The sequence below is a fragment of the Achromobacter sp. FW305-C-28 genome, from assembly GCF_058783235.1.
In genome coordinates this window covers 233,663-346,488 of record NZ_JBYSYL010000004.1, presented here as the reverse complement: position 1 = coordinate 346,488, position 112,826 = coordinate 233,663, and the positions used below count along the sequence as shown (strand labels likewise).

Below are 112,826 nucleotides of genomic sequence, written 5' to 3'. Positions count from 1 at the left end.
CTGATGGATTGGCCTTCACGACGCAGTTGCACGCCCACGCAGCGCGTGCCGGCGAACAGCAACTGTTCGGCATGCGCGCCCGTCATCACGTGCAGATTGGGGCGCTGGCGCACCGGCCGCAAGAACGCCTTGGCCGTATTCCAGCGCCAGCCGCGGCGCTGGTTCACATCGAAATAACCCACGCCGAAATTGTCGCCACGGTTGAAATCCTGCACCCGCGGAATGCCTTCCTGCTGGGCCGCGTCGGCAAACGCATCCAGGATGTCCCAACGCAAGCGCTGTGCCTCGACCCGCCATTCGCCGCCCGCGCCATGGCAATCGTCCGCGCCGCGATAGTGGTCTTCGCTGCGCTTGAATACTGGCAGCACTTCGTCCCAGCGCCACGACGGGTCGCCCGCGATGTCGGCCCACTCGTCGTAGTCCTGCCGCTGGCCGCGCATGTAGATCATGCCGTTGATGGACGAGCACCCGCCCAGCACCCGGCCGCGCGGATAGATCAGCGACCGCCCGCCCAGGCCCGGCTCGGCGCCGGTGCGGTACATCCAGTCGGTGCGGGGGTTGCCGATGCAGTAGAGGTAACCGACCGGAATGTGGATCCAGTGATAGTTGTCGCGGCCGCCGGCTTCCAGCAGCAGCACGCGCGTGGCCGGGTTCCGGCTCAGCCGGTTGGCCAGCACGCAGCCGGCCGACCCCGCCCCCACGATGATGTAGTCGTATGTCTCCATTGGCGCTTCTTCTTTTAGGTGTGTAGTGGCTGCGCCACTGTCGCGCAGCCCACGGGGGCTGTCCAATGAATTGTTGAAAAGCGCTTTATAAGCCTCTTTAATAATGGGTATCGCCCCGCTTGGGCATCGTCGCCGGACCCGCCCCATGGACCTCAAGCACATCCGCACCTTCGCCGCCGTGGCGCGCGTGGGCAACCTGACCCGCGCGGCCGAACACCTGCACCTGACCCAACCCGCGCTGAGCCTGCAGCTCAAGAGCTTCCAGGAAGCGCTGGACCTGCCGCTGTTCACCCGCACCGCCCAGGGCCTGGCGCCCAATGCCGACGGCCGCGCGCTGCTGCCTTCGGCCCAGCGGGTGCTGGACGCGCTGGACGACTTCGAACGCGCCATTGGCGCGCTGCGCACGACGGTGCAGGGCGAACTGCGCCTGGGCACCATCCTGGACCCCGAATTCCTCCGCCTGGGCGCCACGCTGCAATACCTGGTCGAACACTATCCGAAGATCCGCCCCACCCTGCGCCACGGCATGTCCGGTTCCGTCGGGCGGCAGGTGCGCACGGGCGAGCTGGACGTGGGCTTTTTCCTGGGGCCGCAAGAAGATACCCGCGGCCAACCGGCCCTGCACGCGCTGCCACTGGCGGCGTTCTCGTATTACGTCGTGGCGCCCAAGGGCTGGGGCGCGCAGGTGGCGGGGCGCGGTTGGCGTGAAATCGCCGCCTTGCCGTGGATCTGGACGCCGCCCGACTCCGTGCACCATCGCCTGTTGGCCGGAAAATTTGGCGAACTGGACGTCACGCCCAATACGGTGGCCGAAGTCGACCAGGAAGCCTCGATGCTGGACCTGGTGCGCTCGGGCGTCGGCCTGACACTGGCGCGCGATTCCATCGCGCTGCGCGAATCGCAGGCGCATGGCCTGGTGCTGGCGCCGGGCCTGGCGATCCAGGCGGAACTGGCCTTCATCACCCTGGCGTCGCGGCGGGAAGACCCCTTGGTGGCGGCGGCGTTCGCGGCGGTGCAGGCGGCGTTTGCGTAGGCGCTTGCGTAAGAGGTGGCGCAACCGGCTGTGCCCGCAAGCAGTGGCACAACCGGCATGCCCGCAAGCGATGGAGCCTTCGACTCGCCCAGCCTCCCGCGTCCCCTCGGGTATGCTCGCAACAACGCTCGGGCGGCATCGCCCACGCCCACCCGGAGAACTCTCTATGCGCTGGCGCACCCTCGCATCCCGCGTTGCCATGATCCTTGCCATCACACTGGCCCACCCTGCCCCGACCCTGGCGGCCGCGCCTGCCAACCAGGCCGAATGGAGCAAAGCGGTGCAGCGGCGCTTGATCTCCCGCCTGGATTACCCGCGCGAAGCCGAGCACATCAGCGGCAGCCTGGCGCTGTCGCTGAACATCACGGTACTGCGCAACGGCGCCATCTACGACGTCGCCATCGCACGCTCGTCAGGCTACGAAGCGGTCGACAAGGCCACGATCGCCATGGTCCGCCGCGCCGCGCCGCTGCCCGTGTTTTCCGCGGACATGACGCAAGAGAAAACCTCGCTCACCTTGCCGGTGCGCTTCCAGATGGAAGACGCCGATCCCGCGCCCCCGGCCGCCGCGCCCAGGCGCTACGTCGACCCGGCCACCGGCTTTGGGGCAACCGTATCCGCCCCATTTCAGATCGGCGCGGCGCGCGAGTCGGGCCGCTACGCCGCCCTGATCGAGATTTCCGCCCCCGAGGGCTTTCCGCCCGTGGCGCCCGGCGCCAAATTCCTGTGCCGGGCAGGATTCACGGCCACGGCGGCCGGCGCCGCCACGGCCAAGCCCCCCCAGGGCGCGCAGGCCTATGACGCCCTGATCGCCGCCGCGACAAGCCAGCAGCGCAAGCTGCGCGGCACCATCGAACAACTCGACGTCTTCGATCAGCCCGGCCGGCGCGGCATCGACTACATCGTTGCACCGGGGGCCGGTCCGGGCCATGAAGACACCCGCCAGTACATCGCCGACTGGGTCCGCCCCGAAGGCCGCATCCGCCTGGCCTGCGCCACCACGCGCGACGCCATGCCCGATGCATTGGCGACGTTCCGGGCGATTCGGGATACGGTGATTGTGGATCGGCGTTGATGCGGGGATGGTTGATGCATCTGGGCGGATGCATTGGGGTTAATGCATCGACGCTGATGCATCAAGACTGAACGTCGGGCGACAGATTCGACGCGCATCAACGGCCATGCCAATAACGCCGCCCCACGTCCCGCTGCGCCCACACATCCAACGCCCCCGCCCGGGATCGCGCCATCACCGCGCCATCCCGATCACTGCGCCAGAACACCGCCCCCGCACGCGTCCAGCGCAGCTCCACCGCCCGCGCCGGATGCCGGAAACGATTCAGATACCCGGCCTGCGCAATCACATGCGCGGCGTCGGACGCCGCAACCAGTTCCCGACTGGACGACGAAGCCGAACCATGGTGCGGCGCCATGACGATATCCGCCGGGGCCAGGCCCTGCGCGACCAATTCCCTTTCTTGCGCCACGCCGATATCGCCCGTCAGCAACAGCGCGTGCTCGACGCCCTCGACGCGCAGCACGCAGCTATCGGCATTGCGGTCCTCGACCCGCCCGCTCGTGCCGCGCGCCGGGTGCAGGAAGGTGAACGTGACGCCGTCGACTTCCCAGCCCACGTCACGCGCGCAGCCCAGCACCTCGCCGGGCGGCGGCGTCGGTAAACCCGCGCCCGCGCCATCCGGCCACAAGCGCGCATCGCGCCGCAGAAACGCCATCAGGTCAAAAGACGCATAGCTGCGCGCCACCGGCACCGCCGCCAGCACCGACCGCGTACCGCCCACATGGTCCGTGTCCGCGTGCGACAGCACCAGCACATCCAGTTCACCTATGCCGCGCGCCTGCAGAAACGGCGCGATCACCCGTTCGCCCGCGTCACTGCCGCTGAAACTGCGCGGCCCGGCATCGAACAACAACGCCTGGCTGGCCGTTTCCACCAGGATCGCACTGGCCTGCCCGATATCCATCGCGCTGATGCGCCAATACCCCGGCTCGGGCCGATCCGGCCGCCAGCACAGCAGCGGCGCCATGCACAGCCACCCCAAGCGCCGCGCTGGCCAACCTGGCGCCTGCAACGCCCAGACCATGCCCGCCACCGCCCACGCCAGCCAGGGCCAGGGCGCCGCCGCCACCGAAAAACTGGCCCAGCGCGCGTTGCCCACCCACGCCACCACGATCATCATCAGGTCGAATACGTACAGCCCCGCCTGGCCCGCCAACGCCGCGGCCGCCGCCAACCCCGGGGTCACCGACAAGGCCGCGCACAGCAGCGCCAATGGCGTCACGAAAAACGTCACAGCCGGAATCGCCACCGCATTGGCCAACGGTGAACCGAGAGACACCTGATGCACCAGATACGCCAAGAGCGGCGTCAACCCCAGCGTCACCACCAGCTGCAAACGGGTCGCCTGCCCCAGCGCCGTCGCCCAGCGCTTGCGCCAGCCTGCGTCCGCGTCGCGCGGCGCATCCACCACGCGCAGCAGAATCGCCACCGCGCCGAACGACAGCCAGAACCCCACCGACATCGGCGCCCACGGGTCCAGCGCCACGACCGCGGCCGCCGCGCAGGCCAGGATGCGTCCGGCAGACATCCTCAGCCGCGACACCGTCGCGGCCAGCACCACCGACAACATGAAGAACGTTCGCCGCGCGGGCACGCCCCACCCCGCGATCAGGCAATAGCACAAGGCCACCACCGCCGCCGCGGCGCCGCCCACGATGCGCGACGGCATGAATTCAGCCAGGCCGGTCCCGCGCCACCGCGCGCGCCGCCAGCACGCGGCCAACAGCAGCCCTGCAATACCGGCAATCGACGTCACATGCATGCCGCTGATCGACACCAGATGCGTGATGCCGCTGCGATTGAAAAGGCGCCAGTCCTCGCGCGCCACGCCGGCCTGGTCGCCAATCGCCAACGCGATCAGCACCGGCGCATAGCGGTGGTCGCCCAGCGCTTGGCGCAGCCCTTCCCGCACATGATGGCGGGCGCGTTCGATGGCAATGCCCGGCGAGGCCCAAGGTTGGTCGTCCAGCAAGCGGGGTTGCCCCCGCACGGTGCCCGTCGCCCGCAAGCCGCGCGCGAACATCCGCGCTTCGGTGTCGGGTGCGTCCGGGTTGAGCAAGCCGCTGGGCCGACGCAACACCAGCGCCATGCGCCATACCTGGCCGGGCATCAGCAAGGGTTGGCTCGCCTGCCCACCGGGCGGCGACAGCCACGACACCAGGATGCGGGACGGCATGCCGTTGCGAACGGGCGCCACCTGCTCGCCGACAAAACGCTGCCCGCGCGCATCGCCATCGGGCAGTTCCGCCACCCGCAACACCAGCCGTGCGACTTCGTTCTGGTGTTCATCGGCCAAGGCATCGTCCAGCCGCAGTTGCGCTTGCGCGGCGGCGTTGATGGCGCCCAGGCACAGGCCGATAGACGCGGCCGCGCAAAGCCCGATGGCACGCCCCGGCCAACGCCGCCAGGCCACCAGCGCCACGAGGCAAGCCCCCGTCGCCGCCGCATACGCTGCCACGCCAGGCAGCGCAGGCAGCAACTGCACCCCTCCCGCCCCCGCCACGAAAGCCAGGCAAAACAGCCGACCGTTGATGTCCGTCTCCTGAAACGAACCAGCGTAGGTCGGATGTCCGCCACGGCATGCCGCCAGTGCAGCCATTTATCCATGCGAAATGCCCGCAATGCCCCGAGTACGCTCCCGCCGTCAGACGCGGCGCGGCCTTCTGGACGCCTCTTGACAATCCCCCCGCCCCCTCCGAACATACCCCCATCCACCCGGGGAGCTTCGGCAAGAAGCTGAGAATCCGATAGCGGGGCCGGCGTTCAAACGCCAACCCCAGCGGCGCGTAGACCCGTTGAACCTGATCCAGACAATACTGGCGTAGGGATGGTGCGGCCACGCAAGCGCGCCCGAAGCCCGGCGCGACGCATCCCCGCCCTTCCTGCCCAGTCCTTCTCTTACGCAAGGACCCGCCGGCATGACGCAATCCGCCCCTTCCCCATTGGCCCAGGCCTCGCAAGACCTCTACGCCGCCGTGCGACGCGACGCGCCGCTGGTGCAGTGCCTGACCAACTTCGTGTCCATGAACACGGCGGCCAACACGCTCTTGGCCATCGGCGCGTCGCCCGCGATGGTGCACGCGGTGGAAGAAGCCCCGGAATTTGCCCGCATCAGCGGCGCGGTCGTGATCAATATCGGCACCCTGTCGGCCCCCTGGCTGGAAAGCATGCTCAAGACCGCGGCGGCGGCGTCGGATGCCGGCACGCCCTGGGTGCTGGACCCGGTGGCCCACCATGCCACGGCATTCCGCCGCGACGCGGTGCAGCGGCTGCTGGCCCTGCGTCCGGCGGTGATCCGCGGCAACGCGTCGGAGATCATCGCGCTGGCCGGCGGCCAAAGCGCCAGCAAGGGCGTGGACGCGCGCGACCCGGTGCAGCTGGCCGAGCAAGCGGCGCGTGACCTGGCGCGCGCGCAACAGACCGTGGTCGCGGTAACGGGAGAAGTTGATTTCGTGACGGATGGCACGCGAGAAGTCCGCGTCACCGGCGGTTCGCCATGGATGCCGCAGGTCACCGCCACGGGGTGCGCGCTGACCGCAGTAGTCGGCGCGTTCGTGGCGGTATCGAAGAAAGACGCCTACACGGCGGCCGTGGCGGCGCTGTCCTGCTTCGGCATCGCTGGCCGCCGTGCTGGGGCGCTGGCTGACGGCCCGGGCTCGTTCGCCTGGCGTTTCCTGGATGCGCTGGCCGCACTGGAAACGGACAGCCTGACGCGGGAATCGCCGCTGCGCTAAGGCGCCAACGGCAGCCTGCCCACGCCATTGCCCAGCCCGCCGCAGACGGCACGCAGACGGCACCCAGACGACACACACGCCCGCATGACCGGCGGGCGATCATGCAGGCGCCGAGGCCCTTCCTACATCCGATACTGCAAACTCAGCATCGCATTGCGCGGCGCGCCGGGCATGTTCAAGTTCGGGCTGCTGCCGTGCGCCGACACGATATAACCGGCGTCAAACAGGTTGTACATATTCAGCTGCACCGAATACGGTCCCTGGCGCCACCACGCTGCGGCGTCCGCAGTCACGTAGCCCGGCAGGGTGACCGTATTGCCCGGGTTGGCAAAGCGCGCGCCCACCAGGTTCAAGCCGGCGCCCACGCCAAAGCCATCGCCCAGGTCCTTGGTCACCCAGACGTTGCCAGCATGGCGCGGCGTCAGGGTGGCGCGCTTGCCTTCGACATCCTTGCCGGCGTCACGGGCCACCGACTGCGTCACGCGGGCATCCAGGTAGGCGTAGCCCAGCATCGCGCGCCAGCCGTTGGACAAGTCGCCCGACAGCGTCCATTCAGCGCCATCGGTACGCTGCGTGCCCACCGGCACCAGCGTGTTGGTCACGGGGTTGGTGACTTTGATGTCGGTGCGCTCCAGGCGGAACACGGACACGGTGGTCGACAGCTTGCCATCCAGGAAGTCGTACTTGGCGCCGACTTCATAGTTGGTGGTCTTTTCCGGCGCCAGGTCGACGTTGTTGGCGGCCAGCGCAAAGGCTTCGCCCGACGGCTGGTACGAACGGCTCCACGACACGTAGTAGGACTGCACGGAGTCCGGCTGGAACACCAGGCCCAGGCGCGGGCTCAGGTTGGAATCCGTGCGCGACAGGTTCTGGCCCGTGCGTCGGTCTTCGGTCTTCTGCTCGAAGCGGTCGTGGCGCACGCCGCCCAGCACCTTCCAATATTCACCCAGCGACACCATGTCCTGCACGTACAGGCCCAGCGTGTTGAAGCGGCCCAGGCTGTCGGACCCCGGCGCGCCCTTCACCTGGCGCTGCAAGGTGGGCAATTGCGGGTCGAACAGGTTCACCGTGGCGACGTTGGCGGCCGAATAGTTCACCAGGTCCTTGTTCTGCTGGCCCACTTCGATGCCGTACAGAATGTCGTGGCGCACCGAACCCCACTGCACGCGCTGCATCAGCTCGGTCTGGTTGGTCCAGCCGTGTTCGTCGCGCAGCACGTTGCCGTGGGTCAGCGACACCGTCTGCGCCGCCTCGTTGACCGTGCCCGGCAGCGTGTTGTTGCGGTTCAGCGTGTAGTGGTAGTAGCGGGTGGCGTTGCGCAACGACCAGTTGTCGTTGAAGCGGTGCGTCAGCGTGCCGGCATACGACTGCACGCGGGTCTGGGTGTAGTCGGTGTCGCGGGCGTTCTCGGCGCCGTAGTAGGTGGACGGGTCCACGTCCACCGGGCGGCCGTGATAGGCCGGAATGCCGAAGTCGGTCAGGCGACGGTCTTCCAGGAATTCGGTCTGAATCAGGTAGGTGGTGCTTTCGCCCAGCTTGAACTGGGCCGACGGCGCGATGGCCTTGCGGTCGATGAACTGCTTGTCGCGATAGCTGTCGCCCTTTTCCACGGCGCCGGTCAGGCGCCACGACATGCTGCCGCTTTCGTTTGAACGGCCCAGGTCCACGTCCAGCCGGCGGTCGTTCCACGAGCCGTAGCTCAGCCCCACCTGCGAGATGTCTTCGCCCGGCTTCTTGGTGACGCGATTGATCAGGCCGCCCGACGAGCCGCGGCCGTACAGCACCGCCGCCGGGCCCTTGATCACGTCGATGCGCTCGACGTTGGACAGGTCACGGTAGTACAGCGCGTCGTCGCGAAAGCCATCGACGAACTGGTCGGCGATGGCGGTGAAACCGCGAATCGACACCTGGTCGCGCTGGCCGTCGCCGGTGGAAAAGCTGACGCCCGGCACGTTCTTCAGGGCGTCCTGCACCGACATCGCATGCTGGTCGCGCAGCACCTGCGCCGGCACCACGTTCACCGTCTGCGGAATGTCGCGCAGCGGCGCGTCGATCTTGGTGGCGCTGGTAGACGCCGGCGGGTTGTAGCTCTGTTCGGGATCCGCCTGCCCCGTGACGCTGATGGCGGGCAAGGTGGCGGTGGGTGCGGCGCTTTGGCCGTGGGCGGGGGCCGAGGCGGCCAGGGGCGCCAGGGCAAGCAAGGCGGCAGAGAGGGAGCGAGGGGCGTGCATGGCCAGCGAGGTCTTTCTGAAGTCGTTTGAAATCACAGGATTCGCCATTCTCTTGACAATGAGAATCGGTCGCAATCGTTTTATCGTTTCGTTGCCGGCAGGCCACGATAAATAAGACGCCCGTCTAATTCAGATGCTTTTCAGCTGGTGCATGGCACGCGGGCGCGACGCTGTCGGCGGGCTGAATGTCATGCCCGAGTCACACCCCGTCCCCAGAATTTTGCTTCTCCCGACACAAAAGGAACGACGGTGAAGCACCCCATCCGAAGGATCTTTGCAGTGACCGCCAGCGCCACGCTGCTGGCTGGCCTGGCCGCCTGTGGCGGCAGTGACGACGATGACGACGACGCCCCCCCGCCCGCGGTCTCCGTGCCCCAGGGCGCGACGCTGGACGTGGCCATCCTGGGCACCACCGACCTGCACGCCAACGTGCTGGGCTACGACTACTACAAGCTGGCCGAAGACAAGAGCTACGGCGTGGACCGCACTGCGACGCTGATCGCCAACGCCCGCAAGCAGAACCCGAACACGCTGCTGTTCGACAACGGCGACACCATCCAGGGCACCGCCCTGTCCGACTACCAGGCGCTGGTCGCGCCGGTGCAGTGCTCGGGCATGCTGGCCATCTACAAGCAGATGAAGCTGCTGGCCTACGACGCGGCCACGATGGGCAACCACGAATTCAACTACGGCCTGCCCTTCCTGTCGCAAGTCACCAACGTCGACTTCGGCCTGGCGGGCATCACCAAGGGCACCGCCCAGACCAACCCGGGCGGCGCCAAGGAATGCGCCGCGCCGGGCTTCCCGTTCGTGTCGGCCAACGTCGTGTCGGCCGCCACGCAGCAACCCATCTTCAAGCCCTGGACGCTGCTGGCCAAGACCTTCAAAGCCACCGACCCCGCCGGCAAGCGCATCGACGTGTCGCTCAAGGTGGGTGTGATCGGCTTTGCGCCGCCGCCCATCATGCAGTGGGACAAGGCCAACCTGGAAGGCCACGTCACGGTTGCCGGCTGGAAGGAAACCGCCGCGCGCTACGTGCCGGAAATGCGGGCGGCGGGCGCCGACCTGATCGTGGCGCTGGCGCATGGCGGCATCGACATGACCACGCCCTACAGCCCGTCGATGGAAAACGGCGCCGGCTACCTGAGCCAGGTCGCGGGCATCGACGCCCTGATCACGGGCCACCAGCATCTGCTGTTTCCCGACACCAATCCCAAGTCGCAATTCGCGGGGCAGCCGGGCATCGACCTGGAAAAAGGCCTGATCAACGGCGTGCCGGCGGTGCAGGCCGGCCAATGGGGCAACAACCTGGGCCAGATCAAGCTGAAGCTGGCCTATGACAAGGGCTGGAAGGTGCAGAAGGACGCCACCCAGGTGCAGCGCATTTCCACCCGCCTGACCGCGCAAAGCGGCAACACCCCGGCCACCTACGTCGAGTCCGACAGCGCCACGCAACAACTGGTGCAGGCGGAACACGCGGCCACCATCGCCTACGTCAAGACGCCCATCGGCCAGAGCCAGTTCGACATGGCCACTTACTACGCGTTGACGGGCGACGTGTCGGCGCTGCAAGTCGTGAACATGGCGCAGATCGACTACCTGAAGGACTACATCGCTCGCAACAACCCCGCCTATGGCGCCCTGCCGATCCTGTCGGCGGCCGCGCCGTTCAAGGGCGGGCGCAACGGGCCGGGCGACTTCACTTTCGTGCAGCAAGGCAACATCGCCATCAACAACGCCGCCGACCTGTACCTGTATCCCAACACCTTGCAGGTGGTGCGAGTCAGCGGCAACATCGTGCGCCAGTGGCTGGAGAAGACCGCCGAACAGTTCAAGCGAATCGATCCCGCCCAGGTCGCGCCGCAGGATCTGGTCGACACTAGTTTCCCGACCTTCAATTTCGATGTGCTGTACGCCGAAGGCAATGCGCTGCGCTACCAGATCGACGTGACGCAGCCCAAGGGCTCGCGCATCACGGGGCTGACGTATCAAGGGGTACCGCTGGATCCGGCGGCGCAGTTCCTGGTCGTCACCAACAACTACCGCGCCAGCGGTGGCGGCGACTTCCCGGGCCTGGCGGGCGGCAAGGGCGACATCGTGCTGCAAGCGCCGGACGCCAGCCGTGACGTGCTGATCAGCTACATCAAGAAGCACCCCGTGCTGGACCTGGCCACCTATGGCCTGGCCCGCAGCTGGGGCTTCAAGCCGCTGGCCGCGCAGGCCGGCCCCGTGGTGTTCTCGTCGGTGCCCGGCACGCTGGCGTTGGCCAACGCGCACGGCGTCAGCAACGTGTCGGTCTACGACGCCACGCCCGACCCGGTGACGCAGCTCTCGCGCTACGCGGTGGACCTGACCCACTAAGCCGCGGCGTCATGGCGGCGGCGCGTGTGTCGCCGCCGCCATGACGACCATTCAGCGGTAATACACGCAGATGCGCTTGCCGCCGATCTCGTGCACGTCGATCGGCAGTTCATACAAGGCGCCCAGCACCTCGGACCGGATCAGTTCGGCCGGCGGTCCGTAGTGCGCCACCCTGCCGGCCTTCATTGCCACGATGCGGTCCGCGTAGGCCGAGGCGAAATTGATGTCGTGCAGCACCAGCACCACGGTCTTGCCCAGCTCGTCGGCCGCGCGCCGCAGCGTGCCCATCATGGCGACGGCGTGCTTCATGTCCAGGCTGTTCAGCGGTTCGTCCAGCAGCACGTAGCGGGTGTCCTGGCACAGCACCATCGCCACGAAGGCGCGCTGGCGCTGGCCGCCCGACAACTGGTCCAGGTAACGGTCCGCCAGTGGCGCCAGGTTCAGGTAGTCGATGGCGCGGTCGATGTGCGCCTTGTCGTCCAGCGTCAGGCGCCCGCCGGTGTGCGGATAACGGCCGAACGCCACCAGGTCGCTCACGGTCAGCCGCAGCGGCAAGTGGTTGTTCTGCCGCAGGATGGACAGGCGCCGCGCCAGTTCGCGGCTGTCGGTGCGGGTGACGTCCAGGCCATCGACCTGGATCTGCCCGGCCGACATCGGCAACAGGCGGCTGATCATCGACAGCAAGGTCGATTTGCCCGCGCCGTTGGGGCCGATGATGGCGGTCACGCCGCCGGCAGGCAGCGCCAGCGTCACCTGGTCCACCACCACGGTGTCGTCGTATTGCTTGCTGACTTGCTGGATATCGATCATTGGCGTCCCCTGCGCAAGATCAGGGCCAGGAACATCACTCCGCCCACGAATTCAATCACCACGCTGACGGTCGTGCTCAAGCCCAGCACCCGTTCCAGCAACGTCTGGCCGCCCACCAGGAAGATCACGCTCAGCAGCACCGCGGCCGGCACGGTGTAGCGGTGCTTGTCCGACCCCATGGCCTGATAGGCCAGGTTGCTGACCAGCAGGCCGAAGAACGTGACCGGTCCCACCAAAGCCGTGGATACCGACACCAGCACGGCAATCGCGGCCAGCGTCAACAGCAGCGTGCGGCGGTAGTCCACGCCCAGGTTCAGCGCAATCTCTCGGCCCAGCGCCAGCACGTCGTAGCGCCGCCGCATGCGCCAGACCAGCAGCGTCGCTGCCGCCACGGCCGCCAGGGCGAACGGCAACAGGCCCGTGCGCACCGAATTGAAATTGGCGAACATGCGGTCTTGCAGCACCAGGAATTCATTGGGATCGATCAGGCGCACCACGAAGCTGGACAGGCTGCGAAACAGCAGGCCGAACACGATGCCCACCAGCATCATCAGGTGCAGGCTGCGCACCGCGTCGGTGAACAGCCAGCGAAACAGCAGGCAGGCGAATACGGTCATGGCACACACTTCCAGCGCGAAGGCCGCCACGGGATGGTTCACCGCCCCGGCCATTTGGCCGAAGCCAAACACCACTACCGCCTGGATCAGCAGGTACAGCGAATCGAAGCCCATGATGGCGGGCGTCAGGATACGGTTGTGCGTGATGGTCTGGAACAGCACCGACGACACCGCCACCGCGTAGGCCACCAGCAGCATCGCCGCCAGCTTGCCGCCGCGAAACGGAATCACGAACGACCACTGGCCGTTGGCGCCCAGCGTCATGAAGCCGGCCACGCACAGCAAGGCCGCCACGGCCAGCAGGGCCAGGCGCCACGCCTGCGACGAACGCGGGGTCACGAGACGCAAAGCGGTTCGAAGCACCGTATCAGCCACGGCGCCCCCTGCGGCTGCGCAACAGGCACAGGAACAGAATGCTGCCCACCACGCCCACCACCGTGCCCAAGGGAATTTCATAAGGGTGGATCACCAGCCGGCCGATGATGTCGCAGGCCAGCACGAACACGCCGCCCAGCACCGCCACCCACGGAATCGACCGCCGCATGTTGTCGCCCAGCAGCAGGCTCACCGCGTTGGGCACGATCAGGCCCAGGAACGGAATGCCGCCCGCCGTCACCACCACCACGGCGGAAATCGCCGACACGATGAGTAAGCCCATCAGCGTCAGGCGCGCGTGGTTCAGGCCCAGGTTGGCGGCGAACTCGCGGCCCATGCCGGCCACCGTGTAGCGGTCGGCTGCCAGGTAGGCCGCCGCGGCCAGGCCGAAGCCGATCCACAGCAATTCATAGCGGCCGCGCAGCACGCCGGAAAAATCGCCGGTGGTCCAGGCATGCAGCGATTGCAACAGGTCGTAGCGGTAGGCCACGAAGGTCGTCACCGCATGGATCACGCCGCCCAGGATCAGGCCGATCAGCGGCACGATGAACGGCGTGCGCAGCGGCACGCGCCGCAGCAGCGCCAGGAACAGCAGCGTGCCGGCCAGCGCGAACCCGGTGGCCGTCAGCATCTTGCCGATGACCGGTGTGTCCGGCGCCAGCAGGGTCACCACCAGGATGCCCAGCGTGGCCGACTCGACGGTGCCGGCCGTGGTCGGTTCCACATAGCGGTTGCGCACCAGCATCTGCATGATCAGCCCGGCCACCGCCAGCGACATGCCGGCCAGCAGCAAGGCCAGCGTGCGCGGCACGCGGCTGACCAGCAGCAGGCGCCAGGCGCGCTCGGCGTCCGGCCCGCCGGTCAGCGCCGCGAACGAAAACGAACCGGCGCCCAGGCTGATGCTGGCCACGCACAGCCCCAGCAGCAACAGCAGCAACGCCGCCAGCCCCGCCCAGCCCTTGATGGCCCCGCCAGCCTTCACCTGCCCGACCCCGTGTTGCGCGCCATGCGTTTACTTCGCCGCCGACAGCGCGCGGGCGATATCGTCCACGTTCTGCTGCATCGCCGTCAGGCCCGCGCTGCCCAGCAGGTACCAGTTGTAGCCGTTCAGGTAGACCACGCGCTGATGCTTCCAGGCCTTGGTCGGCCGGATCAGGTCGTTGTCCAGCATGCGCTGGGCCGACGTGCCTTCGCGCCCGATGGCCGCGTCGCGGTCGATCACGAACAGCCAGTCCGGATCGGTCTGGGCGATGAACTCGAACGAGATCGCCTGGCCGTGGTTCGACACGCTCAGGTCCTTGGCGGCCGGCGCGATGCCGAAGGCATCGTGAATCACGCCAAAGCGCGAGCCCGGGCCGTACGCGCTCATCTTGCCGCCGGTGGTCAGTACGATCAGGCCCGTGCCGGCGTTGGCGGCCTTGCCGTGCAGCGCCGAGATCGACGCTCGCAGCGCGTCCAGCTTTTCCTTGGCCAACGCCTGTTTGCCGTAGATGGCGGCCAGCGTCTCGGTGTTGCGCACCACGCTGCCCACCAGGTCCTTGGCGTCGGCCGTCAGGTCGACCGTGGGCGCCAGCTTGGCCAGTTCGTCGTACTTGGGCGCCGAGCGCCCGGCCACGAAGATGACCTGCGGCGCGGCCGCGTGGATCACTTCGTAGTTCGGCTCGAACATGCTGCCGACCTTCAGGTAGCGCTTGTCGGCGTATTGGCTCAATTGCGGCGGCAGCTTGGCAGCCGTGGGCACGCCGGTCACGTCCACGCCCAGCGCGTGCAGGGTATCCAGCACCGCCAGGTCCAGTACCACCGTCTTGGCGGGGTTCTGCGGCACGGCGGTTTCACCGCGCGCGTGCTTGACCGGCACGATCTGGGCCGCGCATACCGCGCTGGCTGCGCCCAGCGCCAGGGCGGCGCCAAAGCGCGCCAGCCAACGGCCGGCGTGTCCTGCTTGTGCTTGCTTGATCATCATCATTGCCTCTGAATGTTGCGCGCGCACGGCCTGGCGGCGGTGCGCGCTGATGTTGCCCCTCCCCGAGGGCTTAGAACTTCACGCCCACGCCCAGCCAGTAGCGGCGGCCGTCTTCCACGTAGCCGTAGTCGTCATAGCCGACCTGCTTGTCGAACAGGTTGTAGATACCGGCGTACACCGACACCTTCTTGTTGACCGCGTACGAACCGCCCAGGTCCATGAAGGTGTAGGACGGCGCCACCAGCGACGACGACGACGGGCCGGTGATCGGCTGGCTTTCCTTGCCGCGGTAGTTGACGCGGGCCCAGGCTTCCAGGGCGTCCGACGCCTGCCAGTTCACCGTGGTGGTGAACAGGTGCTTGGGCAGCTGGTTCAGCGGCTGGCCGGCGTACTGACCCGACTTCTGCTCGGACTTCGTGAAGGTGTAGCTGCTGGTCACGGACCAGTCACGCGCCAACGGCAGCTTCATGCTGGCTTCCACGCCGCGCGACACCGCCTTGTCCACGTTCATGTAGGTCGTGGGGTTGGCGCCGAACTGGTTCGGCCCCTCGGTGCACTGCGACAGCGGGCACGCCACGCGGGTGATCTTGTCCTTGAAGTTGTTGTTGAACAGCGTCAGCCCGGCGTTGAAGCCTTCGCCATCGTCATACAGCAGGCCGATTTCCTCGGTCACCGACTTTTCCGGCGTCAGGTCCGGATTGCCGTACATGTTGCCGCCGCGGCTGACCTGGCCCCAGCCGGCGACCGTCTGGCGCAGGTCCGGTGCGCGGAACCCCGTGGACACGCCGCCCTTCAGGGTCCAGCGTTCAGCCATGTGCCACACGCCGTACAGCCGCGGGCTGAAGTGGCTGCCGAAGTTCTCGTCCTGGTCCATGCGCAGGCCGCCGGTCAGCGCGAAGCTGTCGGTCAGGCGCCATTCATCTTCGGCGAACACGGCCCATTGGTAGCGGTCCACCTTGCTGGGGCCGCCGGCCAGCTGGTTGCCGGTCTGGTCGGTCAGGCGCTGCGACAGGTAGCTGCCGCCCAGCGTCAGCATGTGCGAGCCCAGCGGCAGCGACCAGCTGGTCTGCAGGTCCAGGTTCTTGATCTTCATCTGGCGCGAGCGGTTGTCGAACTCTTCCTGCTGCACATAGCTGTCGGACACGGCCCAGCCCCAGCGGCCGGTGTGCGACAGCGCCCACTTGCTGCTGCGGTAATCGGTCTCGGACGACGCCGGGCAACCGGTGCGCGCGCAAGCCTGCCCCGGCGGCAACGGCGCCACGGTCTTGCCCAGGGTGTTCTCGTACTTCTGACGGCTGGACGTGGCTTCCAGCACGATGTCGTGGTCGCGGTTCGGCGTCAGCGCCAGCTTGGCGGTGATGTTGGTGGCGTTGCGCTTGCGGTAGCCATCGACGATCTTGTCTTCGTCGCGCTGGGTTGCCTGGCCGTAAATCTGCAGGCCCAGCAGGTCGTTCTTGATCGGGCCGGCCAGGTAGAAGTTGCCCTGGTAGATGTCGCCCGACTTGCTGCTTTCCTGGATGGTGGTGTCCATGCGGATTTCACCGCCCCACTCGCTGGGCACCTTGCGGGTGATGATGTTGATCACCCCGCCCATGGCGTCCGACCCATACAGCGACGACATCGGGCCGCGCACCACTTCAATGCGTTCGATCGCCGAGATCGGCGGCGTCCAGCCGCCTTCCACGCCGCTCGAATCCGAGTTGGTGCGGGTTTCGCGGGAGTTCTGGCGCTTGCCGTCGATGAGAATCAGCGTGTACTTCGGACCCATGCCGCGCAGGCTGATGTCCTGGCGGTCGCCCCCGCCGGTCACCACCACGCCGGGCACCTCGACCAGCGCATCGGTGACGTCGCGATAGAACTTCTTTTCCAGGTCCTGGCGCGTGATCACGCTGATGGACGCCGGCGCGTCCTGGATCTGCTGTTCGTAACCGCTGGCCGTCACCACCACGGTGTCCATGACCTTGGGCGCGGCCGAATCCGCCGATTGCGCCCAGGCCGATTGGCCCATGCCCAGGCCCGCCGCGCACAAGGCGACGGTCAGGCGGGTATGCGGGCCGAATGCGCGCCGCGCGGCCAGATCGATGCTGCTCATGTTTCAGACTCTCCCGTCCCGGACAGCTGCCGCGCCCCGTGCGCAGCGCCGCCATCCGCTCCGTATTTTTAATGAAAACTATTCTCATATTAGAATTGAGGGGTCTGGAACGCTGCAACACGCTTTCCTCAACTTTTATCTTCTTCGCACTTCTTGACACTTCGGCAGCCACACACCCGCTATGCTGCCGGCGGCAACAGAACCCAAGCGCATGTCCATTCCTACCCAAATGGTGACGCGCCGCATCCTGTTGATCGACGACGACGTCGACCTGGCATTGATGCTGCGCGAGTATCTCGACCCCCACCACGTCGACCTGACATTGGCACACAGCAGCGCCCAGGGCCTGCCCCTGGCCTTGCACGACGGCTATGACCTGATCCTGCTCGACCTGATGCTGCCCGACGGCAATGGCCTGGATCTATTGCGGCGCCTGCGCCAAAGCTCGCGCCGGCCGGTCATCATGTTCACCGCGCACGGCGGCGAAACCGACCGCGTGCTGGGGCTGGAACTGGGCGCCGACGACTACCTGGCCAAGCCCTTCAGCCCGCGCGAGCTCAAGGCGCGCATCTGCGCGGTGCTGCGCCGTTTCGAGGAAACCCCCGAGGCGCCCACGGCCGAACTGAACGTCGGCACGCTCTCGCTGGATGCCGCCAGCGGCCGCGCCCGGCTGGGCACGCAGGAAGTGCTGCTGACCGGCGCCGAACAACGCATCCTGGAGGTGCTGATGCGCGCGCCCGGCCAGGTCGTGCCGCGCGAACAGATCAGCCTGTACGCGCTGGGCCGCACGGCCGACCGTTATGACCGCAGCATCGACACCCACATCAGCAGCCTGCGCAAGAAGCTGCGGCTGGATCACGCCGACGACGCCCCTGCCATCCGCAACCTGCGCGGCCTGGGCTATGTGCTGGCAGGCACGGCCTGAATGGCCTGGCTGCCCGTCCGTTCCCTCTTCTGGCGCGCCTTCCTGACCTTCTGGGGCGCCATGGCCGTCATCATGGTCTGCGGCATGATGCTGACCGCGGCCGTAGCCTGGTACCGCGTCGATTCGCTGGACGGCCTGAACCCCGGCAACCTGACCCGCGACGCCGCCCAGATCGCCCGCGCGGAAGGCGCCGATGGCCTGTGCCGCTGGCTCGAAGCGATGGACAGCCGTTATTCGGCGCTGAAGATCTACGTGGTCGACGCCCAAGACCAGGACATCCTCAAACGACGCCTGCCCACCCGCCTGCACGACTGGCTGACGGCCTTTCGCGGTTCGCATGACGCGAACCTGATCGCCGCGCTGGACACGCCGGCCGACCCGTCCGCCCTGCGCGTCTCGTGGTGGGACCCGCAGTTGCTCGTGCTGCCCGACCGCACCGAACTGCTGATGCTGTTCCTGCCGTATGACTCATCGCACTGGGAGGTGTTGGGGCTGACCCCGGTGACGCTGGCGCTGCTGCTGTTTGCGCTGGCCGTGACCGCGCCCTTCTGCTGGGCGCTGACCCGGCACGTGGCCGCGCCGCTGGGCCAATTGCGCCTGGCCGCCCGCACGCTGTCCGCCGGCCGCCTGGATACCCGCACTCCCGCCAGGCTCTCGCAACGCAAAGACGAACTGGGCCTGCTGGCACGTGATTTCGACGCCATGGCCCACCGTCTGCAAGCGCTGGTGGATACTCGCGAACAACTGCTGCGCCACATCGCCCACGAATTGCGCTCGCCGCTGGCGCGCCTGCGCCTGGGCGTGGAACTGGCGCGCCGCAAGGACGAACGCCAGGACTTGCAGCTGGACCGCATCGAACGCGAATGCGAACGGCTGGATGCGCTGGTGGGCAGCACCCTGCGGCTGGCCCGCATGGGCGCGCTGCCCTCGCCCACCGAAAAGCGGGACCTGGCCGACGTGGTGGATGACGTGGTGCAGGATGCCCGCTTCGAGGCCGGCGACCGCAAGCAGCGCATCACCTGGACGCGCCCGGCGCCGCTCTGGGTCACCGCCGACCGCGACAGCCTGGCCAGCGCCATCGAAAACGTGCTGCGCAATGCGCTGCGCTTCACTCCGGCGGGCGGCAGCATCCAGGTGCGCCTCCTGGCCGATGCCGGCGAAGCCTGCCTGGAAATCGAAGACAGCGGCCCCGGCGTGCCGGAAAAGGAATTGGCCTATCTGTTCGAGCCGTTCTACCAAAGCCAGTCAGGCCCGGCCGCCCCCAAAGGCGGCGCGGGCCTGGGCCTGAGCATCGCGCGCGCCGCGGTGGCCGCGCACAAGGGCCGCATCTCGGCGCGCAACGCCGCGCCCCGCGGGCTCAGCGTGCGCATCGAACTGCCGCGCGCGGCGCCCTGAGGCGCCGCCGTCCGCTCAGTTGTAGCGGAACGTCGCGGTCAGCATGGCCGACCGGCCGGGCGCCACATAGCTGAACAGGCCCACGTGCGACGCCTCGTAGATCGTCTCGTCGGTCAGGTTGTTCAGATTCAGCTGCAGGCCGAAGTTCTTGTTGAACTGGTAGGCCGCCATGGCGTCGTAGCGCCAGTACGACGGCAGCTGGTACACGTTGGCATCGTCAACATAACGCTTGCCGGTGTAGGTCGCGCCCGCCCCCACGGTCAGTTCAGGCAGGAACTTGTAGGTGGTCCACAGGCTCGCACTCTGGCGCGCGATGAACTTCATCTGCTTGCCGCTGAAGTCCGTGCCGCCGCTGGTGTAGTTCGTGACCGTCGGGTCCATGTAGCTGTAGCCCGCCCACACCTGCCACTTGCGAGTGATGGAACCCGCCGCGCTCAGTTCCACGCCGCGTACCCGGTTGCTGCCCGCCAAGGTGATGTCGCCCGTCAGCGGGTCGGCCGACCGTGCATCGGTCTTGCGGGTCTCGAACACCGCGCCGGTCAGTGACAGGCGCTCGTCGAACAGGTCCCATTTGGTGCCCAGTTCGATGCTGCGGCTTTTCTCCGGCGCCAGCGCCGCGGTAGCCGAGGTCAGGCGCCCGCCCGCCGCGCCGTCCGCGCCGCCCGACTGCCCGGCAGTTTCGCCGGACGGGTTGGACGAGGTGCCGTACGACACGTAGATGCTGCCATTGGGCGCCGGCTTGTAGACCAGGCCCAATTGGTAGTTCCACATGTCATCGGTACGATCCGCGCCGCCGCTGGACACGCGGTAGTTGTCGTAGCGCAGGCCGACGTTGGTTTCCCATTGCTCGCTGAACTTGATCGTGTCGAACACGTAGGCCGCGCGCGTGCTGGTCTTGGCCGCGTCGTACTTGGGGCCCCACGCCAGGCTGCCGGTGTAGGCCTGGTGCGGATTCGGGCGGTACAGGTCATCGAGCAGCGTGCGATCAAAGCCGCCGCTGGAAATGCCGTCGCGCTTGATGATCTTTTCGGTGCTGTATTCCAGGCCGGCCGCGTAGCTGTGGCGGATGGCGCCGGTGGCGAACTCGCCGAACAGGTCGGTCTGGTTGATGAACGACCGGTTGGTCTGGTTCAACGTGCGCAAGGCCTTGCTGATCTGCAGGCCGGGCGCTTCGGTCGAGCACGGCGCCCTGCCATAGGCCGGATTGGGGCGGTTGCTGACGCGGGCCGCGCAATTGTCGAACGAAGGACGCGTCATCACGTATTCGTTGCGCGATTCGCTGTAGCGCGTGCCGTTGCGCAGTTTCAACGAGTCGCTGAACTTGTGCTCGACCATCAGCGTGCCCATGTCGGCCTGGTTCTTGCGGTAGTCGCGGCCGGTCAGGCCGTAGTAGTTGTCGCGGTCGACCTTGGGCGGCGTCACGCGGCCCGGGCGCGATTCGTTCTTGAACGGAATGCCCAGGTCGGGCGTGTCGTCGTTCTGCAGGTGGTAGTAGCTGAGCGTCACCTGGGTGGGCGTGCCCAAGCCCCAGGCAAACGACGGCGCCACGCCCCAGCGGTCGGTCTCGACGTGGTCCCGGCCGGGCACGTCGCCACCCTGCTTCATCACGTTCAGGCGGAAGGCCGAGCTTTCGCTGAACGCCCAGTTGGCATCGCCGGTCAGGCGCCAGTTGTCGTCGGTGCCAACGCCCACCGAGCCTTCGACGAAGTCTTCCAGCTTCGGGCTCTTGCTGACCAGGTTGATGCTGCCGCCAGTCGAACCGCGGCCGGAATAGGCCGAGCTGGGGCCCTTCAGGATCTCGACCGATTCCAGGTTGAAGGTCTCGTGCGAGAACCGGCCCAGGTCGCGCATGCCGTCGACCATCATGTCGGTGCTGGCCTCGTAGCCGCGAATGAACGGCCGGTCGCCCGTCGGCGTGCCGCCTTCGCCGGCCCCGAAGGTGATGCCCGGCGCGGTGCGCAGCACGTCCATCAGCGAGGTCGCGGCGCGATCTCGCATCAACTGCTCGGTGATCACCGTGACCGAACGCGGCGTGTCCAGCAGCGGCGCCGTCATCTTGGGTGATGAGGCGACGTTGGCTTCATAGCCGTCGCTGACCGCCTGCCCCTGCACGTGCACGGGCGACAACTGGTGCACGGCACCCGGCGCCGCGCTGCCCTGCGCCAGCGCCAGCCCCGGCGACATCAGGGCAGCGCCACACATGGCGGCATAAATCGTGGACGAGCCGGTACCTCCGGCATTGGCTACAGCCGATTCAGTCTTTTTCATGGGATTCCTGGGAACCTGCCCCGCGACAGGCTCCGCGACAACGTTCTGATTTTCTAGGAACGGCAATGATAGTTATTGCTATTCACCAATTCAACTAAATGTCAGAATTTATTCAGGAATCAGAAAGAATTACGAAATTCCAGGCAAAAGTGATGCATCCGCACGACAACGTCATGCATTGCACCGTATCAAACAGGGACGGAATTTCAGTCAGCGTCGATCAGAATGGCGGCTGACAGGCGCGGCAGCACCCGCAAGGCATTGGCGGTCGTGGCCTGCGCCACCTGCGCCGGGGATATGCCCCGCAGGTCCGCCAGCACCTGGGCAATGCGGGCCAGTTCCCCGGGCCGGTTGCGCCGCTCGGGGGGGTGCAGCCAGGCTGGCGGGATATCCGGCGCATCGGTTTCCAGCACCAGGTGCTGCAGCCCCACGTCGGTAGCGTGGCGGCGAATCTGCAGCGCGCGCTCGTAGGTCATGGCGCCGCCCAGCCCCAGCGCAAAGCCCTGGTCGACAAAGGCCTGGGCCTGCTGGGCGCTGCCATTGAAGGCGTGCGCGATGCCGCCGATGCGGTCATGGCGCCGCAGGTACTTCAGCAGGATGTCTTGCGATTTGCGCACGTGCAGCAGCACGGGCAGCTTGAACTCGGCGGCCAGCGCCAATTGGGCGGCATAGAAGCGTTCCTGCCGCGCCCGCGGTTCGCCGGCCGCGATCTCGGGCACGAAGAAGTCCAGTCCGATCTCGCCGATGGCCACGAAGCGCGGATCGCCCAGTGCCTGCTTGACGGCGCTGCGCAGCGCGTCCAGATCGTCCTCCGACGCCCGCTGCACGTACAGGGGATGAATGCCCAGCGCGTAGGCGCCGCCGGCCACCTGCGCGGCCAGGTCGCGCACCACCGAAAAATTGGCGCGCTCGACCGCGGGAATGACGATGGACTGGACGCCGGCCTCGCAGGCGTGCTCGGCGACCTGCCGGCGGTCGGCATCGAACTCGGCAGCGTCCAGGTGGCAGTGGGTGTCGATCAGCATGGCGGGGCCTCCTGGGGCTGATTATCCCCCGCCATGGGGCGAGCGGATACGGCCTGGGGCCAAGACGTCAGACCAGCCGGCCGTTTTCCATCAACAGCTGGCGATCGGCGCGCGCAGCCAGTTCGGGATCGTGCGTGACGATGGCAAAGGCCGTACCCGATTCCTTGTTGACCCGGGTCAGCAGCTCGAACATGTTGTGCGCGGTGTGGCGGTCCAGGTTGCCGGTGGGCTCGTCGGCCAGCACGCAGACCGGACGCGTCACCAGCGCGCGCGCCAACGCCACGCGCTGGCGCTCACCGCCCGACAACTGGCCGGGGTAGTGGCCTTCGCGCGCCGCCAGGCCCACCAGGCCCAGCACTTCGCGCGCCGCCTCGCGCGCCTTGTCGCGGTTTTCGCGGCGCACGATGAGCGGCATGGCCACGTTGTCCAGCGCCGAGAATTCCGGCAGCAGGTGGTGGAACTGGTACACGAAGCCCAGGCTTCGGTTGCGCACCGCGCTCTTGCGGGCTTCGGACAGGCCGACGGCCAGCTGGCCATCCACCGAGACCGCGCCGCTGGTGGGCACGTCAAGCAAACCCAGGATGTGCAGCAAGGTGCTCTTGCCGGACCCGGATGCGCCCACGATGGCCACCATTTCGCCGCGCGCCACCGTCAGGGTGACGTTGCTCAGGACTTCGATGCGGGCCGGGCCTTCGTCATAGACCTTGACGATGTTGTCGGCATGCAGCGCCGGCGTCAGGGAATCAATCATGGCGCAGCACCTGTGCGGGTTGCAGGCGCGAAGCGCGCCAACTGGGGTACAAGGTCGCCAGCAGCGACAGCACCAGGGACGTCAGGCCGATGACCATGATGTCGCCCATCTGGGGATCGGACGGCAAGGCGCTGATGAAATAGACCTCGCGCGGCAGGAAGTGCACGCCAAGCATGCGCTCGATGAACGGCACGATCACGTCGACGTTGTAGGCGATGATGATGCCTCCCACCACGCCCAGGAAGGTGCCGATCACGCCGATCAGGGCGCCCTGCACCAGGAAGATGCGGGCCACTTCGCCCGGCCCCGCGCCCAGGGTGCGCAGAATGGCGATGTCGGATTGCTTGTCCTTGACGGCCATCACCAGCGACGACAGCAGGTTGAACGCCGCCACCGCGACGATCAGCGCCAGGATCAGGAACATCATGCGCTTTTCGGTCTGCACCGCCGCGAACCAGGTGCGGTTGTTGCGCGACCAGTCGCTGGCCATGACGTACGGCGGCAGCACCTTGCGCAGTTCGGCGGCCACTTCGGGCGCCTTCTGCATGTCGGCGATGCGCAGGCGCACACCGGCGGTGCCGCTGTCGCGAAAGACCTTGGCCGCGTCGTCGTTGTCCACGAAGGCCAGCGACGAATCGTATTCATAGTGGCCCGACGAGAACACGCCCACCACCGTGAACTGGCGCATGCGCGGCGCGAAGCCGGCCGGGCTGATGGAGCCCTGCGGCGCCATCATCAGCAGCGTATCGCCCACCTTGACGCCCATGCCGTCGGCCAGCTCGTTGCCCAGCACCACGCCGAAGCCGCCCGGTTTCAGGTCGGTCAGTTTGCCCGAGACCATCTGGCGCGGCAGGTCCGAGACATTGCCTTCGGTGCCCGGATCGATGCCGCGCACCTGCACCCCGCGCAGCGCCTGTCCCCGCACCAACATGCCCTGCGCCGCCACGAAGGGCGCGCCGGCCTTGACCTCGGGGTTGCGCTTGGCCGCATCGGAGAACTGCTGCCACTGCTCCAGTACGCGCTCGGGCGCGGCGCCGGGAATGTAGAGTTCGATATGCGGCAGCACCGACAGCATGCGGTCGCGGACCTCTTTCTGGAAGCCGTTCATGACCGACAGCACCACGATCAGGGCGGCGACGCCCAGCGCGATGCCCGCCATGGAACTGGCAGCGATGAAAGAGATGAAGCGATCGCGGCGGCCGCGTCGCTGGCGGATTCGGGCCAACCCGGCATAGCGGGCGCCGATCCAGAGTTCGTAGGGTATTTTCAGCACGTGCGCATTATGGCATTAACCGACTGGAAAACCGCCCCGCGGATGTGGGATTGGACGACCAGCCGTGTCAACGTATGGCAATCGGGGCCGGCCTTAGTTCCCCGGGCGGCCAGCGACTACAATCCCGCCCATGCTGATCGTCATTCCGGGCGCCTTGCCCGCCCTTCCCGTTGCCGCCGAACTGGCCAAGCTCCTGCCCCAGCGCGCGCCCACGCTGCACCGCTGGCTGCAAGCCGCCAGCGCCCGGGTCCAGGCCCACGACATCCGCGCCTACGGCTGTACTCCCTTCGAATCCTGGCAGCTGGACCGGGCCGGCTACGCGCCCGAACCCGGCCTGCTGCAAGGCGCCGGCCTGGGCCCGCTGCTGGCTGACGACCCGGCCGGCAATGGCCCCGTCTGGCTGGCCGAGCTGGTGCACCTGGCCCTGGGCACCGATCAGGCCACGTTGCTCGACCCGGCCCAGATGGACCTGCGCGACGAAGAAACCGCCGCGCTGCTGGACACCGCCCGCCCGCTGTTCGACGGCACGGGCTTCACCGTCCAAGCGCTCTCGGCGGCGCGCTGGCGCCTGCAACTGCCCGACGGCCTGCGGCCCCAGACCGCCAGCCCGCTGGCCGTGGCCGGCCAGCGCCTGAACGACTGGTGGCGCCAGGACACCGAAACCCGCCCCTGGCGCCGCCTGCTCAATGAGATCCAGATGGCCTGGCACGAGCATCCCGTCAACGACGCCCGCGCCGCGCGCGGCCTGCCGCCCGTCAATGCCCTGTGGCTGTATGGCGGCGGCACGCCGTGGCCGCAGCGCCCTGCTGCCCCCACCGCGCACGTGCTGACCGCCCTGGACGCGCCGCAACGCGCGGGCGACTGGGCCGCCTGGCTCGATGCCCTGGCTGAACTCGATACGCAGCTGCAAGCGCTGGCCGGGCCCAATGGGCTGCCCGCCACGCCCGCCGAACTGCTGCTGCTGGGCGACGACCGTCGCGCCGCCCTCACCCTGAAACCGCGCGGGGGCCTGCTGGGCTTGCTGCCCGCCCCCAAGAAAAACTGGAGCGCCTGGTGGTCTCACCCCGCTTAACCATCCGCCGGGCCGACCTGTCCGCCTGCCACGTCCTGGAAGCCTCAGGCATCCACCCCCTGCTGGCGCGCCTGTGGGCCGCCCGCGGCGTCACCCATCCCGACCAGACCAAGCTGGCCTGGCCATCACTGTTGCCGCCCGCCGGGCTGACGCATTCGGCGCACGCCGCTGGCGTGCTGGCCGACGCCATCCAGGCCGGCAAGAAACTGCTGATCGTGGCCGACTACGACTGCGACGGCGCCACCGCCTGCGCCGTCGGCCTGCGCGCCCTGTCCGCCATGGGCGCCGACGTCGACTTCCTGGTGCCCAACCGCTTCGAGACCGGCTACGGCCTGTCGCCCGCCGTGGTCGAACTGGCCTGCCGCCACCGCAGCGGCAAGCCCGACATCATCATCACGGTGGACAACGGCATCGCCAGCGTCGACGGCGTGGCCGCGGCCAACGACGCCGGCATCGGCGTGGTCATCACCGACCACCACTTGCCCGGCGACACGCTGCCCGAGGCCCTGGCCATCGTCAACCCGAACCAGCCGGGCTGCGGCTTTCCGTCCAAGAACCTGGCGGGCGTGGGCGTCATCTTCTACATGATGCTGGCGCTGCGCGCCGAGCTGCGCCGCCGCGGGGTCTACGCGGCCGATGGCGGCCCGCGCCTGGACGCGCTGTCCGACCTCGTGGCCCTGGGCACGGTGGCCGACGTGGTCAAACTGGACGCCAACAACCGCCTGCTGGTCACCCAGGGCCTGCAGCGCATGCGCAGCGGCCGCCTGCAACCTGGCCTGCGCGCCCTGTTCGCCGTGGCCGGCCGCGAACCGCGCACCGCCAACGGCTTTGACCTGGGCTTTGCCCTGGGCCCGCGCATCAATGCCGCCGGCCGCCTGGCCGACATGAGCCTGGGCATCGCCTGCCTGACCACCGACGACGAAGCCCAGGCGCTGGAAATGGCGCGCGAACTCGACAACATCAACCGCGAACGCCGCACCATCGAAGCCGAAATGCGCGAACAGGCGCTGGCGGCCATGGAAGAGCCCAACGCCTCGGCCGGCGCCACGGTCTGCGTGTTCGACCCGGGCTGGCACCAGGGCGTGGTGGGCCTGGTGGCCTCGCGCCTGAAGGAAAAATTCTGGCGCCCCACCCTGGCCTTCGCCCCCGCCGGCGACGATGAAATCCGCGGCTCGGGCCGCTCGATTCCCGACGTGCACCTGCGCGATGCGCTGGACCTGGTGTCCAAGCGCCATCCCAACCTGATCCGCAAGTTCGGCGGCCACGCCATGGCGGCCGGCCTGACGCTGGGCAAGAACGACTTCCCTGCCTTCGCCCCCGCCTTCGATGCCGCCGTGCGCGAGCTGACCGGCCGCGACACCTTCGAACCCGTCATCGAAACCGACGGCTCGCTGGAATCGGGCTACGCCAACGCCGAAGTGGCCGGCATGCTGCAGCAGCAGGTCTGGGGCGCAGGGTTTGCCGCGCCGCTGTTCCTGGACGAATTCGTGGTGCGCAACCAGCGCCTGGTCGGCGAAAAGCACCTGAAGCTGTCGCTCGAACGCGGCCACCAGCGCTTTGACGCCATCTGGTTCGGCCACGACCAGTCGCTGCCGGAGCACATCCAGGCGGCGTACCGGCTCGAGCAGAACGTGTGGAACGGGATGGTGTCGGTGCAGTTGGTCATCGAACACGCCGGCTAGAAAAACAAGGGCGCTTCCCTCGGGAAGCGCCCTTGTTTTATCAGGCCCCGCGCGTTACTTGTTCACCAGCCTGGCCGGTTGCGCCAGCGCCACCAGCGCGCCCACCACCAGGCAGCCGGACAGCATGTACAGGCCGGTGTTGGTGGTGCCGGTCATGTCCTTGAGCCAGCCCACCAGGTAGGGGCTGACGAAGCCGGCCAGGTTGCCCACGGAGTTGATCAGCGCGATGCCGGCCGCGGCTGCGGTGCCGCCCAGCAAGGCAGTCGGCAGGCTCCAGAACAGCGGCAGCACCGTGCAGATGCCGATGTTGGCCACCGTCAGCGCCAGGATCGCCAGCACCGTGTTGCCGCTCCAGATGGCCGAGAACAGCAGGCCGAGCGCACCGAACAGCGCGGGAATCGCCACGTGCCAGCGGCGTTCGCGGTTGCGGTCCGAGTTGCGCGCGATCAGGATCATGCCGATCACCGCGAACAGGTTCGGCACCGCGGTCAACAGGCCGATCGCCAGCGTGCTTTGCACGCCAGTGCTCTTGATCAGCGTCGGCATCCAGAACCCCACCCCGTACAGCCCCATCACGAACGAGAAGTAGATCAGCGCCATCGCCCACACCCGCGGACGGGTCAGCGCAGCGCGGATCGGCGGGTCTTCCTTGTTCTGTTCTTCGGCCGCGATATTGCGGATCAGCACGGCCTTTTCGTTGGCGGTCAGCCACTTGGCCTTGTTGATGCGGTCGTCCAGGTAGATCAGCACCAGCACGCCGATGATCACGGACGGAATGCCTTCGAGCAGGAACAGCCATTGCCACCCGGACAGGCCGTGGTCGCCATGGAACGTGCTCATGATCCAGCCCGAGATCGGGCCGCCGATCAGTCCGGACATCGGCACGGCCGTCATGAAGAAGGTCGTGATGCGGCCGCGGCGGGCGGCGGGATACCAGTAGGTCAGGTAAAGAATGATGCCCGGGAAGAACCCGGCTTCGGCCGCGCCCAGCAGAAAGCGCAGGAAATAGAACATGTGCACGCTGGTCACGAACATCATGCAGGCCGAAATGATGCCCCACGTGATCATGATCCGCGCTATCCAGACGCGCGCGCCCACTTTATGAAGAATGATGTTGCTGGGAATCTCGAACAGGAAATAGCCGATGAAGAATATCCCTGCGCCCAGGCCGTAGACCGTCTCGCTGAATTGAAGCTCCTGCAGCATCTGCAGTTTGGCAAAGCCCACATTGACGCGGTCCAGGTAGGCCACGACATAGCAAACCACCAAAAGCGGCACCAGCCGCCACCCCACCTTGCGGTAGATGCGGTCCTCCTCAGCCGCCGGGATCGCCGGCGAGACCCCGGGGGCCATAGTGTGTTCCATCAGCGTCTCCTCCTCTTACGGGATAGGCCGGCTGGTTGCCGGCATCTTGCGCGGTCCCGTTCCCCGGACAGGGGACATATAGGCCGGCCACCAAGCCTAGAATCCCGCAGTTGACAAAAAACTGAACAACCTGCCCCTCTGCGCGCAAACCCCTAGACCGCATTTCCAGCCAATGCGTCCCCTTTCTTGCCACCCTGGCCCGCAGGTAGGCTCCATCCACGGTAAAATGCCAGGTTTCGCACAAAAGTCATCAGACAGGATCATCATGGAAGCCGAACGTCAGAACCAGCTCGCAGCCCGCCTCGCCGACTACGCGGAGCGCGAACAGGCTCTACGGAGGTATCTTTGACTACGATGCCAAAACTGAACGCCTGCAAGTCGTAAACGCCGAGCTCGAAGACCCGGCCGTCTGGAACGACCCCAAGCACGCCCAGGACCTGGGCCGTGAAAAGAAAGCCCTGGAAGACGTGGTGGAAACGCTCACCGGCCTGGGCACGGGCCTGGCCGACTCGAACGAACTGTTCGAACTGGCCACCGCCGACAACGACGACGCCACGCTGGAATCCATCGAATCGGACGCCGACGCTTTCCAGGAAAAACTGGAAGGCCTGGAATTCCGCCGCATGTTCTCCAATCCGGCCGACCCCCTGAACTGCTTCCTGGACATCCAGGCAGGCGCGGGCGGCACGGAAGCGCAGGACTGGGCCTCGATGCTGCTGCGCCAGTACCTCAAGTACGCCGAACGCAAGGGCTTCAAGGCCGAGATCCTTGAAGAATCCGAAGGCGAAGTCGCTGGCATCAAGTCCGCCACGATCAAGATCGAGGGCGAATACGCCTTTGGCTACCTGCGTACCGAAACCGGCGTGCATCGCCTGGTGCGCAAGAGCCCGTTCGACTCGTCGGGCGGCCGCCATACGTCGTTTGCCAGCGTGTTCGTCTACCCGGAAGTCGACGATTCCTTCGAAGTCGAAGTGAACCCCGCCGACCTGCGCGTGGACACCTACCGCGCGTCCGGCGCGGGCGGCCAGCACATCAACAAGACCGACTCGGCCGTGCGCCTGACCCACATGCCCACCGGCATCGTGGTGCAGTGCCAGAACGACCGCTCGCAGCACCGCAACCGCGCCGAAGCCATGCAGATGCTGAAATCCAAGCTATACGAGCTGGAAATGCGCAACCGCATGGCCGAACAGCAGAAGCTGGAAGACTCCAAGACCGATGTGGGCTGGGGCCACCAGATCCGTTCCTACGTGCTGGACCAGAGCCGCATCAAGGACCTGCGCACCAACGTCGAAATCTCGAACACGCAGAAAGTGCTGGACGGCGACCTGGATCCCTTCATCCAGGCCAGCCTGAAGCAAGGCGTCTGAGTTTCCCGCTAGTTCCGCCCACCGCACCCAGAGGGTCCACGAATGTCTGACACCATCGCAATTCTCACCGGCGCTTCGCGCGGCATCGGCGCCGCCATGGCGCGCGGCCTGGTCAAACCGGGCACGCGCCTCGTTACCCTGGCGCGCCGCGAAGACCCCGAGCTGGCCGCCTACGCCCGCTCGCAGGACGTGCAGCTGGAACAGCTGTCCGTGGACCTCTCCGACCTGGCTGCGGCCGATGCCGCCGCCCAGCGCATCTGTGGCGCCCTGCCCCGCGACGCGCGCCGCTACCTGCTGATCAACAACGCCGGCACCGTGCACCCCGTGTCCGGTACCGACGCGCTGATCGACGGCCCGGCCATCGCCGCCGCCTTCAACCTGAACGTCACGGCCGTGATGCTGCTGACCGCGCGCTTCCTGGCCGCCGTCGAAGACCTCGACGCCGACCGCCGCGTGCTCAACATCTCGTCCGGCGCGGGCCGCAATCCCAACGCCGGCTGGGGCGTGTACTGCGCCACCAAGGCCGCGCTCGACATGTACTCGCGCGTGGTCAAGCAGGAACAGGGCGAAGGCGGCGCGCGCATCGTCGCGCTGGCCCCCGGCATTGTCGACACCGACATGCAGGCGGCCATCCGCGCCAGCGATCCCGACGCCTTCCCGGCGCTGGCCAAGTTCCAGGACTTCCACGCCACCGGCAAGCTGTCCTCGCCCGCCAACGTGGCCTCCCGCATCCTCGCCTACCTGGACCGCGACGATTTCGGCACCACCGAAATCGACGACATCCGCAATTACGACTGATCCCCGACCATGACCGACCACACGACCGCTCCGGCAACCGCCCAGGATGAAAACCGCTTGATCGCCGAACGGCGTGCCAAGCTGGCCAAACTGCGCGAAACCGGGGTCGCGTATCCCAACGATTTCGTTCCCGACGCCCGCGCCGCCGCCCTGCACGACAAGTACGACGGCGAGGAACAGGAAGCCCTGGCCGCCGCCGCCGTCACCGTCAAGGTTGCCGGCCGCATGATGCTCAAGCGCGTCATGGGCAAGGCCAGCTTCGCCACCCTGCAAGACAGCACCGGCCGCATCCAGATCTACCTGGACCGCGGCACGCTGGGCGAAGACAACTACGCCGCGTTCAAGCAATGGGATATCGGCGACATCATCGCGATCGAAGGGTCGGTCTTCAAGACCAACAAGGGCGAACTGTCGGTGCACGCCGCCACGGCGCGCCTGCTGTCCAAGTCGCTGCGTCCGCTGCCGGACAAGTTCCACGGCGTGGCCGACCAGGAACTGCGCTACCGCCAGCGCTACGTCGACCTCATCATGACCGACGCCACGCGCCGCACGTTCGAAGCGCGCAGCAAGGCCGTGGGCAGCATCCGCCAGTTCATGCTCAACGCCGGCTTCCTGGAAGTCGAAACGCCGATGCTGCACCCGATTCCGGGCGGCGCGGCGGCCAAGCCGTTCGTCACGCACCACAACGCGCTGGACATGGAAATGTTCCTGCGCATCGCGCCCGAGCTCTACCTCAAGCGCCTCATCGTCGGCGGCTTCGAACGCGTGTTCGAAGTCAACCGCAACTTCCGCAATGAAGGCGTCAGCCCGCGCCACAATCCGGAATTCACGATGATGGAATTCTATGCAGCCTTCGCGGACTACCGCTGGCTCATGGACTTCACCGAAGAACTGATCCGCCAGGCCGCCATCTCGGCTACCGGCAGCGCCGTGCTGACCTATCAGGAACGCGAACTGGACCTTTCCAAGCCGTTCGACCGCCTGACCATCTGCGAAGCCATCCTCAAGTACGCGCCCGGCTACAGCCAGGCCCAACTGGACGACCCCGCCTTCGTGCGCACCGAACTCAAGAAGTTCGGCGTCGACGCCGACGGCCCGGTCCTGGCACGCGCCGGCCTGGGCGCGCTGCAGCTGGCGCTGTTCGAGGAAACCGCCGAAGCCAAGCTCTGGAATCCCACCTACATCATCGACTACCCGGTCGAAGTCTCGCCGCTGGCGCGCGCCTCCGACTCGCGCGAAGGCATCACCGAGCGCTTCGAGCTGTTCATGACGGGCCGCGAGATCGCCAACGGCTTCTCCGAACTGAACGACCCCGAAGACCAGGCCGAACGCTTCCGCTCGCAGGTCGAGGCCAAGGACGCCGGCGACGAAGAAGCGATGTACTACGACGCCGACTACATCCGTGCGCTGGAATACGGCATGCCCCCCACGGGCGGCTGCGGCATCGGCATCGACCGCCTGGTCATGCTGCTGACCGACAGCCCCAGCATCCGCGACGTCATCCTCTTCCCGCACCTGCGCCGTGAAGACTAAATCGCGCGCCGCATCATGATCTTCAAGATCCTGATGCTGGCCGCGGTCGTGGCCGCGTTGTTCTACATGGTGATGCAGCCACGGCGCGGCCGTGGCGGCTATGCCGCCGGCCCGGCGCCCGTGCGGCGATCGCCGCTGTTCATTGCATTGTGCCTGGCCGCCGCGCTGGGCCTGTCGGGCGCGCTGATCACCGCGGTGATCTGGATGGGTAGCGTCGCCGGAGGCGTCACCGGCGGCGGCTATCACGGCGAAGCCGACTTCCTGCTCACCATTGCCGGCGCCCTGCTCGCCATTGCCATCGCCTGCGGCGTCGGCGCCTTCTTCAAGCGCCGCGGCTGACGCGGCGCTTCTCCTTCCCACAAACCGCTACGCGCGGCGCAAGGCTCCGGCCAGGCGCCGCATGGCCGTCTCGATTTCGTGGGCGCTCAGCGACGCGTAGCCCAGCAGCCACCCCTGCTGTTGCACCGGCCCCGCATACAGGCGGCTCAGCCCCGGCAACGCCACGCCGGCCGCGGCCGCCCGGCGGATCGTATCCGCCTCGGACCAGCCCGGTTCCAGCAGGCAGGGAATCTGCAATCCTCCTTCGGGCCGCACCGCCCGCGCCCCCCCCTGCAAGTGGCGCGCCACCGCGTCCAGCATGACCTCGCGCCGCGCCGCATACAGCTTGCGCATGGCGCGCACGTGCGAGTTGTAGTGACCATCGTCCATGAAGCGCGCCAAGGTCAGTTGCAGGATCTGCGGCGTGTGCCCGTCGACGATGCTGCGCGCGCGGCTGAAGGCATCCACCAGTTCCTCGGGCAACGCCATGTACCCCATCCGCAACCCCGGAAACAGCGTCTTGCTGAACGTGCCGAGATAGATCGTACGGCCGTGCCTGTCCAGGCCCTGCACGCAGGCGGTCGGCAAGCCGTCGTAGTGGAATTCGCTGTCGTAGTCGTCTTCGATGATCCACTTGCCGGTTTCGCCGGCCCAGCGGGTCAGTTCCAGCCGGCGCGCCAGCGACAGCGTCGCCCCGGTGGGGTATTGATGCGACGGCGTCACGTAAACGCAAGCGGCGCCGCTGCGGTCGGCGCGTAGCAAGTCCGTGCGGATACCCTGCGCATCCACGTCGATCGGCACAATGCGGGCCTCGGCGAATTCGAATGCCTTGCGCGCCCCGAAGTAGCCTGGGTTCTCCAGCAGGATCGGCTTGCCGGCGTCGGCCAGCAGCTGCGCGCACAGGAACAGCGCCTGGCGCGTGCTGCTCAGCACCACGATCTGGCGCGCCGTCACCTTGGCGCCGCGTTCCAGGTTCAGATAGGTGGCAATCGCCTTGCGTAGCGGCTCGGCCCCTTGCGGATCGCCATGCAGCAGCACATGGCCGCGATGCTCCTTGAGCACCTGGCGTTGCAGCCGTTCCCAAACCTCGGTGGGAAACGTCCGCGTCTCGGGCAGCCCGGTGGCAAACGGCTGGATCGCCTGTTGGTCGGCCACGCCGCCGCTATCGAAGATCGAACGGCCTCGCCGGCTCAGGCCTTCGCCAGGCGCGGCTACCGTGGCGGTAAGCGGCGGGGCCTTGGCGCGCCGGCCGGCCGCCCCGCGCAGGTCCGCGCCGAGGGTGGCGGACACGTAGCTGCCCGAGCCCTTGCGACGGGAAATGAAGCCGTCGCGGTGCAACTGCACGTAGGCATTTTCGACCGTGTCCCGCGCCACGCCCAGCGACTGGGCCAGGGTACGCGTCGCGGGGAGCTTCACGCCCGCATCCAGCGCCCCGTCCAGGATCAACGCCCCCAACGCACGCTGGATGCGCTGGTGCAGGTCCAGCCATTGAAGATCCGCATCGGCCATGCGGATCTTCAGGGTTTCCAGTTCGAATGCCTTGCTCATGCGGTCTGCCTGAAAGCCGCGCAATGAAGTGTCGCGGCAGGCCATTCTAGGGGGCAGAGCCATCGGCTGCAATGCGGACAGCCGAAATAAGTGGTCTGGTGGTATCTAAAAAAGCATAGGGCCTTGGTAGTCCATTACGGCGCTATAAAACGACTTTCCCTCCAACCTGTCCCTCCCCAAGCCGGCCCCTACGCCATGTCTTCTCCAGCCTCCCGCCCCGCCTTGCAATGGCGCGACCTTCTGCATCCCGTCGTCGCTGGCCTCATCTCGGTCATCGTCAACTACGGCGGCACGTTCATCCTGGTATTCCAGGCCGCCAAGGCGGCCGGCCTGGACCCGGCCCACACCGCCTCGTGGGTCTGGTCCATTTCCATCGGTGTGGGCGTCACGGGCATCCTGCTCAGCTGGGCCACTCGCGAGCCCATCATCACCGCCTGGTCCACGCCGGCCGCCGCCTTCCTGGTCACGGCCCTGGCCACCACGCCATACGCCGAAGCCGTGGGCGCCTACCTGATCTCCGCCGCCGCCTTCGTCGTGCTGGGCCTGTCCGGCGGCTTCGAGAAACTCATCCGCCTGATTCCGCCCGGCGTGGCGGCGGGCCTCCTGGCCGGCATCCTGCTGCCGTTCGGTATCGGCGCCTTCGGCGGCATCAGCCTGGACCCCTTGCTGGCAGGCTGGCTCATCCTGGCCTACGTGGTGCTCAAGCGCTTCACGGCCCGCTACGCCGTGGTCGGCATCCTGGTGTCGGGTCTGGCCCTGCTGCTGCTGCAGAACCGCGTCGACCTGTCCGCCCTGACACTGACACTGGCCGCGCCCGTCTACACCTCGCCCGCCTTCTCGCTCAATGCCGCGCTCAGCGTTGCCTTGCCGCTGTTCCTGATCACGCTGACGGGCCAGTACATGCCCGGCATGCTGGTGCTGCGCAACGACGGCTTCAAGACCCGCGCCAACGGCATCGTCACGATCACGGGCCTGGGGTCGCTGCTGATGGCGCCCTTCGGGTCGCACGCCTTCAACCTAGCCGCGATCACGGCCGCCATCTGCACCGGCCGGGAATCCCACGAAGACCCGTCCCGGCGCTGGGTGGCCGGCATCGCGGCAGGCGTGTTCTACATCGTCGTCGGCATCTTCGGGGTCACGCTGGCGGCGGTCTTCATGGCCTTGCCCGCCACCTTCATCACCACGCTGGCCGGCCTGGCCTTGCTGGGCACCATCGGCGCCAGCCTGGCCGGTGCCCTGGCCGACGCCAAGACGCGCGAGGCCTCGTTGATCACCTTCCTGGCCGCCGCGGCCAACATCAAACTGTTCGGCATCGGCGGCGCGTTCTGGGGCCTGTTGATCGGTTTGGGCGCCCACGCGGTGCTCAACGGCCGCCTGCCGACGCGCACCCGCTACACTGACTCATCCATCGCCGCCCCCGCGACCGCCAAGGACATGGTGAAGTAATGCAACCCGACCTGCCCCCCAACGACGACACACAGACCCGCCACGACCAGCACGGCCGCTATCCGCAGGCCCTGACCGTCGAAGACTTCCAGCACAACCTCGCCGCCGTGCACGCGCGCATCCAGGCCGCCTGCGAGCGCGCCGGCCGCGACCCGCGCGACGTGCGTCTATTGCCCGTCAGCAAGACCATGGACGAATCCCGCATCCGGCTGGCCTACGCCGCGGGCTGCCGGCTGCTGGGCGAAAACAAGGTGCAGGAAGCCCTGCGCAAATGGGAAGGCACCACCGACCTGACCGACCTGCGCTGGTCCGTCATCGGCCATCTGCAGACCAACAAGGCCAAGGTGGTCGCCCGCTTCGCCAGTGAATTCCAGGCCCTGGACAGCCTGCGCGTGGCCGAAGCCCTGGACCGCCGCCTGCAGGCCGAAGGCCGTTCGCTGGACGTATTCGTGCAGGTCAACACGTCCGGCGAACCCAGCAAGTACGGCCTGCCCCCCGAAGAGGCCGCCGCCTTTGTCCGCGCCATGCCGGCATTTACCGCGCTGCGCGTGCGCGGGTTGATGACGCTGGCGCTGTTCTCCAGCGAAGCCGTGCGGGTACGCCAGTGCTTCGTACTGCTGCGCGGCCTGCGCGAGCAATTGCGCCAGGACGCGCCCGCGGGCATCGCGCTGGACGAACTGTCCATGGGCATGTCGGGCGACTTCGAAATCGCCATCGAGGAAGGCGCCACCGTGGTGCGCGTGGGCCAGGCCATCTTCGGCGCCCGCGCCTTGCCCGACAGCCACTACTGGCCCACCGGCGAATAGCCGAACCGCCCCTTAGCCCAAGGGCCAACGGCCGGCGTCCGGCGGCAGGCCCGGCAGGCTGGCCACCAGCATTTCGTCGATGAACGCGGCCGGCGCCAGCCGGCCGTCCGGCTTGTACCACTGCACCGTCAGGTTCATGGCGCCCAGCACGCAACGCTTGATCACCCGGGCGTCGCCCCGCAACAGGCCGGCCGCGACCGCCGCCGCCACCACCTGCTGCCACATCGCCTCGTAGCGGTCGCTCAAGCCCTTGACGCTGGCCTGGCTGGGCGCCGACAGGCTGCGCCATTCGTACACCAGCGCGTTCATCGCGTCGCCGCCGGCGCCATGCAGCATGCTCCACATATGCACCCGGAACAGCGCCGCCAGGCGGTCCGCCGGCGCCTGGTAGTGATCCAGCGCCTGGCGGCCACCGTCCAGCACTTCCTGGATGCCATTGTTCATCACCGCCACCAGGATTTCCTCTTTGCTGCGGAAATGATGGAACAGGCTGCCCGACTGCAAACCCACGGCCCGCGCCAGTTCACGCACCGTCGTACGTTCGTAGCCATGCTGGCGAAAAAGGCGTCCGGCCGTCAGGATCACCTCGTCGCGGCGCAGCGATTCCGCCCCGTCCTCGTGGCTGGCCGGTACGTCCCTGGCTGGCCGGATCATAGGCGTTCGATCACCGTCGCGGTCGCCATGCCATGGCCGATGCACATGACCTGCAAGCCGAACTGGCCGCCCGTAGCGCGCAGCCCCGCCAGCATCTTGGCCATCAGGCCCGCCCCCGTCGCACCCAGCGGATGGCCGTGGGCGATGGCGCCGCCCCACGGATTCACGCGCGCCGGGTCGGCATCCAGGCTGCGCTGCCACGCCAGCACCACGCTGGCAAAGGCCTCGTTGATCTCGATCCAGTCCATATCCTGCAAGCGCAGGCCGGCACGGGCCAACGCCTGTTCGGTGGCGGGAATCACGCCGGTCAGTTGCAGCACCGGGTCCGAACCGACCGCCACGCGGGCGCGAAAACGCGCCTGCGGACGCAGACCGTCGGCCAGCGCCGCCTGCCGATCCGCCAGCAGCACGGCCGCCGCGCCATCGGCCAGCTGGCTGGCCTGGGCCGCGGTCACATTGCCCTGGCCCGGCGGGCGCAAGGCCGGCGCCAGCGTGGCCATCCTGGCCGGGTCCGCCCGTTCGCGGATGCCTTCGTCGCGCAGCGGCAGCCCCGCCGGCCCCGCCAGCAGTTCGCTATGTCGGCCCGCCGAGGCCGCCGCCCAGGCGCGGGCATGGCTCTGCACCGACCACGCATCCATCTCGGCGCGCGTCAGCCCCCATTGTTCGGCGATGCGTTCCGCGCTTTCGATCTGATGCACCAGCGGATAGCGCTGCAGCAGCCCGGGGTTCAGCGAATCGAACCCGCGAAACTCACCCTGCCCCAGCGTCACGTCCAGGAACATCGGCACGCGGCTCATGCTTTCCACCCCGCCCGCAACGACATAACGCATGTCGCCCGCGGCAATGGCCTGCGCCCCCATGTGCACCGCCTGCTGGCTGGACCCGCACATGCGGTTCAGCGACAGGCCCGGCACCGTCTCGGGCAAGCCCGCCAGCAGCGCCGCCAGACGGCCGATATTGGCGCCCTGCTCGCCGGCCTGGCTGACGCAGCCGGCCAGCACGTCCTCGACCTGGCCAGGCGGCAGGCCGGCCCGCCCCAGCAAGCCCTGGATGGCATCGGCCAGCAAATCATCGGGCCGCCTGTCGGCCCAGCGACCGCCACGCCGCCCGAAGGGCGTGCGCACGGCCTCCACAATCACCGCCTCGTTCATGCCGCTGTCTCCTCGGCGTACAGCCGCTCGATATCGTCCGCATAGCTGCGGTAGATGCTGGCGCGCCGTACCTTCATGGTCGCGGTCACCTCGCCATCATCGTGGTCCAGTTCCTTGATCAAGAGATGAAAGCGCTTGATCTGCGCCACCGGCGCCAGCCCGGCATTGGCGCGCGCCACCTCGCCCGCCACCAGTTCGCGCACCTCCGCGCATTCGGCCAGCGACCGGAAATGCGTAAAGGCAATGCGCCGCGATTCCGCCCATTTGCCCACCGTGTCGAATTCCAGCTGGATCAAGGCTGCGACAAAGCGACGGCCATCCGCGATGATCACGCATTCCTTCACGTAGGGGCTGCTCTTGACCGCGTTCTCGATTTCAGACGGCGTCAAGTTCTTGCCGCCGGCCGTGATCATGATGTCTTTCAGGCGATCGATGATGCGCAGGCGTCCGTCCTGCACCGCGGCCACGTCACCCGTGTGCAGCCAGTCGTCCCGCACGGTATCGGCGGTGGCCGCATCGTTCTTGTAGTAGCCGGCAAACACCATTTCGCCGCGCACCTGCAATTCACCCGCGTCGCCCAGCCGCCAATCGACCCCCAGGATCGCCTCGCCCACCGTACCCACTTTGACGCGATCCGGATGCTGGCCGAAGATCATGCCCGCCGATTCGGTCAGGCCATACACCTCTACCAGTGGCACGCCGATCGTGCGGAAATACCGCACCACGTCGGGGGCAATGGGAGCCGCCCCCGTCATTGCTACGCTGACCCGACGCAGGCCGATGAAATTCTGCAAGGCCCGCAGGACCAGCACGTACCACAGCGCATAGGTCAGCCTTTCGCCCACGCTGCGTTGCCGCGCCGATTTTTCCAGGAACGGCGTGCAGGCGGCCAGCGCCCGCCGATACAGCCATTGCTGCAACCGGCCCGCTTCCTGCATCTTGATCGAGATCGACGCGTGCAGCTTTTCCCAGATGCGCGGCACGCCCAGGAACACCGTGGGCGCCACCTCGCGCAGATCTTCCTGCACTGTACGGATCGACTCGCCGAAATTGACCTGCGTCCCCAGATAGATCGGCACGAAGGTCGACAGCATCTGCTCGGCCACGTGGCACAGCGGCAGGTACGACAGGTGCACGCTGTGGGCATCCATCGACAGCCGGTCGGCGATGCCAGGCGCCACGCCGCGCATGTTGCGGTAGCTCAGCATCGCGCCCTTGGGCTTGCCCGTGGAGCCGGACGTGTAGATCATCAGCCCCAGGTCGTCCAGCTGCTGCGTGTTCAGCCAGGCATTCAGCGCCTCCAGCCCGTCGGCCTCGCGCCGCTGGCCTTCCGCTTCCAGTTCGGCGAAGGCGATGATGCGCGCACGTTCGGCGGGCGGATAGGAGCGCAACCCCTTGGTTTCCATCACGACGATGCGGCGCAAAAGCGGCAGCCGGTGTGCCACCTGCAACACCTTGTCGGTCTGTTCCTGGTCTTCGCACACGACCAGTTCGACGTCGGCATGTTCCAGCACGTAGCCCATTTCCTCGGCCGGGCTGGTGGCGTACACCCCCACGGCCACGCCGCCCACCACGCCCGCGCCCAACTGCACAAGCAGCCATTCCAGGCGGTTGTCGGACACGATGGCCACCCGGCCACCGCGAGACAGGCCTTCGGCCTGCAGGCCCAGCCCCACGCGGCAGGCCCGCTGCCAGTACTGTGCCCACGACACCGGCTGCCAGATACCGAAGTCCTTCTGCCGCACGGCAATGCCAGTGGGTTGGCGGCGCGCCTGTTCGCGCAGCATCTGCGGCAAGGTCAGCGCCGGCCAGCGACCATCCACCGGCCGCGAAGCATCTGGCGCCGTCATGACAGCCAGCGCTTGCGGCGCTTGTAGTGCTTGATATCGCGAAAGCCGCGAGCCTCGCCCGAGCCGCCCACGCCCAGGTAGAACTCGCGCACGTCCGGGTCGGCCGCCAGCTTGTCGGCCGTGCCGTCGATCACCACCTTGCCTGTTTCCATGATGTAGCCATAGTGGGCCACCGCCAGCGCCACCGACGCGTTCTGCTCGACCAGCAGCATCGACACCCCCTGTTCGCGATTGATCCGGGCAATGATCGAGAAAATCGTTTCCACCAGCATCGGCGACAACCCCAACGACGGTTCGTCCAGCAGCATCAGCTTGGGCTGCGCGATCAGCGCGCGGCCGATCGCCAGCATCTGCTGTTCACCGCCCGACAGATAGCCCGCCAGGCCGCGGCGACGCTCGTGCAGCCGCGGAAAATAGCCATACACCAGGTCGAAATCCACCTTGGCGCCAGGCCGCCCAGTCAACGCGTAGGTCGCGGCCACCAGATTCTCTTCCACCGTCAGGTCCTCGAACACGCGGCGCCCTTCCATCACGTGCGCCAGCCCCGCGCGCACCAGATTCTGCGGCCGCGCGCCCGCCGTATCGCCGCCGTCGAACGCGATGCGGCCGCGCACCAGTTCGCCGTCCTCCAGGTCCAACAGGCGCGACACGGCCTTCAGCGTGGTCGACTTGCCCGCGCCGTTGCTGCCCAGCAGCGCCACGATGGCGCCGGTCGGCACCGACAGCGACAGGCCGCGCAGCACCTGCACCGCCTTGTTGTAGACGACCTCGATGTTGTTGATATCCAGCACCGCCGCGGGCGGCGCTGGCGTCGTTGCAACGATTCCGGGTATCACGGCCGCCTCACTGCAGCACGATCCAGTCCGACGCCGGCACCATCTGCTTCTGCTTGGTGTCCGCGCGGTAGATCCGGCCCACGGGAATGGAATTGCCCTTGATCGAGATCGGCACCCCTATCAGGCCGCCGGTGTCGAAGTCCTTGATGCCTTCCAGCGCGGCCTTCATGTTGGCGCTGGTCAGCGCTTTACCCGCATCCAGCGTGCGCTTGGCGACTTCGGTGAACAGCATCGCGGCCAGGAAGCCCTGCATGTAGCCCGTGCTTTGGTACTGCGGCCGCATTTCGCGGATCTTCTTGAGCATCGGCGCGTCGGCCGCATCGTCATAGTAGTAACGGTAAGGCATCACGCCCATGAAGCCTTCGGCGTCCTCGCCCATCTGCATCACGGTGGAATTGTCCATGGTCCAGAACGTGCCCATGTAGCGCGTCTTCAGGCCCATGCGCTTGCCCTGGCCGACGAATTCCGGAATCGGCGCCAGCACATAGCCATGGAAAATCGTGAAGTCCGGATCCGCGCGGCGCAGCTTGATCACCTCGGTCGATACGTCCACGCTGCCGGGCGGCGTCATGATCTCGGTAGCCACCGTCAGCCCCAGCTTCTGTGCCACGGCGCGCGAACTCGCAATCGGGTCGCGGCCGAACTCGGTGTCCGAATACACGAACGCCACCTTGGCCCCCGGCTTTTCCTTGGCGATATAACGCAGCAGAATGCCGAACATCTCGGTGTAGTCCGGTCCCAGCATGAATTGCGCCGGATACTTGGCCGGATCGTTCAGTTCGGTGGCGAACGAGGCGCCCGTCATCAGGATGCTGCCCGCGCGGTTCAGTTCGGCGTTGATCGTCTTGGAAAACCCGGTCGAATCGCCGTAGTAGAAATTCACCTTGTTCTGGCTGGTGATCTTCTTGAAGGCCGCCACCGACGCATCCACCTTGTAGGCCGTGTCTTCCGGCACATAACGCACCTTGCGGCCCTTGACCCCGCCCTGGTCGTTGATGATCTTCACGTAGTCGGTGATGCCGGCATGGATGCCCTGCCCGGCAAACGCGAACACCCCGCTCAGCGGAATCGAGCCGCCCAGCACCAGGTCTTCTTCGGCGTGGGCCGCGGGCGCGGCCGCCATGGCCAACGCCACGCCCAAGGGCGCCAGCAACTTCGATAAACCGCTGCCTATCCGGATGCGCTTCATGTTGATGTCTCCTGGTTCTCTGGGTGCGCGGCCGCCGTCTACGTGCGGAATGGCCACAGGTGGAAGTAACGGCGCACGCGGCGCCAGATTTCCGCGAGCCCATGCGGCTCGAAGATCAGAAAGCCCACGATCAGCAGGCCGAACACGATCGTGCGTACGGGCGAAATCAGGCTCAGGGCATCGCCCCCCACCGGCAGCCAGCCCACGATCAGCTTGAGCAGTTCGGGCACCATCGTCATGAACACCGCGCCCAGGATGGAACCCAGGATCGAGCCCATGCCGCCCACGATGATGGCGGCCAGAAAGAAGATCGACATGATCAGCGGAAAGCTCTCCGGCGTGACCACGCGAAAGAAATACGCCCACAGTCCGCCCGCCACGCCGGCATAGAACGACGACAGGCCGAACGACAGCAGCTTGTAGCGCAGCAGGTGGATGCCCAGCACCTCGGCCGAAATGTCGCGGTCGCGAATCGCGATGAAAGCCCGGCCGATGCGCGTGCGGAACAGATTGGCCGCGCCCAGCACCATCAGCACGGTGAGCGGCACGATCAGCCAATAGATCTTGAACGACGTGTCCAGATCCATGCCCAGGATGCGGGCGGGCGGCACCTGCAACCCGCCGGTGCCACCGGTGAACTGCCAATTGGCGAAGACGAAATGCGCAATGAACGACGCCGCAATGGTCGATATCGCCAGGTACAGCCCCTTGACCCGCAGCGACGGAATGCCCACCAGCAGCCCGCCCAGCATCGCCACCACGCCCCCGCCCAGCAGATTGACCAGCACCGGTGTGCCCAGGCGCAGTTCCATCACCGCCACCGTGTAGGCGCCCAGTCCCATGAAGGCCGCCTGCCCCAGGCTCACCAGGCCCGTGTAGCCCGTCAGGATGTTCAGGCCCGTCGCGCTGGCCACATTGATGGCCACCAGGCAGGCCAGGTACAGCCAATAGGCGTCCGCCACGAACGGGAACAACACAAGGGATGCCGCCAGCAGCGCCAGCCACAGCCGCTGCGTGCGAGTATCGAACAGCGCCTGGTCGGCCAGGTACGTCTCTTTCGCGGTCGCGATGCGCATCGGCTACAGCCTCTCGATCTCGCGGGTGCCGAACAGCCCATAGGGCCGCAGCATCAGCACCACCACCAGCACCACGAAGGTCGCCAGCAATTTGTATTCGCCGCCCAGATAGGCGCCGGCCCAGGCTTCCAGCAAACCGATGAAGATCCCGCCCACCAGCGCGCCCGCCACGCTGTCCAGGCCGCCCACGATCACCACCACCAGCACCGACAAGCCAAACACGCCCATCGACGACGAAATGCCGCCGATCGCGCCGACGATCACCCCCGACACCGCGGCAATCCCGCCCGCTGCCGCCCACGACAGCGAAAACACCCGCGGCACGTTGATGCCCATCGCGTAGGCCGCGCCCTGGTCCGATGCCGTGGCGCGCAGCGCCACCCCGCCGCGCCAGTAGCGAAACACCGCCAGCACCAGCAGCACGAACGCCACCGCCACCCAGAAGCCGTAGAACACCTTGGGTGCCACGAAGGCCTCGCCCACCATCACCGGTGCACGCGGCATGAATTCAGGCAAACGGCGCTGGTCCGCCGTCCAGATCAGCTCCACCACCCCCACCAGGATCGACGCCAAGCCCACCGTGATCATGAACACCGAAATCGGCGACTCCCCCAGCATTGGCCGGATCGTCAAACGCTCGACCAGTGCACCCAGCGCCGCCGACACGCCTACCGCCCCCGCGATCGCCAGCCACACTGGCCACGCCATGCCGGCCGCAAAGGCATAGAACACATAGGCGCCCAGCATCAGGAATTCACCGATGGCGATGTTGACCACCCGCGTCGCCTTGTAGACGATCACGAACGCCAGCGCCGCCAGCGCATACAGCCCGCCGCTGCCCAGCCCAGCCAGCGAGACTTCCAGGAAGAACAGCCCGTCCATCAGGCCGCCTCCCGCAGCCGGCGCCGCAGGTCGCCCACGTCACCCGCGCCCAGATAGGCCTTGATGACTTCCGGGTCCGCCTGCACCTGCGTCGGAGACCCATCGGCGATCACCTGGCCGAAGTTCAGCACCACCACGTGGTCCGACAAGTCCATCACCATGCCCATGTCGTGCTCCACCATCAGCACCGTCACGCCCCATTCGGCGCGCGCATCCAGGATGAAGCGCGCCATGTCATCGGTTTCCTCGCGGTTCATGCCGGCCACCGGCTCGTCCAGCATCAGCACCTTGGGGTTCATCGCCAGCGCGCGCGCCAGTTCCACGCGCTTTTGCAGGCCGTACGACAGCGCCGCCACCGGCGCATGGCGGATGTGGTCGATCTCCAGGAAATCGATGATGCGTTCTTCGATGTCGGCGCGCAGCGCCATTTCCTCGCGGCGGGCGCGGCCCAGGTACAGCAGCGCGTCCAGCACCGTGCTGCGCAGGTGCGCATGACGCCCCAGCTTGATGTTGTCCAGCACCGTCATGCCGCGAAACAGCGCAATGTTCTGGAAGCTGCGCGCCAGCCCCAGGCGGGCCCGTTCGGGCGCGGCGACGCGCGTGATGTCCCGGCCCAGGAAGCGGATCGTGCCCGCGGCCGGCCGGTAGAACCCGGAAATGGTGTTGAACAGCGACGTCTTGCCCGCGCCATTGGGGCCGATGACCGTAGTGATGGACCCCGGCGCCACGCGAAAGCCCACGCCGCTGAGCGCCTTGACCCCGCCGAACGCCAACGTGACCCCATCCACCTCCAGCAACGGAGGGCTGTCGGATTGATCCACCTTTGTCTCCTCGCTGTGTCGCGAAGCTGTTTTTCTAATGGCGGTGAATCAGCGTAGCCCCGAGGCAGGCGATGCAGCGAACCTGTCTTTACCTACGCTGGTACAGCGCCGGAAAATCGTTCTATGCGTTACGCTTGCCGTGCGGATGGTCAACCAAGCAAGCGCTCGGTTTCGACCATAGCATCGTGGTTTTTGGATCGAAAGTTGGTATTTACCCGATAACGGAGACAGGCCATGACCCCTTCCCTTCCGATCTTTCCAACGCTGCTTCTTGATGCCGGCGATGGCATCGCCACCCTTACCTTGAACCAGCCAAACGCGCTGAACGCCATCAGCGTCGCCATGGCGCAAGACCTGCAACGCGCCGCGCAATGGCTCGACACGCAGGCCGATATCCGGGTGGTGCTGCTGCGCGGCGCGGGCAAGGCCTTCTGTGCAGGCGGCGACATTGCGATGTTCGAAGGCGGCGCCGATGCCGTGCGCGGCAAGCTGCTCGACCTGTTCACGCCCCTCAATGATTTCCTGTCGCGCATCGCGCGCATGGACAAGATCTGGCTCGCCCAGGTGCACGGCGTGGCCGCGGGCGCAGGCCTGTCCCTGGTGCTGGCCTGCGACCTGGCCATCGCCGACGCCGACGCGCGCTTCATGACCGCCTATCTCAAGCTGGGCGCCACGCCCGATGCCGGCATGACGCACGGCCTCATGCGTGTCGTGGGCCCCAAGCGCGCGCTCGACCTGCTGCTGCGCCACGATGCCTTCACCGCCGCCGACGCGCTGGCCTGGGGCATCATCACCCGGAGCGCCCCCGCGGGCCAGCTTGAACCGCAGGCGCAAGCCTACGCCCAGGCCATCGCCAGCCATGCACCGCACGGCATCGCCGGCGCCAAGCGCTTGCTGCGCAGCGCCGCGCAGGCGTCGCTGGAAACACAATTGGCCGAAGAAACCGCCACCTTCCTGGCATCGGCCCGGCGCGATGATTTCGCAGAAGGCGTCACCGCCTTCCGCGACAAACGCGCGCCGCGCTTCCAGGGCCGCTAGGCGCCCCGCCCGCAGGCCGGCATCAGAACTTGTAGCTGACGCTGGCGATCACGCTGCGCCGCGCGCCGTACCAGCAATCGCCGCGCGACAGGCACGTGGCCAGGTAGGTCTTGTCCATCAGGTTGTTGACGTTCAAGGCATAGCGCCACTGGCTGGTTTCATACGAAACCATGCTGTCCACCAGCCACACCGGCGCCAGCTTCGGCCCGTCGCCATCGCGGAACGACGCCATCCAGCGCGCGCCGGCGCCCACCGTGAAGCGCCCGTCCAGATGGTCCAGCGCAAAGCGATAGCGGCCCCACGCCGCAGCCTGATGGCGCGGAATGCCTTCCAGTTTCGGGTCCAGGTCGATGTAGTTGTAGTGCGCGATCACGTCGAACGATGACGTCACCTGCCCGCGCCACTCCAGTTCCACGCCGCGCGTGCGCGTCTTGCCGGTCTGGATGTTGTTCAGCGCCGACGTCGGGTCGGGCACCAGGCGGTTCTTCTCCCGCAGGTCATACACCGACGCGGTGGCCAGGTGGCCGCCGTCTTCCGACTGGTACTTCAGGCCCGCCTCCCATTGCTTGCCCCGCAGCGGCTTGTACAGCTCGGGCACGTCGCCCTCGGGCGTGCTGCGCGTGGTGCTGGCCACCGGCGTGAACGATTCGCTGTAGCTCACATACGGCGACCAGCCGTTGCTGGCCGCGTACATCAGCCCGAAGCGCTTGGTGGTGGCCTGGGCCTTGTCCGCGTCGCCCCCGTCGAGCTGGCTGCGCGCGCGGTCGTGGCGCAACCCGGCTGTCACGATCCAGTGCTGCCCGATCTTCATCTGGTCCTGCAGATAGATGCCGGTCTGGCTCTGCGTGAATTGCGGCTCGCCCGTCAGCACCGGAATGTAGCCATTGCCATAGACAGGCGCATAGGCGTCGATCGAATCCTTGCCGCTGCCGCTTTCGCGGTCACGGCGATAGCGCGCCCAGTCCAGCCCCAGCAACAGCTTGTGCGTCACGGCGCCAGTACGCACCTCCCCGGTCAGATGCTGGTCCAGCGTGTCCATGCGCACCTTGGTGATGGAATCATCGGCATAGCGGCCGATGATGCGCTGGTTGATGGGGTCTTCCGCCCAGCCCCCCGGCACCGTGAACGAATCCGCATAATGCGTGAAGTACGTCACCTTGTTGTTGGCGTGCCGAAAGCCCTGGCTGAACGACCATTTGTCGTTGAACTTGTGCTCGAACAGCCAGCCGATGCTGCGGCGCTCCGAATCGTAGCGATCGTGATCCGGTTCGCCAATGAAGCGATAGGTCGGGATGGTGCCATTTGGATTCGGCGTACGCATGCCGGACCACGGCATGAATTGGGCCGTCGACCCGGACTTGTCCTTCTGGTACAGGGCCTGCAGCGTGAAAGTCGTGGCCGCACTGGGCTGCCACGTCAACGATGGGGCGACCAGCGTGCGGTCGTCCGGCACATGGTGCACCTGGGTATCGGCGTCGCGCCCCAGCGCCACCAGGCGGTACAGCCACTGGCCGTCTTCGGTAATGGGGCCCGTCAGGTCGATCTGCGCCTGCTTGCGCCCATGGTTGCCGAACTGCACCCCCACCTCGCGCTGTGTCTCGGCCAGCGGGCGCTTGCTCACCATGTTGATGATGCCGCCGGTACTGCCCTGGCCATACGTCATCGCAGCCGGTCCGCGCAGCACTTCAATGCGCTCCAGCAGGTACGGATCGGGGCGCGTCGTGCTGGTGTAATAGTCAAATGCCTGGCGCAGGCCGTCCAGGTACACGTCGGCGTCCGTGCCCCGCACGCGCACGCTGTCGGTGCGCGAATCCAGCCCATACGCGTCGGACCGCACCCCGGCCGCATAGCCCAGCGCGTCCTGCAGGCTGGTCGCCCCCTGGTCCACGATCTGGTCGCGCGGCACCACGGTGATCGACTGCGCCGTCTCGATCAGCGGCGTATCGGTCTTGGTGGCCGTGGACGACCGCGTTGCCGCATAACCCATCACCGGACCGGTGGCGGTCTCGTCGCTGCCCTCCACCGTCACGGTCGGCAGCGTCGTGGTGGGCCCCACGGCGGCTTGCTGGGCCAGCAATACGGTGGGCAGCAGCCCCAATGCCGCGGCCACTCCGACGCGGCGGCGCATGACAGGACGAAACATCAACATGGCTCCCTTTTGTATGGATTTTGAAAGCCAAATGTTAATTGTTCTCTTTCATAGAATGGTTATTTTTACGATTCGAATAGCCAAGAAACCACAAACTACAAGGGCGGCACATGCGCCGCCCTTGCCTGCCTTGTCCTATCCGGCGTGCCGTCCCTACCCCGCTTGCTCTGCTATGCCCAGCTTGCAGGCAAGGCTCAGCTTGCCGCGCTACCCCCGCCCTGCGCGCAACTGCACGGCCTGGGCCCAGCGCCGCGCCACGGACGGAGACGTCGCGCAGGTAGCCGACTCGGTCACCACCCGCACTGCTCGCTCCAGCAACTGGATATCCGCTTCGTGCTGGCGGGCCACGTGCGGGTCTTCGAAGAAGATCACCCGCTGGCATTGATGTTCCAGCACCAGCTCGGCAATCTGGGCGTCGCCCCCCAGCGGACCACTCAGGTAGCGATGGACCCAGGGCGTGTCCTTGGGCCAGCCGCGCGACCAGGCCAGGTCGTTCAGGCGGCCGCCCGTCGTGCCCGTCGCCACGCGCCGCGCAAATTGCGACAGCACGTCGAAATGCTCGCTGGCAAACGCCACCATCTCGTCCTTGAGCGCGTCGTGGGCAATCAGCGCCAGCGTCTGGCCCGTGTAATTGAACAGGCGCGAGGCCGACACATCCGGCGCCAGGCCGGCATGGATGCGCTCGACCTCCATCCATTCAATGGCGCCGGCCAACGTCGAAATGAACGGCCGGCCGTGCGTGATGCATTGGCGCTTGAGCGCCAGCGCCTCGGGAAAAATCGACGACGGGTCCACGGGGTCGATCAGGTAGATCGCGCCGTCGAACGGCGCCTGTCCGTCGCGCCCCTCGGTCACGCGCGCCACCAGCTTCATCAAGCCGCCTTCGCGGCCATACGGGTAGCGGATCAGGCCGCTGTAACCTTGCAGCATGCCTTCGCGCACGATGGCGTCGTGCGTGCGGCCCACGGTGTGCAATTGCACGCCCAGTTCGCGGATCGTGGACGAACACGCCCGCAACCAGCTGAACAAGGCGGCATCGGGCGTTTCATGGTGCAGTCGGTTGGCGGCCAGGCCAAAGCGCAAAGGGGCAGCGGGCATCGGTAGACTCGGGCGGTAGGAACAACAAGAAGAGCCTTGATGATACCGCGCGACCGGCGCCCCAAAACAAAAACGCTCCCGAAGGGAGCGTTTGCGGCGCGGTTCAGTCGGCTTCGTCGATCCAGGCCATCTGGATGGCTTCCAGGATCTTCTCGCCGCTGCGTTCGGGATCATCACTGAACCCGGGCAAGGCCAGCACCCATTCGCGCAGTTGGGTGAAACGTAGCGTCTTGGGGTCGACGTCCGGATGGGCGTCCACCAGCGCTTCGGCGATCTGGTAGGTATCGGTCCACTTCATCAATGGCCCTCTTTGGCGTGGTTGATGGTGTACTTGGGGATCTCGACCGTCAGGTCGGCATCGGTCACCAAGGCCTGGCACGACAGGCGCGAGGTCGGCGTCAGGCCCCAGGCCTTGTCCAGCAGATCCTCTTCGTCGTCGGTCGCGTCTTCCAGCGACGCATAGCCCTGCTTGACCACCACGTGACAGGTCGTACATGCGCAAGACAGCTCGCACGCATGCTCGATGTCGATATGGTTGTCCAGCAGAACGCGGCAGATCGACACGCCCTTGGGCGCGTCTTCGATCACTGCGCCCTCGGGGCAGTAATCGGGATGAGGCAGTACGGTCAGTTTCGGCATAGCTTCTTATCAGGCAATTTCGTCAAGTTTGCGGCCAGCCAGGGCGGCGCGGATGCTGCGGTCCATGCGGCGGGCAGCAAAGTCGTCGGTCGCCGCCGACAGGGCCTCGGTCGCGGCCTTCACCGTCTCCACATCCTGGGCGTCCTGCGCCGCGAGCGCCGCTTGCAGGCATTCGTCCACGCGCTTGCGTTCGTCGGCATTCAGCAGATCGCCATCGGCCGCCAATGCGGCCTGCACCGACTCCACCAACTGGCGCGCATCCACCTGCTGCTCGCGCAACATGCGGGCGCGGGCATCGGAATCGGCCTGCGCCACGCTGTCGGCCAGCATCTGCGCAATCTCGTCGTCGCCCAAACCGTACGACGGCTTGACCGACACCGCAGCCTCGACACCCTTGCTCTGCTCACGCGCGGTCACGCTCAACAGTCCGTCCGCATCCACCTGGAAGGTCACGCGGATACGCGCGGCGCCGGCCACCATCGGTGGAATGCCGCGCAGCTCGAAACGCGCCAGCGAGCGGCAATCGGACACCAGGTCGCGTTCGCCTTGCAGCACATGGATGCTCATGGCCGTCTGGCCATCCTTGAACGTCGTGAATTCCTGCGCGCGCGCCACCGGAATGGTGCTGTTGCGGGGTATCACGCGCTCGACCAGGCCACCCATCGTTTCCAGGCCCAGCGACAGCGGAATCACGTCCAGCAGCAGCCAGTCTTCGCCCGGTGCGCGGTTGCCGGCCAACAGGTTGGCCTGCAGGGCTGCGCCCAGCGCCACCACCTGGTCCGGGTCCAGGTCGGTCAGCGGCGCGGTGCCGAACATCTCACCCACCGCCGCCCGCACCACGGGCATGCGCGTCGCGCCGCCCACCATCACCACGCCGCGCACGTCCGCCGGCTTGAGCTCGGCATCGCGCAGCGCACGGCGCGCGCATTCCAGCGTGCGCTGGATCAAGGGTTGCGCCAACGTTTCGAATTCGGTCCGCGTCAACGTGCGGTCAATCGCCTGGCCGCCGGCCAGCGTCAGTTGCAAACACGCTTCCCGCGCATCCGACAGCGCTTCGCGCACCGCACGCGCCGCCATCAGCAGGCCGCGCCGATCGGCGTGCGTCAGGTCGCCCGCGCCAGCCGCCGCCACCACGTGGTCGACGATCAGGGAATCAAAGTCATCGCCGCCCAGCGCGGTATCGCCGCCGGTGGAAATCACCTCGAACACGCCCTGCGTCAACCGCAGGATCGAGATATCGAACGTGCCACCGCCCAGGTCGTACACCGCGTACACGCCTTCGGCGGCGTTATCCAGGCCGTAGGCAATCGCCGCGGCAGTGGGTTCATTCAACAGGCGCAGTACATTCAGGCCGGCCAGCCGGGCGGCATCGCGAGTGGCCTGGCGCTGCGCATCGTCGAAATACGCCGGCACCGTGATCACGGCGCCCACCAGGTCGTCACCCAGCACATCTTCGGCGCGCTGGCGCAGCACGGCCAGAATCTGCGCCGACACCTCGACCGGGCTCAGGTCGCCCTGCACCGTGCGGATGCGCACCATGCCGGGCGCGTCCACGAATTCGTAAGGCGCGCGCGTGGCGCGCGCCTCTTCCAGCGAACGGCCCATGAAGCGCTTGACCGACACCACCGTGTTCAACGGGTCTTCGGCCTGCTGCGCCAGGGGCTCGCGGCCCGTGGTCACGCGGCCGCCGGGGTAGTAGCGCACTGCCGACGGCAGCAGCACGTGCCCCTCTGCGTCAGGCAGCACTTCGGCCACGCTGCTGCGCACCGCGGCTACCAGGGAATTGGTCGTGCCCAAATCGATACCCACCGCCAGCTTGCGCTGGTGCGGCGCGGGCGATTCACCGGGCTCGGAAATCTGCAATAAGGCCATGATTCTATTTTTCTGCTCAGTAGGCGGCAAAGCCTAGGCGTCCGGCGGCCAGGCTCGTCCGGATCGTCAGGCTAGGGATGGGCGTGCGCCAGCTCTTGCGCCAGCTTTTCCACGAACATCCATTCCCGCACCTTCAGGCCCGCGGCCGCGTAGTCGTGCTGTTCGTCCAGCAACCGGGTCAGCGTGGCGCGCATCTGCACGCGGGCGTCCTGCAACTCGGCCTGCAGCGCCGCCAGGGCGTCGGCGTCATCGCGCGCATCGTCCAGCATTTCGCGCCAGGTCATCTGCTGCATCAGGAAAGCCGTGTCCATGGACGTGTTGCTCTCGGTCTGCAAATCGACGCCCGCCTGTTCACACAGGTAGCGCGCTCGCAACAGCGGATCGCGCAACAGCCGATAGGCTTCGTTGGCGCGCGCCGCCCACTGCATCGCCACGCGGCGTTCCGCGGGGCTGGCCGTAGCAAAGCGGTCAGGGTGCACCTGCGCGGCGACGGTGCGCCACGCGGTTTCCAGCGCCTGCGCATCCAGGTCGAAGCGTGCCGGCAAGCCGAACAGGCTGAAGTGGTCGTCTCCAGCCAAGACTTACACCGTGAACGACTCGCCGCAGCCGCAGGTCGCCTTCTCGTTGGGGTTGCGGAACTTGAAGCCTTCGTTCAGGCCTTCGCGGGCGTAATCCAGCTCGGTGCCGTCCAGGTAGGACAGGCTCTTCGGATCGACGAACACCTTCACGCCGAAGCTCTCGAAGACCTGGTCTTCGGGCGCCACGTCGTCCACGTACTCCAGCTTGTAGGCCATGCCGGAGCAGCCCGTCGTCCTAACGCCGAGCCGCAAGCCAATACCCTTTCCGCGCTTTTGCAAGTAGCGGCCGATGTGGGTGGCAGCCTGTTGGGTCAGGGTAACGGACATGTCAGTTCGCCACAGCTTCGGCCACGACCGAATGCTTTTCCTTGTAGTTCTGCACGGCGGCCTTGATCGCGTCTTCGGCCAGGATCGAGCAGTGCACCTTCACGGGCGGCAGGGCCAGTTCTTCGGCGATCTGCGTGTTGCGGATGTTCATGGCTTCGTCCAGCGTCTTGCCCTTGACCCATTCGGTCACGAGCGAGCTGGAAGCGATGGCCGAGCCACAGCCGTAGGTCTTGAAGCGCGCATCTTCGATGACGCCGGCCTCGTTGACCTTGATCTGCAGCTTCATGACGTCGCCACAGGCGGGCGCGCCGACCATGCCGGTGCCTACCGAGTCGTCCGACTTGTCGAACGAGCCGACGTTGCGCGGGTTTTCGTAGTGATCCAGGACTTTGGTGCTGTAAGACATATCAGTTCTCCACGTATTTCGTTGGCGCGGGCGCTTAGTGCGCGGCCCACTGCACGGAATTCAAGTCGACGCCTTCCTTGGCCATTTCCCACAGCGGCGACATATCGCGCAGCTTGCCGACTCGGCTCTTGAGCAATTCGATGGCGTAGTCCACTTCCTTTTCGGTCGTGAAGCGGCCCAGGGTGAAACGGATCGAGCTATGCGCCAGTTCGTCGTTGCGGCCCAGGGCGCGCAGCACGTACGACGGCTCCAGGCTGGCCGAGGTGCAGGCCGACCCGCTGGATACGGCCAGTTCCTTGATCGCCATGATCAGGGACTCGCCTTCGACATAGTTGAAGCTGACGTTCAGGTTGTGCGGCACGCGCTGGTCCATGTCGCCATTCAGGTAGACCTCTTCGATCTGCGACAGGCCGGCCCACAGGCGATCACGCAGCATGCGGATGCGCTCGTTTTCGGTGCCCATTTCTTCGCGCGCCAGGCGGAAGGCTTCGCCCATGCCGACGATCTGGTGCGTCGCCAGCGTGCCTGAGCGGAAACCGCGCTCATGGCCACCGCCATGCATCTGCGCTTCGATGCGCACACGCGGCTTGCGACGCACGTACAGCGCGCCGATGCCCTTGGGGCCGTAGGTCTTGTGGGCCGAGAACGACATCAGGTCGACCTTCAGCTTCTGCAGGTCGATCTCGACCTTGCCGGTCGCCTGCGCGGCGTCCACATGGAAGATGATGCCCTTCTCGCGGCAGATCTCGCCCAGGGTTTCGACATCCTGGATGACGCCGATTTCGTTGTTCACCATCATCACGGACACCAGCACGGTGTCGGGGCGCAGGGCCGCCTTGAAGACGTCCAGGTCGATCAGGCCGTTGTCCTTGACGTCGAGGTAGGTCACTTCAAAGCCCTGGCGCTCCAGTTCACGACAGGTGTCCAGCACGGCCTTGTGCTCGGTCTTGATGGTGATGATGTGCTTGCCGCGTTCCGCGTAGAAATTGGCAGCGCCCTTGATGGCCAGGTTGTCCGATTCCGTGGCGCCGGAGGTCCAGACGATTTCACGGGGGTCGGCGTTCACCAGCTTGGCCACTTCTTCGCGAGCGCGTTCGACCGCGTCCTCGGATTCCCAGCCAAAGGCATGGCTGCGCGAAGCGGGATTGCCAAAGTTCTCGTACAGCCAGGGCACCATCTTGTCGACGACACGGGGGTCGACAGGCGTCGTGGCCGAATAGTCCAGATAGATCGGGCGGGTGGTCATTTCTACAACTCCTGATGCTGCTTATACGGTGGCGTTGGCCGCGACGGTCGTGGTCGGGGCATTGGCGGCGGCATTGGCGCCCCCCACCCGATTCACACGCACCGCGCAGGCCTGCGCTTGATTGTTGGCTTCCTGCAGTTGGCGCACGCGCTGCTGATCAACCAGATCTTGCAGGGACACCGAATCCAGGTAATCCACCATCTTGCGATTCAACGTCGCCCAGAGCTCGTGCGTCATGCACTTGCCGGGCTTGCCGTCGTTGCCGCTCGTACAGTCCCGCTTGCCGCCGCAGCTGGTCGCGTCCAGCGGCTCGTCGACGGCAAAGATGATGTCGGCTACGGTCACGTTGCGCGCCAGGCGAGCAAGCGAGTAGCCGCCGCCGGGGCCGCGCACGCTGTCCACGAGTTCGTGGCGACGCAGTTTCCCGAACAGCTGTTCCAGGTACGAAAGCGAAATGTTCTGACGCTGGCTGATGGCCGCAAGAGTGACCGGGCCGCTATGCTGCCGCATAGCGAGATCGATCATGGCAGTCACGGCGAAACGCCCTTTGGTAGTTAGCCGCATGGTGGGTTCCCTGTGATTCGGCAATGGCCGCCGGCGAATCCGGCGGTCAATACCCGAGTAATTGGCTCAAGTATAGCAAATTCCCGACTAATTTGGTATGGCTCCCGGCTAGAAAAAACCGCGCAGTTGCGCGGTTTTTTTCACTACCAAATTGCCCAGGGCCGCCCGTGGGCAGCCTGGCGCACCAGGGGATCAGGCCGCCTGGTACTGGGTAGCGCGCTTGCGGACCAGCTCGAGCACGCCCTGACAGGCATCTTCGAGGTAGTCGAGCACTTTGCCGAAACCGTCGGCGCCGCCGTAATACGGGTCCGGCACGGTGGCTTCTTCGAACTCGTTGGCAAAGCGCATCAGCAGCATCAGCTTGTGCTGGTAGGCCTTGGGGCACTGCTGCTGCATGGCAGACAGGTTGTCCCAATCCATGGCGAGGATGAGATCGAAGTCGCGGAAATCTTCTGCGGTGACCTGACGCGCCTCGCAGTGCGTGATCTCGTAGCCGCGCTTACGCGCCGCAGCCTGCGCCCGGGCATCAGGCGCCTCGCCGATATGAAACGCGTGCGTGCCCGCGGAGTCGATGCGAACCACATCGCCCAAACCCGCGTCGTTCACCAAATGGCGAAACACGCCCTCTGCGCTCGGCGAGCGACAGATATTGCCCATGCAAACGAAAAGTACCTTGGTCATCATGGGAGTAAGTGTGCGGGAAAACCCGAGATAAGGCAAGCTTTTTTTACGGCGCCGGCCAGGATGCCGCGCTGATACGTCACCTTAAATATTCACTATAAATCATATAGTTACAGCCCACACTTAAAGTCTGAGACGATGCTTCCGGCGGATCAATTGTCCAAATATTGAGCATGTAAATGCTACGGCGCGCGTATCCCCACTGTTCAGCGACCTGTCAGCGCACAGATACATTTAGATACTGCAATAGCGTCATACCGCCCCGTCCAACAGCACCCGCTGCTTCAACGCGTTCAGCGCGTCGCGGGCTGCCGCGGCCTGTTCGAATTCCAGATTGCGGGCGTGGTCCATCATCAGCTTTTCCAGGCGCTTGATCTCGCGCGCCAAAGCCTTTTCGTCCTTCAGGAATTCCGCGGGCACCGCGGCTTCCAGGGCGTCGTGCTGCACCGGCGCCACGATGCCGTCGATCAACTCGCGCACCGCCTTGTGCACGCCGCGCGCGGTGATGCCGTTGTCGGCGTTGAACTGCAGCTGCTTGGTGCGGCGGCGGCTGGTTTCTTCCATGGCGCGCTGCATCGAATCGGTGATGCGGTCGGCATACAGGATGGCGTGGCCGTTCAGGTTGCGGGCCGCCCGGCCGATCGTCTGGATCAGGCTGCGCTCGGACCGCAGGAAACCTTCCTTGTCGGCATCCAGGATGGCCACCAGGGACACTTCCGGAATATCCAGGCCTTCACGCAGCAGGTTGATCCCCACCAGCACGTCGAACGTGCCCAGGCGCAGGTCGCGGATGATTTCGACGCGTTCCACCGTATCGATGTCCGAGTGCAGGTAGCGCACCCGCACCCCGTGCTCGGACAGGAAGTCCGTCAGGTCTTCGGCCATGCGCTTGGTCAGCGTGGTGACGAGCACCCGCTCGCCCTGCCCCACGCGCGCCTTGATCTGGCCCAGCAAGTCGTCCACCTGTGTGCGGGCAGGCAGCACCTCGACGATCGGGTCGACCAGGCCGGTGGGACGAACCACCTGCTCGATGACATTGTCGGTGTGCTCTTTCTCGTAGGCGGCGGGCGTGGCCGAGACGAACACGCATTGGCGCATCCGGGCCTCGAACTCCTCGAGCTTGAGGGGCCGGTTGTCCAGCGCCGACGGCAGGCGAAAGCCATACTGCACCAGCGTCTCTTTACGCGACCGGTCGCCGCGATACATGGCGCTGAGCTGGCCGATGGTGACGTGGCTTTCGTCGATGAACATCAGCGCATCGGACGGCAGGTAGTCGATCAGCGTGGGCGGCGGATCGCCCGGCGCCGCACCCGACAGGTGGCGCGAGTAGTTCTCGATGCCCTTGCAAAAGCCCAGCTCCTGCAGCATTTCCAGGTCGAAGCGGGTGCGCTGCTCCAGGCGCTGGGCCTCGACCAGGTGGCCGTCGTCGACGAAGCGCTTGACCCGTTCGCGCAGTTCTTCCTTGATGGTCTCGATGGCGCGCATGACCGTGTCGCGCGGCGTCACGTAGTGCGAGCCAGGGTAGACGGTAAAGCGCGGCAGCTTCTGGCGGATACGGCCGGTCAGCGGATCGAACAGCTCCAGGCTTTCGATCTCGTCATCGAACAGGGTCAGCCGCAGCGCCAGTTCGGCGCTTTCCGCCGGGAAGATATCGATGGTTTCGCCACGCACCCGGAACACGCCGCGCGTGAATTCCGCGTCGTTGCGGGTGTACTGCATGGCCACCAGGCGCGCCAGGATCTCGCGCCGCGAAATCTGGTCGCCGGCGCGCAGGATCAGCACCATGGCGTGATAGTCGCCCGGGTTGCCGATACCGTAGATACACGACACCGTGCCCACGATGATCGTGTCGCGGCGCTCCAGCAGGCTCTTGGTGGCCGACAGCCGCATCTGCTCGATGTGCTCATTGATGGACGAGTCCTTTTCAATGAACAGGTCGCGCGTGGGCACGTAGGCTTCGGGCTGGTAGTAATCGTAGTACGACACGAAATACTCGATCGCGTTCTTGGGGAAGAACTCGCGCATTTCGGCGTACAGCTGGGCCGCCAGGGTCTTATTCGGGGCCAGAACCAACGCCGGTCGCCCGAGCTGGGCAATGACGTTGGCCATGGTGTAGGTCTTGCCCGAACCGGTCACGCCCAGCAGGGTCTGGAACATCAGGCCATCCTGAATGCCCTGCACCAGGCCCTCGATGGCCGCCGGCTGGTCGCCGGCGGGCGGGTACGGTTGGTACAGATGAAACGGGCTGTCCGGAAAATCCACGAATCCGGCACCCGCCGGGCCCGCACCGGGTACAGCCGTAACGGGGGCAGCGCCGGTCGATGCGATGGTCGACTCGCTGGTCGATTCGCTGGCTGCGCCAGCAGTTGCACCAGCGGCGGCCGCGCCCGCAGCACTCGGGTCTATTGCGCTCTTAGGCATGCTAGACTGTTCCCAGGGTAAACCCCCCATTATCCACAGCACTTCCCACTGCGTCCACTCACCCTCAGCAGAGTCCCATGAGCACCCTTTTCGATTCCGTCGAACTCGCGCCGCGCGACCCCATTCTTGGTCTGAACGAACAATACAACGCGGATACCCGCCCCGGTAAAGTGAACCTGGGCGTTGGCGTGTACTACGACGACCAGGGTCGGATTCCCCTGCTGGGCGCCGTGCGCAAGGCCGAAATCGCCCGCATCGAAGCCGCCGCTGCCCGCGGCTACCTGCCGATCGAAGGCATCGCCGGCTACAACCAGGGCGCACAAGCCCTGCTGATCGGCAAGGATTCCCCGCTGGTCACCGAAGGCCGCGTCCTGACCACCCAGGCCCTGGGCGGCACCGGCGCCCTCAAGATCGGCGCCGACTTCCTGCGCCAGCTGCTGCCGACCTCGAAGGTCCTGATCAGCGATCCCAGCTGGGAAAACCACCGCGCTCTGTTCGAACGCGCCGGTTTCGAAGTCGGCACCTACGCCTACTACGACGCCGCCACCCGCGGCCTGAATTTCGACGGCATGTTGGCAGCCCTGAAGGCTGCGCCGGCCCAGACCGTCGTCGTGCTGCACGCTTGCTGCCACAACCCCACCGGCGTGGACCCCACCTTCGAACAATGGCAGCAGATCGCCGCCGTCGTGAAGGAAAACAACCTGGTCCCGTTCCTGGACATCGCCTACCAGGGCTTCGGCGAAGGCCTCAAGGAAGATGCGGCCGTCGTGCGCCTGTTCGCCGACCTGAACATGACCATGTTCATCAGCTCGTCGTTCTCGAAGTCGTTCTCGCTGTACGGCGAGCGCGTCGGCGCCCTGACTGTCGTGGCCGGCAGCAAAGACCAGGCCACCCGCGTCCTGAGCCAGCTCAAGCGCGTCATCCGCACCAACTACTCCAACCCGCCCACCCACGGCGGCACGATCGTCTCGACCGTCCTCAACACGCCTGAACTGTTCGCCATGTGGGAACAGGAACTCGGCGGCATGCGCGACCGCATCCGCCTGATGCGCAAGCAGCTGGTCGAGAAAATCAAGGAACACGGCGGCAAGCAGGATTTCAGCTTCGTGCTGCAACAACGCGGCATGTTCTCGTACTCGGGCCTGACGTCGGCCCAGGTCGACCGCCTGCGCGAAGAGCATGGCGTCTACGCCGTCTCCAGCGGCCGCATCTGCGTCGCCGCCCTGAACAGCGGCAACATCGACCAGGTCGCCAAGGGCATCGCCGCGGTGCTGTAAACCGCCTCGCATAGCCGGCACATGTCAGACGGGACCTTCGGGTCCCGTTTTTTATTACACGCCTGCCATGGCCGCTTGCCGTCTATATCGACACCCGCTTGCTTTTTTGCGTTATGTCCCCCAGAATGCTGCTGTATATATGTACAGTCCGACCCCAACGGATCATCGCCATGGCCAGCAAACTCACTGATCGTCAACAGCAAATCCTGGACCTCATCCGGCAAACCGTCGCGCGTACCGGGTTTCCGCCCACCCGCGCCGAAATTGCCCTGGCCCTGGGATTCCGCTCGCCCAACGCGGCCGAAGACCATCTCAAGGCCCTGGCCCGCAAAGGCGCCATCGAACTCACTGCGGGCGCCTCGCGCGGCATCCGCCTGAAAGATGCCTCGGCCGCCCCCACGCAAGCCGCCCTGCCCCTGCCGGGCCTGGCGCAACTGCTCCTGCCGCTGGTAGGTCGGGTGGCCGCGGGCAGCCCCATCCTGGCCGCCGAGCACGTAGAACGCGAAATCGGCGTCGACTCCAGCCTGTTCGCCCAAGCGCCCGACTACCTGCTCAAGGTCCGCGGCATGAGCATGCGCGACGCCGGCATCCTCGAAGGCGACCTGCTCGCCGTCAAGAAAGCCTCCGAAGCCCGCAACGGCCAGATCGTGGTGGCCCGCCTGGGCGACGACGTCACCGTCAAGCGCCTGCAACGCCAACATGGCCGTATCGAGCTGCTGCCCGAAAACCCCGACTTCGACACCATCGTGGTCGAAGCCGACCAGGAATTCGCCCTCGAAGGCATCGCGGTCGGCCTGATCCGCACGCACGCCCTGCATTGATGCGGCACTGAACCGCGCGCCAGGCGGGCCTTTCAGGCCTTGCCAAGCCACGCACAGCGCCCACTTCGCCAGCGTAGTTCAGGGCACACTGCAGTTCAGAGGCAAGCTCCAAAAAAGAAACCCCGCCATGGCGGGGTTTCTTGTTGCAGGCGCCGCAAGCAGCGCCCTCCAGGCCGGGATCAGTGCTTGAGCACCGGATCCGTCGAACCCGGCTCGGCCGGCTTGGCCACCAGCGGTTCCTTGACCGCCTCGTCTTCAGCCAGCGGTTCGGGCAGACGCTCCAGAGCCAGTTCCAGCACCTTGTCGATCCAGCGGACCGGCACGATCTCGAGATGGTTCTTGACGTTGTCCGGGATCTCCGCCAAATCCTTGACGTTTTCTTCCGGGATCAAGACCGTCTTGATACCACCACGGTGGGCGGCCAGCAGCTTTTCCTTCAAGCCGCCGATCGGCAGGACTTCGCCACGCAGCGTGATTTCGCCGGTCATGGCGACATCGGCGCGCACCGGAATGCGCGACAGCGCCGACACCATGGCCGTGGTGATCGCGATACCCGCGGACGGACCGTCCTTGGGCGTCGCGCCTTCCGGCACGTGCACGTGCATGTCGTGCTTCTCGAAGACGCTGTCGGCAAAGCCCAGGCGACGTGCCCGCGAGCGCACCACCGTACGAGCCGCCTCGACCGATTCCTTCATCACGTCGCCCAGCGAACCGGTGCGTTGGATCACGCCCTTGCCGGGCATGTCCGCCACTTCGATCGTGAGCAGGTCGCCACCGACTTCCGTCCAGGCCAGGCCGGTCACTTGGCCGATCTGATTTTCCTTTTCGGCCATGCCGAAGGTGTAGCGGCGCACGCCGAGGTAGTCGCTGAGGTTGTCGCCCGTGACATTGACCGGCTTGACCTCGAGGGTCTTGCCTTCGGCCTTGGCGCGATCGGTCTGGGTCAGCAATTGCTTGATGACCTTGCGGCAGATCTTGCCCACTTCGCGTTCGAGCGCACGCACACCGGCTTCGCGGGTGTAATAGCGCACGATATCGCGCAAGGCGCTGTCATCGACGGTCAGCTCGGTATCCTTTACGCCGTTGTTCTTCATCAGCTTGGGCAGCAGATGGTCGCGGGCGATGTGGATCTTTTCTTCCTCGGTGTAACCCGACAGGCGGATCACTTCCATGCGGTCCAGCAGCGCCGGCGGAATGTTCAGCGTGTTGCTGGTCGCCACGAACATGACGTCGGACAGATCGAAGTCGACCTCGATGTAGTGGTCCTGGAACGTGTGGTTCTGCTCAGGGTCCAGCACTTCGAGCAATGCCGACGAGGGATCGCCGCGGAAATCCATGCCCAGCTTGTCGATTTCATCGAGCAGGAACAAGGGATTGCGCACGCCGACCTTCGACATGTTCTGGACGATCTTGCCCGGCATCGAACCGATGTAGGTCCGGCGATGGCCGCGGATCTCGGCTTCGTCGCGCACGCCGCCCAAGGCCATGCGCACGAACTTGCGGTTCGTGGCCTTGGCGATGGACTGGCCGAGCGAGGTCTTGCCGACGCCCGGAGGGCCGACCAGGCACAGGATCGGCGCCTTGACCTTGTCCACGCGCTGTTGCACGGCAAGATATTCAAGGATGCGTTCCTTCACCTTCTCCAGGCCGTAGTGGTCGTTGTCCAGTACGGTTTCGGCGTTGGAGATGGAATTGTTGATCTTGCTCTTCTTTCTCCAGGGGAGATTGATGAGCGTATCGATGTAGTTGCGCACCACGGTGGCTTCGGCCGACATGGGCGACATGAGCTTGAGCTTCTTGAGCTCGGCATCGGCCTTTTTACGTGCCTCTTTGGGCATGTGGGCAGCGATGATCTTCTTTTCGAGCTCTTCGATGTCCGCGCCTTCTTCGCCTTCGCCCAACTCTTTCTGAATGGCCTTGACCTGCTCATTCAGGTAGTAGTCGCGCTGGCTCTTTTCCATCTGCTTCTTCACACGGCCGCGAATCCGCTTCTCGACCTGGAGGATGTCGATTTCGGTTTCCAGCTGCGTGAGCAAGCCTTCGAGGCGCTCGGAGGTGCCGACGATCTCGAGCATTTTTTGCTTCTGCTCGAGTTTCAGCGGAAGATGCGCGGCGATCGTGTCGGCCAGGCGGCCGGCGTCATCGATGCCGGCGAGCGAGGTCAGGATCTCCGGAGGGATCTTCTTGTTCAGTTTGACGTATTGCTCGAACTGGGCAACGATCGCGCGGCGCAAGGCCTCGGTTTCGGAGCCTTGGACGGCGTCCGGCTCGATCGGGGTGACCTGGCACGTAAAGTGCGAATCGGCGTCTTCGATGCTGTTGATGCGGGCACGCTGGGTGCCTTCGACCAGCACCTTGACGGTGCCGTCGGGCAGCTTGAGCATCTGCAGGATACCGGCAACGCAGCCGATCTCGTAGACGTCTTCGGGGGTGGGATCATCCTTGCCGGCGGACTTTTGGGCCACCAGCATGATGCTCTTGCCCGCTTCCATCGCAACCTCGAGCGCGCGGATCGAGCGCGGACGGCCGACGAACAGCGGGATGACCATGTGCGGAAACACCACGACATCGCGCAGTGGCAGCAGGGGAAGGTCGATCGGGTCGGAAGGCAGGGTCTGGCTGGCAGACATAGGAGGTTCCTCGGTATGACTCGGCGTATCGGGGACAGGATGACCGGGTATACCCGGGCATCTTCGTCAGTTACGTCTGTTATGGGAACAATAGCCGAAAATTCAAGATCCCGGCTGCCGGATAAACAAAACGGCAAAAAAAACAGCGGCCGGTATCCCTTGTTTTCTTGGACACGCCCCGAGAGCATGCGTTCAACGCCTGGCCCCGAGGTAAAAAAACCCGTTACGAGAACGGGTTTTTCTGAAATAACCGTCAGGCCGCGGCGTCGCGGACTTCTCCGCGCTCGGGCTTTTCGGCGGCGCTTTCTTCGTCCGCGTAGATCAGCAAGGGCTTGCCCTCGCCTTCGATGGCGCCTTCGTCCAGCACCACGCGCTTGACGTTGCCTTGCGAAGGCAGGTCATACATGGTGTCGAGCAGGGCCTGCTCGATGATGGAACGCAGGCCGCGGGCGCCCGTCTTGCGCTTGAGCGCCTTGCGGGCGATGGCCTTCAAGGCGGCCGGGCGCACGTCCAGCTCGGCGCCTTCCATGGCGAACAGCTTCTGGAACTGCTTGAGCAGGGCGTTCTTGGGCTCGGTCAGGATCTGGACCAGCGCGGCTTCGTCGAGCTCGTCCAACGTGGCGACCACCGGCAGACGGCCGACCAGTTCCGGAATCAGGCCGAACTTGATCAGGTCTTCGGGTTCGACCTCGGAGAACAATTCGCCCACGCCGCGTTCGGACTTGGCGCGCACGGAGGCCGAGAAGCCGATGCCGGACTTTTCGGTACGGTCGCGAATGACCTTTTCCAGTCCGTCGAAGGCGCCGCCGACGATGAACAGGATGTTGGTCGTGTCGACCTGGACGAAGTCCTGGTTGGGGTGCTTGCGCCCGCCCTGCGGGGGCACCGAGGCCACCGTGCCTTCGATCAGCTTGAGCAAGGCCTGCTGCACGCCTTCGCCCGACACGTCGCGGGTGATGGACGGGTTGTCGGACTTGCGGGAAATCTTGTCGATTTCGTCGATGTAGATAATGGCGCGCTGCGCCTTCTCGACTTCATAGTTGCAGTTCTGCAGCAACTTCTGAATGATGTTTTCGACGTCTTCGCCCACGTAACCGGCTTCGGTCAGCGTGGTGGCATCGGCCATGACGAACGGAACGTTCAGCATGCGCGCCAGCGTCTGCGCCAGCAACGTCTTGCCCGACCCGGTGGGGCCGATCAGCATGATGTTGCTCTTGGACAACTCGACTTCGTCGCCCTTGATTTCGCCGTGGCGAATACGCTTGTAGTGGTTGTAGACGGCCACCGCCAGCATGCGCTTGGGCGAGGTCTGCCCAATGACGTACTGGTCGAGGAACGTCTTGATCTCAGCCGGAGTGGGCAGTTCGGAACGAATCGCCGCGCGCGCGGTAGCCTGCGCTTCCTCGCGGATGATGTCGTTGCACAGGTCTATGCATTCATCGCAGATGAATACCGACGGACCCGCGATCAGCTTGCGGACTTCGTGCTGGCTTTTATTGCAAAACGAGCAATGCAGCACTTTTGCGTCTGCCGATCCCTTTTTTTCTGGCATATGTAGTCGTATCTCAGGTAAAGAAGCGCCGGACCGGGTAAACGGCCCGGCGCCTGCGCTTACTCAAACGTGGCGGTAGCGGGTCAGACTCAACCGGGAAGTCAGCCTTCCGAACGGGAGGTCATCACCTTGTCCACCAGTCCATACGATACCGCATCTTCGGCGGACATGAAGTTGTCACGTTCCGTGTCCAGGGCGATGCGCTCGATCGACTGGCCGGTGTTGTCGGCCAGGATGCGATTGAGACGCTCGCGCAGGTCCAGGATCTCGCGAGCCTGGATCTGGATGTCGGAGGCCTGCCCCTGGGCGCCGCCCGAGGGCTGGTGGATCATGATGCGCGAGTTGGGCAAGGTAAAGCGCTTGCCCTTCTTGCCAGCCGCCAGCAGGAAGGCGCCCATGCTGGCCGCCAGGCCGGTGCACAGGGTCGACACGTCCGGCTTGATGAACTGCATGGTGTCGTAGATGGCCATGCCCGCGTACACCGACCCGCCAGGCGAGTTGATGTACAGGGAAATGTCCTTGTCAGGATTCTCCGATTCCAGGAACAGCAACTGCGCCACGACCAGGTTGGCCGTCGCGTCGTTGACCGGGCCCACCAGGAAAATGAGCCGCTCGCGGAGCAGACGCGAATAGATGTCGTAGGCGCGTTCGCCGCGCCCCGACTGCTCGATCACCATGGGAATGTAGCCCAGGCCGGTGGGGGTCACCGAAGACCCGCCATTCATTGCCGCATAGAAATCGGTGAATCTCTGCATAGTGTTACGCCATCCCCATCAACTGATCGAAAGGCACCTTTTCTTCGGTGACCTTGGCCTTGTCCAGAACGTGTGCAACGACGTTGTCTTCGAGCACGATAGCCTCGATTTCAGCACGACGTTGACGGTCAGCCAGGTAATAGCTGACAACCTGGGCGGGTTGTTCGTAGTTTTCCGCGAATTCTTCGATGCGGGCACGAACCTGTTCCGGCTTGGCTTGCAGCTGGGCTTGCTTGACCAGTTCGGACACCAGCAGACCCAGGCGCACGCGGCGCTCGGATTCGGTGGAGAAGGCTTCGGCAGGGATCGGCACGGACTCGGCGTTCGGCACACCGCGTTGCTTCAGTTCTTCGCGGGCAGCGGCGATGCGGCTTTGCACGTCGTTGTCGACCAGGGCCTTCGGCACGTCGAACTTGCCGGCTTCGACCAGGGCGTCCATCACGCTGGACTTGGTACGGCCTTGCGAGCGCACCTTGACTTCGCGTTCGATGTTGCTGCGGATGTCGGCCTTCAGCTTTTCGACGTCGCCTTCGGCCTGGCCGAGGGACTTGGCGAATTCAGCGTTCAGCTCGGGCAGGACGCCTTCAGCCACTTCCTTGACGGTGATGGTGAATTCGGCGGTCTTGCCAGCGACTTCCTTGCCTTGGTAGTCGTCAGGGAACTTCAGCGGGAAGACCTTGGATTCGCCAGCCTTCAGGCCGCGGGCGGCTTCTTCGAATTCCGGCAGCATGCGGCCTTGGCCGAGCACGAACGGGAAGTCTTCGGCCTTGCCGCCTTCGAACGGCACGCCGTCGATGGTGCCGGCGAAGTCGAGGGTGACGCGGTCGCCGTCTTGCGAGGCGCGGCCTTCACGGGCTTCGAACGTGGCGCGCTGCTTGCGCAGAACGTCCAGGGTCTGTTGCACTTCGGCGTCGGTGACGGCGGTGTCAAAGCGGGTCACGGCCAGTGCCGACAGGTCGGGCACGGTGACTTCGGGGTAGACCTCGAACGTGGCGGTGAACGCCAGCGTGTCGTCGGTGACGCCTTCGGTCTTGGGTTCCAGGTTCGGGGCACCGGCGACGCGCAGCTTGGCGCCGTCGACGGCTTGTTCGAACGCACGGCCAACTTGGCTATTGATCACGTCGTAGCGGATGCCGGGGCCATGGCTGCGCTCGAGCATGGCGAGCGGCGCCTTGCCGGGACGGAAGCCGGGCACCTTGGCGGTACGGGCCACGCGCTTCAATTGCGCCTGGACTTCCTTTTCGACGTCGGCCACCGAGACGGCCAGATCAACACGGCGCTCCAGGCCGGAGAGGGTTTCAACCACAGGCTGCATTAAAAGACCTATTTTCCGAGAGATAAGAGATGACGGGCGGATAAACGCGCCATTTTACCGGAAACTTCCGGAACCCTGACGCAAAGGGGTGCGAGCCCCCGGATAAGCCCGGATGCTCGCACCCCGTTTCCACCCCCGAAGGGAGGCAAACGCCCGCTTGGGACGCTTTATTTCGCTTTGGCGATGCGATCTTCGATGTGCTGAGCGCGCTTTGCCGAAGACGGATGGGAGCTCATCATATCGCTCTTGCCGCCATCAAGCTCGGCCAGCTTCTGGAACGCGGTCACCAGACCCTTCGTGTTGAGCTTCTTGGCCTGCAGCTGGTCGAACGAGTAGTCGTCGGCGGCGCTTTCCTGCGATTGCGAGAACTGCGCGTTGATGAACTTCTCGGTCAGGTCGCCCAACTGGGACGAATTCAGGGCGGCGACGGTGGCGCCCCCGGCAGCGCCAGCGGCGTCGCGCGCGGCCGACACGGTGTAAGCGGTCTGCATAGCCTTCTTGCTGTGGCCCAGGGCCACGTGGCCGATTTCGTGGCCGACCACGCCCATCACTTCGTCGTCGGTCATCATGTCCATCAAGCCGCTATAGACGCGGATGCAGCCGTTGGCCATGGCCCAGGCGTTCACGTCCTTGGTGATGTAGACCTTGTAGTTGGCCTTCTGGCCGTTCACGGTGCCGCCCAGTTGCTTGGCAATCTTCTGCAAGCGGGCGTCGTACTTGCTGCCCGGTGCAGCGATCTTTTCCTGGGAATCGCTTTGCGCGCACGCCTTGTCGGACAAAGTCTTGATTTCGGCATCGCTGAGGGTGGCGGCCTGCACCACCTTGCTGCCGGCGCCCACCAGGCCCCCGATGTCGAGGGCATGCGACGCGGAATAAGGGGCAAGCGCAACGGCCAGGGCGGCAACGGTGTAGCGGATCTTCATGGAAAAACTCCTCTTGACTGACTCTTTGCGAGTGAGGCGGCAATTCTATATACGCCAAAAGGTCGCAAACCGTTTCGCCACAGAGTTTCGCAAATGCGAACTTCACTTACACAAAAGGCATGCAAATGACTCGTTAGCGTGGTAAATACCGTCGCCGCGATACCGAATTGTCATCAAAAACAAATTCCCGAGTGGTCCGGCATTGATAGAATTGCCGCCGCACTTTTTCGCACCCAACCTTGGCTCGCAACCACTCATGACCCCGAATACCCCTCCCCGCCTTGGCCTGCTGCCCAGCCTGATATTCAGTTCGCGCTGGCTGCAGCTGCCGCTTTACCTGGGCCTGATCGTCGCCCAGGGCGTCTACGTGATGCTGTTCCTGAAGGAACTGTGGCATCTGCTGACGCACGCCAACAGCTTTGGCGAAATGGAAATCATGCTGCTGGTGCTGGGCCTGATCGACGTCGTGATGATCTCGAACCTTTTGGTGATGGTGATCGTCGGCGGCTACGAAACCTTCGTGTCGCGCCTGCGCCTGCAGGGCCACCCCGACCAGCCGGAATGGCTCAGCCACGTCAACGCCAGCGTCCTGAAGGTCAAGCTGGCCATGGCCATCATCGGCATCTCGTCGATCCACCTCCTGCGCACCTTCATCGAAGCCGGCACCCTGGGCACGCCCAATGCCCGCTTCTCCGAGGCCGGCGTGATGTGGCAGACCATCATCCACGCCCTGTTCATCCTGTCTGCCCTGGGCATCGCCCTGATCGACAAGCTGTCCACGCCGGCGGCGCACCCCAAGCACTGACGCCTCGCCCGCCCCGAAAAAGAAAAAGCCCCTGCACATTGCGTGCGGGGGCTTTTTATTGGAGCGGGCCGTTACCGGACCGCTACAGGACGGAACTCAGGCTGCCACCTTGATGTTCTTGGCGCTGGGGCCCTTGGGGCCGGTACCGACCTCGAACGTGACGCGCTGGTTCTCCTGCAGCGACTTGTAGCCTTCGCTGCGGATTTCAGAGTAATGAGCGAACAGATCCTTGCTGCCGTCGTCGGGCATGATGAAGCCATAACCCTTTTCGGCGTTGAACCACTTGACGATGCCGGTTGCCATGGAATTTCCTCGAACCTAAAAGATGCGATTGCTCGCGGGGCGCCAGATCATCAAGGATGGGAGAGGAAGCAACCGCAGCACCACTGACGGCGACAAGTTAAACGCAGACCGCGTCTCTTGAAAATCTCGCTGAACCCAGTGTATTGGCGAACCCTGAAAAACGTCAAATATGCGAGCTTCCGCAGGCCCGCGCCCCGCTTGGGCCGGCGCAAATCGGGTGGATATTTTCAACTCGCCATGCACCGATACATGCGGATACCGTGGGAGCAGCTGGGGCGAGGCAGCAAGGAAAAGCGGCCTGGGCTGGGCCCTCGACCTCAGCCAGCAAAGCCGCCTGCATCCAGGAATTCCTGCTCGGGCTGGGTGGTGTGGCGACCCAGCGCGGCATTGCGATGCGGGAAGCGGCCGAAACGCTTGATGATGTCGCGATGCAGAACCGCCCAGCGCACGGCGTCGGCGCCCAGCGGTTCCATCAAGGCGACCGCGCGGTTCTGCGCCGCCAGGTTCTCGGCGTGCTCGAAGGGCAGATAGAAGAACTGGCGCAGCGATGGGTCGACCGCCAGGTCATGCCCCGCCGCAATGGCGCGCTCGGCAAACACCAGCGCCAGGGGGTCGGTGGCGAACATGTGGGCGGTGCCACGATAGGCGTTGCGGGGGTACTGGTCCAGCAGGATCATCAGCGCCAGCGCGCCGTCAGGATCCTCCAGCCAGGCATCCAGCTGCCGGGCCGCCGCGGCCAGGTGGGCCACCCCACAGCGCTGCCGGAAACGCTCGTCGAAGGCCGCATCCTTGGTGAACCAGGCCTGGGACCCCGCATCACGCCAAAACGCCACCACGTCTTGCGGTTGCAGGGAAAGCGGTGTCTGGCCGGAATGGGTCATGGGATTCGTCCTGTATCGGGTGCACGCCCGGCACGGAGCCAGGCAAGAAGCTGAAAGCTGCGGCAAGGATACCGCGCCCGGCCGGGCGACATGAAAAAGGCCCCCTTGCGGGAGCCTCAGATGCAAAAAAGCCCCCGAAGGGGCTTTTCCGAAAAGCCAGAACCTTTACAGGACCTGGATCTTCGTGGCTTGCGGGCCCTTGGGGCCATTGGCCGTCACAAAGCTGACGCGCTGGTTCTCTTCCAGAGACTTGAAGCCCGAGCCCTGAATTTCGGAGAAGTGAGCGAACAGGTCCTTACCACCCGCTTCCGGGGTGATGAAGCCATAGCCTTTTTCCGAATTGAACCACTTAACGACGCCGGTTTCCATACTGTATTTCCTAGAGATAATGGGCAAATGCCCGGAGGTCACGAATCAATCAAGGAGGGGACAGTAGAACAATAACGCTGAGCCGGAAAAGGCACGGCACTGAACGAAAATCGCAACGCTTGTGATCGTGTGCCGACACTATCGTTATGTTCCCCTCACAAGTCAACATAATCCTAAAAAATACGTGCCAATAATGCAACAAAGAGAAACTGCGCACAAAATTTACACGTTTTCATAGGCAAAAAGGAGTCCTGCATAGGTGTAAACACCCACGCATCATAAAAAAACAATCGAGGCTTATATAAATGCCGTCAAACGCGCATCGGACTCATACGCCGTTTGGGTCGGGCACTTTTTTGGTTTGCCGTCAGGCTTACTCGTCGATAGGTAAGCCCAACAGATCGAGCGCCGCGCCAAAAGCCTCGGGGCCCGAGCAAAGGAAAACCGCCACGTCGCCGGGATTCATATTTTCCAGGACCTGGTCGATTTGGTCTTGCGCATTATCAACATTGTCGACACTGGCAGCGTGTATGTCTGCGCCGCCTTCGACTTTTTCGGGGGGTACGATGTCGGCGATGCCATTGAGATCGTTTACGCCGGTTACGACATAAGCGCTAATGCTTTCGCCATCAAGCGTTGTGTGGAGCTCAACGCCGCCCGCCACGTCGGCAACGTGCCGACTGAGTATTTCCATGATCAATCTTCCTAGACTTGCGGGCCAAGCCCGCCTGGGCACGCACCGTACAGGTGCACACACGCCCAGGCGCGACTATAACAGCCTTATGCTAAGGCTTCCTGACATTCGGACCGAGCGAACGCCGCGCGGCGCCGGACGTGGCTGCCACGCTGCGGCTGCGCACGCCGGCCGCGGCCAGTGCGGCGACCAGCGGCTTCTGGGCGGCCAGGAACGTGGCCTTCTCGTCGCCGGCCAGCTTGCACAGGAACATCTGGGCCTGCAGCTGGGTGCGGCGGGCCTTGCGGTTGTCAGACTCTTGCGCGAGCCAGTCGGCGATCCAGTCGGCCGCAGCCTGGGCATCGCCCTGCAGCTTGACGTGGCCCAGCAGGTCGAACACGGTCACGCCGTCGATGGCGCCTTCTTCGGTGCGTGTCAGAAAGAGCTTGGCGGCCTGGCCGGTGTAGCCGGGGATCAGCGCGAGGCAATCGCGCTCTGCGGGTTTCTTCATCGGTACTGCCCGTAACGGTTATCGGTAACCCGCCACTGTAACCCGGCCCCGCAGCTGTCGCGTGGACGCCACGGAACTCTGCTATTGTCGGCCTGTCTTTTTCCCAACTTGGCGGACAACATCATGCAACGCGATTTCGATCTGGTCGTCACCATCCTGGGTGCCTTGCGCGACGCGGCAGGCCCCAACCTGAGCACCCACGACATCAAGAACGCCGCTCTGGCGCCCCACGCGCAGGAACAGGGCCTGCAACTGATTGCACATCACCTGGACCTGCTGGCCGACGCCGGCCTGGTCAAACAGGTCAGCGAGACGGCAGCGACCGCCGGCGACACGCGCTGGCGCATCACCTGGAAGGGCTATGACGCCCTGGAACAGGACGAGGAAGACGAAGAAGACGAAGACTTCGACGACGCCGAAGAATAAGCCGTCGCGACTCGCGGGCCGAGGGCACATAGCCCGTCGGCGCGTGCGTTCGGAAGGTGATACGGGGCGCCCCTTGCGGGCGCCCTGCTCTATTGCGTCGCTTTGGCAGCTCAGGCGCGGCGCAGGATGCGGCGGGTGAGCAGCGCCGCCGCGCTCCCGATCACCAGGCTGAACATGAAGGCCGCGATCGACAGCATGGCGGCCTGGTCGCCAAAGCCGGCCGAGCGCGACATCGCAAACACGGCGGCAAAGACCGCGGCGGCCAGCACGGCCACGCCGGCCAACGCCCGACCGATCGAGCGCAAGCGGCCGCAGAGCGAACCGCCAACCAGCGCCATGGCGACCATGGCGGCCATGGACCAGAACAGATATTCGTAGTGCATGCGGATGGGCTCCCCCAGGAGTATCGAGGCGCCCGCATTATAGGCCGCGCACGCACCTCATCCGTCCCCCACAGATCAAGCGGACGCCGCCACCGCGATGGCGCTGATTTCCACCAGCGCGCCGTAGTGCAGTTCACGGGTGGGCACGATGGCGCGGGCGGGCCGATGGTCGCCGAAGCTGCGTTCGTAGACGCTGTTCACCTCGTTCCACAGGCCGACGTCGGGGATGTACACGGTGACGTTGACGACCTGCGCCATCGACGAACCGGCGGCTTGCAGAATGGCCGCCATGCTGCGCAGCGCGGCTTCGGTCTGGGCCGCCACGCCTTGTGCCAGTTGCGGGCGTTCGCCCGGCTGGGCGGCGGGCAGAAAGCCCAGCTGTCCGGAGACGAAGACAAAGCCGTTAGCCCGCACGGCCTGCGAATAGTGGCCAGCCGGCGGGGTGGCGTTGGGGGTGTATATGGTGTCCATCGAGATTCCTTTACAGGCTTACCAACCGCGGAAACGTTCCCAGTGCGCCACGATGTCGCGGCTGCCGCTGTGCAGAACTTCGTAGGCGTCGTGCTGGGCGCAGGTGGCGCAAGCGTGATTCGGCACGATGCGCAGCTTGGCGCCCAGCGGCAGGTCTGGCAAAGCGGCGCCGCTGCCGGCGCGCAGCTTGATGATGCCTTGCTCCTGGTTGGTTTCGGCCAGCAGCAGGTCGGGATAGACCTTGCCGTCGGCATCGCATACCAGGCCGTACAACTGGTCCACCGGCTGCCTGGCGGTGCCGCGGTCGCGTGACATCGCCATCCACCCTGCGTCCACCAGGATCCAGCCCTTGTCGGGCTGATGGCCGATCACCGTCGTGAGGACGGTGGCGGCGATGTCGTCCACCGAGCAGACGCCCAATCCGGCCATGACCAGGTCGAAGAAGACGTAGACGCCCGCGCGCACTTCGGTGACGCCATCCAGGTTGCGGGCGAAATGCGCGGTGGGGGTCGAACCGACGCTGACCACCGGGCACGGCAGGCCGGCGGCGCGGATCGCTTCGGCGCAGGTGACCGCGGCCAGGCGTTCTTGCTCCGCCATGGCGGCAATGGCCTCGAGGCTGCGACAGCCGTAGGACTCGCCGGCATGCGTCATGACGCCGTGCAGGCAGCCCGCGCCGTGCAACACCCTCGCAATGGCCAGCAGTTGGCCGGTGTGCCCCGGCTGCACGCCGGCCCGGTGGCCGTCACAGTCGATTTCGATCAGGGCGGGAATACCAGTCCCCTCTTGCCTGGCACGCTCGGCAACCGCTTGCGCGGCCTGGATGCTGTCGACCACCACCGTGAGGTTGACGCCGCGGCCACGCAGGGCCAGAACGCGGTCCAGCTTGGCGGGCGCCACGCCCACCGCATAGAGCAGGTCGGTGACACCGGCGGCGGCGAATTGTTCGGCCTCTTGCAGCGTGGACACCGCGGCCGGGCCTTGCGGGCTGGCCATGACACGACGGGCCACTTCGATCGATTTGGGCGTCTTCAGGTGCGGACGCAACTGCACGCCGTGGCCAGCCATCAGGCCGTTCAGGCGGTCGATATTGCGCGTCATGCGGGTTTCGTCCAGCAGCAGGCAGGGCGTGTCCAGGGTATCGAGGGTGACGGGGGCAGCGGTCATGGCAGTGTCGGCAGAAAACGGGCGGGAACAGGCGGGGATCGAGGCGGGCGCCGCCCGGGCGCAACCGCATGCCGGCAGTATGGCGCGCCATGGCGCTTGCGTGTTTAATATGGACTTAATCAATCATTAAGGCTTTTCTGAATGATTACCACCGACGACCTGCGCTTTTTCCTGAGCCTGGCGGCCACCAGTTCACTGGCCCAGGCCGCGCGTGCCCTGGACGTGACACCGCCCGCCGTGACGCAACGGCTGCACGCGCTGGAAAAGCGGTTGGGGGTGCGACTGGTGAACCGGTCCGGCCGCGGCACGGCGCTGACCGACGAAGGCCGGCTGCTGGCCCTGCGCGCCGGGCAGATCTGCGGCGAACTGAATGACCTGGCCGACGAGTTGGTCGGCCGCCGCGGCGTAGTGGCCGGCCACCTGCGGGTGGTGGCGCCACTGGGTTTCGGCCAGCGCTACGTGGCGGACCTGGTGGCACAGTTTCGCCAGGATAGCGAAGACGTGACCGCCAGCCTGATCCTGTCCGACGGACCACCGCGCCTGGCCAGCGACAACTGGGACGTCATGATCCACATCGGCGAACTGCGCGATTCGACGCTGGTGGCGTACCCCCTGGCGCCCAATCGCCGCATCCTGTGCGCGTCGCCCGCCTACCTGGCGCGGCGCGGCGCCCCCGCCAAGCCCGAAGATCTGCGGGACCACGATTGCATCGCCCTGCGGGAAAACGAAGAAGACGTGACGCTGTGGCGCTTCAAGCGCGGCCGCGGCCCCGCGGTGGGGGTGCGCATCGCACCGGTGCTGTCGAGCAACGCCGGTGCGGCGGCCGTGGCCTGGGCATTGGCCGGCCACGGCATCGTGGCCCGATCCGAATGGGATGTGGCCGAGCATGTGAAGAACCGCGACCTGGTGCCGCTGCTGGCAGGCTGGAACTTGCCCGAGGCCAATGTGGTGGCGCTGGTGAAGTCGCGCCAGGACCTGTCGGCGCGCACGGCGGGCTTTCTGGCCCACCTGCGCGAGGCTTTTGCCGCGACGCCGTGGCGCGACAAGGATTGAGGCTTGCGGACCCGGCGTTGCTTTGCGGCGGCGTCAGTCCAGCATGGCCTCGGCTTCGATCTCGATCAGCCATTCCGGCAGCGACAAGCCGCTGACGATGACCCACGACGAGGGTGGCGGATCTTTAGGAAAGCGGTCGCGCAGGGCCTGGGCGATCACTTCCTGGTCTTCGCGGACCGTGTCGCAAATATAGATGCGCAGCATGATGACCTGCGCCAGCGTGCCGCCGGCGGCGGCCAGGACGCGTTCGATGTTGTCCAGCGCGGCCTCGGTCTGTTCCTGAAGGCCGGGCCCGACGGTGCGTTCGTCGGCATCGACGCCCACCTGGCCGGACAGCAGCATGCGCCGCTGGCCGGTCACGATGACCGCCTGGCTGAAGCCGTATTGCACCGAGTTGAAGACAGTGTCGGGATTGACGACGGTTCGGGACATATTGGTTCTCCTTGTAGGCGCCGCGCCCCGCGGCCCGGCGCTATCGGCATTTTAGAGCCACGGGGCGTTCATGCTGCCGCCGGTGCGGGCTTGGCGCCGCGCGCAGCATAAAGGGCCACCAGCAACACGACGGCGCCCGCCCCCACCGCCGTCCAGAAACCCGCCCCTACGCCGTGATGGTCCACGATCCAGCCCGCCAGGGCGGCCCCGGCCGCGACTCCCGCGCCCAGGCCCGTCACCAGCCAGGTCAGCCCTTCGGTCAAGCGACGACCCGGCACGCTGCCTTCGACCATCGCCATGGCGATGATCATGGTGGGCGCAAACGACAGGCCGGCCAGCAGGACGCCCAGCGACAGCGTCAACAGGTCGCCCACCAGCAACAGCGGCACCGTGGTGAAGGCCGTGACCGTCGCGGCGATGGCCAACAGGCGTGCCAGCGGCATCTGGAATTTCAGCACGCCGAACGCCAGGCCGGCCACGCACGAGCCCAAGGCATAGGCCGACAGCACCACGCTGGCGCCTGCCGGCAGGCCCTGCTGGCGGGCGAACGCCACGCTCATCACATCGATGGTGCCGACGATGACGCCCATGGCGGCCATCATGGTGGTCAGTTGCCGCATGATGGGCACGCCCAGCACCGACGCTTCGCGGCCTTCTTCGCGCGGCTGCACCTTGGGCGCGGTGACGCGCTGCATGACGAACGCCGTGACGCCGACGCCCAGCAGCAACGCCGCGCCAAGCGGGCCGGCCTCGGGAAATAGCAAGACGCACAGGCCCACCGCCACCGGCGGCCCGATGATGAAGCTGAGTTCATCGAAGACCGATTCCAGCGCGTAGGCAGTGCGCAGTTGTGGCTGGTCGCGATAGATCTCGGTCCAGCGGGCCCGCGCCATGGCAGGCATGCTGGGCAGGCTGCCCGACAGCGCCGCGAACACGAACAGCGTCCAGTCCGGCGCCCCCGTACGGACGCAGATCGCCAGGCCGACCAGCCCCGCCACGCTGGCGCCGGCTGCCAGCGGCAGGATCCTGCCCTGGCCATGGCGGTCGACCAGGCGGGAAATGCGCGGCGCCAGCAATGCCGTCGCCAGCGCGAACGTGGCCGCCACGGCACCGGCGAGGGTATAGGCGCCGCGCACCTGCGAGAGCATCGTGATGATGCCGATGCCGATCATCGGCAAGGCCAGGCGCGCAACCGCGCACGCGGCGACAAAACCTGCGGCGCCCGGCGCCTTGAATAATTCGCGATAGGGATTCGACACCCGAAACCTCTGGGGATGTTGCAGGCCGGCGGCGTTGGCCGCCGGACAGATTGACATACGAAGCGTATGTAAGATCGTATTCACATACCCATCGTATGTCAATTAACATACGCGGCGTATGCAACGGGAGCCCCACCATGTCGCGATCGCGCGCCGAGATGATTGAAGAAACCCGCGGGAAGCTGCTGGCGACGGCCCGGGAATCGTTCCGTCTCGCTGGCTACGCGGCGACGTCGATGGACGACCTGACCGCCGCCGCCGGGCTGACCCGAGGAGCGTTGTATCACCATTTTGGTGACAAGTCGGGTTTGCTGGCAGCGGTCGTCGAGCAGATCGACGGCGAGATGGACGAACGGCTACAAGCCATTTCCCGGCGCGCGCCCGATGCCTGGACGGGCTTGCTCGAACGCTGCCGCGCCTATCTGGAAATGGCGACCGAGCCGGAGATCCGCCGGATCGTGCTGCAAGATGCCCGCGCGGTACTGGGCCACAACGGCAACACCGCGCAAGACCAATGCAGCGTATCGCTGGGCGCACTGCTGCAGACCCTGATGGAGGAAGGCCGCATCGGCCCGGCCGACCCGTTCGCGCTGGCCCGGATGCTCTATGGCGGCCTGGCTGAAAGCGCATTCTGGATTGCCGCCGGGGACGATGGCGAGGACCGGCTGGCGCTGGCGCTGCAGGCGCAGGAATTGCTGCTGCAAGGACTGCGGCGCGAGCCGTGACGCGGGCGTCGCCGACGCGCATAATGCGGCAAACCCGCTGCAAGCCCCGCCCCCACCCGCCGGCGTGCCAACCCTCTGATCGCCTGATTCCGCACCATGAAGCTCTTGCGCTCCTATGCCCTTGCCGTCCTGCTCAGCAGCGCCGCGCTGACGCCAGCCGCCGCCCAACCACCTGCGCCCAACGCCGTGCAAGCCCTGGTTGGCAAATGGCGGCACCAGACGATGCTGCGCACCGTGGACGGGCAAGCGCTGCCGCCGCAACCGGCCGGCGGCGCGGGTGTCGCGGAATTCCGCGCGGACGGCACCTGGTCGATGCAAGGCCCCGGCATGGTGTCCAGCGGCACCTACCGCTGGCTGGACGCCAAGCGCATCGAACAGACGCTGGAGCAGTCCACCAGCAAGTACGAGCTGGGCGTGGCGTCGATCCGCTACGTGAAAATCCAGGGTGATCACCTGAGCCTGACCCGCGTCCAGGACCGCAAGGAAATGGACAAGCTCATGTCCCCGCCGGCGCCTGGGACCACGCGGCCGGAAGAAATGATCGTCACCAATGTCTTTACCCGGGTGCCGGCGGATCAGTAAGGTCTGCTGAAGGGTGCCGGCCGACAAGCCACGTCGCCGTACGCTTGCGCACGCCTCGCCCGAGCGCGGTATGGAACGATGCAACCTTCTTTGCTAGGCTGGGTCACATTGCTGGAGGCCACATTCCATGAACCCGAAGATTCGCGTGTTTTGCGTCCAACCGTCGTCTGCCTCGGCGCGCTTCGCGTTCCTGGCGATCGCGCTGCGCTGGTCACTGGGTGCGACGCCCCGTCCTGAACGGTTGCGGATCGGGCCGCACGACCTGGCGCCGGTCGGCTCGGAAGCCGCCTTCTGGATGTTCGCGCTGCGCCATGCTTTTTCGTCCCAGTCGGTGCTGGTGACGCGGGGCGACCACTGGGATGTGGCCGCCTCGGTCGATGGCGATGAAATCCGCGCCTTCGGCCGCAAGTTCGCACTGCGCCAGTGCCTGTAGCCCCTGGCGCAGCACCACGCCGCTAAGCCGGTGCCGGAGGCTTGCGGTGGTAGGCAGCCAGTTGCTCTGCGGTCCAGCGCTGTTTGGCCTCTTCCTGGCAGCAGGTCCTGAACACCCGCGCGCCCACCTCCAAAAACCCCCTCACGTCCTCGTCGGTCAGTTTGGCCTGCACTTTCATCAGACAATCCGCGTAGGCAGACAAGATGCCGTCCCAGCCCTCGGGTTTGCCGGGCGCGACGGGCTTGCTGATCATGCGAGCCATCATTTCGTTATGGTCCATACTGAGTCCCCAGTGAAGCCGGGCCGCGGCCCCGAGGACCGTGGCGATCAGACAGGCTGACAGCAGCAAGCGCCATGCCCGCTGTGCACCGGGGCACCGGGCGGGCGGTGCCCGCTGATATCACTCGGGAAAGGTGCGCGACAGTGGAAAAACTACCATTGCCGCCGATACGGCTGCACTGGTTCGGGGAAATAGCCGGTCCGGCCGCGCGGACTGGCCGGCGCGAGCCTGCGGCACGCCGCGTCAGCGCGCCTGCCTGGCCGAGTCCGGTCCGCGGCCCCGCAACAAGGCTTCCGGGCGGGTCTGCAGGAAGTCCGACAATTGCCGCAGCGACCGGGCGGCTCTGCCCAATTCCCGCACCGCAGTGTCGGTGTCCACGGACAAGGTGCCATCGGGTTGCAGCATGCTGCCGACGGCCGCCAGCGACTGGCTGGCCTCGCGCAACAGCGCCTGCGCAGCCGGCGCCACCTGCGTATCCAGCCTGCGCGCAAGGCTGGACGCCGCCCGCAAGAGACCGCTCAGTTCGGTGCCGATAGAGTCGAACGGCACCTTGTCCAGACGGGTCATGATGCGATTGATCTGCTGTTGCAGCTGATCCAGGTTATTGGGTACCGTGGGCAGGAAAGGCACTTCCTCCATCGTGAAAGTGACCGGTTTGGCGTCGGGGAACACCGACATCGCCACATACAGTTGGCCGGTCAGCAAGTTGCCGATACGCAGTTGCGCGCGCAGGCCGCGCTCGACCAGTGACGTCAGCAGGCGCCCGGTGGGCCGTGACAGGTCCGGGCCGGTGTATTCCTTGACCTCGCCCAGCACCTGTGCTCCCAGCCGCTGGGGATAGACCGTGGCTGACACCACCGCGTAGAACAGGCCGGTGGTGTTGTCGAAATCCAGGTTGATCGCGTCGACCTGCCCTAACGTCGCGCCAAAGGCGTCGATGGGCGCGCCGACAGCCAGCCCGCGCACCGATTGGTCAAAGCGCAGGCGTATCCGCAAGGGTTCGCCATCGGGCTGCGCCCGGGCGGCTTCTTCATTGGGGAACAGCCCGAACGCGGCGCCGGCCTGCGCGGGCGGGTGCTCGCTGGCATCGAAGGTTTCGAACGCCAGGCCGCCAATCGCCACCGACAGCAACGATTGAGAACGGACCTTCAGCCCGCGCGAATCCACGCTGAAGTCGATGCCGCCGGCATTCCAGAAGCGCGTACCGGCATTGACATAGGCATCGTAGGGCGTGTCGACGAACACCTCGACCGTCACGCCCGCGCCGCCGCGTTCCAGTTGATAGCCAATGACCTCGCCCACCGCGACGCGGCGGTAGTAGACCGGCGACCCGATTTCCAGCGAGCCCAGATCGCGGGCCTGCAAGGCAAAACGCTTGCCGCCCCGGTCCTGCGACACCTGTGGCGGGGTTTCCAGGCCGGTGAATGCGGTCTTGGACGCAGCCTTGGCGCCGTCCTTGCGGGGGCCGGCGGGGTCCACACCGATATAGGCGCCGGACAGCAACGTCCCCAGGCCGGACACGCCGTTGAGTGTCAGGCGCGGCCGCACCACCCAGAAGGCAGTGCCGTCGCGCAGCAGGTCGGCAGCGTCTTGATTCAGGCGGATCGTTGTCACCACGCCCGAGCGGTCGTCGTTGAGCGCCACGCGCTCGACCATGCCGACCACCACTTCCTTGAAGCGGACCTGGGTCTTGCCGGCCTCGAGGCTTTCGGCGGTGCGAAAGGCGATGGTGGCGGTGGGGCCGGCCGCCAGCCAGGCATGTAGAACCAGTAGCAGGCCACCGACGGCGGCCACGACGGGCACGAGCCAGATCCAGGAAATGCGCCGTCTGCGGGCACGGGGGGCCGCGGTGGCGCTGGCAAGTTCCGACTCGGACATGCAGACCCCCTTCTGGCGGTGACTCCAGCAGGGTCGCGCTGCGGCCGATGCCGCGCAAGCAGGGTATTCCCGAGGCCGAAGGCCGGCGTCCTAGAACTCGGGCAGATCGAACACCGTATGCAGCGTCGAACTGGGCACCGGCACCGAAGCCAGGTGCTCGCGTCCGTCGTCGTCGACCAGCACACGAACCGGGCGGGAAGCCACCGACAGGCCGTCGACGCTGATCATGGTTTCGACGTCGGCGCCGGCCTTGATGGCCTCGATGACTTCGGACGCCGCCGCGGTGACAGGGTCGCTGACCCAGCCGGGCACGCCGCGTTCGGCCAGCCCCCAGCGCACATAGGCGACATGGCCGCTGACGGGTTCTTTACGAACGGCGACGATCGCGTAAAAAGACATCCAGGCCTCCCTAAAGTATTTGGCCCGGATCGTATAACAACTTGGCTGACCTGCGATGACAACTTGGGTCAGGGCTCGATGTCGATAGGCGCAAAGGATTTCACCAAGTCATCCAGCTGCTTGAGCTGGGTCAGGAATGGCTCGAGCTTGTCGAGCGGCAAGGCGCTGGGACCGTCGCATTTGGCGTTCTTGGGGTCGGGGTGGGCTTCCAGGAACAGGCCGGCCAAACCCACGCCCATGCCGGCCCGCGCCAGGTCGGCCACCTGTTCGCGACGTCCGCCGGACGCGGCGCCCAGCGCCGAACGCTGCTGCAGCGCATGCGTGACGTCGAAGATCACGGGGCGATTGCCCGACACCTTCTTCATGACGCCAAAGCCCAGCATGTCGACCACCAGGTTGTCGTAGCCGAAGCTGGTGCCACGGTCGCACAGGATCAGTTGTTCGTTGCCGGCTTCGGTGAATTTTTCAACGATGTTCAGCACTTGCGTGGGGCTGAGAAACTGCGGCTTCTTGATGTTGATGACGCGGTCGGTCTTGGCCAGCGCCACCACCAGGTCGGTCTGGCGCGCCAGGAAGGCCGGCAGTTGCAGGATGTCGGCGACTTCGGCGACGGGGGCTGCCTGCCACGGTTCGTGCACGTCGGTGATGACCGGCACGCCGAATTCCTTCTTGACCGCCTCGAAGATCTTCATGCCCTCTTCCAGGCCCGGACCGCGATAGGAATGGATCGAGGAGCGATTCGCCTTGTCGAACGAGGCCTTGAACACGTACGGGATGCCCAGCTTGGTGGTCACGCGCTGGTATTCCTCGCAGGAACGCAGGGCGAGATCCAGGGATTCCAGCACGTTGATCCCGCCGAACAGCACGAAGGGCTGGTCATTGGCGCAGGAGATCGAGGGCGAGATGACGACTTTCGGGGCGGTCATGATGAGGCGGTCCTGTAAAGGTGAAGCAGGTAATAGTGCGTAATGTACAACCTGCCCACCCCCGATCCGGCTGCCTGGCGTGCCTTTTTTGGCACGCTTCAGCGGCTGGAGGTCATGCGGCGCAGCACGCCGTCGCGCAGCACGTAGTGGTGGAACAAGGCGGCCACCGCGTGGAGACAGGCCAGCACGATGATGCTCCAGGCCACGGTGTTGTGCAGGCCGCCGATGAAGCGCCGCTGTTCGTGGTCGATGCTGATCAGCGTGGGGATGTCGAACAGGCCGAAGAAGGCGAAGGGCTCGCCCTGGGCCCACCGGAACAGGAAGCCCAGCACGATCTGCGCCGCCAGCAACAGGTACAGCAAGCCGTGCATGCCTGAACTGGCCAGCCGCAGCCAGCCTGCCCCGGCCGATGGCAGCCGGCGGCCCGCGCCCAGGCGCCACAACGCCCGCAGCACGAACACCGCGGCAAACAGCAAGCCGAACGAGATATGCAGCGATTGCAAGAGGCGCCGCGTGGGCGTGCCGCGCGGCAGGAAGCCCCAGATTTCGGCCAGGGCGAACAGCCCGACCACCAGGATGACCGTCAGCCAGTGAAAGGCGATGGTGGCCCGGTCGTAGTGCAGGTCGGCGGCAGGGGCGGTCGGGATGGCGGCGTCAGTCACAAGATACACTCGTAGGCGTGTGGGCCTGTCTATCCAGGCAACGCCCGCCAGAATATTGATATCAGACTTACGACAACCTGATTCATGGACACCGACACCCTCCAGGGCCGGCTGGAGTTCCTCCGCCAGGCCGAAAGACTGAAAGACGTGCTGCGCAGCGCCCGCAGTTCGGGCGGCCGCCAGGAAAGCACCGCGGAACACACCTGGCGCCTGTGCCTGATGGCAATGATGCTGGAAGAGGGCCTGACGGGCCTGGATTTCGCCCGCATCCTCAAGCTGTGCGTCATCCACGACCTGGGCGAGGCCATCCATGGCGACGTGCCTGCCATCGAGCAGACGCCCGGGTCCGACAAGGGCGCCCAGGAACGCCAGGACCTGCTGGCCTTGGCCAGCCCGCTGGACGCCCCCGCCCGCGCTCAATTGCTGGCCTTGTGGGACGACTACGAGAATGCCGCCTCGCCCGAAGCCCGAGCGGTGAAAGCCATGGACAAGCTTGAGACCCTGCTGCAACATAACCAGGGCGCCAACGAGCCAGACTTCGACTACGCCTTCAACCTGGACTACGGCCGCAAATACACCGACGCCCTGCCGTTGTTCCGCGAATTGCGCCAATTGGTGGACGCTGACACCCAGGCCCGTATCCGCCAGCAGGCCGCCGCCCGCCCGGCCGACAACCCGGCAACACCCGCATCCCGCACCCACGGCGACGCAGCGTGACCGGGCGACGCCACGCCACCCGGCGCCGCGTCAACCACATGAGAAAAGCATGGGATTCCTAGACTCGCTGTTACGGCGCAAGCCAACGCAGGACCAGTTCGCCAAGCTTTTCATCGCCGCCGTGCGGCAACGCGGCTACAGCGGCGACCTGGCCTACAAGGCCGACGAATTCCGCCTGCTGCAGGGTGAAGGTTCGTACTTCAATCTGCACAACGCCTATCACGCCTACTGCAACGCCCCCGGCGGACAGCGACAAGGCGCCCTGCAAGGCTTCGTGTCCACCCTGCTCAGCAGCGGCCAGGCGGTGCCGCAATCGCTGGCCGAGGCCCGCCCGCTGCTACGGCCCGTGATCCGCAATCTGGGCGCGATCGAAGACGTACGCATGCATCATGTGCGCACCGATGGCAACGACGCCGATTTCCACCCCGCGCTGCGCCCTTTCGGCGACGACTGCGTCGTGTTGCTGGCGCTGGACCACCCCGAATCCATCTCGACGCTGACCAACGGCCCCGAAGCGGCGTGGGGCATCTCGTTCGACCAGGCGCTGGCGATTGCCATCGACAACCTGCGCGACTCGGCCGATGACTTCATGGAAGTGGCGCCAGGGGTCTACAGCGGCGGTTGGGAAGACGGCTACGACACCAGCCGCGCGCTGCTGCCCGACATGCTTGAGCGCGTGCCGGTGCGCGGCCGTCCGGTATTCATGATGCCCACCCGCGACCTGCTCCTGGTCAGCGGCGACAACGACGACGCCGGCCTGATGAAGATGGCTGAACTCTGTCAGCAGGTCGTGCCGCATGGCCGGCCGGTATCGCCACACATGTATCACTATACCGACGCGGGCATCGAACGCTATCAGCCCCCGCAAGACGCGACGCGCCGCCAGTTGAATCACCTGGCGCGCCTGTTGGCCAAGGGCGACTACGACGCCCAGAAGGAAACGCTGGACCGCATCCACGAAGAACAGGGCGTCGACATTTTTGTCGCCAACTACAACCTGTTCACGCAGAACGACGACGCCACGGCGTCTTTCTCGGTGGCTTCCTGGACGCGCGGCGTGGATACATCGCTACCCCAGGTCGACCGCCTGGCGCTGGTGCGCCCGGATGCCGACGACGAGATCGGCGAAGTCCGCGTGGTCGACTGGGAACAGGCGCTGACGGTGCTGTCGCCCTTGCTGGAACGGGAAGAGGTGTACCCGGTGCGCTACCGCACGCGAGGGTTCCCCAGCGACGCGCAGGTGATGCAGTTGCAGGCGCTGGACTGAGCGCCGATCCTCTACCCCTCGGTAGCCGGCTCACTCACCAGGCGATACGCCAGCGCGCCAATGATCGCGCCGGCAATCGGCGCGATCCAGAACAACCACAGTTGCTCCAGCGCCCAGCCCCCCACGAACAGCGCCGGGCCGGTGGAACGCGCCGGGTTCACCGACGTATTGGTGACGGGAATGCTGACCAGGTGGATCAGCGTCAAGGCCAGGCCGATGGGAATGGCGGCAAAGCCCGCCGGGGCGCGTTTGGCGGTGGCGCCCAGGATCACGAACAGAAAGCCTGCGGTCATGACGACCTCGGTCACCAGCGCCGCGCCCATCGAGTATTTGCCCGGCGAATACGCGCCGTAGCCGTTGGCGGCGAAGTGGCTGCCCTTCAGGTCGAATCCCAGCTTGCCGTCGGCAATGACCGCCAGTACCGCTGCCGCCGCGATGGCCCCCAGGACCTGCGCCACGATATAGGGCAGGATTTCCCGGGCGGGGAAACGGCCGCCCGCGACCAGGCCGACGGTGACCGCGGGATTGAAGTGGCCGCCCGAAATGTGCCCGACCGCAAAGGCCATCGTCAGCACCGTCAGGCCGAATGCCAGCGCCACGCCGGCGAAGCCGATGCCCAATTGCGGAAAGCCCGCCGCCAGAACGGCCGCGCCGCAACCGCCCAGCACCAGCCAGAACGTGCCGAAGAATTCCGCGCCGCAGCGCTTTGATAGTGAGTACACGATTCGCCCTCCAAGCTGAAAACTCGATGGTCGGCCAAAGCGGCGCCGGCAACTTCCAAGCAATGCAAATTCCTTTCGATTGTTGACATTGCTATGCTTGGCGCTGTTTTCCTACCCTCACCATGACCGATGGACGCCACCCCGCTATTGCTATATGTCGTCACCGTGAGCGCCGTCATGGTCAGCCCCGGCCCATCCATGCTGCTGGCGCTGAACAACGGCGCTTGCCACGGCATGCGCGTCGCAGGCTTTGGTATTGCGGGCGCGATGTTGTCTGATTTGCTGCTGATCGGCGCGGTGGGCTGCGGTTTGGGCGCGCTGCTGCAAGCATCGGAACAGTTGTTCAGCGTCGTCAAATGGGGCGGCGCGGCATACCTGCTGTATCTGGCCTGGGCCATCTGGCGTTCGCCGGCGCGTGCGTTGCAGGTCAATGCGGCGCAAGTGTCCGCCACCGGCAAGAAGGCCTTTCTGCGGGCCCTGTTCGTGGGCCTGTCAAACCCCAAGGGCATCTTGTTCTTCTCGGCTTTCCTGCCGCAATTCATTCAGCCGGCAGCACCGATTGCCCGCCAGTACGTGGCGCTGGCGCTGGTCAGCGCCGCCATCGACTGCGTGATGATGTGCCTGTATGCCTATGGCGGCCGCCACGCCATGCGCGCGTTTTCGGCCCGGGTGATGACCTGGGTCAACCGCGGTTGCGCCGGCATGCTGGCGTTGCTGGCGCTGGGCTTGAGCCTGTATCGGCGCAGCGAATTACGCTGAATTACCGACGTCAAAGGCCGTTTGACATGCTGTCAACCTGACCTCGCATTGTAAAAAACACGTCGCAAGACAAGAATCCAGGAACGAGCGCGACAGCGACGTGGCGATCCCGCCCCGCCGCCTCACGCGCCGATCCGGAGACATGCGCATGACCCAGGGCAACACCGTACGATCCCGCCGCCGCTGGCTGACGGGCAGCGCACTGGCCCTGCTGGCGCTGGCCGGCCCGCTGCACGCCGAGGCCGCGTGGCCCACGAAACCCATCCGCATCATCGTGCCCTACAACGCAGGCGGCGCCACCGACATCGTGGCGCGCATGGTGGCCGAACGCCTGTCGAACCGCCTAGGGCAGCCGGTGCTGGTGGAAAACCGCGGGGGGGCGTCGGGCATCATGGGCACCGATGCCGCAGCCAAGGCCGCGCCCGATGGCTATACGCTGACCGTGTCGCTCAGCTCTTCGCTGATGCAGAACCAGTTTCTGTACCACCACCTGCCTTACCAGACGCTGCGCGACTTCGTCCTGATTTCGCAAATTGCTATCGCGCCCGTGACGCTGGTGGCGCACCCCAGCGTACCGGCCAAGGACGGTCCAGCGTTGCTGGCATACGTTCGCGCCAATCCTGGCAAGGTGGCGTATGGTTCGTGGGGCGTCGGCTCGTACGGCCACCTGGGCCTGGCCTATCTCGATGCCTCGCAGCACGGCGACATGACCCATGTGGCCTACAAGGGCGAATCGGCCATGCTGCAGGACCTGATCGGCGGTCGCATCCAGCTGGCGTTCGCCAGCGCGCTGGGCACCAAGCCGTACATCGACAACGGCCGGCTCAAGCTCATCGGCGTCACCGGCGACAAGCGCATGGACGTGCTGCCCGATGCCCCCACGCTGGCCGAACAAGGCCTGCGCGAAGACGCCTATCGCCTGGTTGGCTGGGTGGCGCTGGCCGCGCCCAAGGACACGCCCGCGCCCATCGTCGCGCGCCTGGCCCGCGAAATGCACGATATGGTGCGCACGCCGCAGGTCCAGGCCCGGCTGATCGACATGGGCTTCATTCCCGCGGGTAGCTCGCCCACGGAATTTCTGGCGAGCTACCAGCAGGAATTGCCGGTCTGGAAGACGCTGGTGGAACAGTCCGGCGCGCGGCTGGACTGACGTCCGCCACAGCCGACCGAAGGCGCTGCGGCGCCATATGGGCCAGCATAGGCGCCAGCATGATCTGTACCAGGTTGGGGTCGCTCTGTTCCAGCGCCTTGACACTGCGCGGCCAGGTGGACCGGTCGGTCACGAACACCTTCTGCATCGTCACCATGCCGGCGCGGTTCGCGCGCTGGATAGTGGCGACGCGGGTGGACACCAGGCTGGCCACGCCGATATCCGCCAGGTAGTCGACGCCGCCCTTGTCCTGCGACAGGCCTTCGAAGCTGTCAAGTTGGCGGCGTCCCAGGCCTGCCGATACCACGTAGCCCGGTCCTCGACGGCGACTTCGCCGCGCAACGAAAAATACAGGCACGCGCCGTCCCCATACGCATGCGACTGGTGCGCCGACCCGGGTGTCAAGCAGAAGAAACACCAATCGGCGACAGGCGGTATGCTTGGCCTGCGCGCTGATTCGAGCGCGCGTTCCCCCTGTTCACCCCCCCTGGAATGCCCTTCGCGCCACCATGATCCGACACGCTTTCGCGCTGACTTTGATGTTGTCTCCCGCCCTGGCCCTGGCTGCCCCGCCAGACTACATGGACCAGTACGACCGCTGCCTGAAAGACGCCGGTGCCGTCAACAACGGCACCGTCGAAGCGTGCTCCAGCGCGGTCTCGTCCGCGGCCAAGCGCGAGATCAACGCCCAGTACGCCAAGATCCATGCGCGCCTGGCCACCGAGTTTCCGGACGACGCCGTCAAGCTCGAAGAAGCGCAGAAGGCCTGGCTGGTCTACCGCAACGGCCACTGCTCGCTGGCCGGCGCGCATGTCGGGTCGCCGATGTATGGCTACTGCCCGATGGTGCTGAACGCCACGCGCGCCAGCGAGCTGCGCGAACTGGCGGGCGATTAGTGCCGTCACGCGCGGCGCCCAGGCCGACGGCGGCGCGTCACCGGACGCTTGCCGGAACCCCGCGACATTGGTAACTTTGCTGCGTCCCCTCTTTCTTACAGGACTGCGCCCCATGACCATCGTCGTCTACGCCGCCAACGCCCGCGCGCTTTGGGAAACCATCCAGGCGGACATCGCGCCCATCGGCGCCAAGACCAGTACGGGCGGCAATACCTGGCGCAAGGACGATAGCGCCCGCGCCACCAAGATCTACCGCGCCACCCCTACCGGCCAGCACGACGAACGCGCCTACTTCGTCGGCACGGTACGCACCGGCCAGTTGATGCTGCTGGACCTGCTGCCCGGCACCGAGCCCTTGAACTGGTCATTGTTCGGCGCGCTGCACGGCCATATGTCCGGCATGCTGCTGGCCACCTACCCCGACGCCATCCTGTCGCTGAACCTGTTCCCCAACAAGCCGGCGCCTGAATAAGGACACCCCGTTTTGCTGTTGCTTTCCGTTTGTGTGCTGACGGCGCTGTCATTGGCCGCGTTGTTGTGGCGCATCTCGCGCCGTCCTGCCGGCAAGACGCCCGGCGATATCTTGCGAGGCGCGGCGGGCGGCGCCGGCCTGTTTGTCGCCCTGGGTCCGCCTGTGGGGGTTGGCGCTTTTGCGCTGCTGGTCACCGTCGCGGCCCTCGACCTGGACGCGCTGAAAAATCTGCCGATGATGATTTTCCTGGCGCCCTATTCCTACCTCTTCGGCGGGGTGCCGGCCTTGCTGTCCGGCATGGTGGCCGGCGCCTTTCGGCCGGCCCACGTGTCGCGGCGTTCGTACTGCTGGCCAGGTCTGCTGGGCGGGTTGTATGCCGTGATTTTCCAATTGGGATTCGGTTCACGCGACTACTCTTGGTCGGACCTGACGTCGCTGTTGCTCATGGGGGGATTGCCAGGGCTGGTCGGCGGCGTGGTGTGCGCCCGGGTGCTGTATGGCAAAGCGCCTGGCGCGGCCGCTCAACCCGCCCCACCCGCCTGACATGGACACCACGTCGTTCCTGTCCCGGCATTACAATTCCCGCCGATTGCATCGCACTCCGATCCTTCTCAGGAAGCCCCCAATGAAGATCTCACTGCCCCATCTGCTGGCCGCCCTGGCCGCAAGCCTGTGCGCCGCGACGGCCTTGGCCGCTTCAACTGGCGATAACGCCGCCACCATCGCCCAAGCCCAACTCACGCGAATGACGCCCGCCTCGAAGATCGAGTGCCGCGCCGACGGCTACGGCGGTGCGACCTGCACCGCGGATGGCTTTTCCGTGAACTTCGGCAACTGCGGCGAAGGCGCCGCGTTCGGCTCGATCGCGGCCGATGGCGGCCTGGACCTGAACGACCGCATCGACGGCGAAGGCAAATCCGTGGCCCACGTGCAGGATCGCCAATTCGTCTGCATCCCCGCCATGGCGCGCAAGGGCGAGACCCAGCGCCACTACGTCGTCGTCGTGCCCACCGCCAGCGTGCCGGAATGCCGCGGCAACAATCTGTGCAAGGACGCCGACCTGCCGGTGCAATGGAAGGCCGCCAAAAGCGGCCAGGCCTGCCAGCGCAGCAAGGACGGCGACTACACCGGCGACTGCGCCGCGGGCTGGGTCGACGTGGGCCAGATCGACCAATACGACACGCTGGCGCCGATGCCGGCCAAGTCCGCCAAGTGAACGCCATGAAGCGCGTTGGCGCCTTCACCGGCCTGCCCTTGGCCGCAGGTTTCGCGTTGATCTCGGGGCTGGCCCAGTCGGCATACGCCGCCGCCACGCCCGACGTGGCCGTCCAGCCCAACCCCGACACCCCACGACGCCTCGCCATCCTTGCCACGGTCGACAGCGCGCCGGGTCCATTCGACAGCGTCGACGGCCACGCCGACTACCGTGTCAATAATGCCGCCTGCGCGCCGCTGACGCCCGTGACGGGCGCGACCGTCGTGCCGGAACAGCGCGTGCCGGTCACGTTTGAACGACAAGAAGACGGCACCTTCCGCACCGAGGTCGTTCTGAATCCCTTCCGCGACGAAGATTATTTCGGCCAAGGTGTCTGCCATTGGGCGCTGGTGGGCATAGTCGCCGACTTTCATCACGACCTGGTGGATTTCAGCCCCGCGATCGGCCTGGCCGACAGCCAAAGCCCCCGCACGATCGTGAAGCATTTCTCGAACAAGTCGTATGCCGCCAGCGACAGCGCGCGGATCGACATCGGCGCCGACAGCCCATCCGCCTACAAGGACCCGCAAGCCACCTTCGCCATTCGGCTCCGGGCAGAACCGGTCACGCGTTAAGGCTTGCTGCGGGCAGCCGGGATCAGTTACCGGCCGCGCGGCGCAGCCGCTCCATTTCCGCGCGGTTCAAGCGCTTGGCTTCCGCTTCGGCGTAGTCGCGCTCGCCCGGCTCGTATTTGCCGTCGTACAGACAGCTGGTGACACGGCACTCCAGCGACACGCGCGACGCGGGCGTACCAGAGACCGAACCGGGATTGGGGGAAGACCAGGGCGACGGGGTTGATGAAGAACAGCCGGACACCAGGGCGGCGCACAACAGCAGGACGCTGCCGCGGCAAAGCGTTTGAATCGACATTTACCCTCGCTGGAAAAACAGGCTTGACCCGTCTTTATAGCAAGCCTGGATGGCGGATAAAAGGTGCCTTTACCCGAGAACCGCCGCTTGGGAGAAAATGGGGGCCCAGCACCCTTTTCCCAAAATGACGTGGCATTCCCCAGGCGCGGGCAACCATGAGAGTTTTGCTTTATTGGGTACTGATGGCTATTGCAGTGGTTTGTCTGATGCTCGCCATTAGCGATCTGGTCAAGATCACCCGCAACCGCTTCAAAAATCACGGGCATCCCTTCCCCAAAGAAGCGGTGTATTGCCACAGGTTCCAGACCCTTATCTCGATGAGCATCCTGGTGGCGGCGCTCGTTCTGGTGTTCTTGCGCCACTACTGACTTGCCACAGTCTTTCTGCGCTTCTTTCCATGGCGACGTGAGAACCAGAACGAGAGTATCCCCGCCACGATCACGGCCGGCAGTATCCCCGAGCTGATTTCCCCGGCAAGCCCCCCGCGGGCGTAGGCAAGCTCCAGGTCTTCGCTGGGTTGGAATAGCTCGAAATACCCCAGCAGGCCGACCGGGATCGCGACCATGGCAATCAGCAAAGTCCAGAAAGCGACTCGCGCGCCGTTCATCTGCGGCGCTCGCGCAGCTGAATTGACCGCTTTGCCGATCATCATCAAGACGGCCAGCGTGAGGAAACTGCAAAGGACAAAAACGGACGCGGCGCTCATGCGGTGAGACCTCGATAAAGTGGGGATCAATGTGCCGACGGCGGCTTGCATCGGTCCGCTGGCCAGCCTCCACCTTATCCGATACTGCAAATAAAGCCAGTTTGGCTATCTAGAACGCGATCCTTAAACCCGCCGTTGCGGTCACGACGTAACTGCCCGAGAAATCGGCGTCGGCGCCCACCTCGCCATAGAGCGCGTAGCGTTCGTTCCAACCGAAGTTGGCCCCCACCCCCATGCCGCCCCACGTACGCCCCATCCGGCTGCTGACCGGCACGCTCGATACCTGCACCCGGGTTCCGTCCAGGAATTCACGTTTCACATTGACCACGCCATAGACACTGGCCTGGCGCGCTTTTCCGCTGGCGTCATGCCAGTTACGCTGGTAGTCCAGCGCCACGCCCAGACGGCCCTGCAGGCTGTCTCCCTTGTCGCTTTCAACCCGTGCGTCGAATCTGTCGTTGAAGCGGCTGAAGTGGGTGGACACGTAACTCAGCTGGGCCTGCGGGATGAGCGCGAGCCCTTCCTTCAGTGCGAACGGCTTGCCCGCTTCGACGCTGAGCCCATAGCTGCGCGCATTCTGGCCGTCACGCAGCTTGCCCGCCAGACGAGAATTCAGGTCGCTGTTGAACCATGTCGCCTGGGCCTGGGTGTCGACGTACGTACCGTCGTTGCCGTACCAGGTCAACGTCGGGCCCAGACCGTAGGCCGTGGTGTCGATGCTGCCATCGCCATAGCGCGACGACACATGGGTCTTGGCCGTGCCGTAGTGCAGATTGAACCCGCCGACCAGACGCGAACCGCCTTGCTCGCCGGACAGTATCCGGTCAACGCCGAACTGCGCCTTCCAGCTGTCGGTATTCTGGTGCTGGCCCGTGCTGGACACCGAGGGACTGGCGCGGCTGGTCGTGCTTTCCACCCGGCCCCACACGCCATTGCGCCCCGTGTCCGCCGCATCGTAGAGGCGATTGCCGACGCGCTGACGCAAGGTGGGCAGCTGGCTCAACGACAGCAATGTGTTGGCATAGGCTTCGTACACCGGCACGCCGGGTTGGTACATGGAAGGACCCGGCGCGCCGGAGGGGCCATTGCCGCCTTCCGGTGCGCCAACGCCCGGCACGCCGGCTTCGGGTGCGCCAACTTGCGTCAATGACGAACGCAAATACCAATTGCCGTTGGCCGGGTCCTTCTGCAACACATAGCCGTAGGCCCCGGCCACCAACGCCGGCTGGCCGGCGATGACGTAGTCGCCATTGGCCAGATTGAACTGCCCCGCCGACAGGCCATTGACCTGCACCACCTGTATGCCGCGCTGGGTCAGCGCGCCCTCGCCTCCGACGTTGGTTACGGTCACGGGGGTCGTACCGAACGTACCCCCGGTGATGACCAATCGATCCGTCGGCGAGTTGTCATCGCCCAGCTTCGTCCTGATTTCAAGGTTGCCGCCCTGGGCGCCATAGTCGCCGGCAATCGTCAGCGTGCCGAAGCCGCTGCGCGGGCCCGGCGCGATCGTGCCACGGTTGCCGGTGGCGCCGACCTGGCCCGTACCGGTCAGCCGCGCGCCGGCCAGAACATTCATCGAGCCCCCCAGTACGCCGTCGACTTGCAGCGTTCCTGCACGAACCTCGGTGTTACCCGTGAATGCCGTGCTGATGCCGGTCAGCGTCAACGTGCCCGCGCCCAGCTTCGTCAAGCTGGATGCGCCGGAAAACGCGGTGCCTACGCCGACCTCATGCGTATTCGTATCGAACCAGGCGCCACCGGCGCCCACGGCCTGCGTGGCAAAGCCGCTTAGAAAATCGGATTCGTCGCGATTCGCACGCAGGATGCCGCCGTTCAGATTCAGGGTGACGTTGCCCGCCCCTTTGACGACGGCGCCCGTTTCCAGCACGCCGCGGCCGCTGGCATCGCCGTTCAGGTTCAGCGTGCCCGTGGCCGTGGCCGTGCGGGCTATCCAGGTGTCGAAACCCGTCCGCACCCAGCCGCCCTTCTCGATGTTCAGCGTACCGTCGCCGCTCTGACCGACGTCGATGCCGTCGCTTGCGCTGAGCGAGGACGTATCGGCGGTCGCGCTGGATACCGTCACCGTGCCGACGCTGCCGCCACTCAAGCCGATGTAAATGCTTGCGGCAGACGTGGGGCCCGCCGGACCGACCGTGCTGACCTCGGCGCCATCCTGAACCCGCAGTTCACCGGTGCCGCCCAGGCCCACATAGATATTGCCGACCGGGTCCCAGACCGTTCGCGCACCGGCGACCGTGACATGCCCTTCGCCACTGCCCAGGCCGATGCTGGCCTGTCCGCTGTGCACGACGGCCCCGTCGTTGATCAGGAGCGTTCCGCGGCCATCGCGGCCGATCTGGAATGCCGTAGCCGTGGAAAGCGTCAGTGTCGACCCCGCCCCCGAGACCGTCACGGCCCCCACGCTGCCGCTCTCGTCGCCGATGATGGCCGAGTCACTGTTTACCGCGCCACCGCCCAGCACATTGAGCGCGCCGTTGCTGCCCGATTCCACCCCAATGCGCATCGTGCCGGCGTTCGTCCAGGTCGAGGCCTGGCCGCTGCCATCGCTGCCCGACACGGTCACCGTGCCCGCGCTGCCCGTCTGGTTGCCGATGTAGGCGTCGCTGTTGTCGACCGTTGCGCCCGAGTCGATGGTGAGTGAGCCAGCCGCGGTATTTCCCACGATCAGGTCCGCGCCGACAGACCAGGTGGGCGTCTGGACCGAGCCTGGCGTGATTTGGCCGGTGCCTGTCACGGATTGAGCGTTCGTCGGACTCATGCCGTCGATGGCACAGACCAGCGTGACGGCTGCTATTGAATGACGTACCAGGTCGGAGTTTGTGCGTGCCATAGCTGCCTTTGAAACCGAGCGCGAAATGCGGGGCTATGAGTAAATACGGCTTGTGGGGCGGTTTCTTAAGCAGGGATATTCCCAACGTTGCCCTGCAATGCGATTGCCGGGCGGTCTACCCAGTGCCGTGCGGTTGCCGCAAAGTGGGTCATCGCCCCGTCACCCGACGCTGATAGCGTCGACGGCTTTCCGACCTTGACGGCGATGACCTTGATTGCTGAAGCTCTGGATGCCTATTTCGCTTTGGTGTATTGGAATGCGGCACTGGACATGCATCAGAAAAACGGTAACGCGTTCTGCGAAGCCTGCACCGCCGAAAACGAAACCTGGGATCTCGATATCCTGGCTTTCTATAACCAAAGCATATCCACATGGGAATGGATATGCAGCATTCTGCATGGCCTGCATATCGCCGAGCCGGTGAAAGACCCGATTTCCGGCTATCCCAACTACTCGTTATTCCGGCTCAATTGCCAGCCCCATGAAGCCGCGGCTGTAGCCGCCAGGCACTGGCACAACGCGCCGAAACTGGACGAACTGATCGATTGCTTCGTGTACGTGAAAAGCATGCCTCGACTGCCGAGTGATATGGCGAGGAATAGCGTGTCAGGCTGCGGTTTACGCGCAATATGGTGCTGACTACTTTTTTTCAACCAAACAAAGCGCCAGGGGAGAATACGACATGACTCTATTCGGCGTTTTTGTTCTAGTCCACGGCATCGTTTTGCTTCCTTTCCTGCTGTAGTCCCCGCCCTAAGCCAGCTCCGCCCAAAGCAAAAACCCCCAAGGCATTCCTGCCAAGGGGGTTTCCGCGCTGCAACCCGGCCTGAAAGCCAGTTGCAACAGTCTTGCAGACACTGCCCGCCCGGGGTGCCACCCGGGCCAAAACAGCATCTAATAGGGGTTTGGTGCGAAGGAGGGGACTCGAACCCCTACACCTGTTACGGCGTCAGGACCTAAACCTGGTGCGTCTACCAATTTCGCCACCTTCGCAAAGCCAAGCCCGCTATTGTAGCTTGCTTGTTAAAATCTTGCGTCATGAATCCGCGCCTCGATGCTTTACACCCCTACCCGTTCGAAAAATTGCGGGCTTTGCTGGCCTCGGCCAGCTCGCAACCGGACGGCCTGACGCCCATCAACCTGTCGATTGGCGAGCCCAAGCACGCCGCGCCGGAGCGCGTCGGGCAGGCCATCCGCGACCACCTGGGCGGGCTGTCGGTGTACCCGTCCACCAAGGGAGATCCGGCCTTGCGCCGGGCGATTTCCGAGTGGCTGGCGCGGCGCTACAGCATTCCGGCGCCCGACGCCGACACCCAGGTGCTGCCGGCGCTGGGCTCGCGCGAAGCGCTGTTCGCCTTTACCCAGACGGTGATCGACCCGTCGGCCGGGTCGGTAGTGATCTGCCCCAACCCCTTCTACCAGATCTACGAGGGCGCGACGCTGCTGGCCGGCGGCACGCCCTACTACGTCAACGCGGACGCGCTGCGCAATTTCGCCTGCGACTGGAACCAGGTGCCGGACGCGGTCTGGAAAAAGACACGGCTGGTGTTCGTGTGCTCGCCGGGCAACCCGGCAGGCAACGTCATGACGCTGGACGAATGGGAAGACCTGTTCGCCCTGTCGGACCGCCATGGCTTCGTGATCGCGTCGGACGAGTGCTATTCCGAGATCTACCTGGACGAAGGCAATCCGCCGCTGGGCGGTCTGCAGGCGGCGCGCCGCCTGGGCCGTAACGACTACCGCAACCTGGTGGCGTTCTCCAGCCTGTCCAAGCGGTCCAATGTGCCGGGGTTGCGGTCGGGGTTCGTGGCGGGCGACGCCACGCTGATCGGCCGCTTCCTGCTGTATCGCACGTATCATGGCAGCGCCATGAGCCCGATCGTGTCGGCCGCGAGTATCGCGGCGTGGACGGACGAAGCCCACGTCAAGGACAACCGGCGCCTGTATCGGGAAAAATTCGAGGCCGTGCTGCCCATCCTGCAAAACGTGCTGGACGTGTCCCGGCCGCAGGCGTCTTTCTACCTGTGGGCGGCCACGCCGGGGTCCGATACGGCGTTTGCCCGCGACCTTTATGGCCGCACCGGTGTTACCGTGCTGCCGGGCAGCTACCTGGCCCGCGACGCGCATGGCGTGAATCCCGGCCAGGGCCGCATCCGGCTGGCCCTGGTGGCGCCGCTGGCCGATTGCGTGCAGGCGGCCGAACGCATTGCCCATTTTGTACATACTTCTGTTTGATCAACCTTTGAAAAGCTGACCCCGTTATGACTCTCGACCTGCAGACCACCATCGAAAAAGCCTGGGACGACCGGGCCAACCTGTCGTTCGGCGATGCCTGCGCCGAAGTGCGCGAAGCCGTCGAGCACACCATTGACGGTCTGGACCTGGGCCGCCTGCGCGTGGCCGAAAAAATCAACGACGACTGGGTCGTGCACCAGTGGATCAAGAAGGCCGTGCTGCTGTCGTTCCGCCTGTACGACAACGCCATCATGGGCCAGGCCCCGCTGCAGTTCTACGACAAGGTGCCGCTCAAGTTCTCGGAATACGGCGACAACGCGTTCAAGCAAGGCGGCTACCGCGTGGTGCCGCCCGCCGTGGCCCGCCGCGGCGCGTTCCTGGGCCGCAACGTGGTGCTGATGCCGTCCTACGTCAACATCGGCGCCTACGTCGATGAAGGCACGATGGTCGACACCTGGGCCACCGTCGGTTCGTGCGCCCAGATCGGCAAGAACGTCCACCTGTCCGGCGGCGTCGGCATCGGCGGCGTGCTCGAGCCGCTGCAAGCCAACCCCACCATCATCGAAGACAACTGCTTCATCGGCGCCCGTTCGGAAGTCGTGGAAGGCGTGATCGTCGAAGAGAACTCGGTGCTGGCCATGGGCGTGTACCTGTCGCAAAGCACCAAGATCTATGACCGCGCCACGGGCAAGATCACCTACGGCCGCGTGCCGTCGGGTTCGGTGGTGGTGCCGGGCTCGCTGCCGTCGGCCGACGGTTCGCACAGCCTGGCCTGCGCCGTGATCGTCAAGCGTGTCGACGCGCAAACCCGCGCCAAGACCAGCATCAATGATCTGCTGAGGGCCTAAGCCAAATGTCGGGCTCCGTTGTTCTGGATCTGGTCAAGGACCTGATCTCGCGCCCGTCGGTCACCCCGGCGGACGCGGACTGCCAGGCGACGCTGGCTGCGCGCCTGGCGCGCATCGGCTTCACCTGCGAAACCATCGCCCAGGGCGGTGTCACCAACCTGTGGGCGCGCCGCGGCACGACCGCGCCGCTGGCCGTCTTTGCCGGCCATACCGACGTGGTGCCGCCGGGCCCGCGCGAGAAGTGGGAAAGCGATCCGTTCGTGCCCACCGAGCGCGACGGCTACCTGTACGGCCGCGGCACGGCCGACATGAAAAGCTCGATTGCTGCCTTCGTGGTGGCGGCCGAGGAATTCGTGGCGGCCAACCCGCAGCACGGCGGTTCGATCGCCCTGCTGATCACCTCCGACGAGGAAGGCCCGTCGATCGACGGCACGGCCATCGTCTGCGACGCGCTCAAGGCGCGTGGCGAACAGATGGACTACTGCATCGTCGGCGAACCCACCTCGGGCGACGTACTGGGCGATACCTGCAAGAACGGCCGCCGCGGCTCGCTGTCGGGCACGCTGACGGTCAAGGGTATCCAGGGCCACGTGGCCTACCCCCACCTGGCCCGCAACCCGGTGCACCAGCTGGCGCCGGCGCTGGCCGACATCGTCAAGATCGAATGGGACCAGGGCAACGAGTATTTCCCGCCGACCACGTTCCAGGTGTCCAACCTGAACTCGGGTACGGGCGCCACCAACGTGGTGCCGGGCGATGCCGTAGCGCTGTTCAACTTCCGCTTTTCCACTGCCAGCACGCCGGAAAGCCTGCAGGCGCGGGTGCACGAAGTCCTGGACCGGCACGGCCTGGAATACACGCTGGATTGGGACCTGGGCGGCGAGCCCTTCCTGACCCCGCGCGGTTCCCTGACCGATGCGCTGGTCAAGGCGATCCGCGACGAAACCGGCGTGACGGCCGAGCTGTCCACCACGGGCGGCACGTCCGACGGCCGCTTCATCGCCAAGATCTGTCCGCAGGTCATCGAGTTCGGCCCTTGCAACGCCACGATCCACAAGGTCAATGAGCGTATCGAGCTGGCCTCGCTGGACCCGCTTAAAAACATCTATCGGCGCACGCTGGAAAACCTCCTGCCCGCCAAGTAAAAAGCCCCTCATGTATCAATCCGCCCGCCAAGAACTGCTGACCGTGCGCGACCTGATCCGCTACGGCGTATCACGCCTGAACGCCGCCGAGGTGGCGCTGGGTCACGGTAGCGACAACGCCTGGGACGAGGCGGTCTACCTGGTCCTGCACGCCCTGCACTTGCCGCTGGACACGCTGGAGCCCTTCCTGGATGCCCGCGTGCTGACCGAAGAGCGCAGCCGCGTGCTGGACCTGATCGACCGCCGCGTGACCGAGCGCGTGCCGGCTGCCTACCTCACCAACGAGGCCTGGCTGCGCGGGCATCGCTTCTACGTGGACAAGCGCGTCATCGTGCCGCGCTCGCCCATCGCAGAGCTGCTGGACGAAGGCCTGTCGCCCTGGGTGCAGGACGCACAGGCCGTCGACAACGTACTGGACATGTGCACGGGATCGGGCTGCCTGGCGATTCTGTCGGCGATGGCCTTCCCGTATGCCCACGTGGACGCCGTTGACGTGTCGACGGACGCGCTGGACGTGGCCCGCCGCAACGTCGACGACTACGGCCTGGCCGACCGGCTGGAACTGCACCAGAGCAACCTCTTCGACAGCCTGCCCGAGCGCCAGTACGACGTGATCGTGTGCAATCCGCCCTATGTGAACAGCGGTTCCATGGACGTGCTGCCGCAGGAATACCGCCACGAGCCCCACTTGGCGCTTGCCGGCGGCACCGACGGCATGGACCTGGTGCGGCGCATTCTGGAAGCCGCGCCGCGCTTTCTGACGCAAGACGGCGTGCTGGTGCTGGAAATCGGCCACGAGCGTGATTTCTTCGAAGCCGCCTTCCCCGAACTGTCGCCGGTGTGGCTGGATACGGCAGAGGCATCCGACCAGCTCCTGCTCTTGACCCGCGAGCAGTTGACGACGTGATACGCGCTACTGGATTGACCCTGCGCCGCGGCACGAAGGTGCTGCTGGACGACGCTGAATTCGTGGTGCATCCCGGCGAGCGCGTCGGCATCGTGGGCAAGAACGGCGCCGGCAAGTCGTCGCTGTTCGCCCTGTTGACCGGCTCGCTGGACCTGGACGCCGGCAATCTGGCGGTGCCCGCCGGCTGGCGCATTGCCAGTGTCGAACAGGAACTGCACGCTGACGACCGCCCTGCCCGCGAATTCGTCATCGACGGCGACACGGGGCTGCGCGCGCTGCAAGCGCGCCGCGCCGAGCTGACCGACGACCAGGGCACGCAGATTGCCGAGGTCGAGGCCGCCCTGGTCGAGGCCGGCGCCTGGAGCGCCGCGTCCCGCGCGGAACAGCTCCTGGCTGGCCTGGGCTTCAAGCCAGCCGAGTGGACCCAGCCCGTGGCAAGCTTTTCCGGCGGCTGGCGCATGCGCCTGGCGCTGGCGCGCGCACTGATGGCGCCGTCCGAATTGCTGCTGCTGGACGAACCCACCAACCACTTGGACCTGGACGCGATGCTGTGGCTGGAGAAATGGCTGGGCGCCTATCCGGGCACTGTCATGCTGATCTCCCACGACACCGAGTTCCTGGACGCAGTGGCCAAGTCCATCCTGCATTTCGACCATGCCAAGCTGGTGCGCTACCGCGGCGGCTACGGTGATTTCCTGACGCAACGCGCCGAGCGCCTGCGCCAGACCAACATCGCCTACGAACGCCAGACCCGCGAAACCGCCCGCCTGCAAGGCTTCATCGACCGCTTCAAGGCCAAGGCGTCCAAGGCCAAGCAGGCGCAAAGCCGGGTCAAGGCGCTGGCCCGCATGCAGGTGCTGGCGCCGCTGCAGGCCGAAGCCGGGATCGACATCCGCATCCCGTCGCCCGATCAGGTTCCCGATCCCCTGTTGACGCTGGAACACCTGTCCGCAGGCTATACCGATGCGGCGGGCAACGCCGTGCCGATCCTGCGCGACGTGACGTTGATGGTGCGCGCGGGCAGCCGCGTGGGCGTGCTAGGCGCCAACGGCGCCGGCAAGAGCACGCTGATCAAGACGCTGGCCGAAGAACTGCCGGTGCAGGCCGGCGAACGCCGCGCCTCGCGCGGCCTGGCCATCGGCTACTTCCACCAGCACCAGCTCGACATGCTGGACCTGGACAGCACGCCGCTGGCGCATCTGGCGCGCCTGGCGCCGGAAACGCGCGAGCAGGAACTGCGTAATTACCTGGGCGGCTTCGGCTTCTCGGGCGATACGGTCAACAGCAAGGTCGGTCCGATGTCGGGCGGCGAAAAGGCGCGCCTGGCGCTGTCCTTGATCGTCTGGCAAAAGCCCAACCTGCTGCTGCTGGACGAACCCAGCAACCACTTGGACGTGGAAACGCGCGAGGCCCTGGCTGCCGCGCTGGCCGAATTCGGCGGCAGCATGCTGCTGGTTTCGCACGACCGGCACCTGCTGCGCACGACGGTGGACAGCTTCTGGATCGTGGCCGACGGCGCCGTGAGCGAATTCGACGGCGACCTGGAAGACTATCGGGACTGGCTGGCCGCCCGCAACGCTGGTGAACGCGCTGAAGCGGCCCGCGAAAACGCCGAAAACGGCGAGCCCGTGGTCGACCGCAAGGCGCAGCGCCGGGCCGAGGCCGAACAGCGCCAACGTCTGTCGGCCCTGCGCAAGCCGCTGGAAGCCAAGCTGGCCAAGGTGGAATCCGAAATGGAAAAGCTGCGTGCCAAGTTGCAGGCGCTGGACGGCGTCATTGCCGACCCGGACCTGTATTCCGACGCGCGCCGCAGCGAACGTCAGAAGGTCATGGCCGAACACGGCGAACACGGCAAGCGCATGGAAACGCTGGAAGAACAGTGGCTTGAACTGCAGGGTTCGCTGGAAGAAATCGACCAGAGCGAAGCGTGACCACAGCGGGCGGCCTGCCCGCCCGCTGCTTGCCCGCGCCGGGGATCGTCTAGTAATAATAATAGTTATCATTTATAATTGGTTGCGAATTTGACTCTATCTGGCGCCTGGCGTCAGCGACATGTCTTCGCTTACCGATGTATTTCTCCGCCACTACCGCGAGGTGCTGGGTTTTCTCTCGCTGCGCACCGGATCCCGCGATGTGGCCCAGGACTGCGCCCAGGACACCTGGATCAAGCTGGCCGAGTTCAAGGACAAGACCCGCCCGGACAATGACCGCGCCTACGTCTTCCGGGTCGCCGCCAACATCGCCACCGACTGGCACCGCCGCCGCGGCCGCGAACTGACCGCCGTCGCCGACTACGCCGCTGCCCAGCCCCCTGCTTTCGAAGCCGACACGCTGGATGTGGCCGCCGCCAACCAATTGCTGCGACGATTGGAAACCGCATTGCTCGCCCAGCCGCGCCGCAGCCTGGACGTGTTCGTGCTGCATCGTCACGAAGGCCTGACCTATCGCGCCATTGCCGAGCGGTTCGCGATCTCGGTCAGCGCAGTGGAAAAACACATGATGCGTATCCTGCTGGCTTGCGACCAGGCGCTGGCGTGAGCACGGCGCCGTCTGTTCGCAGGCCGCAGGCCGCCAATGACGAGGCCTCGCGCTGGGTGGTTCGCGCCAGTGGCCAAACACTGGATGCCCAGGCCCAGGCCGAATTCGATGCCTGGTACCAGGCCGACCCCAGCCATGCCGCGGCATACGACCGGCTGGCACGGGTGTGGCGCCGCATGGGTGAAATCGACCGCGGCAAGCTGGCCGCGCGGCCGGCCCGCAAGCGGCGCACGGCCCTGGCGTTGGCGCTGTTGGCGGCCACCGGTATCGCCTGGCATACGCTGCGGGATTTTCACCCCGGGGCCGATTACGCCAGCGGCGCCGAAGTGCTGCGCGTGGCGCTGCCCGATGGGTCCACCGCCGTATTGGACGCGCATTCCGCCATGGCGGTCGACTTCGGCCCGGACAAGCGCGAAGTGCGCTTGCTGGCCGGCCAGGCGCTGTTCAATGCCGCACCGCGCATTGCCGATGGTCCCGCTTTCACGGTCGCCACACCCGATGCCTCGGCAACCGCCCTGGGCACCCGCTACACGGTCGCGCGCGAACCGGCCGGCACCCGGGTCACCGTCTACCAGCATCGCGTCGCGGTGCAATGCCTGACCTGCGACGACGGCCAATCGCTGATCCTGGACCCCGGCCAGGACGCCACCTTGTCGGCCGCCGGCATTGTCCGCCGCGATGCGCCCAAGGAAAACGCCCCGGACTGGAGCCAGGGACTACTGGCGTTCAACGACACCGCGCTGCCTGACGCCGCTGCGCAATTGGGACGTTATACCGGCAAGCACATCCTCGTCTTGGGTGACGCGGCGCAGCGTACCCGCGTATCGGGCACCGCCAATATCGCCGACCCCAAGCGGGCCCTGGCCCTGCTCTTGGCGCAGACCCCGGTCCAGATCACCGACCTGCCCGGGCTGTTGATTCTGCGTTGAGGCATCGCCACCAATCGGTAAATGAGAATCGATATAAATTATTCATCGATTCCGCACTGAGGTAACGCCAGCGTCACCACGTCCTACGGCTGACATCAACACCGCTTGGGACGTATTCATGGCTTTTCCCTTTGACGGCACCGCCCGGCGCCGAGCAGGCGCTTCGGCCACCATTCTCTGCGCCGCGCTGGCCCTGGCGACACCCGTTGCCGCCCAACCGCCCACTCGCGCGACCACCTACGACCTGCCCGCCCAGCCACTGGGCGACGCGTTGCTGGCGCTGGGCCGCCAGGCCGGGCTGGAGATCTCGTTCCCGCCCGCCGCCGTGGCCGGCAAGATCGCACCCGCACTGCAAGGCGAGTATTCGGCGCTGCTGGCGCTGGACAAGCTGCTGGCGGGGTCCGGCCTGGCGCTGCGCGCCGACGGCCCGGGCCGCTACATCGTCTTCGTGGACAAGACCAGCCAGTTCTCGGCATTGCGGCTCGAGGCCGTGCGGGTCTATGGCGAACAAGTGGGCGAACGCGTCTACGGCCGCGAGGAAATCGCCGAAACGCCGTCGTCGAACCGCGACCTGAGCACCTTGCTGGCCACTCACCCCGCGGTACGCACCAATCCCGGCGCGGCGGGCTCGCAGAATCGCGGCTCGCTGAACGTGGAAGACATTTCCTTCCACGGCTCCAGCCCCTACCAGAACCTGTTCCAGATCGACGGCATGGACGCGACCAATCGCGTGGACCCGGCCAGCAAGAACCTGAACCTGCAGGTCGGCAACGTCCCCAGCAATCCGCAGTCGTACTTCGTGGACACCAGCCTGCTTGAAGAGGTGCGCGTGCACGACAGCTTCGTGCCGGTGGAATACGGGCGCTTTACCGGCGGCGTGGTCGATGCACGGCTGCGGCGATTCTCCGGCGAGAACCACCTGAACCTGGACTACCGCTGGAACACGTCGAAGATGACGCAGCAACAGGTATCGGAAGGCGACGAGAACAGCTGGGCGCAAGGCAAGCCCGGCTACTCGCCCGAATGGAAGAAGCGCTTCTATTCGGTGGTGGGCGACATCGCGTTCAACGAGAAAACGGGCGCGGTGCTGGCCATGTCGCGACGCGAATCGGACATCACGCGGTGGAACATGGGCGTGGACGACAAAGGCCAGCCCCTGCCGGGGCAAGACCGCTACCAGGACCGCATCGACAACTTCCTGGGCAAGTTCAGCGTACGGGCCAGCGCCGACACCATCGCCGACCTGACGCTGAAATACAGCGACCGGCGCGAGACCCTGGCCAGCGACCTGTTCCGCAATACACGCTGGGACAACAACCATGGCGCGCGCGGCGTCAGCGGCAATGTCGACCACCTGTTCCAGGGCGGTCGCTTCACGCTGCAAGCGGGTTGGGACCGCTCGATGAGCAATCGCAAATCCGTGGGCGACGAGCTGGTGACCTTCCAGCCGTACAAGCTGCCGCAATATACCGCCGGAGGCTTTGGCCGCGAACAGACGCAGCAAGACACCTGGACGCTCAAGGGCCGGATCGACCTGGACCCGGTACGCACCGGCGTCTTCACGCACAGCCTGTACGCGGGCACGGAAATCCAGCATATCGATGCGGGCTTCAAGCGCTATCAGGAATCCTATTCCTACCGCCGCGCCTACAGCGCCAACGGGAAATACCAGGATTTCAGCAAGGTCCGCTATCTGCCCGGCACCGTGAACGTGAACTACGACATGGCCGGCCTGTATCTGTCCGACCGCATCGAATGGCAGCGCCTGGCATTGGATGCGGGTGTGCGCTACGACCGCGAAACCTTCCTTGGCAACGCCAACCTATCTCCACGCACCCGCCTGGACTGGGACATGTTCGGCTCGGGCGACACGCTGCTCAGCGCCGGCTGGTCACGCTACTACGGCGGCGAGGTGCTGGAAACCGCGCTGGAAGCCGAACGCAGCCGCCTGCGCAAACAGGTGCTGGACGCCAAGGGCAAGCCGGTGGCCGATGGCAATAAGGAGTACTTCGTCGAGTACAAGGGCCTGCGCCTGCCCTACGACGACGAATGGGCCGTGTCGTTGCGCCAGCGCATGGCAGGGCTGGAAGGCACCTTGAGCTACGTGCATCGCAACGGCCGCGACCAATGGACCAAGACCGGCAACGAGCGCGACGGCTACCAATACACCAACGACGGCCTGTCCACCACCGACGGCGTCAGCCTGACGCTGCGCATGCTGGAACCCTGGCGCCTGGGCGAGACGCGCTGGAACATGCAGGCCTCCTGGAGCTGGCAGAAGCGCAAGACCAACGCGGACCTGGTTGAAGGCTATACCGCGGATGCCCGCGCGCCGGACGATTATGTGATCTACAACGGCTCGCAGATCCGCGCCATCGACCTGCCGCCCAGCAGCTTCTACCAGCCGCAGGTCGCCACGATGACGCTGATCGGCGCGTGGCCCCGCGCCGGACTCACCTGGAGCAACATGGTCAATTGGCGCAGCAAGCGCGATGCCACCATCTACGTCGGCGTGGGCCCCAAGCCCTACTACCTGGACCGCTTCGAATCCGGCGAACTGCCGTCGTACTGGACCTGGGACACCAAGCTGGCCTGGCAACCCACGTTCGCCCGCAACCTGGAATTCACGGTCGAAGTGCTGAACGTGCTGAACCGCATGCCCGCGGTGACGGCCAGCAACCCCAATCTGAAGACCAACCGCAGCACTTTCCAATCGGGGCGCGAGCTATGGCTGCAAGTCGGCTATCGCTTCTGATGGCGGGCGCGGCGCTGGCGGTGGCCAGCGCCGCGCAGGGCGCCGAGCCGCCGGGGGCTGCCCCATTGACTGTCGCGCCCGCCTGCCGCAACGCGACAGACGAAGACGCCGCCTGCCTGCGGTCCCGCTACGCCGGACCCGCCGCCACGTGGCCGGCGCCCACCATCGACCCGGGCGTGCGCTGGACGGAATGGGCGGCGGTACCGGCAGCCTCCGATCCGCCGTTGACCTGGACCGCCGCGAACCCGGGCCAGGCGGAACTGGCGGCCGACGTGGCGCGTGCGCCGGTCGTGACGTTGGGCCAGATGCTGTTCTTCGACACCCGCCTGTCACGCAAGGGTCAAGTGTCCTGTGCGTCCTGTCACCTGCCGCAGCGCGCCTTCACGGATGGCCTGGCGCTGGCGGTAGGCGAAGACAAGCTGATGGGCCGGCGTCGTTCCACGCCGCTGCTGGCCGCGCCATTCGCCCCGCGCCTGTTCTGGGATGGGCGCGCGGCCAGCCTGAAGGAGCAGGTCATGGGGCCGCTGCACGACCCGCGAGAGATGAACCACGACGCGGCCGGCGCGGTGGCGCGGCTGCGGCAGACGGATGCCTATCCGCCGCTGTTCCTGGCGGCATTCGGCGCCGCGCCTGAAGCGGCATCTGCTGCGGCACCTGACGCCACCACCGCGCCGCCGTCGCCCGTGGATGCGGACCGCATGGCGCGCGCGCTGGCGGCGTTCGTCGCGTCGCTACGGCCCGAGCCCACGCGATTCGATGCATTCCTGGCCGGCAAACCCGACGCGCTGGACGACACCGAACTACGCGGCCTGCATCTGTTTCGCACGCAGGCCCGCTGCATGAATTGCCATAGCGGCCCCATGCTCACCGACCACCAGTTCCACAACATCGGCCTGTCGTTCTACGGCCGCCGCAACCAGGACCTGGGCCGCTTCGAAGCCACGCGCGAACTCGACGATCTGGGCAAGTTCCGCACGCCCAGCCTGCGCAATGTCTCGCGCGCCGGGCCCTGGATGCACAACGGCCTGTTTCCGGATTTAAAGGGACTGCTGCGCATGTACAACGTCGGCATGGGCCGCGAACCGGTACCCGAAAACCCGCCCGATCCGTACGCGCCGCGCAAGTCACTACACATCAAGCCGCTGGATCTTAGTCCGGACGAGATCGATGCGTTGCTGGCGTTCTTGAAGGTGCTGTAAAAAAACTGCGTCCGAGGTGGACGCAGTTCTTGGGCGAGCAGGCCGGATCGCGAGGCGGCGATCCGGTGAGCGTTGCGGGGACGACATGCCGCAGCAAGAGACTGCAAGCAGATGTGGCGACCCTCCTGGGGAGGGTCGTCCCGCGAACCGTGTGCCTCCCCGTTTCAGGAGTAAGGACGCTCGCGCAGACGCGTGTGGTGGTCGACGACGGTGTCGATCACTTCACGCAGAATGGTTTCGGCCAGCGCGGGCGGCACGCCGGCTTCTTCGGCCAGGCGGCGGATGCGCTGAACCTGCTGGTCTTCGCGCACCGGATCCACCAGGTCCATGTCGTGGGCTTGCTTGAGCTCGCCGATCATGTCCGTGCAGCGGAACCGCACACCCAGCAGCAGGATGATCTGCTGATCGATTTCGTCGACCTCGGCGCGCAGCGCCGACAGTTCGGCTTTCGGGGAATCGTCTTTGGCCATGTCTTTCTCAACCTTGAACAATATCAAGCTTGGCGATGCCCAGCGCCAGGGTCTTGGCGCCCACATCGCGGAACTGGATTTCGGCCTGTGCGTCCTGCCCTGCCCCGCTCAGGCCGATGATCGTGCCGTCACCAAAACGGGCGTGATGGACACCCTGCCCCACACGATACTGCTTGTCGCCCACGGTGACACCGGTGGCCGTGCCGCGCGGTTGACGCGGCGCAATGGTGTTGGTGGCCTTGCGGCCAAAGGCATCGCCGCGATTGCCGTTCCAACCCGCGCCCGTGCTGCTGACCGGGGCCAGGCCGGCCTTGGGCGACAGCCATTTCAGGTGCTGCTCGGGAATTTCATCGAGGAAGCGCGACCGCATGGCGTAGCGCGTCTGGCCATGCAGCATGCGGCTTTGCGCCAGGCTGATGTACAGGCGCTGGCGCGCACGGGTGATCGCCACATACATCAGGCGACGTTCTTCTTCCAGGCCGGACTGCTCAAGAATGCTGTTCTCGTGAGGGAACAGGCCTTCTTCGAGACCGGTGATGAAGACCGCGTCGAATTCCAGGCCCTTGGCGGCGTGCACGGTCATGAGCTGCACGGCGTCCTGGCCCTGCTGGGCCTGGTTGTCGCCGGCTTCCAGGGCCGCGTGCGACAGGAATGCCGCCAGCGGCGTCATGGTGTCGGCCACGACCGGCGGCGCATCGACCACGCCCGGCATCAGGGTGGACGAGGTGTCCTGCGCGGGCGGCACGCCGGCCGGCAGGCTGTCGTAGTTTTCCTCGGACGCGAACACCGCCGCGGCGGTGATCAGTTCGTTCAAGTTCTCCAGCCGCTCGGCGCCTTCGCGTTCAGCCTTGTAATGGGCATTCAAGCCGCTGGCTTCGAGCATGTGCTCGACCATTTCGGGCAGCGGCAGGTCACGCGTTTCTTCGATCAGGCGATGGATCAACTGCGCAAACTGGGCCAGGTTCGACCCGCCCTTGCCCGCCACCATGGCCACCGCCGCGTACAGGCTGGAATCGTGCGCGCGGGCCGCGTCGGCCAGTTGCTCAAGCGTGCGCGCGCCAATGCCGCGCGTGGGGAAATTGACCACCCGCATCCAGGACGTGTCGTCGTGCGGATTGGCCATCAGGCGCAGGTAGGCCAGCGCGTGCTTGATTTCCTGACGCTCGAAAAAGCGCAGGCCGCCATAGACCTTGTAGGGAATGCCGGCCGAGAAGATGGCGTGTTCGATCACGCGCGATTGCGCGTTGCTGCGATACAGCACGGCGATCTCGCGGCGCAGGCTGCCTTCGTGGATCAGCGAACGGATTTCGTCCACGATCCATTGGGCTTCCATGCCGTCGGAAGGCTGTTCGATGACGCGCACCGGTTCGCCTTCGCCCTGGTCGGTCCAGAGGTTCTTGCCCAGGCGGCCGCTGTTGTGGCCGATGAGCGCGTTGGCCGAATCCAGGATGTGGCCGTACGAACGGTAGTTCTGCTCAAGGCGGATGACGGTGCCGTGCGCGTAATCGCGCTCGAAGTCGGACATGTTGCCGACGTTGGCACCGCGGAACGCGTAGATGGACTGGTCGTCGTCGCCCACGGCGAAGATCGCCGCGCCGCCGCCGGCCAACAGGCGCAGCCATTTGTACTGCAGCGTATTGGTGTCCTGGAACTCGTCCACCAGGATGTGGCGGAAACGCCGCTGGTAGTGCTCGCGCACCGGCGCGTTGCGCGACAGCAATTCGTAGGCGCGCAGCAGCAGCTCGGCGAAATCCACCACGCCTTCGCGTTGGCATTGGGCTTCGTAGAGCTGGTAGATCTCGATCAGGCGACGCCGGTGGGCATCGTAGGCTTCGACGTCGTTGGGACGCAGGCCTTCTTCCTTGGCGCCGTTGATGAAACGCTGCACATCGCGCGGGGGATACTTTTCGTCGTCGACGCCGTTGGCCTTCATCAGGCGCTTGATGGCGGCCAGCTGATCGGTGACGTCAAGGATCTGGAAAGTCTGCGGCAGGCCGGCATCGCGATGGTGCGCGCGCAGCATGCGGTTGCACAGGCCGTGGAAGGTGCCGATCCAGAGGCCGCGCGTATCGATCGGCAGGATGGCCGACATGCGTGCCAGCATTTCGCGGGCAGCCTTGTTGGTGAACGTGACCGCCAGAAGCCCAAAAGGCGAAGCCTGGCCGGTTTGAATCAGCCAGGCCATGCGGGTGGTGAGCACCCGGGTCTTCCCGCTGCCCGCCCCGGCCAGGACCAGGGCGTGCTGCGGTTCTAACGTTACTGCGGCGCGTTGTTCAGGGTTGAGCTTCTCTAGCATCATGCCGCGTAGCGGCGCAGACGTTGAGCGAATTGCTCGAGCCCGGCGATGCCGCTTTGCTGGGCGCGCTGGCACCAGGCCTGCAGGTCATGAAGGAGCTGTTCGCTGCTGGCACTGGAGCTTTCCCAGATGCGGCCGAGTTCGCGGCGCATCTGCACCAGGGTCGACAGCGACTGGTTCTGGGCAATGGCCTTGTCCACCGCTTCGAGCTGTTCCGGCTGAAGGATGTCTTCGTTGCGGTGGATGGCGCGACGCACCTTGTGCAGTTTGTTCCAGCCGCAATCGGCATTGCCGTCCTGGCGCGAGGCCTTCAGCTTGGCGAGTTCTTCGCGGGCGGCGCTCTTGATCACGTCCGCGTAGCGGGCCATGACCTCGTAGCGGTGCGTGATCACGCCTTGCAGGGTGCGCAGGTCGATGCCGGTCTTGGAGTCATCCAGCTTGAGCTTGGGCGCGACCTTCTTGATCTTGGCCAGGCCCAAGAACTTCAGGATGTTGATGTAGCACCAGCCGATGTCGAATTCGTACCACTTGGCCGAGAACTTGGCCGACGTGCCGTGGGCGTGGTGATTGTTGTGCAGTTCTTCGCCGCCGATCACGATGCCCCACGGGAACACGTTGGTGCTGGTGTCCGGGCTGTTGTAGTTGCGGTAGCCCCAGTAGTGGCCGATGCCGTTGACGACGCCAGCCGCCCAGAAGGGGATCCAGGCCATCTGGACAGCCCAGACCGTGACGCCAATGGCGCCGAACAGGGCGATGTCGATGGCGAGCATGCTGAGCACGCCCCACAGGCTGTGCTTGCTGTAGACGTTGCGTTCGAGCCAATCGTCAGGCGTGCCGTGGCCGAACTTGGCCATGGTTTCCTTGTTGTTGGATTCTTCGCGGTAGAGCTCGGCGCCGCGGAACAGCACCTTCCAGATACCGAACAGGATGGGCGAATGGGGATCGCCTTCCTTTTCGCACTTGGCGTGGTGCTTGCGGTGGATGGCGACCCATTCCTTGGTGACCATGCCGGTCGTCATCCAGAGCCAGAAACGGAAGAAGTGCATGACAGCCGGATGCAAATCCAGACCGCGGTGCGCTTGGCTGCGATGGAGGAAGACCGTGACCGCGACAATGGTGATGTGCGTCACGACCAGGGTGAAAACGACGACCTGCCACCAAGAGGCTTGAGTCAGACCGCCGGCAATGAAGGAGAGGATGTAATCCATAAAGCTGTTATGAGCCTCGCTTGAAGAGTGCCTGAAGTTTAGCTTACCTTTGCCATCTTATGACAACGGAGTTTCAAAATAGTTTTTGAGCGAAATCAAGGACTAAGCCCCGCTTTTGAGCACAAAACCGCACGCTCGCGGCGGCACTGGCAAGCCGCGGACTGACACCGTGCGGGCTTCCGGCGGCGGGGCCGGCGCTTCCCGGAACTGGGGAAGCCTTCGCAAGGCATGGTGTTTTGGCTACATTTCGCCATTAAAGTTCCTGTCAGGTCCCGCGGCTGTCTTGCGGGCGCCATGCGTCTGGCGCACACTTCGGTCCGCTCGTCCCGCCATTTACCCGGTCCGCCCCACGATGTTTCGCCACAAAATCCGTCCCCAATTCATTGCACTGCTGGCCCTGCCCGGGCTGGCGATATCGACGCCCACCCTCGCCCAGTCGATGAAAACCGGGGATGTCGCCGTGCTGGCGTCGTACTACGAAATACGGGGGTCGGATTGCCTGGCCTTGCGCGCCCCGCGCGTGACGATCACGCTGCTGCCGCGCCTGGGCACGGCCAGCATCGTGCAGACACGGGGCCAATCCGGCGATTCGGGACGTTGCGCATATAAGACAGTGCCGGTCGCCCAACTGGTCTACCAGGCCAACCAGCCCGGTTCGGACTCGCTGGCCTGGGAAGTGAAATACCAGAATAAGACGATCGGCATCCGCCGCTACAGCGCCACGCTGGGCATCGCGCCGGCCAACTGAGCCGGCGCGGCCCGCGTGCTTCAAGCCGCGGGCTTGGCGTCGGCGGGCTTGACCGGGGCCAGTTCGGCGTCGGCAGGTTCCGCCGCATCGGCCTCTTCGGCCACCTGAGTGGCTTCAGCCTGAACCGACTCCACTTCCGCCAGCACCACTTCGGCTTCGGCCTGGGCAGCCTGCACGACCGCGTCGGCCTCTGCCTCGGCAGCGCCTTCGACCGTATCCACGGCGTCCGCTTCTGCGTCGACCTCGGCCTGGGCCTCGGTGTCCGTGGCGGCGGTGGCCTTCTTGCGGCGTTCGAACACGGCGGCAAAGAAGCCGTCGGTGCCATGAACGTCGGGGCGCAGCTGGACGTAGGGGCCGTCCAGCTTCAGGTTTTCGCAGCGCGCCGCCAGGATTTCGGCCGCGTCCAGGCGTTCGAAATCAGGGTGGCTGGCCAGGAAACGCTCGGCCTGCACTTCGTTTTCTTCGGCCAACAGGCTGCAGGTGGCGTACACCAGGCGGCCGCCCGGGGCCACGCAACGCGCCGCGCTGTTCAGGATGCGTTCCTGCAACTGGCCCAGCTCGGCCAGCGCCTCGGGATGCTGGCGCCACTTCAAGTCGGGGTTGCGGCGCAGGGTGCCGATGCCGCTGCACGGCGCATCGACCAGCACGCGCTGGGCCTTGCCGGCCAGGCGTTTGACGCGGGCGTCGTTTTCGCTGTCGATGACCACCGGCACCACGTTGGACAGGCCGCTGCGGGCAAAACGCGGCTTGGCGCGTGCCAGGCGGGCGGCCGAGACGTCGAAGGCATAGAGCCGGCCGGTGGAACGCATCAGCGCGCCCAGCAGCAGGGTCTTGCCGCCGGCGCCGGCGCAGAAGTCGATGATCATTTCGCCGCGGCGCGGGGCCACCAGCAGGGCCAGCAGCTGGCTGCCCTCGTCCTGCACTTCGATGCTGCCGTTTTCGAATTGCGGCCAACGGTTGATCGCCGGGCGGCCTTCCATGCGGATGCCCCAGGGGGAGAACGGCATGGCCACGGGTTCGTAGCGGCCAGCGCTTTGCTGCAGTTCGGTCAGCATGGCGTCGCGCTCGACCTTGAGCGGGTTCACGCGCAGGTCCAGGCTGGCCTGGCGGTTCAGCGCGTCGATCAGGGTCTCGGGGCTGTCCATGGCGCCCAGGCGCTCGTCGAGCCAGTCAGGGATGCTGCCACGCACGGCGCGCGGCAGGGTCGCCAGGTCGATCTGCTTGACGCGCTTGAGCCAGGCGGCTTCGCCGGCATCCATGCCCTCTTCCAACGCGTCCACGCCCAGCGTCGCGGCCAGGCCCAGGATGGCCAGGCGGCGCGAGGCGGGGCCAACGCCGCTTTCGCCGAACTGGCGGTAGCGGCGCAGGTGGCGCAGCACGTCATACACGGCCTCGGCCACTTCGGAGCGGTCGCGGGCGCCCAGACCGGGATGGTGGCGCAGCCAGTGCGACAGCGCGGCGTCGGCCGGGTAGGTCCATTGCAGGATCTCGCCCAGCACGCGCTGCACCTGGTCGATGCGGCTGGCGGCATACGACAGGCGCGGTCGGTTGAATTGCGGTTTTTGCGGCGCGGCTTCGCGCTGGCCGTGGCCGGCGTCGTCACGCGGGCCGTTGTAGGACGGGCGGGAGTCCGGGCGGCCCTGGCCTTCGCGGCGGTCCGAACCGAAGGAACCGCGTTCACCGCCACGGCTGTCGCCACGCGGGGCGCCGTAGGACGGGCGGGAATCCGGACGGCCCTGGCCTTCGCGGCGGTCCGAACCGTAGGAACCGCGTTCACCGCCACGGCTGTCGCCACGCGGGCCGCCGTAGGACGGGCGGGAATCCGGACGGCCCTGGCCTTCACGGCGGTCCGAACCGAAGGAACCGCGTTCACCGCCACGGCTGTCGCCACGCGGGGCGCCGTAGGACGGGCGGGAATCC

General features: G+C 65.9%; 106 protein-coding genes, 1 tRNA gene, 1 pseudogene and 1 riboswitch (1 of these 109 cut by a window edge). Of the genes and pseudogenes, 44 read left to right on the top strand and 64 right to left on the bottom strand.

Annotated elements, in window-relative coordinates; translation table 11 throughout:
• Nucleotides 1–725: the beginning of a GMC family oxidoreductase gene (locus AC3WMR_RS13680; RefSeq protein ID WP_492265451.1), read on the bottom strand. It extends 883 nt beyond the left edge of the window; the window shows 725 of its 1,608 coding nt (coding positions 1–725); the start codon lies at nt 723–725; its stop codon lies beyond the left edge, outside the window.
• Between the two features lie 145 nt (nt 726–870).
• Here AC3WMR_RS13680 and AC3WMR_RS13675 point away from each other — a divergent pair, with 145 nt between their 5' ends.
• Together AC3WMR_RS13675 and AC3WMR_RS13670 are read left to right on the top strand one after the other, a co-directional pair.
• A complete protein-coding gene (locus tag AC3WMR_RS13675; RefSeq protein WP_492265450.1) occupies nt 871–1,758 on the top strand; it encodes a LysR family transcriptional regulator in 888 nt (295 codons plus the stop codon).
• 166 nt (nt 1,759–1,924) lie between these two features.
• Nucleotides 1,925–2,833 carry a TonB family protein gene (locus tag AC3WMR_RS13670; RefSeq protein WP_492265449.1) on the top strand — a complete coding sequence of 303 codons (909 nt, stop codon included), beginning with the start codon at nt 1,925–1,927 and terminating at the stop codon, nt 2,831–2,833.
• Between the two features lie 97 nt (nt 2,834–2,930).
• On the opposite strand, the gene AC3WMR_RS13665 is transcribed toward AC3WMR_RS13670, so the two are convergent.
• A complete protein-coding gene (locus tag AC3WMR_RS13665; protein ID WP_492265554.1) occupies nt 2,931–5,312 on the bottom strand; it encodes a DNA internalization-related competence protein ComEC/Rec2 in 2,382 nt (793 codons plus the stop codon).
• Between the two features lie 230 nt (nt 5,313–5,542).
• A riboswitch (TPP riboswitch) is annotated at nt 5,543–5,682 on the top strand.
• 72 nt (nt 5,683–5,754) lie between these two features.
• Here AC3WMR_RS13665 and thiM point away from each other — a divergent pair.
• Entirely contained in the window at nt 5,755–6,570 is an 816-nt protein-coding gene (gene thiM / locus AC3WMR_RS13660; protein WP_492265448.1) for a hydroxyethylthiazole kinase, read from the top strand.
• 122 nt (nt 6,571–6,692) lie between these two features.
• Here the strand turns inward: thiM and AC3WMR_RS13655 are convergent, their stop codons facing one another.
• The gene (locus AC3WMR_RS13655; protein ID WP_492265447.1) at nt 6,693–8,801 is read right to left on the bottom strand and encodes a TonB-dependent receptor; all 2,109 of its coding nucleotides are present in this window, start codon (nt 8,799–8,801) and stop codon (nt 6,693–6,695) included.
• Between the two features lie 249 nt (nt 8,802–9,050).
• On the opposite strand from AC3WMR_RS13655, the gene AC3WMR_RS13650 reads away from it, so the two are divergent.
• A complete protein-coding gene (locus tag AC3WMR_RS13650) occupies nt 9,051–11,162 on the top strand; it encodes a 5'-nucleotidase C-terminal domain-containing protein (RefSeq protein ID WP_492265446.1) in 2,112 nt (703 codons plus the stop codon).
• Nucleotides 11,163–11,213: 51 nt separating this feature from the next.
• Here the strand turns inward: AC3WMR_RS13650 and AC3WMR_RS13645 are convergent, their stop codons facing one another.
• The 5 genes from AC3WMR_RS13645 to AC3WMR_RS13625 form a co-directional block, all read right to left on the bottom strand.
• A complete protein-coding gene (locus AC3WMR_RS13645; RefSeq protein ID WP_492265445.1) occupies nt 11,214–11,972 on the bottom strand; it encodes an iron ABC transporter ATP-binding protein in 759 nt (252 codons plus the stop codon).
• The gene (locus AC3WMR_RS13640) at nt 11,969–12,937 is read right to left on the bottom strand and encodes an iron chelate uptake ABC transporter family permease subunit (RefSeq protein ID WP_492265444.1); all 969 of its coding nucleotides are present in this window, start codon (nt 12,935–12,937) and stop codon (nt 11,969–11,971) included. Before AC3WMR_RS13640 ends, AC3WMR_RS13645 begins: the two co-directional genes overlap by 4 nt.
• A 19-nt stretch (nt 12,938–12,956) precedes the next feature.
• The gene (locus AC3WMR_RS13635; protein ID WP_492265443.1) at nt 12,957–13,946 is read right to left on the bottom strand and encodes an ABC transporter permease; all 990 of its coding nucleotides are present in this window, start codon (nt 13,944–13,946) and stop codon (nt 12,957–12,959) included.
• Nucleotides 13,947–13,976: 30 nt separating this feature from the next.
• The gene (locus AC3WMR_RS13630; RefSeq protein WP_492265442.1) at nt 13,977–14,924 is read right to left on the bottom strand and encodes a siderophore ABC transporter substrate-binding protein; all 948 of its coding nucleotides are present in this window, start codon (nt 14,922–14,924) and stop codon (nt 13,977–13,979) included.
• 73 nt (nt 14,925–14,997) lie between these two features.
• On the bottom strand, nt 14,998–17,019 hold the full coding sequence (locus AC3WMR_RS13625) for a ligand-gated channel protein (protein ID WP_492265441.1): 2,022 nt from the start codon (nt 17,017–17,019) through the stop codon (nt 14,998–15,000).
• 229 nt (nt 17,020–17,248) lie between these two features.
• Here AC3WMR_RS13625 and AC3WMR_RS13620 point away from each other — a divergent pair, with 229 nt between their 5' ends.
• Nucleotides 17,249–17,944, top strand: coding sequence for a response regulator transcription factor (locus tag AC3WMR_RS13620; RefSeq protein ID WP_492265553.1), 696 nt, complete (start codon nt 17,249–17,251; stop codon nt 17,942–17,944).
• Entirely contained in the window at nt 17,945–19,339 is a 1,395-nt protein-coding gene (locus AC3WMR_RS13615) for a HAMP domain-containing sensor histidine kinase (protein WP_492265440.1), read from the top strand.
• Nucleotides 19,340–19,354: 15 nt separating this feature from the next.
• Here AC3WMR_RS13615 and AC3WMR_RS13610 read toward each other — a convergent pair whose 3' ends face one another.
• The 4 genes from AC3WMR_RS13610 to AC3WMR_RS13595 form a co-directional block, all read right to left on the bottom strand.
• Nucleotides 19,355–21,607 (bottom strand): TonB-dependent receptor, encoded by a 2,253-nt coding sequence (locus AC3WMR_RS13610; protein ID WP_492265439.1) that lies wholly within the window; start codon nt 21,605–21,607, stop codon nt 19,355–19,357.
• A 206-nt stretch (nt 21,608–21,813) separates the two neighbouring features.
• Complete coding sequence (locus tag AC3WMR_RS13605; protein ID WP_492265438.1) at nt 21,814–22,632, bottom strand: TatD family hydrolase; 819 nt, start codon at nt 22,630–22,632, stop codon at nt 21,814–21,816.
• Between the two features lie 67 nt (nt 22,633–22,699).
• Nucleotides 22,700–23,383 carry an ABC transporter ATP-binding protein gene (locus AC3WMR_RS13600; RefSeq protein ID WP_025136023.1) on the bottom strand — a complete coding sequence of 228 codons (684 nt, stop codon included), beginning with the start codon at nt 23,381–23,383 and terminating at the stop codon, nt 22,700–22,702.
• On the bottom strand, nt 23,376–24,608 hold the full coding sequence (locus AC3WMR_RS13595) for a lipoprotein-releasing ABC transporter permease subunit (protein WP_246288815.1): 1,233 nt from the start codon (nt 24,606–24,608) through the stop codon (nt 23,376–23,378). The genes AC3WMR_RS13600 and AC3WMR_RS13595 overlap by 8 nt, the downstream gene beginning before the upstream one ends.
• A gap of 178 nt (nt 24,609–24,786) precedes the next feature.
• Here AC3WMR_RS13595 and AC3WMR_RS13590 point away from each other — a divergent pair, with 178 nt between their 5' ends.
• The gene (locus tag AC3WMR_RS13590) at nt 24,787–25,728 is read left to right on the top strand and encodes a hypothetical protein (protein WP_492265437.1); all 942 of its coding nucleotides are present in this window, start codon (nt 24,787–24,789) and stop codon (nt 25,726–25,728) included.
• On the top strand, nt 25,710–27,410 hold the full coding sequence (gene recJ / locus AC3WMR_RS13585; protein ID WP_492265436.1) for a single-stranded-DNA-specific exonuclease RecJ: 1,701 nt from the start codon (nt 25,710–25,712) through the stop codon (nt 27,408–27,410). The genes AC3WMR_RS13590 and recJ overlap by 19 nt, the downstream gene beginning before the upstream one ends.
• A 54-nt stretch (nt 27,411–27,464) precedes the next feature.
• Here recJ and AC3WMR_RS13580 read toward each other — a convergent pair whose 3' ends face one another.
• Nucleotides 27,465–28,775: an MFS transporter gene (locus AC3WMR_RS13580; protein ID WP_492265435.1), complete on the bottom strand. Its 1,311-nt coding sequence runs from the start codon at nt 28,773–28,775 to the stop codon at nt 27,465–27,467.
• Between the two features lie 265 nt (nt 28,776–29,040).
• On the opposite strand from AC3WMR_RS13580, the gene prfB reads away from it, so the two are divergent.
• From prfB to AC3WMR_RS13560, 4 genes are all read left to right on the top strand, one after another.
• Nucleotides 29,041–30,145 (top strand): peptide chain release factor 2 gene (gene prfB, locus AC3WMR_RS13575; RefSeq protein ID WP_492265434.1). Its coding sequence is split into 2 segments (ribosomal slippage): nt 29,041–29,121 and nt 29,123–30,145, totalling 1,104 coding nucleotides; the frame shifts between segments, so codons are not numbered across the junction.
• A gap of 42 nt (nt 30,146–30,187) precedes the next feature.
• Complete coding sequence (locus AC3WMR_RS13570) at nt 30,188–30,943, top strand: SDR family oxidoreductase (protein WP_492265433.1); 756 nt, start codon at nt 30,188–30,190, stop codon at nt 30,941–30,943.
• 9 nt (nt 30,944–30,952) lie between these two features.
• Complete coding sequence (gene lysS, locus AC3WMR_RS13565; RefSeq protein WP_492265432.1) at nt 30,953–32,476, top strand: lysine--tRNA ligase; 1,524 nt, start codon at nt 30,953–30,955, stop codon at nt 32,474–32,476.
• A gap of 15 nt (nt 32,477–32,491) precedes the next feature.
• A complete protein-coding gene (locus AC3WMR_RS13560; RefSeq protein WP_492265431.1) occupies nt 32,492–32,815 on the top strand; it encodes a preprotein translocase subunit TatB in 324 nt (107 codons plus the stop codon).
• 27 nt (nt 32,816–32,842) lie between these two features.
• Here the strand turns inward: AC3WMR_RS13560 and pdxR are convergent, their stop codons facing one another.
• Nucleotides 32,843–34,342 (bottom strand): MocR-like pyridoxine biosynthesis transcription factor PdxR, encoded by a 1,500-nt coding sequence (pdxR, locus tag AC3WMR_RS13555; protein WP_492265430.1) that lies wholly within the window; start codon nt 34,340–34,342, stop codon nt 32,843–32,845.
• 195 nt (nt 34,343–34,537) lie between these two features.
• Here pdxR and AC3WMR_RS13550 point away from each other — a divergent pair, with 195 nt between their 5' ends.
• Together AC3WMR_RS13550 and AC3WMR_RS13545 are read left to right on the top strand one after the other, a co-directional pair.
• On the top strand, nt 34,538–35,788 hold the full coding sequence (locus AC3WMR_RS13550) for a benzoate/H(+) symporter BenE family transporter (RefSeq protein ID WP_492265429.1): 1,251 nt from the start codon (nt 34,538–34,540) through the stop codon (nt 35,786–35,788).
• Complete coding sequence (locus AC3WMR_RS13545) at nt 35,788–36,594, top strand: YggS family pyridoxal phosphate-dependent enzyme (RefSeq protein ID WP_492265428.1); 807 nt, start codon at nt 35,788–35,790, stop codon at nt 36,592–36,594. The genes AC3WMR_RS13550 and AC3WMR_RS13545 overlap by 1 nt, the downstream gene beginning before the upstream one ends.
• Before the next feature lie 12 nt (nt 36,595–36,606).
• Here AC3WMR_RS13545 and AC3WMR_RS13540 read toward each other — a convergent pair whose 3' ends face one another.
• From AC3WMR_RS13540 to AC3WMR_RS13505, 8 genes are read right to left on the bottom strand one after another with little or no spacing between them, the layout of a single operon-like run.
• The gene (locus AC3WMR_RS13540; protein ID WP_492265427.1) at nt 36,607–37,248 is read right to left on the bottom strand and encodes a TetR/AcrR family transcriptional regulator; all 642 of its coding nucleotides are present in this window, start codon (nt 37,246–37,248) and stop codon (nt 36,607–36,609) included.
• Nucleotides 37,245–38,399 (bottom strand): thiolase family protein, encoded by a 1,155-nt coding sequence (locus tag AC3WMR_RS13535; RefSeq protein WP_492265426.1) that lies wholly within the window; start codon nt 38,397–38,399, stop codon nt 37,245–37,247. Before AC3WMR_RS13535 ends, AC3WMR_RS13540 begins: the two co-directional genes overlap by 4 nt.
• Nucleotides 38,396–40,249 (bottom strand): AMP-dependent synthetase/ligase, encoded by a 1,854-nt coding sequence (locus AC3WMR_RS13530; protein ID WP_492265425.1) that lies wholly within the window; start codon nt 40,247–40,249, stop codon nt 38,396–38,398. The genes AC3WMR_RS13535 and AC3WMR_RS13530 overlap by 4 nt, the downstream gene beginning before the upstream one ends.
• Nucleotides 40,246–41,040 carry an ABC transporter ATP-binding protein gene (locus tag AC3WMR_RS13525; RefSeq protein ID WP_025136008.1) on the bottom strand — a complete coding sequence of 265 codons (795 nt, stop codon included), beginning with the start codon at nt 41,038–41,040 and terminating at the stop codon, nt 40,246–40,248. The genes AC3WMR_RS13530 and AC3WMR_RS13525 overlap by 4 nt, the downstream gene beginning before the upstream one ends.
• A 52-nt stretch (nt 41,041–41,092) precedes the next feature.
• Nucleotides 41,093–42,274 (bottom strand): ABC transporter substrate-binding protein, encoded by a 1,182-nt coding sequence (locus AC3WMR_RS13520; protein WP_492265424.1) that lies wholly within the window; start codon nt 42,272–42,274, stop codon nt 41,093–41,095.
• 38 nt (nt 42,275–42,312) lie between these two features.
• Nucleotides 42,313–43,350, bottom strand: a complete 1,038-nt coding sequence (locus AC3WMR_RS13515; RefSeq protein ID WP_175192055.1) for a branched-chain amino acid ABC transporter permease — start codon at nt 43,348–43,350, stop codon at nt 42,313–42,315.
• Between the two features lie 3 nt (nt 43,351–43,353).
• The gene (locus tag AC3WMR_RS13510) at nt 43,354–44,232 is read right to left on the bottom strand and encodes a branched-chain amino acid ABC transporter permease (RefSeq protein WP_492265423.1); all 879 of its coding nucleotides are present in this window, start codon (nt 44,230–44,232) and stop codon (nt 43,354–43,356) included.
• The gene (locus AC3WMR_RS13505) at nt 44,232–45,029 is read right to left on the bottom strand and encodes an ABC transporter ATP-binding protein (protein ID WP_369797636.1); all 798 of its coding nucleotides are present in this window, start codon (nt 45,027–45,029) and stop codon (nt 44,232–44,234) included. The genes AC3WMR_RS13510 and AC3WMR_RS13505 overlap by 1 nt, the downstream gene beginning before the upstream one ends.
• A 258-nt stretch (nt 45,030–45,287) precedes the next feature.
• On the opposite strand from AC3WMR_RS13505, the gene AC3WMR_RS13500 reads away from it, so the two are divergent.
• The gene (locus AC3WMR_RS13500; RefSeq protein WP_492265422.1) at nt 45,288–46,091 is read left to right on the top strand and encodes an enoyl-CoA hydratase/isomerase family protein; all 804 of its coding nucleotides are present in this window, start codon (nt 45,288–45,290) and stop codon (nt 46,089–46,091) included.
• A 22-nt stretch (nt 46,092–46,113) separates the two neighbouring features.
• On the opposite strand, the gene AC3WMR_RS13495 is transcribed toward AC3WMR_RS13500, so the two are convergent.
• From AC3WMR_RS13495 to uvrB, 12 genes are all read right to left on the bottom strand, one after another.
• Nucleotides 46,114–48,234, bottom strand: a complete 2,121-nt coding sequence (locus AC3WMR_RS13495; protein ID WP_492265421.1) for a TonB-dependent siderophore receptor — start codon at nt 48,232–48,234, stop codon at nt 46,114–46,116.
• A 213-nt stretch (nt 48,235–48,447) separates the two neighbouring features.
• Entirely contained in the window at nt 48,448–49,338 is an 891-nt protein-coding gene (locus tag AC3WMR_RS13490) for a methylglyoxal synthase (protein WP_492265420.1), read from the bottom strand.
• Nucleotides 49,339–49,441: 103 nt separating this feature from the next.
• Nucleotides 49,442–49,636 (bottom strand): Fe-S cluster assembly protein IscX, encoded by a 195-nt coding sequence (iscX, locus tag AC3WMR_RS13485; protein WP_025136001.1) that lies wholly within the window; start codon nt 49,634–49,636, stop codon nt 49,442–49,444.
• Complete coding sequence (gene fdx / locus AC3WMR_RS13480; protein WP_006395860.1) at nt 49,636–49,977, bottom strand: ISC system 2Fe-2S type ferredoxin; 342 nt, start codon at nt 49,975–49,977, stop codon at nt 49,636–49,638. Before fdx ends, iscX begins: the two co-directional genes overlap by 1 nt.
• 9 nt (nt 49,978–49,986) lie before the next feature.
• A complete protein-coding gene (gene hscA / locus AC3WMR_RS13475) occupies nt 49,987–51,849 on the bottom strand; it encodes a Fe-S protein assembly chaperone HscA (RefSeq protein WP_492265419.1) in 1,863 nt (620 codons plus the stop codon).
• Between the two features lie 71 nt (nt 51,850–51,920).
• A complete protein-coding gene (gene hscB, locus AC3WMR_RS13470) occupies nt 51,921–52,427 on the bottom strand; it encodes a Fe-S protein assembly co-chaperone HscB (protein ID WP_492265418.1) in 507 nt (168 codons plus the stop codon).
• A gap of 3 nt (nt 52,428–52,430) precedes the next feature.
• Nucleotides 52,431–52,754 (bottom strand): iron-sulfur cluster assembly protein IscA, encoded by a 324-nt coding sequence (gene iscA / locus AC3WMR_RS13465; RefSeq protein ID WP_025135998.1) that lies wholly within the window; start codon nt 52,752–52,754, stop codon nt 52,431–52,433.
• A 1-nt stretch (nt 52,755) separates the two neighbouring features.
• Complete coding sequence (gene iscU / locus AC3WMR_RS13460) at nt 52,756–53,160, bottom strand: Fe-S cluster assembly scaffold IscU (protein WP_025135997.1); 405 nt, start codon at nt 53,158–53,160, stop codon at nt 52,756–52,758.
• 34 nt (nt 53,161–53,194) lie between these two features.
• The gene (locus tag AC3WMR_RS13455) at nt 53,195–54,406 is read right to left on the bottom strand and encodes an IscS subfamily cysteine desulfurase (protein WP_492265417.1); all 1,212 of its coding nucleotides are present in this window, start codon (nt 54,404–54,406) and stop codon (nt 53,195–53,197) included.
• 21 nt (nt 54,407–54,427) lie between these two features.
• A complete protein-coding gene (gene iscR / locus AC3WMR_RS13450) occupies nt 54,428–54,970 on the bottom strand; it encodes a Fe-S cluster assembly transcriptional regulator IscR (RefSeq protein ID WP_175192048.1) in 543 nt (180 codons plus the stop codon).
• A gap of 192 nt (nt 54,971–55,162) precedes the next feature.
• A complete protein-coding gene (locus AC3WMR_RS13445) occupies nt 55,163–55,654 on the bottom strand; it encodes a low molecular weight protein-tyrosine-phosphatase (protein WP_006386176.1) in 492 nt (163 codons plus the stop codon).
• A 249-nt stretch (nt 55,655–55,903) separates the two neighbouring features.
• Nucleotides 55,904–58,072, bottom strand: a complete 2,169-nt coding sequence (gene uvrB / locus AC3WMR_RS13440; RefSeq protein WP_492265416.1) for an excinuclease ABC subunit UvrB — start codon at nt 58,070–58,072, stop codon at nt 55,904–55,906.
• Nucleotides 58,073–58,149: 77 nt separating this feature from the next.
• Here uvrB and AC3WMR_RS13435 point away from each other — a divergent pair, with 77 nt between their 5' ends.
• Together AC3WMR_RS13435 and lexA are read left to right on the top strand one after the other, a co-directional pair.
• Complete coding sequence (locus AC3WMR_RS13435; RefSeq protein ID WP_492265415.1) at nt 58,150–59,349, top strand: amino acid aminotransferase; 1,200 nt, start codon at nt 58,150–58,152, stop codon at nt 59,347–59,349.
• A 170-nt stretch (nt 59,350–59,519) separates the two neighbouring features.
• Nucleotides 59,520–60,170: a transcriptional repressor LexA gene (lexA, locus tag AC3WMR_RS13430; protein WP_263910860.1), complete on the top strand. Its 651-nt coding sequence runs from the start codon at nt 59,520–59,522 to the stop codon at nt 60,168–60,170.
• Nucleotides 60,171–60,349: 179 nt separating this feature from the next.
• On the opposite strand, the gene lon is transcribed toward lexA, so the two are convergent.
• The 5 genes from lon to loiP form a co-directional block, all read right to left on the bottom strand.
• The gene (gene lon / locus AC3WMR_RS13425; RefSeq protein WP_025135991.1) at nt 60,350–62,800 is read right to left on the bottom strand and encodes an endopeptidase La; all 2,451 of its coding nucleotides are present in this window, start codon (nt 62,798–62,800) and stop codon (nt 60,350–60,352) included.
• Nucleotides 62,801–63,053: 253 nt separating this feature from the next.
• Nucleotides 63,054–64,352: an ATP-dependent Clp protease ATP-binding subunit ClpX gene (gene clpX, locus AC3WMR_RS13420; RefSeq protein WP_025135990.1), complete on the bottom strand. Its 1,299-nt coding sequence runs from the start codon at nt 64,350–64,352 to the stop codon at nt 63,054–63,056.
• Nucleotides 64,353–64,453: 101 nt separating this feature from the next.
• Nucleotides 64,454–65,107: an ATP-dependent Clp endopeptidase proteolytic subunit ClpP gene (clpP, locus tag AC3WMR_RS13415; protein WP_006395872.1), complete on the bottom strand. Its 654-nt coding sequence runs from the start codon at nt 65,105–65,107 to the stop codon at nt 64,454–64,456.
• 4 nt (nt 65,108–65,111) lie between these two features.
• The gene (gene tig, locus AC3WMR_RS13410) at nt 65,112–66,422 is read right to left on the bottom strand and encodes a trigger factor (RefSeq protein WP_492265414.1); all 1,311 of its coding nucleotides are present in this window, start codon (nt 66,420–66,422) and stop codon (nt 65,112–65,114) included.
• 167 nt (nt 66,423–66,589) lie between these two features.
• A complete protein-coding gene (gene loiP / locus AC3WMR_RS13405; RefSeq protein WP_175192043.1) occupies nt 66,590–67,345 on the bottom strand; it encodes a metalloprotease LoiP in 756 nt (251 codons plus the stop codon).
• Nucleotides 67,346–67,601: 256 nt separating this feature from the next.
• Between loiP and AC3WMR_RS13400 the strand changes: the two genes are divergently transcribed.
• The gene (locus AC3WMR_RS13400) at nt 67,602–68,150 is read left to right on the top strand and encodes a TIGR00645 family protein (protein WP_492265413.1); all 549 of its coding nucleotides are present in this window, start codon (nt 67,602–67,604) and stop codon (nt 68,148–68,150) included.
• A gap of 96 nt (nt 68,151–68,246) precedes the next feature.
• On the opposite strand, the gene AC3WMR_RS13395 is transcribed toward AC3WMR_RS13400, so the two are convergent.
• From AC3WMR_RS13395 to AC3WMR_RS13375, 5 genes are all read right to left on the bottom strand, one after another.
• The gene (locus AC3WMR_RS13395) at nt 68,247–68,453 is read right to left on the bottom strand and encodes a cold-shock protein (protein WP_006225311.1); all 207 of its coding nucleotides are present in this window, start codon (nt 68,451–68,453) and stop codon (nt 68,247–68,249) included.
• Between the two features lie 317 nt (nt 68,454–68,770).
• Nucleotides 68,771–69,334, bottom strand: a complete 564-nt coding sequence (locus AC3WMR_RS13390; protein WP_492265412.1) for a DUF924 family protein — start codon at nt 69,332–69,334, stop codon at nt 68,771–68,773.
• A 165-nt stretch (nt 69,335–69,499) separates the two neighbouring features.
• Nucleotides 69,500–69,703 (bottom strand): cold-shock protein, encoded by a 204-nt coding sequence (locus AC3WMR_RS13385; RefSeq protein ID WP_006220190.1) that lies wholly within the window; start codon nt 69,701–69,703, stop codon nt 69,500–69,502.
• Between the two features lie 373 nt (nt 69,704–70,076).
• On the bottom strand, nt 70,077–70,397 hold the full coding sequence (locus AC3WMR_RS13380; RefSeq protein ID WP_492265411.1) for a hypothetical protein: 321 nt from the start codon (nt 70,395–70,397) through the stop codon (nt 70,077–70,079).
• 91 nt (nt 70,398–70,488) lie between these two features.
• A complete protein-coding gene (locus tag AC3WMR_RS13375) occupies nt 70,489–70,887 on the bottom strand; it encodes a hypothetical protein (RefSeq protein ID WP_492265410.1) in 399 nt (132 codons plus the stop codon).
• A gap of 123 nt (nt 70,888–71,010) precedes the next feature.
• Here AC3WMR_RS13375 and AC3WMR_RS13370 point away from each other — a divergent pair, with 123 nt between their 5' ends.
• On the top strand, nt 71,011–71,313 hold the full coding sequence (locus tag AC3WMR_RS13370; RefSeq protein WP_263910871.1) for a DUF2513 domain-containing protein: 303 nt from the start codon (nt 71,011–71,013) through the stop codon (nt 71,311–71,313).
• 110 nt (nt 71,314–71,423) lie between these two features.
• Here AC3WMR_RS13370 and AC3WMR_RS13365 read toward each other — a convergent pair whose 3' ends face one another.
• From AC3WMR_RS13365 to AC3WMR_RS13355, 3 genes are all read right to left on the bottom strand, one after another.
• Nucleotides 71,424–71,696, bottom strand: coding sequence for a hypothetical protein (locus tag AC3WMR_RS13365; protein WP_492265409.1), 273 nt, complete (start codon nt 71,694–71,696; stop codon nt 71,424–71,426).
• Nucleotides 71,697–71,771: 75 nt separating this feature from the next.
• Nucleotides 71,772–72,167 carry a RidA family protein gene (locus AC3WMR_RS13360; RefSeq protein ID WP_492265408.1) on the bottom strand — a complete coding sequence of 132 codons (396 nt, stop codon included), beginning with the start codon at nt 72,165–72,167 and terminating at the stop codon, nt 71,772–71,774.
• A gap of 18 nt (nt 72,168–72,185) precedes the next feature.
• Nucleotides 72,186–73,334 carry a DSD1 family PLP-dependent enzyme gene (locus AC3WMR_RS13355; protein ID WP_492265407.1) on the bottom strand — a complete coding sequence of 383 codons (1,149 nt, stop codon included), beginning with the start codon at nt 73,332–73,334 and terminating at the stop codon, nt 72,186–72,188.
• Between the two features lie 141 nt (nt 73,335–73,475).
• Between AC3WMR_RS13355 and AC3WMR_RS13350 the strand changes: the two genes are divergently transcribed.
• Nucleotides 73,476–74,387: a LysR family transcriptional regulator gene (locus AC3WMR_RS13350; protein WP_025135979.1), complete on the top strand. Its 912-nt coding sequence runs from the start codon at nt 73,476–73,478 to the stop codon at nt 74,385–74,387.
• Between the two features lie 33 nt (nt 74,388–74,420).
• Here AC3WMR_RS13350 and AC3WMR_RS13345 read toward each other — a convergent pair whose 3' ends face one another.
• Both AC3WMR_RS13345 and AC3WMR_RS13340 read right to left on the bottom strand, forming a co-directional pair.
• Entirely contained in the window at nt 74,421–74,819 is a 399-nt protein-coding gene (locus AC3WMR_RS13345) for a RidA family protein (RefSeq protein ID WP_175217599.1), read from the bottom strand.
• 68 nt (nt 74,820–74,887) lie between these two features.
• Nucleotides 74,888–76,078, bottom strand: a complete 1,191-nt coding sequence (locus AC3WMR_RS13340; RefSeq protein ID WP_492265406.1) for an MFS transporter — start codon at nt 76,076–76,078, stop codon at nt 74,888–74,890.
• Nucleotides 76,079–76,215: 137 nt separating this feature from the next.
• Between AC3WMR_RS13340 and AC3WMR_RS13335 the strand changes: the two genes are divergently transcribed.
• From AC3WMR_RS13335 to AC3WMR_RS13325, 3 genes are all read left to right on the top strand, one after another.
• Nucleotides 76,216–76,803, top strand: a complete 588-nt coding sequence (locus AC3WMR_RS13335; protein ID WP_492265405.1) for a TetR/AcrR family transcriptional regulator — start codon at nt 76,216–76,218, stop codon at nt 76,801–76,803.
• Between the two features lie 96 nt (nt 76,804–76,899).
• Nucleotides 76,900–77,385, top strand: a complete 486-nt coding sequence (locus tag AC3WMR_RS13330; protein WP_492265404.1) for a hypothetical protein — start codon at nt 76,900–76,902, stop codon at nt 77,383–77,385.
• 127 nt (nt 77,386–77,512) lie between these two features.
• The gene (locus tag AC3WMR_RS13325; protein WP_025135974.1) at nt 77,513–77,818 is read left to right on the top strand and encodes a hypothetical protein; all 306 of its coding nucleotides are present in this window, start codon (nt 77,513–77,515) and stop codon (nt 77,816–77,818) included.
• A gap of 22 nt (nt 77,819–77,840) precedes the next feature.
• On the opposite strand, the gene AC3WMR_RS13320 is transcribed toward AC3WMR_RS13325, so the two are convergent.
• The 5 genes from AC3WMR_RS13320 to AC3WMR_RS13300 all read right to left on the bottom strand — a co-directional run bounded on the left by AC3WMR_RS13320 (nt 77,841) and on the right by AC3WMR_RS13300 (nt 81,963).
• On the bottom strand, nt 77,841–78,098 hold the full coding sequence (locus AC3WMR_RS13320; RefSeq protein ID WP_492265403.1) for a hypothetical protein: 258 nt from the start codon (nt 78,096–78,098) through the stop codon (nt 77,841–77,843).
• Between the two features lie 243 nt (nt 78,099–78,341).
• Nucleotides 78,342–79,976 (bottom strand): PqiB family protein, encoded by a 1,635-nt coding sequence (locus tag AC3WMR_RS13315; protein WP_492265402.1) that lies wholly within the window; start codon nt 79,974–79,976, stop codon nt 78,342–78,344.
• Nucleotides 79,977–80,066: 90 nt separating this feature from the next.
• Nucleotides 80,067–80,375 carry a DUF3892 domain-containing protein gene (locus AC3WMR_RS13310; RefSeq protein WP_492265401.1) on the bottom strand — a complete coding sequence of 103 codons (309 nt, stop codon included), beginning with the start codon at nt 80,373–80,375 and terminating at the stop codon, nt 80,067–80,069.
• Between the two features lie 68 nt (nt 80,376–80,443).
• Nucleotides 80,444–81,301: a 3-deoxy-8-phosphooctulonate synthase gene (gene kdsA / locus AC3WMR_RS13305; RefSeq protein ID WP_492265400.1), complete on the bottom strand. Its 858-nt coding sequence runs from the start codon at nt 81,299–81,301 to the stop codon at nt 80,444–80,446.
• A 98-nt stretch (nt 81,302–81,399) separates the two neighbouring features.
• Nucleotides 81,400–81,963 (bottom strand): cytochrome b, encoded by a 564-nt coding sequence (locus AC3WMR_RS13300; RefSeq protein ID WP_492265399.1) that lies wholly within the window; start codon nt 81,961–81,963, stop codon nt 81,400–81,402.
• A gap of 84 nt (nt 81,964–82,047) precedes the next feature.
• Here AC3WMR_RS13300 and AC3WMR_RS13295 point away from each other — a divergent pair, with 84 nt between their 5' ends.
• Both AC3WMR_RS13295 and AC3WMR_RS13290 read left to right on the top strand, forming a co-directional pair.
• A complete protein-coding gene (locus AC3WMR_RS13295) occupies nt 82,048–82,680 on the top strand; it encodes an HD domain-containing protein (RefSeq protein WP_492265398.1) in 633 nt (210 codons plus the stop codon).
• 49 nt (nt 82,681–82,729) lie between these two features.
• Complete coding sequence (locus AC3WMR_RS13290; RefSeq protein ID WP_492265397.1) at nt 82,730–83,947, top strand: DUF1444 domain-containing protein; 1,218 nt, start codon at nt 82,730–82,732, stop codon at nt 83,945–83,947.
• Between the two features lie 11 nt (nt 83,948–83,958).
• On the opposite strand, the gene aqpZ is transcribed toward AC3WMR_RS13290, so the two are convergent.
• Nucleotides 83,959–84,669 (bottom strand): aquaporin Z, encoded by a 711-nt coding sequence (gene aqpZ / locus AC3WMR_RS13285; protein ID WP_492265396.1) that lies wholly within the window; start codon nt 84,667–84,669, stop codon nt 83,959–83,961.
• A gap of 129 nt (nt 84,670–84,798) precedes the next feature.
• Here aqpZ and AC3WMR_RS13280 point away from each other — a divergent pair, with 129 nt between their 5' ends.
• Nucleotides 84,799–85,428: a LysE family translocator gene (locus tag AC3WMR_RS13280; RefSeq protein WP_492265395.1), complete on the top strand. Its 630-nt coding sequence runs from the start codon at nt 84,799–84,801 to the stop codon at nt 85,426–85,428.
• Nucleotides 85,429–85,576: 148 nt separating this feature from the next.
• Nucleotides 85,577–86,578 carry a Bug family tripartite tricarboxylate transporter substrate binding protein gene (locus AC3WMR_RS13275; RefSeq protein ID WP_492265394.1) on the top strand — a complete coding sequence of 334 codons (1,002 nt, stop codon included), beginning with the start codon at nt 85,577–85,579 and terminating at the stop codon, nt 86,576–86,578.
• A 33-nt stretch (nt 86,579–86,611) separates the two neighbouring features.
• On the opposite strand, the pseudogene AC3WMR_RS13270 reads toward AC3WMR_RS13275, so the two are convergent.
• Nucleotides 86,612–86,855 (bottom strand): annotated as a pseudogene (locus AC3WMR_RS13270) (glycerol-3-phosphate responsive antiterminator); the annotation flags it as partial.
• A gap of 262 nt (nt 86,856–87,117) precedes the next feature.
• Between AC3WMR_RS13270 and AC3WMR_RS13265 the strand changes: the two are divergent.
• The 5 genes from AC3WMR_RS13265 (at nt 87,118) to AC3WMR_RS13245 (ending at nt 89,776) form a co-directional block, all read left to right on the top strand.
• Nucleotides 87,118–87,474 carry a lysozyme inhibitor LprI family protein gene (locus tag AC3WMR_RS13265; protein ID WP_492265393.1) on the top strand — a complete coding sequence of 119 codons (357 nt, stop codon included), beginning with the start codon at nt 87,118–87,120 and terminating at the stop codon, nt 87,472–87,474.
• Nucleotides 87,475–87,586: 112 nt separating this feature from the next.
• Nucleotides 87,587–87,946 carry a hypothetical protein gene (locus AC3WMR_RS13260; protein WP_025135956.1) on the top strand — a complete coding sequence of 120 codons (360 nt, stop codon included), beginning with the start codon at nt 87,587–87,589 and terminating at the stop codon, nt 87,944–87,946.
• Nucleotides 87,947–87,958: 12 nt separating this feature from the next.
• On the top strand, nt 87,959–88,489 hold the full coding sequence (locus AC3WMR_RS13255; RefSeq protein ID WP_492265392.1) for a hypothetical protein: 531 nt from the start codon (nt 87,959–87,961) through the stop codon (nt 88,487–88,489).
• Between the two features lie 82 nt (nt 88,490–88,571).
• Nucleotides 88,572–89,162, top strand: coding sequence for a hypothetical protein (locus tag AC3WMR_RS13250; protein ID WP_492265391.1), 591 nt, complete (start codon nt 88,572–88,574; stop codon nt 89,160–89,162).
• A gap of 5 nt (nt 89,163–89,167) precedes the next feature.
• The gene (locus AC3WMR_RS13245) at nt 89,168–89,776 is read left to right on the top strand and encodes a hypothetical protein (protein ID WP_492265390.1); all 609 of its coding nucleotides are present in this window, start codon (nt 89,168–89,170) and stop codon (nt 89,774–89,776) included.
• 22 nt (nt 89,777–89,798) lie between these two features.
• Here AC3WMR_RS13245 and AC3WMR_RS13240 read toward each other — a convergent pair whose 3' ends face one another.
• Complete coding sequence (locus AC3WMR_RS13240; RefSeq protein ID WP_492265389.1) at nt 89,799–90,071, bottom strand: hypothetical protein; 273 nt, start codon at nt 90,069–90,071, stop codon at nt 89,799–89,801.
• Between the two features lie 155 nt (nt 90,072–90,226).
• Here AC3WMR_RS13240 and AC3WMR_RS13235 point away from each other — a divergent pair, with 155 nt between their 5' ends.
• Entirely contained in the window at nt 90,227–90,439 is a 213-nt protein-coding gene (locus AC3WMR_RS13235; protein WP_492265388.1) for a hypothetical protein, read from the top strand.
• Here AC3WMR_RS13235 and AC3WMR_RS13230 read toward each other — a convergent pair.
• On the bottom strand, nt 90,433–90,777 hold the full coding sequence (locus AC3WMR_RS13230) for a hypothetical protein (RefSeq protein ID WP_492265387.1): 345 nt from the start codon (nt 90,775–90,777) through the stop codon (nt 90,433–90,435). The genes AC3WMR_RS13235 and AC3WMR_RS13230 overlap by 7 nt on opposite strands.
• Nucleotides 90,778–90,886: 109 nt before the next feature.
• Nucleotides 90,887–93,628 carry an autotransporter family protein gene (locus AC3WMR_RS13225; protein WP_492265386.1) on the bottom strand — a complete coding sequence of 914 codons (2,742 nt, stop codon included), beginning with the start codon at nt 93,626–93,628 and terminating at the stop codon, nt 90,887–90,889.
• Between the two features lie 195 nt (nt 93,629–93,823).
• Here AC3WMR_RS13225 and AC3WMR_RS13220 point away from each other — a divergent pair, with 195 nt between their 5' ends.
• Nucleotides 93,824–94,267 carry a hypothetical protein gene (locus tag AC3WMR_RS13220; RefSeq protein WP_492265385.1) on the top strand — a complete coding sequence of 148 codons (444 nt, stop codon included), beginning with the start codon at nt 93,824–93,826 and terminating at the stop codon, nt 94,265–94,267.
• A 267-nt stretch (nt 94,268–94,534) separates the two neighbouring features.
• Here the strand turns inward: AC3WMR_RS13220 and AC3WMR_RS13215 are convergent.
• Nucleotides 94,535–94,621 (bottom strand) — tRNA-Leu (locus AC3WMR_RS13215).
• Nucleotides 94,622–94,666: 45 nt separating this feature from the next.
• Between AC3WMR_RS13215 and dapC the strand changes: the two genes are divergently transcribed.
• The 9 genes from dapC to AC3WMR_RS13170 all read left to right on the top strand — a co-directional run bounded on the left by dapC (nt 94,667) and on the right by AC3WMR_RS13170 (nt 106,184).
• Nucleotides 94,667–95,863 (top strand): succinyldiaminopimelate transaminase, encoded by a 1,197-nt coding sequence (gene dapC / locus AC3WMR_RS13210; protein WP_492265384.1) that lies wholly within the window; start codon nt 94,667–94,669, stop codon nt 95,861–95,863.
• Nucleotides 95,864–95,889: 26 nt separating this feature from the next.
• The gene (dapD, locus tag AC3WMR_RS13205) at nt 95,890–96,711 is read left to right on the top strand and encodes a 2,3,4,5-tetrahydropyridine-2,6-dicarboxylate N-succinyltransferase (RefSeq protein ID WP_263910910.1); all 822 of its coding nucleotides are present in this window, start codon (nt 95,890–95,892) and stop codon (nt 96,709–96,711) included.
• 5 nt (nt 96,712–96,716) lie between these two features.
• Nucleotides 96,717–97,856 carry a succinyl-diaminopimelate desuccinylase gene (gene dapE / locus AC3WMR_RS13200; protein ID WP_175191953.1) on the top strand — a complete coding sequence of 380 codons (1,140 nt, stop codon included), beginning with the start codon at nt 96,717–96,719 and terminating at the stop codon, nt 97,854–97,856.
• Between the two features lie 10 nt (nt 97,857–97,866).
• On the top strand, nt 97,867–98,763 hold the full coding sequence (gene prmB / locus AC3WMR_RS13195; RefSeq protein WP_492265383.1) for a 50S ribosomal protein L3 N(5)-glutamine methyltransferase: 897 nt from the start codon (nt 97,867–97,869) through the stop codon (nt 98,761–98,763).
• Nucleotides 98,760–100,694 carry an ABC-F family ATP-binding cassette domain-containing protein gene (locus AC3WMR_RS13190; RefSeq protein ID WP_492265382.1) on the top strand — a complete coding sequence of 645 codons (1,935 nt, stop codon included), beginning with the start codon at nt 98,760–98,762 and terminating at the stop codon, nt 100,692–100,694. The genes prmB and AC3WMR_RS13190 overlap by 4 nt, the downstream gene beginning before the upstream one ends.
• Before the next feature lie 121 nt (nt 100,695–100,815).
• The gene (locus AC3WMR_RS13185) at nt 100,816–101,301 is read left to right on the top strand and encodes an RNA polymerase sigma factor (protein ID WP_492265381.1); all 486 of its coding nucleotides are present in this window, start codon (nt 100,816–100,818) and stop codon (nt 101,299–101,301) included.
• Complete coding sequence (locus AC3WMR_RS13180) at nt 101,298–102,230, top strand: FecR family protein (protein WP_492265380.1); 933 nt, start codon at nt 101,298–101,300, stop codon at nt 102,228–102,230. The genes AC3WMR_RS13185 and AC3WMR_RS13180 overlap by 4 nt, the downstream gene beginning before the upstream one ends.
• 118 nt (nt 102,231–102,348) lie before the next feature.
• A complete protein-coding gene (locus AC3WMR_RS13175; protein WP_492265379.1) occupies nt 102,349–104,985 on the top strand; it encodes a TonB-dependent receptor plug domain-containing protein in 2,637 nt (878 codons plus the stop codon).
• Nucleotides 104,958–106,184: a cytochrome-c peroxidase gene (locus AC3WMR_RS13170; RefSeq protein ID WP_492281570.1), complete on the top strand. Its 1,227-nt coding sequence runs from the start codon at nt 104,958–104,960 to the stop codon at nt 106,182–106,184. Before AC3WMR_RS13175 ends, AC3WMR_RS13170 begins: the two co-directional genes overlap by 28 nt.
• A gap of 164 nt (nt 106,185–106,348) precedes the next feature.
• Here AC3WMR_RS13170 and AC3WMR_RS13165 read toward each other — a convergent pair whose 3' ends face one another.
• Genes AC3WMR_RS13165 through AC3WMR_RS13155 form a run of 3 tightly spaced genes read right to left on the bottom strand, consistent with a single transcriptional unit; the run spans nt 106,349 to nt 110,158 of the window.
• Nucleotides 106,349–106,654: a chorismate mutase gene (locus tag AC3WMR_RS13165; protein ID WP_025135882.1), complete on the bottom strand. Its 306-nt coding sequence runs from the start codon at nt 106,652–106,654 to the stop codon at nt 106,349–106,351.
• A 7-nt stretch (nt 106,655–106,661) separates the two neighbouring features.
• On the bottom strand, nt 106,662–108,953 hold the full coding sequence (locus AC3WMR_RS13160) for a UvrD-helicase domain-containing protein (protein WP_492265370.1): 2,292 nt from the start codon (nt 108,951–108,953) through the stop codon (nt 106,662–106,664).
• Nucleotides 108,950–110,158, bottom strand: coding sequence for a DesA family fatty acid desaturase (locus tag AC3WMR_RS13155; protein WP_025135880.1), 1,209 nt, complete (start codon nt 110,156–110,158; stop codon nt 108,950–108,952). The genes AC3WMR_RS13160 and AC3WMR_RS13155 overlap by 4 nt, the downstream gene beginning before the upstream one ends.
• A 352-nt stretch (nt 110,159–110,510) precedes the next feature.
• On the opposite strand from AC3WMR_RS13155, the gene AC3WMR_RS13150 reads away from it, so the two are divergent.
• Nucleotides 110,511–110,906 carry a hypothetical protein gene (locus tag AC3WMR_RS13150; protein ID WP_492265369.1) on the top strand — a complete coding sequence of 132 codons (396 nt, stop codon included), beginning with the start codon at nt 110,511–110,513 and terminating at the stop codon, nt 110,904–110,906.
• A gap of 20 nt (nt 110,907–110,926) precedes the next feature.
• On the opposite strand, the gene AC3WMR_RS13145 is transcribed toward AC3WMR_RS13150, so the two are convergent.
• Entirely contained in the window at nt 110,927–112,405 is a 1,479-nt protein-coding gene (locus AC3WMR_RS13145) for an RsmB/NOP family class I SAM-dependent RNA methyltransferase (protein ID WP_492265378.1), read from the bottom strand.
• Nucleotides 112,406–112,826 lie beyond the last annotated feature (421 nt).

Bases quoted from the DNA above. Each gene is read 5' to 3' on its own strand.
- AC3WMR_RS13675 (WP_492265450.1), top strand. From the start codon at position 871: ATGGACCTCAAGCACATCCGCACCTTCGCCGCCGTGGCGCGCGTGGGC.
- AC3WMR_RS13670 (WP_492265449.1), top strand. From the start codon at position 1,925: ATGCGCTGGCGCACCCTCGCATCCCGCGTTGCCATGATCCTTGCCATC.
- thiM (WP_492265448.1), top strand. From the start codon at position 5,755: ATGACGCAATCCGCCCCTTCCCCATTGGCCCAGGCCTCGCAAGACCTC.
- AC3WMR_RS13655 (WP_492265447.1), bottom strand. From the start codon at position 8,801: ATGCACGCCCCTCGCTCCCTCTCTGCCGCCTTGCTTGCCCTGGCGCCC.
- AC3WMR_RS13645 (WP_492265445.1), bottom strand. From the start codon at position 11,972: ATGATCGATATCCAGCAAGTCAGCAAGCAATACGACGACACCGTGGTG.
- AC3WMR_RS13630 (WP_492265442.1), bottom strand. From the start codon at position 14,924: ATGATCAAGCAAGCACAAGCAGGACACGCCGGCCGTTGGCTGGCGCGC.
- AC3WMR_RS13625 (WP_492265441.1), bottom strand. From the start codon at position 17,019: ATGAGCAGCATCGATCTGGCCGCGCGGCGCGCATTCGGCCCGCATACC.
- AC3WMR_RS13620 (WP_492265553.1), top strand. From the start codon at position 17,249: ATGGTGACGCGCCGCATCCTGTTGATCGACGACGACGTCGACCTGGCA.
- AC3WMR_RS13615 (WP_492265440.1), top strand. From the start codon at position 17,945: ATGGCCTGGCTGCCCGTCCGTTCCCTCTTCTGGCGCGCCTTCCTGACC.
- AC3WMR_RS13610 (WP_492265439.1), bottom strand. From the start codon at position 21,607: ATGAAAAAGACTGAATCGGCTGTAGCCAATGCCGGAGGTACCGGCTCG.
- AC3WMR_RS13605 (WP_492265438.1), bottom strand. From the start codon at position 22,632: ATGCTGATCGACACCCACTGCCACCTGGACGCTGCCGAGTTCGATGCC.
- AC3WMR_RS13600 (WP_025136023.1), bottom strand. From the start codon at position 23,383: ATGATTGATTCCCTGACGCCGGCGCTGCATGCCGACAACATCGTCAAG.
- AC3WMR_RS13590 (WP_492265437.1), top strand. From the start codon at position 24,787: ATGCTGATCGTCATTCCGGGCGCCTTGCCCGCCCTTCCCGTTGCCGCC.
- AC3WMR_RS13580 (WP_492265435.1), bottom strand. From the start codon at position 28,775: ATGGAACACACTATGGCCCCCGGGGTCTCGCCGGCGATCCCGGCGGCT.
- AC3WMR_RS13570 (WP_492265433.1), top strand. From the start codon at position 30,188: ATGTCTGACACCATCGCAATTCTCACCGGCGCTTCGCGCGGCATCGGC.
- lysS (WP_492265432.1), top strand. From the start codon at position 30,953: ATGACCGACCACACGACCGCTCCGGCAACCGCCCAGGATGAAAACCGC.
- AC3WMR_RS13560 (WP_492265431.1), top strand. From the start codon at position 32,492: ATGATCTTCAAGATCCTGATGCTGGCCGCGGTCGTGGCCGCGTTGTTC.
- pdxR (WP_492265430.1), bottom strand. From the start codon at position 34,342: ATGAGCAAGGCATTCGAACTGGAAACCCTGAAGATCCGCATGGCCGAT.
- AC3WMR_RS13550 (WP_492265429.1), top strand. From the start codon at position 34,538: ATGTCTTCTCCAGCCTCCCGCCCCGCCTTGCAATGGCGCGACCTTCTG.
- AC3WMR_RS13545 (WP_492265428.1), top strand. From the start codon at position 35,788: ATGCAACCCGACCTGCCCCCCAACGACGACACACAGACCCGCCACGAC.
- AC3WMR_RS13540 (WP_492265427.1), bottom strand. From the start codon at position 37,248: ATGATCCGGCCAGCCAGGGACGTACCGGCCAGCCACGAGGACGGGGCG.
- AC3WMR_RS13535 (WP_492265426.1), bottom strand. From the start codon at position 38,399: ATGAACGAGGCGGTGATTGTGGAGGCCGTGCGCACGCCCTTCGGGCGG.
- AC3WMR_RS13530 (WP_492265425.1), bottom strand. From the start codon at position 40,249: ATGACGGCGCCAGATGCTTCGCGGCCGGTGGATGGTCGCTGGCCGGCG.
- AC3WMR_RS13520 (WP_492265424.1), bottom strand. From the start codon at position 42,274: ATGAAGCGCATCCGGATAGGCAGCGGTTTATCGAAGTTGCTGGCGCCC.
- AC3WMR_RS13515 (WP_175192055.1), bottom strand. From the start codon at position 43,350: ATGCGCATCGCGACCGCGAAAGAGACGTACCTGGCCGACCAGGCGCTG.
- AC3WMR_RS13510 (WP_492265423.1), bottom strand. From the start codon at position 44,232: ATGGACGGGCTGTTCTTCCTGGAAGTCTCGCTGGCTGGGCTGGGCAGC.
- AC3WMR_RS13500 (WP_492265422.1), top strand. From the start codon at position 45,288: ATGACCCCTTCCCTTCCGATCTTTCCAACGCTGCTTCTTGATGCCGGC.
- AC3WMR_RS13495 (WP_492265421.1), bottom strand. From the start codon at position 48,234: ATGTTTCGTCCTGTCATGCGCCGCCGCGTCGGAGTGGCCGCGGCATTG.
- AC3WMR_RS13490 (WP_492265420.1), bottom strand. From the start codon at position 49,338: ATGCCCGCTGCCCCTTTGCGCTTTGGCCTGGCCGCCAACCGACTGCAC.
- iscX (WP_025136001.1), bottom strand. From the start codon at position 49,636: ATGAAGTGGACCGATACCTACCAGATCGCCGAAGCGCTGGTGGACGCC.
- fdx (WP_006395860.1), bottom strand. From the start codon at position 49,977: ATGCCGAAACTGACCGTACTGCCTCATCCCGATTACTGCCCCGAGGGC.
- hscA (WP_492265419.1), bottom strand. From the start codon at position 51,849: ATGGCCTTATTGCAGATTTCCGAGCCCGGTGAATCGCCCGCGCCGCAC.
- iscA (WP_025135998.1), bottom strand. From the start codon at position 52,754: ATGTCCGTTACCCTGACCCAACAGGCTGCCACCCACATCGGCCGCTAC.
- iscU (WP_025135997.1), bottom strand. From the start codon at position 53,160: ATGTCTTACAGCACCAAAGTCCTGGATCACTACGAAAACCCGCGCAAC.
- AC3WMR_RS13455 (WP_492265417.1), bottom strand. From the start codon at position 54,406: ATGACCACCCGCCCGATCTATCTGGACTATTCGGCCACGACGCCTGTC.
- iscR (WP_175192048.1), bottom strand. From the start codon at position 54,970: ATGCGGCTAACTACCAAAGGGCGTTTCGCCGTGACTGCCATGATCGAT.
- AC3WMR_RS13445 (WP_006386176.1), bottom strand. From the start codon at position 55,654: ATGATGACCAAGGTACTTTTCGTTTGCATGGGCAATATCTGTCGCTCG.
- uvrB (WP_492265416.1), bottom strand. From the start codon at position 58,072: ATGCCTAAGAGCGCAATAGACCCGAGTGCTGCGGGCGCGGCCGCCGCT.
- AC3WMR_RS13435 (WP_492265415.1), top strand. From the start codon at position 58,150: ATGAGCACCCTTTTCGATTCCGTCGAACTCGCGCCGCGCGACCCCATT.
- lexA (WP_263910860.1), top strand. From the start codon at position 59,520: ATGGCCAGCAAACTCACTGATCGTCAACAGCAAATCCTGGACCTCATC.
- lon (WP_025135991.1), bottom strand. From the start codon at position 62,800: ATGTCTGCCAGCCAGACCCTGCCTTCCGACCCGATCGACCTTCCCCTG.
- clpX (WP_025135990.1), bottom strand. From the start codon at position 64,352: ATGCCAGAAAAAAAGGGATCGGCAGACGCAAAAGTGCTGCATTGCTCG.
- clpP (WP_006395872.1), bottom strand. From the start codon at position 65,107: ATGCAGAGATTCACCGATTTCTATGCGGCAATGAATGGCGGGTCTTCG.
- tig (WP_492265414.1), bottom strand. From the start codon at position 66,422: ATGCAGCCTGTGGTTGAAACCCTCTCCGGCCTGGAGCGCCGTGTTGAT.
- loiP (WP_175192043.1), bottom strand. From the start codon at position 67,345: ATGAAGATCCGCTACACCGTTGCCGCCCTGGCCGTTGCGCTTGCCCCT.
- AC3WMR_RS13400 (WP_492265413.1), top strand. From the start codon at position 67,602: ATGACCCCGAATACCCCTCCCCGCCTTGGCCTGCTGCCCAGCCTGATA.
- AC3WMR_RS13395 (WP_006225311.1), bottom strand. From the start codon at position 68,453: ATGGCAACCGGCATCGTCAAGTGGTTCAACGCCGAAAAGGGTTATGGC.
- AC3WMR_RS13390 (WP_492265412.1), bottom strand. From the start codon at position 69,334: ATGACCCATTCCGGCCAGACACCGCTTTCCCTGCAACCGCAAGACGTG.
- AC3WMR_RS13385 (WP_006220190.1), bottom strand. From the start codon at position 69,703: ATGGAAACCGGCGTCGTTAAGTGGTTCAATTCGGAAAAAGGCTATGGC.
- AC3WMR_RS13380 (WP_492265411.1), bottom strand. From the start codon at position 70,397: ATGGAAATACTCAGTCGGCACGTTGCCGACGTGGCGGGCGGCGTTGAG.
- AC3WMR_RS13375 (WP_492265410.1), bottom strand. From the start codon at position 70,887: ATGAAGAAACCCGCAGAGCGCGATTGCCTCGCGCTGATCCCCGGCTAC.
- AC3WMR_RS13370 (WP_263910871.1), top strand. From the start codon at position 71,011: ATGCAACGCGATTTCGATCTGGTCGTCACCATCCTGGGTGCCTTGCGC.
- AC3WMR_RS13365 (WP_492265409.1), bottom strand. From the start codon at position 71,696: ATGCACTACGAATATCTGTTCTGGTCCATGGCCGCCATGGTCGCCATG.
- AC3WMR_RS13360 (WP_492265408.1), bottom strand. From the start codon at position 72,167: ATGGACACCATATACACCCCCAACGCCACCCCGCCGGCTGGCCACTAT.
- AC3WMR_RS13355 (WP_492265407.1), bottom strand. From the start codon at position 73,334: ATGACCGCTGCCCCCGTCACCCTCGATACCCTGGACACGCCCTGCCTG.
- AC3WMR_RS13350 (WP_025135979.1), top strand. From the start codon at position 73,476: ATGATTACCACCGACGACCTGCGCTTTTTCCTGAGCCTGGCGGCCACC.
- AC3WMR_RS13345 (WP_175217599.1), bottom strand. From the start codon at position 74,819: ATGTCCCGAACCGTCGTCAATCCCGACACTGTCTTCAACTCGGTGCAA.
- AC3WMR_RS13335 (WP_492265405.1), top strand. From the start codon at position 76,216: ATGTCGCGATCGCGCGCCGAGATGATTGAAGAAACCCGCGGGAAGCTG.
- AC3WMR_RS13330 (WP_492265404.1), top strand. From the start codon at position 76,900: ATGAAGCTCTTGCGCTCCTATGCCCTTGCCGTCCTGCTCAGCAGCGCC.
- AC3WMR_RS13325 (WP_025135974.1), top strand. From the start codon at position 77,513: ATGAACCCGAAGATTCGCGTGTTTTGCGTCCAACCGTCGTCTGCCTCG.
- AC3WMR_RS13320 (WP_492265403.1), bottom strand. From the start codon at position 78,098: ATGGACCATAACGAAATGATGGCTCGCATGATCAGCAAGCCCGTCGCG.
- AC3WMR_RS13315 (WP_492265402.1), bottom strand. From the start codon at position 79,976: ATGTCCGAGTCGGAACTTGCCAGCGCCACCGCGGCCCCCCGTGCCCGC.
- AC3WMR_RS13310 (WP_492265401.1), bottom strand. From the start codon at position 80,375: ATGTCTTTTTACGCGATCGTCGCCGTTCGTAAAGAACCCGTCAGCGGC.
- kdsA (WP_492265400.1), bottom strand. From the start codon at position 81,301: ATGACCGCCCCGAAAGTCGTCATCTCGCCCTCGATCTCCTGCGCCAAT.
- AC3WMR_RS13295 (WP_492265398.1), top strand. From the start codon at position 82,048: ATGGACACCGACACCCTCCAGGGCCGGCTGGAGTTCCTCCGCCAGGCC.
- AC3WMR_RS13290 (WP_492265397.1), top strand. From the start codon at position 82,730: ATGGGATTCCTAGACTCGCTGTTACGGCGCAAGCCAACGCAGGACCAG.
- AC3WMR_RS13280 (WP_492265395.1), top strand. From the start codon at position 84,799: ATGGACGCCACCCCGCTATTGCTATATGTCGTCACCGTGAGCGCCGTC.
- AC3WMR_RS13275 (WP_492265394.1), top strand. From the start codon at position 85,577: ATGACCCAGGGCAACACCGTACGATCCCGCCGCCGCTGGCTGACGGGC.
- AC3WMR_RS13265 (WP_492265393.1), top strand. From the start codon at position 87,118: ATGTTGTCTCCCGCCCTGGCCCTGGCTGCCCCGCCAGACTACATGGAC.
- AC3WMR_RS13260 (WP_025135956.1), top strand. From the start codon at position 87,587: ATGACCATCGTCGTCTACGCCGCCAACGCCCGCGCGCTTTGGGAAACC.
- AC3WMR_RS13250 (WP_492265391.1), top strand. From the start codon at position 88,572: ATGAAGATCTCACTGCCCCATCTGCTGGCCGCCCTGGCCGCAAGCCTG.
- AC3WMR_RS13245 (WP_492265390.1), top strand. From the start codon at position 89,168: ATGAAGCGCGTTGGCGCCTTCACCGGCCTGCCCTTGGCCGCAGGTTTC.
- AC3WMR_RS13240 (WP_492265389.1), bottom strand. From the start codon at position 90,071: ATGTCGATTCAAACGCTTTGCCGCGGCAGCGTCCTGCTGTTGTGCGCC.
- AC3WMR_RS13235 (WP_492265388.1), top strand. From the start codon at position 90,227: ATGAGAGTTTTGCTTTATTGGGTACTGATGGCTATTGCAGTGGTTTGT.
- AC3WMR_RS13230 (WP_492265387.1), bottom strand. From the start codon at position 90,777: ATGAGCGCCGCGTCCGTTTTTGTCCTTTGCAGTTTCCTCACGCTGGCC.
- AC3WMR_RS13225 (WP_492265386.1), bottom strand. From the start codon at position 93,628: ATGGCACGCACAAACTCCGACCTGGTACGTCATTCAATAGCAGCCGTC.
- dapC (WP_492265384.1), top strand. From the start codon at position 94,667: ATGAATCCGCGCCTCGATGCTTTACACCCCTACCCGTTCGAAAAATTG.
- dapD (WP_263910910.1), top strand. From the start codon at position 95,890: ATGACTCTCGACCTGCAGACCACCATCGAAAAAGCCTGGGACGACCGG.
- dapE (WP_175191953.1), top strand. From the start codon at position 96,717: ATGTCGGGCTCCGTTGTTCTGGATCTGGTCAAGGACCTGATCTCGCGC.
- prmB (WP_492265383.1), top strand. From the start codon at position 97,867: ATGTATCAATCCGCCCGCCAAGAACTGCTGACCGTGCGCGACCTGATC.
- AC3WMR_RS13185 (WP_492265381.1), top strand. From the start codon at position 100,816: ATGTCTTCGCTTACCGATGTATTTCTCCGCCACTACCGCGAGGTGCTG.
- AC3WMR_RS13175 (WP_492265379.1), top strand. From the start codon at position 102,349: ATGGCTTTTCCCTTTGACGGCACCGCCCGGCGCCGAGCAGGCGCTTCG.
- AC3WMR_RS13170 (WP_492281570.1), top strand. From the start codon at position 104,958: ATGGCTGCAAGTCGGCTATCGCTTCTGATGGCGGGCGCGGCGCTGGCG.
- AC3WMR_RS13165 (WP_025135882.1), bottom strand. From the start codon at position 106,654: ATGGCCAAAGACGATTCCCCGAAAGCCGAACTGTCGGCGCTGCGCGCC.
- AC3WMR_RS13160 (WP_492265370.1), bottom strand. From the start codon at position 108,953: ATGATGCTAGAGAAGCTCAACCCTGAACAACGCGCCGCAGTAACGTTA.
- AC3WMR_RS13155 (WP_025135880.1), bottom strand. From the start codon at position 110,158: ATGGATTACATCCTCTCCTTCATTGCCGGCGGTCTGACTCAAGCCTCT.
- AC3WMR_RS13150 (WP_492265369.1), top strand. From the start codon at position 110,511: ATGTTTCGCCACAAAATCCGTCCCCAATTCATTGCACTGCTGGCCCTG.